Annotated in this window: 102 protein-coding genes and 1 riboswitch (2 of these 103 cut by a window edge); of the genes, 46 read left to right on the top strand and 56 right to left on the bottom strand. The window is 64.7% G+C overall.

Annotated elements, in window-relative coordinates:
• The 4 genes from urtB to FJW04_RS16155 form a co-directional block, all read right to left on the bottom strand.
• Window positions 1-806, bottom strand: the 5' portion of a protein-coding gene (gene urtB / locus FJW04_RS16170) for an urea ABC transporter permease subunit UrtB (protein ID WP_140715503.1). It extends 52 nt beyond the left edge of the window; the window shows 806 of its 858 coding nt (coding positions 1-806); the start codon lies at window positions 804-806; its stop codon lies off the left edge, out of view.
• Between the two features lie 4 nt (window positions 807-810).
• Window positions 811-1932, bottom strand: coding sequence for a class II histone deacetylase (locus FJW04_RS16165; protein ID WP_140661556.1), 1122 nt, complete (start codon window positions 1930-1932; stop codon window positions 811-813).
• An 80-nt stretch (window positions 1933-2012) separates the two neighbouring features.
• The gene (locus FJW04_RS16160) at window positions 2013-4655 is read right to left on the bottom strand and encodes a LuxR C-terminal-related transcriptional regulator (RefSeq protein WP_224523776.1); all 2643 of its coding nucleotides are present in this window, start codon (window positions 4653-4655) and stop codon (window positions 2013-2015) included.
• Window positions 4656-4723: 68 nt separating this feature from the next.
• A complete protein-coding gene (locus FJW04_RS16155) occupies window positions 4724-5371 on the bottom strand; it encodes a GNAT family N-acetyltransferase (protein ID WP_041163520.1) in 648 nt (215 codons plus the stop codon).
• Window positions 5372-5549: 178 nt separating this feature from the next.
• Between FJW04_RS16155 and FJW04_RS16150 the strand changes: the two genes are divergently transcribed.
• From FJW04_RS16150 to FJW04_RS16135, 4 genes are read left to right on the top strand one after another with little or no spacing between them, the layout of a single operon-like run.
• Window positions 5550-6851 carry an ArgE/DapE family deacylase gene (locus FJW04_RS16150; RefSeq protein ID WP_181172957.1) on the top strand — a complete coding sequence of 434 codons (1302 nt, stop codon included), beginning with the start codon at window positions 5550-5552 and terminating at the stop codon, window positions 6849-6851.
• Window positions 6848-7906, top strand: coding sequence for a phosphotransferase (locus FJW04_RS16145; RefSeq protein ID WP_140715254.1), 1059 nt, complete (start codon window positions 6848-6850; stop codon window positions 7904-7906). The genes FJW04_RS16150 and FJW04_RS16145 overlap by 4 nt, the downstream gene beginning before the upstream one ends.
• Before the next feature lie 5 nt (window positions 7907-7911).
• Window positions 7912-9213, top strand: coding sequence for an aspartate aminotransferase family protein (locus FJW04_RS16140; protein ID WP_140715252.1), 1302 nt, complete (start codon window positions 7912-7914; stop codon window positions 9211-9213).
• 15 nt (window positions 9214-9228) lie between these two features.
• Entirely contained in the window at window positions 9229-9885 is a 657-nt protein-coding gene (locus FJW04_RS16135) for a GntR family transcriptional regulator (protein ID WP_140715250.1), read from the top strand.
• A gap of 21 nt (window positions 9886-9906) precedes the next feature.
• On the opposite strand, the gene FJW04_RS16130 is transcribed toward FJW04_RS16135, so the two are convergent.
• From FJW04_RS16130 to FJW04_RS16110, 5 genes are read right to left on the bottom strand one after another with little or no spacing between them, the layout of a single operon-like run.
• Entirely contained in the window at window positions 9907-11211 is a 1305-nt protein-coding gene (locus tag FJW04_RS16130; protein WP_140715248.1) for an FAD-dependent oxidoreductase, read from the bottom strand.
• Window positions 11208-12191: a branched-chain amino acid ABC transporter permease gene (locus tag FJW04_RS16125; RefSeq protein WP_181171260.1), complete on the bottom strand. Its 984-nt coding sequence runs from the start codon at window positions 12189-12191 to the stop codon at window positions 11208-11210. Before FJW04_RS16125 ends, FJW04_RS16130 begins: the two co-directional genes overlap by 4 nt.
• Window positions 12188-13096, bottom strand: coding sequence for a branched-chain amino acid ABC transporter permease (locus tag FJW04_RS16120; RefSeq protein WP_140617455.1), 909 nt, complete (start codon window positions 13094-13096; stop codon window positions 12188-12190). Before FJW04_RS16120 ends, FJW04_RS16125 begins: the two co-directional genes overlap by 4 nt.
• A complete protein-coding gene (locus FJW04_RS16115; RefSeq protein ID WP_015319025.1) occupies window positions 13093-13842 on the bottom strand; it encodes an ABC transporter ATP-binding protein in 750 nt (249 codons plus the stop codon). Before FJW04_RS16115 ends, FJW04_RS16120 begins: the two co-directional genes overlap by 4 nt.
• On the bottom strand, window positions 13839-14639 hold the full coding sequence (locus FJW04_RS16110) for an ABC transporter ATP-binding protein (RefSeq protein ID WP_140715246.1): 801 nt from the start codon (window positions 14637-14639) through the stop codon (window positions 13839-13841). The genes FJW04_RS16115 and FJW04_RS16110 overlap by 4 nt, the downstream gene beginning before the upstream one ends.
• Window positions 14640-14765: 126 nt before the next feature.
• Between FJW04_RS16110 and FJW04_RS16105 the strand changes: the two genes are divergently transcribed.
• The 7 genes from FJW04_RS16105 to FJW04_RS16075 all read left to right on the top strand — a co-directional run bounded on the left by FJW04_RS16105 (window position 14766) and on the right by FJW04_RS16075 (window position 20730).
• A complete protein-coding gene (locus FJW04_RS16105) occupies window positions 14766-15500 on the top strand; it encodes a GntR family transcriptional regulator (RefSeq protein WP_140715244.1) in 735 nt (244 codons plus the stop codon).
• Window positions 15497-15979, top strand: coding sequence for a DUF3830 family protein (locus tag FJW04_RS16100; RefSeq protein WP_140715242.1), 483 nt, complete (start codon window positions 15497-15499; stop codon window positions 15977-15979). Before FJW04_RS16105 ends, FJW04_RS16100 begins: the two co-directional genes overlap by 4 nt.
• 1 nt (window position 15980) lies before the next feature.
• A complete protein-coding gene (locus FJW04_RS16095; RefSeq protein ID WP_023782304.1) occupies window positions 15981-16334 on the top strand; it encodes a TIGR04076 family protein in 354 nt (117 codons plus the stop codon).
• Window positions 16331-17386: an aldo/keto reductase gene (locus tag FJW04_RS16090; RefSeq protein WP_140715240.1), complete on the top strand. Its 1056-nt coding sequence runs from the start codon at window positions 16331-16333 to the stop codon at window positions 17384-17386. The genes FJW04_RS16095 and FJW04_RS16090 overlap by 4 nt, the downstream gene beginning before the upstream one ends.
• The gene (locus FJW04_RS16085; protein WP_041163518.1) at window positions 17383-17814 is read left to right on the top strand and encodes a DUF4440 domain-containing protein; all 432 of its coding nucleotides are present in this window, start codon (window positions 17383-17385) and stop codon (window positions 17812-17814) included. Before FJW04_RS16090 ends, FJW04_RS16085 begins: the two co-directional genes overlap by 4 nt.
• Window positions 17815-17861: 47 nt before the next feature.
• Complete coding sequence (locus tag FJW04_RS16080; RefSeq protein WP_140661546.1) at window positions 17862-19121, top strand: ABC transporter substrate-binding protein; 1260 nt, start codon at window positions 17862-17864, stop codon at window positions 19119-19121.
• A gap of 214 nt (window positions 19122-19335) precedes the next feature.
• The gene (locus FJW04_RS16075; protein ID WP_140715238.1) at window positions 19336-20730 is read left to right on the top strand and encodes an FAD-binding oxidoreductase; all 1395 of its coding nucleotides are present in this window, start codon (window positions 19336-19338) and stop codon (window positions 20728-20730) included.
• 3 nt (window positions 20731-20733) lie between these two features.
• Here FJW04_RS16075 and FJW04_RS16070 read toward each other — a convergent pair whose 3' ends face one another.
• The 8 genes from FJW04_RS16070 to FJW04_RS16035 all read right to left on the bottom strand — a co-directional run bounded on the left by FJW04_RS16070 (window position 20734) and on the right by FJW04_RS16035 (window position 28999).
• The gene (locus FJW04_RS16070) at window positions 20734-21534 is read right to left on the bottom strand and encodes an ABC transporter permease (RefSeq protein WP_015319016.1); all 801 of its coding nucleotides are present in this window, start codon (window positions 21532-21534) and stop codon (window positions 20734-20736) included.
• Window positions 21531-22403, bottom strand: coding sequence for an ABC transporter permease (locus FJW04_RS16065; RefSeq protein WP_140715236.1), 873 nt, complete (start codon window positions 22401-22403; stop codon window positions 21531-21533). Before FJW04_RS16065 ends, FJW04_RS16070 begins: the two co-directional genes overlap by 4 nt.
• Window positions 22400-23503 carry an ABC transporter ATP-binding protein gene (locus tag FJW04_RS16060; protein ID WP_140715234.1) on the bottom strand — a complete coding sequence of 368 codons (1104 nt, stop codon included), beginning with the start codon at window positions 23501-23503 and terminating at the stop codon, window positions 22400-22402. Before FJW04_RS16060 ends, FJW04_RS16065 begins: the two co-directional genes overlap by 4 nt.
• 66 nt (window positions 23504-23569) lie before the next feature.
• Window positions 23570-24595, bottom strand: coding sequence for an ABC transporter substrate-binding protein (locus FJW04_RS16055; protein WP_015319013.1), 1026 nt, complete (start codon window positions 24593-24595; stop codon window positions 23570-23572).
• Window positions 24596-24648: 53 nt separating this feature from the next.
• Complete coding sequence (gene araD1 / locus FJW04_RS16050) at window positions 24649-25650, bottom strand: AraD1 family protein (RefSeq protein ID WP_140715232.1); 1002 nt, start codon at window positions 25648-25650, stop codon at window positions 24649-24651.
• A gap of 33 nt (window positions 25651-25683) precedes the next feature.
• Entirely contained in the window at window positions 25684-26463 is a 780-nt protein-coding gene (locus FJW04_RS16045) for an SDR family oxidoreductase (RefSeq protein ID WP_140715230.1), read from the bottom strand.
• A gap of 11 nt (window positions 26464-26474) precedes the next feature.
• Window positions 26475-28202, bottom strand: a complete 1728-nt coding sequence (locus FJW04_RS16040; protein ID WP_140715228.1) for an IlvD/Edd family dehydratase — start codon at window positions 28200-28202, stop codon at window positions 26475-26477.
• Entirely contained in the window at window positions 28199-28999 is an 801-nt protein-coding gene (locus FJW04_RS16035) for a FadR/GntR family transcriptional regulator (protein ID WP_224595545.1), read from the bottom strand. The genes FJW04_RS16040 and FJW04_RS16035 overlap by 4 nt, the downstream gene beginning before the upstream one ends.
• A 53-nt stretch (window positions 29000-29052) precedes the next feature.
• Between FJW04_RS16035 and FJW04_RS16030 the strand changes: the two genes are divergently transcribed.
• Entirely contained in the window at window positions 29053-29982 is a 930-nt protein-coding gene (locus tag FJW04_RS16030; protein ID WP_140715226.1) for an aldose 1-epimerase, read from the top strand.
• Between the two features lie 219 nt (window positions 29983-30201).
• Here the strand turns inward: FJW04_RS16030 and FJW04_RS16025 are convergent, their stop codons facing one another.
• Window positions 30202-31485, bottom strand: a complete 1284-nt coding sequence (locus tag FJW04_RS16025) for a D-tagatose-bisphosphate aldolase, class II, non-catalytic subunit (protein ID WP_140715224.1) — start codon at window positions 31483-31485, stop codon at window positions 30202-30204.
• Window positions 31482-32435: a sugar kinase gene (locus FJW04_RS16020; RefSeq protein ID WP_140715222.1), complete on the bottom strand. Its 954-nt coding sequence runs from the start codon at window positions 32433-32435 to the stop codon at window positions 31482-31484. The genes FJW04_RS16025 and FJW04_RS16020 overlap by 4 nt, the downstream gene beginning before the upstream one ends.
• Window positions 32436-32691: 256 nt before the next feature.
• Here FJW04_RS16020 and FJW04_RS16015 point away from each other — a divergent pair, with 256 nt between their 5' ends.
• On the top strand, window positions 32692-33726 hold the full coding sequence (locus FJW04_RS16015) for a LacI family DNA-binding transcriptional regulator (RefSeq protein WP_140715220.1): 1035 nt from the start codon (window positions 32692-32694) through the stop codon (window positions 33724-33726).
• On the opposite strand, the gene FJW04_RS16010 is transcribed toward FJW04_RS16015, so the two are convergent.
• Together FJW04_RS16010 and FJW04_RS16005 are read right to left on the bottom strand one after the other, a co-directional pair.
• Window positions 33714-34667, bottom strand: coding sequence for an alpha/beta hydrolase (locus FJW04_RS16010; RefSeq protein ID WP_015319004.1), 954 nt, complete (start codon window positions 34665-34667; stop codon window positions 33714-33716). The two genes, FJW04_RS16015 and FJW04_RS16010, sit on opposite strands and share 13 nt — an antisense overlap.
• A 75-nt stretch (window positions 34668-34742) precedes the next feature.
• Complete coding sequence (locus FJW04_RS16005) at window positions 34743-35891, bottom strand: Gfo/Idh/MocA family oxidoreductase (protein WP_140715218.1); 1149 nt, start codon at window positions 35889-35891, stop codon at window positions 34743-34745.
• Window positions 35892-36517: 626 nt separating this feature from the next.
• Between FJW04_RS16005 and FJW04_RS15995 the strand changes: the two genes are divergently transcribed.
• The 6 genes from FJW04_RS15995 to FJW04_RS15970 are packed head-to-tail and all read left to right on the top strand — an operon-like array spanning window position 36518 to window position 41809.
• Window positions 36518-37339, top strand: a complete 822-nt coding sequence (locus FJW04_RS15995; RefSeq protein ID WP_140715216.1) for a sugar phosphate isomerase/epimerase — start codon at window positions 36518-36520, stop codon at window positions 37337-37339.
• A 4-nt stretch (window positions 37340-37343) separates the two neighbouring features.
• On the top strand, window positions 37344-38420 hold the full coding sequence (locus FJW04_RS15990; RefSeq protein WP_015318994.1) for a Gfo/Idh/MocA family oxidoreductase: 1077 nt from the start codon (window positions 37344-37346) through the stop codon (window positions 38418-38420).
• On the top strand, window positions 38420-39238 hold the full coding sequence (locus FJW04_RS15985) for a sugar phosphate isomerase/epimerase (protein ID WP_140715214.1): 819 nt from the start codon (window positions 38420-38422) through the stop codon (window positions 39236-39238). Before FJW04_RS15990 ends, FJW04_RS15985 begins: the two co-directional genes overlap by 1 nt.
• On the top strand, window positions 39238-40068 hold the full coding sequence (locus FJW04_RS15980; protein ID WP_140715213.1) for an alpha/beta fold hydrolase: 831 nt from the start codon (window positions 39238-39240) through the stop codon (window positions 40066-40068). Before FJW04_RS15985 ends, FJW04_RS15980 begins: the two co-directional genes overlap by 1 nt.
• On the top strand, window positions 40065-40787 hold the full coding sequence (locus FJW04_RS15975) for a ribulose-phosphate 3-epimerase (protein ID WP_015318991.1): 723 nt from the start codon (window positions 40065-40067) through the stop codon (window positions 40785-40787). Before FJW04_RS15980 ends, FJW04_RS15975 begins: the two co-directional genes overlap by 4 nt.
• The gene (locus tag FJW04_RS15970) at window positions 40787-41809 is read left to right on the top strand and encodes an ROK family protein (protein WP_140715211.1); all 1023 of its coding nucleotides are present in this window, start codon (window positions 40787-40789) and stop codon (window positions 41807-41809) included. The genes FJW04_RS15975 and FJW04_RS15970 overlap by 1 nt, the downstream gene beginning before the upstream one ends.
• A gap of 173 nt (window positions 41810-41982) precedes the next feature.
• Here FJW04_RS15970 and FJW04_RS15965 read toward each other — a convergent pair whose 3' ends face one another.
• Entirely contained in the window at window positions 41983-43311 is a 1329-nt protein-coding gene (locus tag FJW04_RS15965) for a dicarboxylate/amino acid:cation symporter (protein WP_140715209.1), read from the bottom strand.
• A gap of 166 nt (window positions 43312-43477) precedes the next feature.
• On the opposite strand from FJW04_RS15965, the gene FJW04_RS15960 reads away from it, so the two are divergent.
• The 3 genes from FJW04_RS15960 to FJW04_RS15950 are packed head-to-tail and all read left to right on the top strand — an operon-like array spanning window position 43478 to window position 47238.
• Complete coding sequence (locus tag FJW04_RS15960; RefSeq protein WP_140715207.1) at window positions 43478-45433, top strand: sensor histidine kinase; 1956 nt, start codon at window positions 43478-43480, stop codon at window positions 45431-45433.
• Complete coding sequence (locus FJW04_RS15955; RefSeq protein WP_140715205.1) at window positions 45430-46785, top strand: sigma-54 dependent transcriptional regulator; 1356 nt, start codon at window positions 45430-45432, stop codon at window positions 46783-46785. The genes FJW04_RS15960 and FJW04_RS15955 overlap by 4 nt, the downstream gene beginning before the upstream one ends.
• Before the next feature lie 27 nt (window positions 46786-46812).
• Window positions 46813-47238, top strand: coding sequence for a GNAT family N-acetyltransferase (locus tag FJW04_RS15950; protein ID WP_140661527.1), 426 nt, complete (start codon window positions 46813-46815; stop codon window positions 47236-47238).
• Here the strand turns inward: FJW04_RS15950 and FJW04_RS15945 are convergent, their stop codons facing one another.
• The 9 genes from FJW04_RS15945 to murA form a co-directional block, all read right to left on the bottom strand.
• On the bottom strand, window positions 47239-48354 hold the full coding sequence (locus FJW04_RS15945) for an anhydro-N-acetylmuramic acid kinase (RefSeq protein WP_140715203.1): 1116 nt from the start codon (window positions 48352-48354) through the stop codon (window positions 47239-47241). It lies immediately after the preceding gene.
• Entirely contained in the window at window positions 48354-49361 is a 1008-nt protein-coding gene (locus tag FJW04_RS15940) for a serine hydrolase (RefSeq protein WP_140715201.1), read from the bottom strand. The genes FJW04_RS15945 and FJW04_RS15940 overlap by 1 nt, the downstream gene beginning before the upstream one ends.
• Before the next feature lie 250 nt (window positions 49362-49611).
• Complete coding sequence (locus FJW04_RS15930) at window positions 49612-51360, bottom strand: ABC transporter ATP-binding protein (protein ID WP_140715199.1); 1749 nt, start codon at window positions 51358-51360, stop codon at window positions 49612-49614.
• On the bottom strand, window positions 51357-52196 hold the full coding sequence (locus FJW04_RS15925) for an ABC transporter permease (RefSeq protein ID WP_015318982.1): 840 nt from the start codon (window positions 52194-52196) through the stop codon (window positions 51357-51359). The genes FJW04_RS15930 and FJW04_RS15925 overlap by 4 nt, the downstream gene beginning before the upstream one ends.
• Entirely contained in the window at window positions 52196-53155 is a 960-nt protein-coding gene (locus FJW04_RS15920) for an ABC transporter permease (RefSeq protein WP_140715197.1), read from the bottom strand. The genes FJW04_RS15925 and FJW04_RS15920 overlap by 1 nt, the downstream gene beginning before the upstream one ends.
• A gap of 31 nt (window positions 53156-53186) precedes the next feature.
• Window positions 53187-54698 carry an ABC transporter substrate-binding protein gene (locus FJW04_RS15915; RefSeq protein WP_140715195.1) on the bottom strand — a complete coding sequence of 504 codons (1512 nt, stop codon included), beginning with the start codon at window positions 54696-54698 and terminating at the stop codon, window positions 53187-53189.
• A gap of 120 nt (window positions 54699-54818) precedes the next feature.
• Window positions 54819-55742, bottom strand: coding sequence for an N-acetylmuramic acid 6-phosphate etherase (gene murQ, locus FJW04_RS15910; RefSeq protein ID WP_140715193.1), 924 nt, complete (start codon window positions 55740-55742; stop codon window positions 54819-54821).
• Between the two features lie 160 nt (window positions 55743-55902).
• Window positions 55903-56784 carry an N-acetylglucosamine kinase gene (locus FJW04_RS15905; RefSeq protein ID WP_140715191.1) on the bottom strand — a complete coding sequence of 294 codons (882 nt, stop codon included), beginning with the start codon at window positions 56782-56784 and terminating at the stop codon, window positions 55903-55905.
• On the bottom strand, window positions 56781-58037 hold the full coding sequence (gene murA, locus FJW04_RS15900) for a UDP-N-acetylglucosamine 1-carboxyvinyltransferase (protein WP_140715190.1): 1257 nt from the start codon (window positions 58035-58037) through the stop codon (window positions 56781-56783). Before murA ends, FJW04_RS15905 begins: the two co-directional genes overlap by 4 nt.
• A 150-nt stretch (window positions 58038-58187) precedes the next feature.
• Between murA and FJW04_RS15895 the strand changes: the two genes are divergently transcribed.
• The gene (locus FJW04_RS15895) at window positions 58188-59048 is read left to right on the top strand and encodes a MurR/RpiR family transcriptional regulator (protein WP_140715189.1); all 861 of its coding nucleotides are present in this window, start codon (window positions 58188-58190) and stop codon (window positions 59046-59048) included.
• A 5-nt stretch (window positions 59049-59053) separates the two neighbouring features.
• On the opposite strand, the gene FJW04_RS15890 is transcribed toward FJW04_RS15895, so the two are convergent.
• From FJW04_RS15890 to FJW04_RS15880, 3 genes are all read right to left on the bottom strand, one after another.
• Window positions 59054-60409, bottom strand: coding sequence for a glutamine synthetase family protein (locus tag FJW04_RS15890; protein ID WP_140617417.1), 1356 nt, complete (start codon window positions 60407-60409; stop codon window positions 59054-59056).
• Window positions 60410-60651: 242 nt separating this feature from the next.
• Window positions 60652-61350 carry a GntR family transcriptional regulator gene (locus FJW04_RS15885; protein WP_140715188.1) on the bottom strand — a complete coding sequence of 233 codons (699 nt, stop codon included), beginning with the start codon at window positions 61348-61350 and terminating at the stop codon, window positions 60652-60654.
• A 185-nt stretch (window positions 61351-61535) separates the two neighbouring features.
• Window positions 61536-63596, bottom strand: a complete 2061-nt coding sequence (locus FJW04_RS15880) for a N,N-dimethylformamidase beta subunit family domain-containing protein (protein WP_140715187.1) — start codon at window positions 63594-63596, stop codon at window positions 61536-61538.
• A gap of 455 nt (window positions 63597-64051) precedes the next feature.
• Between FJW04_RS15880 and ftsZ the strand changes: the two genes are divergently transcribed.
• Window positions 64052-65089: a cell division protein FtsZ gene (gene ftsZ, locus FJW04_RS15875; protein ID WP_140715186.1), complete on the top strand. Its 1038-nt coding sequence runs from the start codon at window positions 64052-64054 to the stop codon at window positions 65087-65089.
• A gap of 75 nt (window positions 65090-65164) precedes the next feature.
• Here ftsZ and FJW04_RS15870 read toward each other — a convergent pair whose 3' ends face one another.
• Complete coding sequence (locus FJW04_RS15870) at window positions 65165-65890, bottom strand: MgtC/SapB family protein (RefSeq protein ID WP_140715185.1); 726 nt, start codon at window positions 65888-65890, stop codon at window positions 65165-65167.
• A 264-nt stretch (window positions 65891-66154) separates the two neighbouring features.
• Between FJW04_RS15870 and FJW04_RS15865 the strand changes: the two genes are divergently transcribed.
• The 10 genes from FJW04_RS15865 (at window position 66155) to FJW04_RS15820 (ending at window position 77969) form a co-directional block, all read left to right on the top strand.
• Window positions 66155-67129 (top strand): sugar-binding transcriptional regulator, encoded by a 975-nt coding sequence (locus tag FJW04_RS15865; RefSeq protein ID WP_181172956.1) that lies wholly within the window; start codon window positions 66155-66157, stop codon window positions 67127-67129.
• Window positions 67130-67174: 45 nt separating this feature from the next.
• On the top strand, window positions 67175-68620 hold the full coding sequence (locus FJW04_RS15860) for an extracellular solute-binding protein (RefSeq protein WP_140715183.1): 1446 nt from the start codon (window positions 67175-67177) through the stop codon (window positions 68618-68620).
• A 158-nt stretch (window positions 68621-68778) separates the two neighbouring features.
• Window positions 68779-69702, top strand: a complete 924-nt coding sequence (locus FJW04_RS15855; protein WP_015318968.1) for a sugar ABC transporter permease — start codon at window positions 68779-68781, stop codon at window positions 69700-69702.
• A gap of 9 nt (window positions 69703-69711) precedes the next feature.
• A complete protein-coding gene (locus FJW04_RS15850; RefSeq protein ID WP_140715182.1) occupies window positions 69712-70569 on the top strand; it encodes a carbohydrate ABC transporter permease in 858 nt (285 codons plus the stop codon).
• A 2-nt stretch (window positions 70570-70571) separates the two neighbouring features.
• Entirely contained in the window at window positions 70572-71690 is a 1119-nt protein-coding gene (locus FJW04_RS15845; protein ID WP_140715181.1) for an ABC transporter ATP-binding protein, read from the top strand.
• Window positions 71687-72811 (top strand): ABC transporter ATP-binding protein, encoded by a 1125-nt coding sequence (locus tag FJW04_RS15840; protein WP_140661510.1) that lies wholly within the window; start codon window positions 71687-71689, stop codon window positions 72809-72811. Before FJW04_RS15845 ends, FJW04_RS15840 begins: the two co-directional genes overlap by 4 nt.
• Window positions 72811-74364 carry an FGGY-family carbohydrate kinase gene (locus FJW04_RS15835; RefSeq protein ID WP_140715180.1) on the top strand — a complete coding sequence of 518 codons (1554 nt, stop codon included), beginning with the start codon at window positions 72811-72813 and terminating at the stop codon, window positions 74362-74364. The genes FJW04_RS15840 and FJW04_RS15835 overlap by 1 nt, the downstream gene beginning before the upstream one ends.
• Window positions 74365-74374: 10 nt before the next feature.
• Entirely contained in the window at window positions 74375-75415 is a 1041-nt protein-coding gene (locus tag FJW04_RS15830) for a 2-hydroxyacid dehydrogenase (protein WP_181172955.1), read from the top strand.
• 46 nt (window positions 75416-75461) lie between these two features.
• Window positions 75462-76979: a glycerol-3-phosphate dehydrogenase gene (locus tag FJW04_RS15825; protein ID WP_140715179.1), complete on the top strand. Its 1518-nt coding sequence runs from the start codon at window positions 75462-75464 to the stop codon at window positions 76977-76979.
• A gap of 48 nt (window positions 76980-77027) precedes the next feature.
• Complete coding sequence (locus tag FJW04_RS15820; protein ID WP_140617408.1) at window positions 77028-77969, top strand: TIM barrel protein; 942 nt, start codon at window positions 77028-77030, stop codon at window positions 77967-77969.
• A 54-nt stretch (window positions 77970-78023) separates the two neighbouring features.
• Here the strand turns inward: FJW04_RS15820 and fba are convergent, their stop codons facing one another.
• Window positions 78024-79088 (bottom strand): class II fructose-bisphosphate aldolase, encoded by a 1065-nt coding sequence (gene fba / locus FJW04_RS15815; RefSeq protein WP_140715178.1) that lies wholly within the window; start codon window positions 79086-79088, stop codon window positions 78024-78026.
• A gap of 272 nt (window positions 79089-79360) precedes the next feature.
• Here fba and FJW04_RS15810 point away from each other — a divergent pair, with 272 nt between their 5' ends.
• From FJW04_RS15810 to FJW04_RS15800, 3 genes are read left to right on the top strand one after another with little or no spacing between them, the layout of a single operon-like run.
• Window positions 79361-80131 (top strand): DeoR/GlpR family DNA-binding transcription regulator, encoded by a 771-nt coding sequence (locus tag FJW04_RS15810; protein ID WP_140617406.1) that lies wholly within the window; start codon window positions 79361-79363, stop codon window positions 80129-80131.
• Between the two features lie 18 nt (window positions 80132-80149).
• Window positions 80150-80908, top strand: a complete 759-nt coding sequence (locus tag FJW04_RS15805; protein ID WP_140715176.1) for a triose-phosphate isomerase — start codon at window positions 80150-80152, stop codon at window positions 80906-80908.
• A 25-nt stretch (window positions 80909-80933) separates the two neighbouring features.
• Window positions 80934-81374, top strand: a complete 441-nt coding sequence (locus tag FJW04_RS15800) for an RpiB/LacA/LacB family sugar-phosphate isomerase (protein ID WP_140715174.1) — start codon at window positions 80934-80936, stop codon at window positions 81372-81374.
• On the opposite strand, the gene dhaL is transcribed toward FJW04_RS15800, so the two are convergent.
• The 4 genes from dhaL to FJW04_RS15780 form a co-directional block, all read right to left on the bottom strand.
• The gene (gene dhaL, locus FJW04_RS15795; protein ID WP_140617403.1) at window positions 81371-82006 is read right to left on the bottom strand and encodes a dihydroxyacetone kinase subunit DhaL; all 636 of its coding nucleotides are present in this window, start codon (window positions 82004-82006) and stop codon (window positions 81371-81373) included. The genes FJW04_RS15800 and dhaL overlap by 4 nt on opposite strands.
• A gap of 10 nt (window positions 82007-82016) precedes the next feature.
• Window positions 82017-83024 (bottom strand): dihydroxyacetone kinase subunit DhaK, encoded by a 1008-nt coding sequence (locus FJW04_RS15790; protein ID WP_140715172.1) that lies wholly within the window; start codon window positions 83022-83024, stop codon window positions 82017-82019.
• Window positions 83025-83099: 75 nt separating this feature from the next.
• A complete protein-coding gene (locus FJW04_RS15785) occupies window positions 83100-83573 on the bottom strand; it encodes a 6,7-dimethyl-8-ribityllumazine synthase (RefSeq protein WP_140715170.1) in 474 nt (157 codons plus the stop codon).
• A gap of 77 nt (window positions 83574-83650) precedes the next feature.
• Window positions 83651-83795, bottom strand: a riboswitch (FMN riboswitch).
• 102 nt (window positions 83796-83897) lie between these two features.
• Window positions 83898-85073 carry an MFS transporter gene (locus FJW04_RS15780; protein ID WP_140715168.1) on the bottom strand — a complete coding sequence of 392 codons (1176 nt, stop codon included), beginning with the start codon at window positions 85071-85073 and terminating at the stop codon, window positions 83898-83900.
• 48 nt (window positions 85074-85121) lie between these two features.
• On the opposite strand from FJW04_RS15780, the gene FJW04_RS15775 reads away from it, so the two are divergent.
• Window positions 85122-85661 carry an Lrp/AsnC family transcriptional regulator gene (locus FJW04_RS15775; RefSeq protein ID WP_015318952.1) on the top strand — a complete coding sequence of 180 codons (540 nt, stop codon included), beginning with the start codon at window positions 85122-85124 and terminating at the stop codon, window positions 85659-85661.
• A 17-nt stretch (window positions 85662-85678) separates the two neighbouring features.
• On the opposite strand, the gene FJW04_RS15770 is transcribed toward FJW04_RS15775, so the two are convergent.
• On the bottom strand, window positions 85679-87007 hold the full coding sequence (locus FJW04_RS15770; protein ID WP_140715166.1) for a four-carbon acid sugar kinase family protein: 1329 nt from the start codon (window positions 87005-87007) through the stop codon (window positions 85679-85681).
• Window positions 87008-87009: 2 nt separating this feature from the next.
• Window positions 87010-88260, bottom strand: a complete 1251-nt coding sequence (gene oiaX, locus FJW04_RS15765; RefSeq protein ID WP_140617399.1) for a 3-oxo-isoapionate-4-phosphate decarboxylase OiaX — start codon at window positions 88258-88260, stop codon at window positions 87010-87012.
• A gap of 212 nt (window positions 88261-88472) precedes the next feature.
• On the opposite strand from oiaX, the gene FJW04_RS15760 reads away from it, so the two are divergent.
• Window positions 88473-89186, top strand: coding sequence for a transcriptional regulator NanR (locus FJW04_RS15760; RefSeq protein WP_140715164.1), 714 nt, complete (start codon window positions 88473-88475; stop codon window positions 89184-89186).
• Here FJW04_RS15760 and FJW04_RS15755 read toward each other — a convergent pair.
• The 10 genes from FJW04_RS15755 to FJW04_RS15710 form a co-directional block, all read right to left on the bottom strand.
• Window positions 89162-91021 carry a hypothetical protein gene (locus FJW04_RS15755; RefSeq protein WP_140715162.1) on the bottom strand — a complete coding sequence of 620 codons (1860 nt, stop codon included), beginning with the start codon at window positions 91019-91021 and terminating at the stop codon, window positions 89162-89164. The two genes, FJW04_RS15760 and FJW04_RS15755, sit on opposite strands and share 25 nt — an antisense overlap.
• Window positions 91018-92052: a Gfo/Idh/MocA family oxidoreductase gene (locus FJW04_RS15750; RefSeq protein WP_140715160.1), complete on the bottom strand. Its 1035-nt coding sequence runs from the start codon at window positions 92050-92052 to the stop codon at window positions 91018-91020. The genes FJW04_RS15755 and FJW04_RS15750 overlap by 4 nt, the downstream gene beginning before the upstream one ends.
• Before the next feature lie 2 nt (window positions 92053-92054).
• The gene (locus FJW04_RS15745; RefSeq protein ID WP_140715158.1) at window positions 92055-93119 is read right to left on the bottom strand and encodes an ABC transporter permease; all 1065 of its coding nucleotides are present in this window, start codon (window positions 93117-93119) and stop codon (window positions 92055-92057) included.
• Window positions 93119-94660, bottom strand: a complete 1542-nt coding sequence (locus FJW04_RS15740; protein WP_140715156.1) for a sugar ABC transporter ATP-binding protein — start codon at window positions 94658-94660, stop codon at window positions 93119-93121. The genes FJW04_RS15745 and FJW04_RS15740 overlap by 1 nt, the downstream gene beginning before the upstream one ends.
• The gene (locus FJW04_RS15735) at window positions 94657-95331 is read right to left on the bottom strand and encodes a DUF2291 family protein (protein ID WP_246673837.1); all 675 of its coding nucleotides are present in this window, start codon (window positions 95329-95331) and stop codon (window positions 94657-94659) included. Before FJW04_RS15735 ends, FJW04_RS15740 begins: the two co-directional genes overlap by 4 nt.
• A 138-nt stretch (window positions 95332-95469) precedes the next feature.
• Complete coding sequence (locus tag FJW04_RS15730; RefSeq protein ID WP_140715154.1) at window positions 95470-96411, bottom strand: D-ribose ABC transporter substrate-binding protein; 942 nt, start codon at window positions 96409-96411, stop codon at window positions 95470-95472.
• Between the two features lie 269 nt (window positions 96412-96680).
• Window positions 96681-97508, bottom strand: a complete 828-nt coding sequence (locus tag FJW04_RS15725) for a phosphogluconate dehydrogenase C-terminal domain-containing protein (protein WP_015318942.1) — start codon at window positions 97506-97508, stop codon at window positions 96681-96683.
• A gap of 95 nt (window positions 97509-97603) precedes the next feature.
• Complete coding sequence (locus FJW04_RS15720; protein WP_140715152.1) at window positions 97604-98611, bottom strand: ABC transporter permease; 1008 nt, start codon at window positions 98609-98611, stop codon at window positions 97604-97606.
• Window positions 98608-101082 (bottom strand): ATP-binding cassette domain-containing protein, encoded by a 2475-nt coding sequence (locus tag FJW04_RS15715; RefSeq protein ID WP_140715150.1) that lies wholly within the window; start codon window positions 101080-101082, stop codon window positions 98608-98610. Before FJW04_RS15715 ends, FJW04_RS15720 begins: the two co-directional genes overlap by 4 nt.
• A gap of 72 nt (window positions 101083-101154) precedes the next feature.
• Complete coding sequence (locus FJW04_RS15710) at window positions 101155-102177, bottom strand: ABC transporter substrate-binding protein (protein WP_140617391.1); 1023 nt, start codon at window positions 102175-102177, stop codon at window positions 101155-101157.
• 352 nt (window positions 102178-102529) lie between these two features.
• Here FJW04_RS15710 and nanR point away from each other — a divergent pair, with 352 nt between their 5' ends.
• From nanR to FJW04_RS15690, 4 genes are all read left to right on the top strand, one after another.
• Window positions 102530-103246, top strand: a complete 717-nt coding sequence (gene nanR / locus FJW04_RS15705; RefSeq protein ID WP_140715148.1) for a transcriptional regulator NanR — start codon at window positions 102530-102532, stop codon at window positions 103244-103246.
• 100 nt (window positions 103247-103346) lie between these two features.
• Window positions 103347-104612 carry a ribulose-bisphosphate carboxylase large subunit family protein gene (locus tag FJW04_RS15700; protein WP_318011814.1) on the top strand — a complete coding sequence of 422 codons (1266 nt, stop codon included), beginning with the start codon at window positions 103347-103349 and terminating at the stop codon, window positions 104610-104612.
• A 49-nt stretch (window positions 104613-104661) separates the two neighbouring features.
• Window positions 104662-105504 carry a phosphogluconate dehydrogenase C-terminal domain-containing protein gene (locus FJW04_RS15695; RefSeq protein WP_281405546.1) on the top strand — a complete coding sequence of 281 codons (843 nt, stop codon included), beginning with the start codon at window positions 104662-104664 and terminating at the stop codon, window positions 105502-105504.
• Window positions 105505-105522: 18 nt separating this feature from the next.
• On the top strand, window positions 105523-106350 hold the full coding sequence (locus tag FJW04_RS15690; RefSeq protein WP_015318935.1) for a sugar phosphate isomerase/epimerase: 828 nt from the start codon (window positions 105523-105525) through the stop codon (window positions 106348-106350).
• Between the two features lie 11 nt (window positions 106351-106361).
• Here the strand turns inward: FJW04_RS15690 and mtnA are convergent, their stop codons facing one another.
• Both mtnA and mtnK read right to left on the bottom strand, forming a co-directional pair.
• The gene (gene mtnA, locus FJW04_RS15685) at window positions 106362-107456 is read right to left on the bottom strand and encodes an S-methyl-5-thioribose-1-phosphate isomerase (RefSeq protein WP_140715144.1); all 1095 of its coding nucleotides are present in this window, start codon (window positions 107454-107456) and stop codon (window positions 106362-106364) included.
• On the bottom strand, window positions 107453-108727 hold the full coding sequence (mtnK, locus tag FJW04_RS15680; RefSeq protein ID WP_140617386.1) for an S-methyl-5-thioribose kinase: 1275 nt from the start codon (window positions 108725-108727) through the stop codon (window positions 107453-107455). Before mtnK ends, mtnA begins: the two co-directional genes overlap by 4 nt.
• A gap of 136 nt (window positions 108728-108863) precedes the next feature.
• On the opposite strand from mtnK, the gene FJW04_RS15675 reads away from it, so the two are divergent.
• The 3 genes from FJW04_RS15675 to FJW04_RS15665 all read left to right on the top strand — a co-directional run bounded on the left by FJW04_RS15675 (window position 108864) and on the right by FJW04_RS15665 (window position 112551).
• On the top strand, window positions 108864-110375 hold the full coding sequence (locus tag FJW04_RS15675; protein WP_140715493.1) for a sugar ABC transporter ATP-binding protein: 1512 nt from the start codon (window positions 108864-108866) through the stop codon (window positions 110373-110375).
• Window positions 110376-110457: 82 nt separating this feature from the next.
• A complete protein-coding gene (locus FJW04_RS15670) occupies window positions 110458-111453 on the top strand; it encodes an ABC transporter permease (protein ID WP_140715142.1) in 996 nt (331 codons plus the stop codon).
• Between the two features lie 48 nt (window positions 111454-111501).
• Window positions 111502-112551 carry a substrate-binding domain-containing protein gene (locus FJW04_RS15665; protein ID WP_140661484.1) on the top strand — a complete coding sequence of 350 codons (1050 nt, stop codon included), beginning with the start codon at window positions 111502-111504 and terminating at the stop codon, window positions 112549-112551.
• A gap of 67 nt (window positions 112552-112618) precedes the next feature.
• Here FJW04_RS15665 and FJW04_RS15660 read toward each other — a convergent pair whose 3' ends face one another.
• Together FJW04_RS15660 and FJW04_RS15655 are read right to left on the bottom strand one after the other, a co-directional pair.
• Entirely contained in the window at window positions 112619-114673 is a 2055-nt protein-coding gene (locus FJW04_RS15660) for a bifunctional aldolase/short-chain dehydrogenase (RefSeq protein ID WP_140715140.1), read from the bottom strand.
• An 86-nt stretch (window positions 114674-114759) separates the two neighbouring features.
• Window positions 114760-115343, bottom strand: partial view of a sugar-binding transcriptional regulator gene (locus FJW04_RS15655; protein WP_140715138.1) — the 3' portion only. It continues 382 nt past the right edge of the window; 584 of the gene's 966 nt are visible here — the last part of the coding sequence; the start codon falls outside the window, past its right edge; its stop codon occupies window positions 114760-114762.

The following is a 115343-nucleotide window of genomic DNA, read 5'->3' as shown; positions in this document are numbered from 1 at the left end:
ATGGCCGCCAGCAGCACAATGGCCTGCGCCAGCGATGGCGAGATCTGGTAGTTGAGGATGCTGGTCAGCCCGCCGACGAAGACGCTGCCGGCGACGAGGCCGCCAATCGAGCCGACCCCGCCGACGATGACGACGAAGAAGGCGTTGGCGAGATAGTTCACCCCCATCTGCGGCAGCACGATCGCCAGGGGCGCGACCAGTCCCCCAGCCAGCCCCGCGATTGCCGCGCCGAAGGTGAAGGCGATGGCGTAGGTGCGGCGCGTGTTGATGCCGACGCCCTCCGCCATTTCGCGGTTCTGGATGACGGTGCGGATGTCGAGGCCGAAGGATGTGCGGCTGATCAGCAGGATGACGCCGAGCAAGGTCACCATGGCGATGCCGATCAGGATCAGCCGATAGGCCGGATAGACGGTGAAGAAGAGGTCGAGCGTGCCCTCGACCGGCGGCGTCACCGGCTTGGCGCCGAGGCCAAAGGTCAATTCCAGCCCTTGCTGCAGGATGAGGCTGACGCCCCAGGTGGCAAGCACCGTCGACACCGGCCGCGAATAGAGGTGGCGAATGACGGCGAATTCCAGGATGCAGCCGACCACGGCGCCGGCGATCGGCGCCGCAGCCAGGCCCAGCCAGAACGAGCCGCCCATACTCTGGATGAAGTATACCGCGAAGGCGCCGACGGTCACAAACTCGCCATGCGCCAGATTGGTCACGTTCATCAGGCCGAAGCTGATGGCGAGCCCGAGCCCGACCAGCATCAGGATGCTGATCAGCGTCAGCGCATTGAGCAATGTCGTGATGGCGAAATCCATCGCTTCAGGCCGCGCTGGCGAGGCGTTGGCGCAAGCCCGCGAGCAGGCCTTCAGCGGCATCGATCACCGCCGCCTGATGCGGCTGCAGGTCCTGCCCCGCCCACTCGTCGATATGGTCCGACAGCGGGTCGACCACCTCGGTGCGGTGATTGGCCAGCGTCTCGATGACGGCGTGGCCGCAGAATGGCACATAGCCCTCGGAATAGCCGCCTTCATGGCTCATCATCAGCCGTCCGTTCGAGACTTCGGCCGCAAACGCCACCATGCGCGCGGCAAGGCGGCGAAAACATTCGCTGTTGAGCATCATGCGGCCGAGCGGATCGAAGCCGGACGCGTCGAAACCGGAAGCGACGATGACGAGGTCGGGCTTGAACGCGCGCAAGGCAGGACCGATGACGCGGTCGAACGTGGCTTCATAGGCGCCTGTGCCGCTGCCGGCCGGCAGCGGGACGTTGATGTTATAGCCTTCGCCGGGTCCCTTGCCGTTGTCGACGAGCGCGCCGCGTCCGGTCGGGTATAGATTGTCCTGATGGAGCGAAATCGTCAGCACCGACGGATCGGAATAAAACACCGTTTCGGTGCCATTGCCGTGATGCACGTCCCAGTCCACCACGGCGGCACGGCCGAGCAGGCCCTCGTGCTGCAGCCGCCGCACGGCGACGCCGATGTTGGAGAACAGGCAATTGCCCATGGCCTGGTCGGGTTCGGCGTGGTGCCCGGGCGGCCGCGCCAGCGCATAGGCGTTGTCGACGCGGCCGGTCAGCACCGCACGCATCGCGGCATAGGTGGTGCCGGCGGACAACAGCGCGATGTCGAAACTGTTGAGGCCGATCGGTGCCTGAGGCCCGGCGAAACCGGATCCGCCTTCGCTCAGCATCCTGATATCATCGACGTGGCGTTGCGTGTGGACGCGCAGCAGGTCTTCCACCGTTACCGGTTCGGCAATGATCGGAACCAAATGGCGTGCCAGGCCACTGACCTGGATGAGATTGTTGAGCCGTCGTTTGGATCCAGGCGATTCCAGGTGGCGTCCGGGTTCCACGAAACGGCCGGGAGGCATCATGTCGGCGCTGGAGCCGGTATCATGCCACATCAGCTGTTCGTGAAAAACGTAGCCTGTCGCCATCCGCGGCATCCTCTAAAAACCAGACGCTAGCAGGCTAACAATCGCCCGGCCCGACCCTAAAGAGGGGCCATGTCAGTCATCTATGCCCCTCCTTTCGGAGGGGTGCGGAGGTTTGCGGCGACCTGCGCGGCGCGCACTGCCTGGACGCGGTTCGATACCGAGAGCTTGCCGAAGATGTTTTTCAAATGCCACTTCACCGTCGTTTCGCTTACCGACAGTGCAACGGCGATATCGCGATTTGACATGCCTTCCGACAGAAAGTGCAGCAGCTCGGACTCGCGCTGGGTGAGCTGTTCTTTCTCGACCGTCGGGGCGGCTGTTTTGCGCGTCGTCACGGGCATCGTCTGCGCGGCATCGATGATGCGCGTCGCATAGGCCGACAGTGACGGGTCGGCCTTTGCCTGGGCCGCCCGGAGCCGCATCAAACCCTCGACGACAGACTTGCCTTCGTCGACGAAGGAGCGGATGAAGCCCGAGGGTTGCGCAAGGCGCAATGCTTCGTGCAGATGGCGGTCTGCTTCCCGCTGGTCATGGCCGGCGCTCTTGGCGCGCAGGATCAGCGCCAGTATGTGCCGGCGCATGCGCCCGCTGCTTTTCGTTCGCTCCAGCAGCGCGTCGAAAATCGCCGCCGCCGCCGCGTAGGATTTTTCCGCCGTAAGCAGCCGGCCTTCGGCGAAGAACTCGAATTCATTGGCGACGGTAGAGGCGGTTTCAGCGCTTTCGCGGCGATGCTCGTCGAGCAGCGCGCGGGCTTCCGGGGTGCGGTTCTGGTCAAGAAGCAGCCGGATGCGATCGTGCACCAGCACCGAAGCGAGGCGGCGGTAGACGGAGCCGCGCACGCGCTGGTAGACGCGCTCCAGCATGTCGAGGGCGGCTTGGCCGCGACCGGTCAGCTGCAGCACCCGGGCATAGGTCGGCACGCTGGCCAGGGGATAGACAATGACCGCTGCGCCCTCGATCAGCGGCCCGAGATTCTCGACCAGCGCCAGTGCTTCGCCGGATGCGTTGGTCTCATAGGCGAGTTCGGCAAGCAGCGTTCCGGCGAGGGCCTCGGCATAGGAGTTGGCGCCGATCCGCGTCCTGGCCTCGATGATCGCGTTGCGCAGCAGCCGTTCGGCCGCGGGCAGGCGGCCGGCCGACCGCTCGATGACGGCCATGTAGCAGTTGGCGATGGTGACGCCGAGCAGGCTGCCGCTTCGCTCATGGGCCTTGCGCGCCGCATCCACAGCAGCGCGTGCCCCCTCAAGGTCGCCCAGCGCGTATAGATTGTAGCCGATGACGTTTGCCGTCGCGCCTTCCATGAACCACGCATCGGGGGCTATGATGCGCAGGGCCGCCAGTGCGGTGTCGCGCGCGTCCTCGAACTGTTCCAGCGTGCTGTGCACGGCCGCTGCAAGGACCTCGAGTTCCGCCTCGATGGTCGTGCCGGTCAGCGTGCCCGGGTCCTTGCTATCGGTCGGCCCGGTTTCGACGAGCTGGCGCGCATTGGCGAGGGTCTGCTGGGCAATCTCGGGCTGGCTGCTGTGCACCGCAAGCCACAGCACGACGAGTTGCAGCCGGATGCGCTGGTCTATCAGTTTCCTTGGCAGCAGCGCCAGCAGCTGGCGCACATAGAGAAGCTGGCATTGGGCGATGAGTTCGAGCGCGTTGTTCTCGATGAACACCGCGGCGCGGGCTTCGTCGCCGGCGGCGAGCGCATGGCCGATGGCCTCGGTCAGCATCTTGCGTTCGCCGAACCATTCCGAAGCCGCCAGGTGCAGCGGTGCGATCATCTCCGGCTCGCGCCGTTCCATTTCACGGCTGAGGAAGTCGTGGAAAAGGTGATGATAGCGGAACCAGCGCCGTTCCTCGTCGAGCGGCACCAGGAACAGGTTGCGGGTCTCGATCTCGGTGATGGCAACCTCGGCGTCCGCCGCCCGCATCACCGCCCGGCAGGCCTCGGCGCTGAAGCGCTCGAAAATCGAGGAATAGAGCAGGAACTTCGCCAGCGCCGGCGGCAGTTCCAGGAACACTTCTCCCATCAGGAAGTCGGCGACGTTGCGGTTGGCGCCGGTGAAATTGCCGATGACTGTTTCGGGCGCATGGGCCGCACCAAGCGACAGCGAGGCGAGCTGCAGGCCGGCGGCCCAGCCTTCGGTGCGCGAGCACAGTGTTTCCACCGTGCCGCTGCTGACAGAGAGGCCAAGCTTGTCGTTGAAGAAGGCTTCGGCTTCCGACGAGGCGAAACGCAGATCGTCCGGGCCGATTTCAAAGATATCGCCGAGCACCCTGAGCTTGCCGAGCTGCAGCTCGGGCAGGTTGCGCGAACCGATGACGAAGACGACGTTGGTTGGTGCCTGCCGGGTCAGCCGTTCCATGAACCGCTTCACCGCCGGTGCATCGATGGCGTGATAGTCGTCGAAGAACAGGGTGATGTCGGCGTGGCGTGCCGCCAAACCCGACACGAGTGCCGCAAGCACCACGTCGAGTTGCGGGATGGGGCTCGACTGGAAGGCGAGGTCGAGCTCGGCCGGGTTCTGGACGAGATGGCGCAACGCCCCCACCAGATGCGACAGGAAGGCGCCTTCGTCATTGTCCGTCGCCTCGCACGACAGCCAGGCCGTCAGCCGGCCGTGGCGCGCGACCTCGGCCGCCCATTGCGCCATTGTCGTCGATTTGCCGAAGCCAGCGGGCGCGGCGAACAGCACGATGCGCGTGTCGACATGCCGCTCCAGCCTCGACAAGATGCTCTCGCGCCGTACCCACCGGCGATGGTGAGGCGATGCCAGGCTGGCGGGTTGCGACGACGGTCTCATCTGGCGCCGGGCACCCATTCCGTTTCGATCAGCGGAATTTGCGGCGCGCAATCGCGCGGCAGGGTGCCCTTGATCCTGGGATCATCGGTGATTTCGAAACCGGTTGCATAGGGTTCAAATCCGCAAGCCCTGTAAAAACCGATGACGCTGTGATGATCGAAGCTGCTGGTGTGCAGCCAGATGCGGATGGGGCCTAGGCGCCATGCCTGGTCGAGCGCGCCTGCCATCAGCCGTTTGCCGAAGCCTTGGCCAGTCAAGGAGGGAAACAGGCCGAAATAGGTAATCTCGATCTCGTTGCTGCCGGCGATCGAGAATTCGACCATGCCGACATGCCGCCCACTCTCATCATGGCCGTAGTACAGATGTTGACGTCGGTCGGCGAAATGCGCCGCGATGTCGGCGTCCGACATTTCGGCGGCGCGGTCCCAGAGCCAGGGAGCGCCGATCTCGAGGAAGACTGCGCGGTAGACGGCGGGATCGGGCTTGGTGACGCGGATCATCGCCAGCGGATGCGCGAGACCGGGCACCGGGGCACGCGCCTCCATCCACGTCACCGCATTGATGATCTTGCCTGCCGGCACGCGCCGGTAGCCCGGGACGAGATCGGTGGTTTCATCCGGCAATGAGCCTTCAGTGACTTGCATCTGTCCTCGGTCTTCCGCCGCGCAGCCTAGCCGGCATGTCAAGAAGCTGATGCCAACTCTGCGGCCGCCTGCCAAGTGGCTCCAGAGGTGGGCCATGATTTTGATCCGCCTGTCGCCTTGCCTTTTCGAAGAATGGCATATGAGATATGATACACCATCCATAGAGAAGCGGAATATCATGCCTGAACGAATTGCGGACGAGGCCATCTTGCGGGCGGTCGACGAGGGCTTTGACCGCCAGCTCGCCTTCCTGGCGGACCTCGTACGCTTTCCCTCGCAGCGCGGTGAGGAACACGCCGCGCAATCCTTCATGGCGGCTGCTTATGAAGCCAATGGCTATGCGGTCGATATGTGGCGTGTCGATGTCGATGCGATCCGCGACCTGCCTGGATTCTCGCCCGTAGCGGTTTCCTACGATGACGCGTTCAACGTCGTCGCCACCCACACGCCGAAAAACGTCACCGGTCGCTCGCTGATCCTCAACGGCCATATCGATGTGGTACCGACCGGACCGCTCGACCGCTGGGTGCGAGATCCCTACGATCCGGCGATCGAGGATGGCTGGATGCATGGCCGTGGCGCCGGCGACATGAAGGCGGGCCTGTCGGCCTGTCTCTATGCGTTGGCCGCCTTGCGCGGCCTCGGCTATCAGCCTGCGGCGAAAGTGTTCCTGCAGTCGGTGGTCGAGGAGGAGTGCACCGGCAATGGTGCGCTCGCTTGCCTGCAGCGCGGTTATCGCGCCGACGCCGCCTTCATTCCCGAACCGCTGGAACCAAGATTAATGCGGGCGCAGGTTGGGCCGATCTGGTTCAAGGTCGAGGTCGACGGCGATCCGCAGCACGCGTCGGGCGCCTTTTCCGCCGGCGCCAATGCCATCGAGAAGGCGTTTCTCATCATCCAGGCGCTGAAGCAACTCGAAATCGTCTGGAATGCCAGAAAGGTTGACGACAGGCATTTCTGTAATCACCCGCACCCGATCCGATTCAACCTCGGCAAGATCCAAGGCGGCGAATGGACATCGAGCGTTCCCGCCCGCTGCGTCTTCGAGATGCGGGTCGCGACCTATCCCGGCCAGAAGCTCGAGGACGCCAGGGCCGAACTCGAGGCCTGCATCGCCGATGCCGCCCGCGCCGATCCGTTCCTCGCCAATCGCCCGCCCAGGATGACCTATAACGGCTTCATGGCCGAGGGCTATGTGCTGGAAGGCGCCGACGAGATGGAAGCCGTGCTGCGCCGCAGCCACACCGCCGTGTGGGGTGAGCCGTTGACGGAACATGTCACCTCGGCCACCACCGATGCGCGCTTCTTCGGCCTTTATGCCGACACGCCGGCAATCGTCTACGGCCCGATCTGCCGCATGCCGCATGGCTATGACGAGGCTGTCGATCTCGATTCCGTGCGCAAGGTCACCCAGACCATTGCGCTCTTCATCGCCGACTGGTGCGGCCTCGAACCCATCGATGCCGAGATCAGGCCATGAACGCGGCCGTATCGGATGCTTTCGGCGAGACGCTCGCGGACGATGCGCCCGATGTCTCGATCGCCGAGGCGCTTGCCCTGTTGCGTCGGCACTATGGGCTCACTGGCAGCGCGCGCACGCTGCCAGGCGAACGCGACCACAATTTTCACATCCAGACGGAAGGCGAGGGCGAATTTGTCCTGAAGGTCTCGCATCCGGCGGAAGAGGCTGATTTCACCGATTTCCAGAACAAGGCGCTCGACCACATACTGATCGTCGACCCGGCTTTGCCGGTTCCCTCGGTGCGCAAGAGCCTTGAAGGCGAAGCGCAGTTCATGGTCGACCTCGGCGGATCGGTGCCGCGCATCGTGCGGCTCGTCACCTATCTGCCGGGCCAGCTGCTTTCGCGCTCGCCCACCTCATCGGCACAGGATCGCAATCTCGGCATCTTCCTCGCCCGGCTTGGCCGGGCGCTGCGCGGCTTCTTCCATCCGGCCGCCGGCAGCGACCTTTTGTGGGACATCCGCAAGGTCGCCAAGACGCGGCCCATGCTGGCGCATATCGTCGATGCCGGCCACCGCGCCATGGTCGAGCGCGCCATCGACGCCTACGAGGAGCACGCGGCGCCGGTTATTCCCGGACTGCGCGCCCAGATCGTCCACAACGACATGAACTCCTACAATGTGGTGATGGACGCTTCGCGACCGGAAATGGTCAACGGCATCCTCGATTTCGGCGACATGATCCATTCGCCGCTGATCTGCGATCTCGCCATCGGGGCCGTCTATCGCTGGCCGGCCGAAGGTCATCCGCTGGCGCCCGCCGCGCGCTTCGTCGCCGGCTATCAGTCCGTGCAGCCGCTCGAGATCGAAGAACTTGGCATCCTCTTTCACCTCATTCGTGCCCGCCTCGCACTCATCGCCAACATCGCCAGCTGGCAGGCCGAGCGTTTTCCAGCCAAGCGCGACTATGTCCTGCGCCTCATCACCGAGGTCTGGGCCTCGCTTGAGCGGCTGGACGGACTGTCGTCCGCGGACGCCCGCCGCTATTTTCTCGACCATTCCAAGCCGGAGTAGATGCCGTGTCCCTGTCCTCGCCACATCCTGCAAATGTCGATTCGGCGGCATCCGAGCAAGCGCTGCTCGAACGTCGCGCCAGATTGCTCGGGCCGACCTATCGCGCCTTCTACCGCAGCCCGATCCATCTGGTGCGTGGCAGCGGTGTCTGGCTCTACGATGCCCAAGGCCGAAAATACCTCGACGCCTATAACAACGTCGCCTCCGTCGGACACTGCCACCCGCGCGTCGTAGAGGCGCTGTCTGGGCAGGCCGCCACGCTCAACACGCACACGCGCTATCTCAGCGAGATCATCCTCGACTACGCGGAAAGGCTGCTCGGCACGCTTCCCTCCCATCTCGGCCATGCCATGTTCACCTGCACCGGCAGCGAGGCCAACGATCTCGCCATCCGCATCGCCCAGCACTCGACCGGCAACACCGGCGTGATCATCACCGACTTCGCCTACCACGGCGCGACCATCGCGACAGCACAGCTGTCGCCGGCTGCGGTCGGGGCAGCGGGCGTGCCCGCCCGGCATCGGGCCGTGGCAGCGCCGGACACGTTCCGCGACGGCGGCCGCGCCGCGCATGATTTCGCCAGAAATGTCGCCGCTGCCATCGAGGATATGCGCGCGCAAAACATCCGCCCGGCGGCGCTGCTGCTTGATTCCGCCTTTTCCAGCGACGGCATTTTCTTCCCCGAGGCTTCCGTCATGCGCGAGGCGGCCGATCATGTCAGGAAGGCCGGCGGCATCGTCATCGCCGACGAGGTCCAGTCCGGTTTCGGCCGGCTCGGCCAGGGCATGTGGGGCTTCGGCAACTATGGCCTCGCGCCTGACATCGTCACCATGGGCAAGCCGATCGGCGACGGGCATCCCATGGGCGCGGTGATCGCGCGGCCGCAGCTGGTGAGCTCGTTCGGTTCGAACACCGGCTACTTCAACACTTTCGGCGGCAATCCGGTCGCCGCCGCGGTCGGCATCGCCGTGCTCGATGTGATCGAGGGCGAGGGGCTGATCGAGAACGCGCGGACGGTTGGCGCCTATACAGGAGAATTGCTGCGCGCCTTGCAGAGCCGGCACGGCATGGTCGCCGATGTCAGGCACAACGGCCTCTATTTCGGCGTCGAGCTGATGGCGGAGGATGAGGCCACTGCTGCTGCCAAGACTTCATCCGTCGTTGAAGCCATGCGCGAGGACGGCGTGCTGATCTCGTCGTGCGGTCCACGCGGCAATGTGCTGAAGATCAGGCCGCCACTGCCCTTTGCCAGGGACAATGCCGAGCAGCTGGCCGAGGCGCTCGATCGCGCACTGTCGAACTGGTGAGCTGAGCGGGCACGCATGCTGAAGCTCGAGCATCAAACCCTCAATGACCGGGCCTACGGCGCGCTCAAGCAGGAGTTGATCTCGGGCGGCTTCAGCCCGGGCCAGATACTGGTCATCCGCAAGCTTGCCGAGAGCTTTGGCATTTCGACGACGCCGATCCGCGAGGCGCTGCAAAGACTGGTCGCCGAGCGACTTCTGGAAATGCAGAACAACCGCTCGATCATCGTGCCCTTGCTCTCCGCGCCCGCCTTCTCGGAACTGACGCGCATCCGCATCGCCGTCGAGGGACTGGCAGGCGAGATGGCCACGTCACGGATGACTGAAAGCGGGCTGGCCGACATCCAAGCCGCGCTCGCCGACATGCAGCGGGCCATCGAGGCGCAGGACGCCACGGCCTATCTGGCCCTGAACGAAGCCTTCCATTTTGCTATTTATGAGCACGCCGGCGCGCCGATCCTCTTGAACATGATCCGCGATCTCTGGGGGCGAGTCGGACCCTATCTCAAGCTCCTGATGCGGGCCGATCGCTACATTCCGCAATCCAATGACGCACACCGCGGGATCGTCGCCGCGCTGGAACAGCGCAACGGCCCGGCCGTTCGGGCTTCCCTTGAAGAGGATATCTCCGTGGCGGCCGCGGTCCTCTGCGACAATCTCCACATGGCGCACTGATCGCGGGCAGGCTCGGTCAGCCTATGCCGTCTCGTCCATCCGGTCGCGCAGGATGCTCCAGCCGAGCAGCATGTTGGGCGCGTGCCGCAGCAGGGCATGGAACGGAATTGGCGCCGGCGGTGCGAAGGGCAGCGGCAAATCACGCGCTTCGGTTCCAGCGGCCCAGTCGGCCAGCACCTTGCCCATCGCCGTGGTCATGGCAATGCCGCGTCCATTGCAGGCGCGACCGGCGATCAGCCCCGGTCCGAGGTCCAGGAGATGCGGCAGGAAATCCGGTTCGACCGCCGCCATCCCCGACCAGCTGTAGGCAAGGGGGGGCAAATCAGGCAGGTCGAGGCGCCGGCCGAGCCGTCGCCAGATTGTTTGCGGCACGCGCGTATCGGCGCCGGCGCCAAGAATATGCATGCCGCCGCTGATCAGCCGGTTGTCGGCGTCGAAGCGAAAGGTGAAGAGGTTGCGCCTGGTGTCGCCGACGCCTTGTCCGCCAGGCAGCAGACGCGTTCGGATTTCATGCGGCAGGGGCGCGGCCGCAATCTGGAAGACCTTCAGCGGAATATAGGTTCGCCGCAGCAACGGATCGAGCGACCCGCCATAAGCGTTGGTAGCGATCAGCACCTTGGCCGCGCGTACCAGGCCCAACCGTGTTTGAAGTGCCCAACCATCGGCGACGCGATCGATCGAGGTGACCGGCGTGTGCTCGAAAATCTTCGCGCCGGCCTTCTCCGCCGCATCGGCGAGCCCCCGCGCATAGGCGACCGGATTGAGCACGCCGCTGGAACGATCCATCCAGCCACCGACATAGCCGCGCGCGCCGGTCAGCGCTTCGACCTCTTGCCGATCCAGGGTGACGACAGGCCGGCCGCGCCGCGCCCATTGGTCCGCGCGGGATTTGACCTTCTCCAGGGCCGCCGGCGAGTGCGCCGGCTGGATCCATCCGTTCTGCACCGCGTCGCAGTCGATGCCGTGCCGCCGGATCAAGCCGAAGACGAGGTCGGCACTGCCGGCGGCAAAATCGATGAGCCGTTCGCCGCGCTCGGGGCCAAGATGCGCGAGGATGCCATCGGGATCCATCCTGGCGAAGTTCGGCACGACGAAACCGGCATTCCTGCCGGTCGCGCCCCAGGCGATGATCTCGGCTTCGAGAACGGTGATGGAAAGTCCTTTTCCGGCGGCGTGCAATGCGGTTGAAAGGCCAGAAAATCCGCCGCCGACAATGGCAAGGTCGACATCGAGGTTGCCACTCAGCGCAGGCCGCTTGCGGCGATCGCGGCTGATGGCATGCCAAAGCGAAGTGCCGTTCGCACTCTGCCGGACCAGGGCATTCATGAACCGGAACCGCTTTTGTCCGTGGCGATCCGCTTGCGCTTGCCGAAGCGCGTCCGCAGCGGCCTGTCGCCGAACAATCCGTTCGGCCGCATCAGCAGGATCACGCAGAGCATCACGCCGATGGCGACGATCTGCAGCGAGGCGGCGCGCGCCTGCTGCTCGGGCGGGAAGAACACGCTGGTCAGCGTGCCCGATCCGGCCCAAATCCCCCAGACCAGGACACTGCCGATGACCGCGCCGAGATTGCTGCCCGAGCCCCCGACGATCAGCATCACCCAGACCTGAAAGGTGAGGATCGGCAGGTAATTGTCCGGCGCGATGAAGCCGGTGAAATGCGCCTGCAGCGCGCCGGCCAGCGCCATGATGGCGCCGCCGACGGCAAACGCCTGGACGCGGTAGAAGCGCGCGCTCTTGCCGAGAGAAATCGCCGCCCGCTCGTCTTCGCGGAGCGCCTTCAGCACACGGCCCCACGGACTGCGCGACAGGTGCTCCAAGGCGAGATAGGCAATCAGCGTCACAGCACAGACGACGGCGAGGTTCGACAGGTTGAACAGCAGCGGCGTCTCCGCCAGGCCGCCGAAGGGGCGCGGGATGAAGCCGATGCCGAAAGGTCCGCCGGTCAGTTTCTGCGCGTTGAGCGCGACCAATTGCACGACGACGGCCACGCCGAAGGTGGTGATCGCCAGATAGTCGGATCTAAGACGCAACGTCGCCATGCCGGTAAGCGCGGCCGCAATGCCGCCAACGATCATGGCACCCACCCAGCCGGCGAGGATGGGCAGGCCAAAGCCGCCGAGCCGCGCGGGATCGTCCGGTGTCGTCAGCAGCGCCGAGGTGTAGGCGCCGATGGCGACGAAGCCCGCCAGGCCGACATTGAACAGGCCGGTCAAGCCCCATTGCAGGTTGAGCCCCAGCGTGACCAGTGAGAAGATCAGCGCCGTGGTCAGGAAGAAGGCGCCGTATCCGACCAGATCGATCATCTTTCCCGAACTCCGAAAAGGCCGATCGGCCGCACGAACAGCACAGCCATCAGGATGATGAAGGAAACGGCGGCGCGCCATTCGGCGCCGATCAGCTGCACCGCGCCGGCTTCGGCGAGACCGATGATCAGGCCGCCGAGCACCGCGCCCGGGATGCTGCCGATGCCGCCGAGGATGGCGGCGGCGAACATCGGCAGCAGCATGTCGAAGCCCATGAACGGGCGGATCTGCACCAGGATGCCGATCATCACGCCAGCCACGCAGGCGAGCGCGCCGCCGATGATCCACGTCACCCGCACCACGCTGGCAACGTCGATCCCGACGACGCGGGCCAGTGCCGCGTTCTGGCTCAAGGCCTGCATGGCGCGGCCAGTCTGCGTGCGCGTCATCAACAGATGCACGCCGAGCACGAGTATGGCGGTCAACACGAGCAATGCGATCTGGTCGGGCGTGATGCGGATGCCGAAGCCGACCGGCATGGCGATCTGGATCGCCCGGCTGAAATAGGTCGGCCGTGAGGTGAAGGTGAATTCGAGCAGGCTGCGTAGCGCCATCGAGGCGCCGAAGCTCGCCATCACCACGATGATCGCCTGGCCCTGCGAGCGCAGCCGCGAAAACAGGATCTTGTCGAGCAGCAGTGCGAGCAAGGCGGTGAATGCCATGCCGACGATCAGGGCAACAAGAAGCGGCCAGCCGAAGGATAGCGGCCCGATCGGTGCCACCTTGCCGAACATCGCACCGATGGCACTGACCACGGCCAGCGTCGCATAGGTGCCCCAGGCCATGAAGTCGCCATGGGCGAAGTTGGAGAAACGCAGGATCGAATAGGTGAGCGTCACGCCGATGGCGCCGAGGCCGATCATCGAGCCGGTCAGCAATCCGTCGACGATGAATTGCAGGCTCATGCCGCGCCTCCCTTACCTACGTGAGAAGGGCGCTGGCCAAGATAGAGTTCGGCGACGACAGGGTCGTTCCACAATTCGGAGGCTATGCCTTCGTGCCGGTCCTTGCCTTCGGCCAGCACATAGGCGCGGTCGCCGATGGCAAGCGCTGCCTTGGCATTCTGCTCGACCAAAAGGATGGTGACTCCGGACTTGCGGATGCCGGCCAGCATCTCGAATACCATCGCGACGAACTTCGGCGACAGGCCGGCGGACGGCTCGTCCAGCACCAGCACCTTGGGATGGACGATCAGCGCCCGCGCCACGGCAAGCATCTGCCGCTGGCCTCCCGACAGATTGCCGGCGGCGGTGCGGCGCTGGCGGACAAGGTCGGGGAAGGCTGCGTACATTTCCTCGATGCGGGCCGGGATGTCGCGCCGCTCAAGGATGCCGCAGGACACCTTGAGATTGTCCTCCACCGACATCAGCGGAAAGATGTTCTCGGTCTGCGGCACGAAGGCGAGGCCAAGCCGCACCATGGTGTGGGCGGGCGCGGCGGTGATGTCCCTGCCGTCCAGCAGCACCGTGCCGCCGGTGATCGGCACGAGGCCGGCGATCGCCTTGATGAAGCTCGACTTGCCAGCGCCGTTGGGGCCGAGCACGACGACGATCTCGCCTCTGTCGACGGTGATCGAGGCGCCGCGCACGATCGGCACGCCGGGCTCATAGCCGGCTTCGAGGTCGCGCACATCGAGGACGGTCTCGCTCATGCGGTGCCTCCGAGATAGGCCTCGATGACGCGCGGGTCGCGAGCGACCTCTTCCGCCGTGCCTTCGCTCAGCAGTTGGCCGCTCGCCATGACAAGGACACGGTGACAGAGCCGCGTCACCATGTCGATGTTGTGCTCGATCAGCAGGAAGGTGATGCCGCGCGCGTTGATGTCGCGGATGCGGTCGATGATGACTTCGAGCAGCGTCGCGTTGACGCCGGCGGCGGGTTCGTCAAGCAGGATGATCGCCGGGTCGGCCATCATGACCCGGGCAAGTTCGAGCAGCTTGCGCTGGCCGCCGGACAGCACGCGCGCCGGCTCATGGGCGAGATGGCTGAGGGTGACGAGTTCGAGCAGCTCGAGGGCTTTCGTCCGGGCGGCTTTTTCCTGTGCCGCCACCCGCCACGGCGTGAGGAAGTTAGCCAGCAGCTTTTCGCCGGCCTGACCCTGTGCCGCGAGCATGATGTTTTCGATCAGCGTCAGATTGGGCAGCGGGCGCGGGATCTGGAAGGTGCGGCCGAGCCCTCGGCCGATGCGCAAATGAGCGGCTTCGCCGGAGACGCGCGTGCCGTTGAGAAGGATGTCGCCGCTGGTCGGCAGGATGCTGCCTGCGAGCAGGTCGAACATGGTCGTCTTGCCGGCCCCGTTGGGTCCGATCAGGCCAAGGATTTCGCCCGCTTTGACATGAAACGAGACATTGTTGACGGCGACAAGGCCGCCGAACCGCCTGACGACGTTGCTTGCCGTCAGGACCGGGACACGGGTCTCCTTCCCCTGCCTTTCCGCTGCCTCGCTCATCAAACCCTCTGGCCGAAGACGGTCGTCGCCGTCTTCTGATTATGATTTGTGATCACACTTGCTTTGATCACGCTATTCGGCTTTAATCTCATCCGCAAGCCGAAAACCCGCCGAGAACGGAATTCCATGCAAAAGGCTGCCATCGAAAAAAACAACGAGGCGATCGCGGCCCAGCTCGCGCCGGTCGGCCGCGAGACGGTGCAGGATCGCGTCTATTCCGAGCTGCGTCGGGCCTTGATCGGTGGCCTGTTCGAACCAAGCCAGGTGCTGACCATCCGCGGTCTGGCCGATGCGCTGGTCACTTCGACCATGCCGGTGCGCGAGGCGCTTGGCCGGCTGATCACGGAAAAGGCGCTGGAGGCGCTGCCCAACCGTTCGGTGCGGGTACCGCCAATCACGCTGGAGCGCCTCGACGATCTCTTGCGAGCCCGTATCCTGATCGAGGGCGAGGCGATCGCGCTGGCCGCCGCCCGCATGGGGCCGCGCCAGATCTCCACCATCGAAACCATTCTCGGCGAGTGGGACGAGATGCGGGCGCTGAAACACAAGAAGGATGTCGACCGCGAAGTGACGCTCAACCAGAGCTTTCACTTCGAGATCTATCGCTCCTGCGGCTCGGCCGTGTTGATCCCGATGATCGAGAGCCTGTGGCTGCAATCAGGTCCATGCATCCGCGTCGCCATCTACGCTTTCTCGGAAGCCGGCGAGGTCGACACCGCCCAGTATCACCGCCGCATCGTCGAGGCGCTGGCCACGCAGGATGCTCGGGCGGCGCGCGAAGCACTGGTCGCCGACATCAGCCGGCCCTTCACCTTCCTGCGCAGCAAACTGCAATCCGCCGCCGCGAAAGGCCAGATATGACCTCCATCAGGATCAGCGAGCCCCGCTCCAAGCTTTCCGTCACTGCGCTGCTGCTGCCGGAAAAGGCGCCGGAGAATGCGGCCTTTCTCACAGCCTATCTCGCCACGCCACGTGTCGTCCCCGCCATTCACGCCATGTGGACGGGACCTGAGATCTCCTCTCCGGTTCCATCAGCCGATCTCGAGGGGCAGGCCTATGCCCAGCCGCTGCCGGCGGAGAACGCGACCCTGACGCCGCAGCCAGGTGACATCGTGTTGTCCTACGTGCCGCCGCGCATGTGGGGCGGCAACCCCAACGCGATCTTCGACATCGGCCTGTTCTACGGGCAGGGCGCGCGTCTGCTGTTCCCGATCGGCTGGCTGGCCGGCAGCGTCGTCGCGCAGGTGAGACCCGGGGAGCGCGATCAATTCGCGGCTGCCTGCGGCATCATCCGCCGCAACGGCGTCTGCGACATCACCTTCAGCCTGGTGGAGGCCTGAAATGGCTGACGACAGTTTCGAACTCTTCGATCTCCGCGTCGAGGCGGTCATTCCGCAGGGCAAGCCGATTTATTGCGGCGCCAGGGCCGGCGACTATTTCGAGCTCAAGGGCGAGATGCTGTCGATGCCAGCCGGGCAGGGCTTTTCGATCTATTCGATCTCGGCGGTGCTGCCGCTCCTGGCGGCGAAGCAGCGCCCGACCCACCCGAACGACTGGATGACCTCGGACGCGGAGATCGCCTGTCCCGATCCCAACTGTGCCAGCAGGCTGCGGATCGTCAGGCTGGCCAAGCGGCGATTCAGCCATGCCGAAACCACGGCCGTGCCGCTGCCGAAAGGGAATGACCTGACATGACCGCCAAGACATTCGAGCTCAGCCCGGGCTACGCGATTTCGCGCGTCATACGCGGTGGCTGGCAACTGGCCGGCGGCCATGGCGCCATCGATCGCAGTCAGGCCGTAAGCGACCTGATCGCCACCTTCGATGCCGGCATCTGGACCTATGATTGCGCCGATATCTACACCGGCGTCGAGGAATTGATCGGCGCCGCGCGCTTGCGGCTGGCCAATGAGCGTGGTCTCGATGCAGCCGCCAAAATGAAGGTGCACACCAAGCTCGTGCCCGACCTTGAACGGCTCGCTACGATCAGCCGCGACTATATCAGGGGCATCGTCGACCAGTCGCTGCGCAGGCTTAAGACCGAGCGGCTCGACCTCGTGCAGTTTCACTGGTGGGATTATGCGCAGCCGCGCTATGTCGAGGCGATGGGTTGGCTCGACGAGCTTCGGCGCGAGGGCAAGCTGCGCAATCTCGGCACCACCAATTTCGATACGCCCCGGCTTGCCGAAATTCTGTCAGCCGGCATACCGCTGGTCAGCCAGCAGCTGCAATATTCGGTGCTCGACCAGCGTCCGGCGAACAGCCTCGCGGCGCTTGCGGAGGAAAACGGCGTCAGCTTCCTCTGCTACGGTTCTGTGGCCGGCGGCTTTCTCAGCGACAAATGGCTTGGTGTCGCCGAACCCGGCACGCCGCTCGAAAACCGCTCGCTGGTCAAGTACAAGCTGATCATCGACGATTTCGGCGGCTGGGACCTGTTCCAGCAACTGCTTCGCGCGCTGAAGGCGGTGGGCGACCGCCACGCCGTCGACGTCGCCACCATCGCCAGCGCCTGGGTGCTGGAGCAGCCGCGAGTGGCCGCGGTCATCGTCGGTGCCCGCAACCAGGCGCATGCGCTGGCCAACGCCAAGATCATGGATGTCGTACTCGACGCCGATGACCGTGCGCGGATTGCAGCCGTGATAGCGAGGGGCAACGGCCTTGAGGGAGATGTCTACACGCTGGAGCGCGACCGCCACGGCCGCCACGGCTCGATCATGCACTACAATCTCAACGCGGGCCGGATATGAAGACCATGGACGACAGGTTGTTTTCGCAGGCCAGCGCCGAAGTCGTCGATCTGCATCGCTTTTTCGTCGACTGGTTCGTCGCCTCGCGCGCCGACAAGGTGGATTTCGGCCGCTTCGAAGCCGTCATGGGCGAAGGCCTGACCATGATCGCACCAGGCGGCCAGATCCTCGACCGCGATGCCGTGATCGACCATGTGCGCTCCAGCCGCGCCACTTGCGACGACGGCTTTGCCATCTCCATCGAGGACATCCGGCCCGGCTGGCAGGATGGCGACACGATCGTCGTCCTCTATGTCGAGGCGCAGCTGCGCGCGGGCAAGCACAGCCGCCGCCAGTCGAGCGCGGTCTTCACCACCCGTTCATCGGCGCCCAACGGCGTCCAATGGCGGCATCTGCATGAAACCTGGCTGCAGGTGCCGGAACACTGAGACTTTCCAGACGTCAAATCAGTTCGTGTAACTCAAGGGGAACAACAATGAGAAAGACGTTACTCCAGCTCACCACGGCACTTGCTCTCGTGACGATGGCGGGTGCCGCACAGGCCGCCGACTGCAAGATCACCATCGGTCTCGTCATGGAACTGACCGGTCCGGCCGGTGAATACGGCCAGGCCGGCGCCAAGTCGGTCGAAATGGCCTTCCGCGACATCAACCAAGCCGGCGGCGTGCGCGGTTGCGATCTCGTCACCGACACGCGCGACAGCCAGAGCCAGGGCAACATCGCGGTCGATGCCGCCACCCAGCTGGTTCAGGTCAAGAAAGTGCCTGTGATCATCGGCGGCATCATCTCCTCGGTGTCGATCCCGATCCTGACCTCGGTGACCGCGCCGGCCAAGATCGTCCAGGTCTCGCCGGCGTCGTCCTCGCCGACGCTGACGACACTCGGCCGCGACGGCAAGACCAACGGTATCTTTTTCCGCACCATCACCTCGGATGCGCTGCAGGGCGTGGCCGCCGCCAAATATGCCGTCGACAAGGGTTTCAAGAAGCTGGCGATCATCCACGTCAACAACGACTTCGGCGTCAACATGGTGGCCGAATTCTCGCGTGCCTACAAAGCGCTCGGCGGCACCATCGTCTCCGACACGCCCTACAACGAGAAGCAGTCGAGCTACGCCTCGGAAGTCACCGCGGCGATGGGTGGCGAACCGGATGGACTGTACCTGGTCAGCACGCCCGTCGACGGCGCCACCATCGCCCGCACCTGGATTTCGCAGGGCGGCGTGCAGAAATTCCTGCTCAATGACGGCATGAACAGCCCCGATTTTATCGAGTCCGTCGGCGCCGATTATCTGAAGGACGCCTATGGCACGTCTTCCGGCACCAGCCCGACCGCCTCGACGGAGTATTTCACCAAGAACTACAAGGCGTTTTCCGGCATCGAACCGTCAAATCCCGCGGCAGACCGCTCCTATGATGCCGGCGCCATTGTCGGGCTCGCCATCGCGATTGCCGGCTCCGAGGACCCGGCCAAGATCAAGGACGCGATGTACAAGGCAGTCGATCCCGCCGGCACGCCGATTTATGCCGGCAAGGAAGAATTCGCCAAGGCGCTCGGCCTGATCAAGGACGGCAAGCCGATCCGCTATGAAGGCGTCATCGGTCCCGTCGCCTTCGACAAGTTTGGCGACATCACTGGCCCGTTCCGGCTGTGGAAGATCGCCGACGGCAAGGTGACGACTGATGGTGAAATGACCACCGACGACGTCAACGCGCTGCAGGCCAAGCTTCAGTAAGCCGACGCTGTACTTCCGGCATCGATCTCGCCCATCGCGATCGATGCCGGCATAGTCTGAGACAGCTCGATATCGCTTGCACGACAAGCGGGCGCGATTAGGATCGGCCGCCTGCAGTTCAAGGGACGGCGAGCGTGCTGGACAAGGATACTCATCGGGCGATCTGGTTGTTGGATGCTGACGCTGCGCCCTGTCACGCAGGCGCCTGAGCCGGATGTCGCCTGAAACACAACGGCTTCTCTCCGCGCTTGGCAACAGGCTGGGCGCGGGCGGCATGCTCGCCGGCTCCGGCGTGGACCAGCGCTATCGTGACGATCCCGACGGCAAGCTCGGCGTGCTTCCCGAAGCCGTGCTGCGCCCGCGCGATGCCGAGGGTGTCGCGGCGGCACTCGCCGCGTGCAACGCTCTTGGCCAGCCGGTCGTCGTCCAGGGCGGGCGCACCGGGCTGGCCGGTGGCGCGCGCGTCCAGCCGGGCGAGGTCGTGCTGTCGCTGGAGCGCATGACCGGCCTTGCCGCCCCGGATCGTCAAGCCGCCACCATCGTCGCCGAAGCTGGCGCGACGCTGCAATCGGTGCAGGAAGTGGCCGACGGCGCCGGGCTGATGTTCGGCGTCGATATCGGCGCGCGCGGCTCCGCCACGGTCGGCGGCAACATCGCCACCAATGCCGGCGGCATCCGCGTGCTGCGTTATGGCATGTACCGGGCACAGGTGCTGGGGCTGGAGGCGGTAATCGCCGATGGCACCGTGCTGACGTCGCTCAAAGGCCTGCCCAAGGACAATTCCGGCTACGACCTCGGCCAACTCTTCATCGGCGCGGAAGGGACGCTTGGCGTCGTCACCCGCGCCGCGCTCCGGCTGCATCCCAAGCCCGCATCCGAGGTGAACGCCTTCTGCGCGCTGCCTTCGCTCGATGCGGCGATTGGCCTGCTTGGGCTGCTGCGGCAAAAGCTCGGCCCGCTATTGTCCGCCTATGAGGTCAATATCGCGCCGCTCTATGACGTCATGGTCGCCAGCATGGCCATGCCGGCGCCGCTTCCGGCCGGATCACCCGTCTATGTGCTGGCCGAAATCCAGGGCAGTGAGCCAGAACGTGACGGCGAGCGCTTCGCCGAGGTCTTGATGCAGGCGGTCGAGGACGGCGTCGTCGACGATGTTGTCGTCTCCCAATCGCCGCGCGAATTCCGCGCGCTGTGGGATGTGCGGGAGGACGCCAACCGCGTCCTGTTTTCGATGAAAGGCCTGATCGGCGTCGACATCAGCATCCCGTTGGCGCGAATGGGGGCGTTCCTGCAAGAAGCGGATGCCGCCATCCGCGCGGTCGATCCCGGTGCCGACATTTACGTCTTCGGCCATCTCGGGGACGGCAAGCTGCACTATCAGGTGCTGACGGCGGACCCGGCGGCGGCCTACGGTATCATCTATCGCGGCGTGGCGGCGGCCGGAGGTGGCGTGTCGGCCGAGCATGGCATCGGCCTCGACAAGAAGCAGTGGCTGAATCTGGTGCGCAGTGACGCCGAGATCGCCACGATGCGGCGGCTGAAGACGGCGCTCGATCCGAAGAACATCCTCAATCCCGGACGAGTCTTCGACCTTGACCCAACCGTTTGAAACTCAGGTACGTTCCGTTGCCATTTGCCTGGGAATGAGAAAACGGGCGGCGAGCACGCACAGCAGCACGGTGAACATCAGGATCAGCGCCACCAGCGCGTTGATGTCGGGCGAGAAGCCTAGCCGCATCATCGCCCACAGCCGGACCGGCAGCGTGCTTTGCGTGCCGGTGACCAGGATGGTGATCATCGTCTCGTCGAACGACAGCGCGAAGGCCAGGATGGCGCCGCCGACCATGGCGCTCGACAGGTTCGGCAGGATGATGCGCCAGAAGGTCTGCCAACCGCTGGCGCCGAGATCGTAGGATGCTTCGACCAGCGTGCGGCTCATCGACTGCAGCCGCATCAGCACAGTGCGGTAGACGATCGCCAGCACGAACACGGTGTGGCCGATGACAACCGTCAGCAGCGAGCGTTCGAGGCCGATCTCGCGGAAGAAGATCAGCAGCGCCAGGCCGCTGATGATAGGCGGCATCAGGAATGGCAGGAAGATGATGAACTGCAGAACCGAACGTCCCGAGCGGCGGCCGTGATAGTAGAGCGCCAGCAGCGTCCCGCTGACCACCGACAGGATCACGGTACAGACGCCGACGATCAGCGTGGTGCGCAACGCGGTCAGGATGTCATGGTTTTCAGCCAGCGCCACATAGGTCGAAAAGGTCGGCGACGACCAGTCGACATTGCCATGCGAAATGGTGAAGAACGACGACACGATCGGCACGAACAGTGGGCTGTAGAGCAGCACCGCGACCAGCGTCGTAATCGCGGCCAGGAAGATGGTGGACGGCCGGGGCAGCGCGCTCATACCGACGTCCCCCGGCTGCGCCCGAACCGTTCGCCAATGAGAATGGCGGCGATCACCACGATCGCAAGCGCCACCGACAGCGCGGCGCCGAACGGCCAGTTATAGGCCGTGCCGAACTGGCTGTAGAGGATGCGGCCGAAGGTGAAGCCGCTGATCCCGCCGACCATCTGCGGTGTCAGGAAATCGCCGATCGCCAGTACGAAGACGAAGCTCGCCGCCGAGGCGACGCCGGGCAGGCTCAGCGGCAAGGTGATGCGCAGGAATGTCTGCAGGCTGCTGGCGCCCAGGTCATCCGAGGCGCGCAGCAGGGTCTGCGGGATCCGCTCCAGCGACAGGAAGATCGGCAGGATGGCGAACGGGATCAAAAGCAGGCTGAGCGTCAAGAGGATCGCGTTCATGTTGAAGACGAAAAGCGTCGATGGCTGATCCAGGATGCCGAGCGCCACCAGCGCCTTGTTGAGGAAGCCGTTGAGGCCGAGGATGCTGCGGATCGCGTAGATCTTGATGACGTAGCTCATCAGCAGTGGCACCAGCAGCAACATCAGGAGGGCATAGCGCCACCGCCCTTTCAGCGTCGTCAGGAAGTAGGCGGCGGGATAGGCGAGCAGGATACAGATCACGGCCACCGATACGCACAGCACGATGGTGTTCCAGAACACCGGCAGAAAGATCGGGTCGGTGAAGAACCTGACATAGTTGCCGAGCGTCGGTGCATGGACGATCGTACCCTGGTCGACGCTGAAGAAACTGTAGACCAGGAAGATTGCCAGCGGCACGAGAACGAAGATAACCGGCAAGGCGAATGCCAGCACCGTCACCAGCCGTGACAGCCGCCGTTGCGCGGCGTGTGTCGAGCCGGTTCCGCTCATGCCAGCACCAGATGGCCTTCATGCGGCGCAAACGAAAGCCAGACCGTCTCGCCGGATTTCAAGATGCTGCCGTCGATCCGGCTCGGCATGCGCAGCCGCAGGCGCTGCGCGGCATCGTCCGCCCCCGCCATGATCGTGGCGACCGTCGACGAGCCGGCAAAGGCGAGATCGACAATGGCACCGGAAAAGCGATTGGCGCCATCACGGGCGTCCGCGAGATGCAAGGCTTCGGGGCGGAACGCCGCGAAAGCCGCGGCGCCATCCGGGGCAATCTTCAGATGCGGCTGGTCGCTGATCGAGCAGACCAGCCGTCCGAGTGCCGTCTCGATCGGTCGCTGCTCGCCTTGCACTGGACCGAGTTTTCCAGCCACCAGATTGTTCTCGCCGAAGAAGCGCGCCACGAATTCGCAATTCGGCTTGTAGTAGAGCTCATGCGGCGTGCCGAGCTGGCGGATATGGCCGGCCTGCATGACGCAGATCCGATCGGCCATGCCGATCGCTTCTTCCTGGTCGTGGGTGACGAACAGGAAGGTGGTCTTGATCTCGCGCTGGATGGATTTCAGGAACTCCTGCATCTGCCGGCGCAATTCGAGATCGAGTGCCGCCAGCGGCTCGTCGAGCAGGATCAGGCGCGGCTGGCAGATCAGCGCCCGGGCGAGCGCGACACGCTGGCGCTGACCGCCGGAAAGCTGTGCCGGAAAGCGCTCGGCGAAACGTCCGAGCTGCACCAGATCGAGGGCTTGCGCCACGCGGCTGGCGATCTCCTTGCGCTTGATATGGCGCACCGAAAGCCCATAGCCGACATTGCCGGAGACGGTCATATGGGGGAACAGCGCATAGTCCTGGAACACCGTGTTGAACGGCCGCTTGTTGATCGGCATGCGGCTGATGTCCTGGCCGTCCAGCCGGATCTCGCCTGACGTCAGCGGCTCAAGCCCGCCGATCAGCCGCAGGACCGTGGTCTTGCCCGAACCCGACGGCCCAAGGACGGTGAGGAACTCACCGTCCCGGAGCGACAGGTCGATGTCGTGCAGCACGGGAACCGTGCCGTAGGATTTCGAGACGGACCGCAGCGTCAAGAGGTCGGTGTTCTGGCTCATGGGATATTCTCGCATACGCTTCGGCGGTCCGGAACGTCCGGACCGCCGGGTCCTTCGCGGAAGGGATCAGGGCGTCGCCTTGACCTCGTTCCACAAGTCCGAACGCTTGAGCGGATCCTCGACATTGTTGAGCCAGACCAGCTTGTCGTTGCCGCCCGCACTGCTCGACTCGACCACCGTGTTGCCGAATCCGGTGCGCTCGGAAAGCGCGCCGCTGACCTTCTTCGTCAGCATGAAGTCGATCCACTTCTCGGCCGCGGCATTGTCGCGGACACCCTTGGAGATGACCCAGTTGTCGAGCCAGGCAAGCGCGCCTTCGCTCGGATTGACGTAGGCGACATGGGCGCCGATCTTCTGCAGTGCCTTCACCTGCTGCTGGCCATAATTGGCCCAGATCAGCGCAACATCATTGTTTTGATAAATCTGCTGCGCCTCGTCGGCGGTGGTGTAGAAGCTCAGCACATTGCGCTTGAGCTCGACCAGCTTGGCCTTGACCGCCGCCATCTGTTTTTCGTCGAGATTGAACGGATCCTTGTAGCCGAGCGTCAGCGCGGTGAACGAGAAATTGTGCTCGCCATTGTCGTAGGCGAGGATCTTGCCCTTGTAAGCCGGATCCCACAGGACGGACATCGAGGTCGGCGCCGGCTTGACCTTGTCGGTGTCGTAGATCAGCCCGATGGAATCGAAGCAGAACGGAATACCGTAGACCTTGCCGTCCTTGGTGTCGCCGCTGACCTGAGACAGATCACGGAAGCGCGGCAGCACGTCCTTCTGGTTCGGCAGCTTGGTGATGTCGATCGGCGACACCAGATCGGCCTTGATGTAGCGCTGCAACTGGGCGGTGTTGACGGCGAAGACGTCGAAGTCCTGCCCTTCGCTGCCCTTGATCTTGGCCCAGATTTCGTCATCGCTGCCGATGAAGACGACATCGACGCCGATGCCGGTGGCGGCGGTAAAGTCCTTCACCCAGTCCGGGTCGGCATAACCGTCCCAGGCCAGCACGCGAAGGTTCGCGGCCAGCGCCGCCGACGTCATCAGGCCGATGCTGAGCCCGATGGTCGCTAGTCTCAGAAACGCTTTCTTCAGTCCCATTTTTAATCTCCCATTGTCGTTCTGGTGGACCGTAATTTCCGGGGCTATCGCCGTCACAGCTGGGTGACGGCGACCAGTCCCTCGTCCGGCACCGACACCATCCGGTTGCGCAACGGCTTGCCGAATGTCTGTGCCTGGATTTCATACTCGTCGCCGGAAGCCGTCTTGACGCCGGAGGCGTAGCTCATCACCGCCGCTCCGAAGAAATAGGCGTGCAGGTCGCCCGCCCTGCGGTGCATCGGGTAGCGGAAATGGAAGTGTTCGAGATTGGCGATCGAATGCGACATGTGCGCTTCGCCCGACAGGAATTCCTGTTCCCAGATAACAGTGCCGTCGCGCAGAATGCGGGAATGGCCACGCACTTCTTCGGGCAGGTCGCCGATCAAAAGCTCCGGTCCGATCGAGCAGGAGCGGAGTTTCGAGTGGGCGAGATAAAGGTAGTTCTCGGCCTCCGTCACATGGTCGGAATATTCGTTGCCCAGCGCATAGCCGATGCGATAAGGGCGGCCATCCGGCCCATTGAGGTAAAGGCCGACGATCTCGGCTTCTTCGGCGCCGGCTTTCGCGAAGGCAGGCATCGGCAGATCGGCGCCAGGCGGCACGACACAGGTGCCGACGCCCTTGAAGAACCATTCGGGCTGGATGCCGATCTTGCCGGCGCCGGGCTTGCCCCCGTCCAAGCCCATGCGGAAGATCTTCAGCGAATCCGACTCCTCGGCGTCCTCGCCATGGGTCAGCACATGCATCTTGTCGCGCGCGGCGGCACTTCCCGTGTGGGTGAGGCCGGTGCCGGTGACCAGGAAGCGCGCCGGTTCCGGATGGTCGACGGGAGCGAGCACGCGGCCATCGCGCAGCAGTTCGCCATAGTCGATCGTGGCCGCAGCCGTCCGCTTCTCGACCAGCGCCGCGATCGACGCACCCTGGGCGATCGCCGCTTCGGCGAGCTCCAGCACGGTGCTTGTCTTGTCGAGTAGATACAGGCGATTGCCGTCGTCATCGGAAACGCGGCCGACCCGCCTGCCGCCGTCGATCGTTATGTACTGAACAAGACGCATGAAATACCCTTCTTCCCTAGAGGCCGTACCGGGTCACACCCAGCCCGCGTCGACGATGAACTGTTGGCTCGTGCACATCAGGCTGTCGTCGGCGGCGAGGAACAGCGCCATGCGCGCAATGTCGGATGGCTGCAGCCGGTCGGGCAGGCACTGCCGCTCCGCGATCTGGCGTTCGCCGGCGGGGTTCAGCCATAGCCGCATCTGGCGCTCTGTCATCACCCAGCCAGGCACCATGCAGTTGACGCGGATGCGCTCGGGGCCGAGTTCGCGGGCCAGCGCCCGCGTCATGCCGTACACCGCCGCCTTCGCGGTGACATAGGCAGGGCAGTCGGGATCGCCGACCATCCAGGTGATGGAACCGAAATTGATGATCGAGCCGCCGCCCAGCGAGCCCATTTGCGGACGCACCGCCTGGGCGGCGAAGAACTGGTGGCGCAGATTGACCGCCATGCGGTCGTCCCAATAGGCCACCGTGACGTCCTTGGTCTGGTGGCGGTCGTCATTGCCGGCATTGTTGCACAGCACCTGGATCGGGCCGTTGTGCCGCATCGCCTCGACGGTCGCCGCCTGCAGCTGCTCGACATTGCGCAGGTCGCAGGGAATGAACAGCGGCGCGGCATGCCCTTCGGCCGCGATCGCATCGACCAGGCGCCGTGAAGGCTCCTCGGCCAGATCGACGAAGGCGACGCGGCTGCCCTGCGCGCAGAAATGGCGCACCAGGCTTTCACCGATGCCGCTGCCGCCGCCGGTTATGAACACGCTGCGGCCCTTCAGGCTGGGGTAGGTCGCGTAGCTGCCGATCTGATTCGTCATCGCGCGCCTCTCTAATGGGAATGCCGGGGGATGCCGGCATCGCGCCGACCGACGAGAAAGTCGAAGTCGCAGCCCTTGTCGGCCTGCAGCACGCGCTCGACATAGAGGCTCTGGTAGCCACCTTGCGGCGGCTCCGGCGGCTTCCAGTCACGGCGGCGGATCGCCAGTTCCTCGTCCGAAACCAAAAGCTCGAGACGGCGGCCGGCGACGTCCAGCTCGATGAGATCGCCGTCGCGCACCAGGGCCAGCACACCACCGGCCGCGGCCTCCGGCGCCACATGCAGCACCACCGTGCCGTAGGCGGTACCGCTCATGCGCGCGTCCGAAATGCGCACCATGTCGGAAACGCCTTCTCTGAGCAGCTTGGCTGGCAGCGGCATGTTGCCGACCTCGGCCATCCCGGGATAACCGCGTGGTCCGCAATTCTTCAACACCATCACCGAGGAGGCGTCGATATCCAGCTCCGGATCGTCGATGCGGGCATGGTAATGCTCGATGTTCTCGAAGACGACCGCCTTGCCGCGATGCTGCATCAGTTCGGGCGTTGCCGCGGACGGCTTGATGACGGCTCCGTTGGGCGCCAGATTGCCACGCAGGATCGAAATGCCGCCCTCCTTGGTCAGCGGCTCGCGCAGCGGCCGTATGACCTCACGGTTATAGTTGGGCGCGCCGTCGATCAGTTCACCGATGGTCTTGGCGCTGACGGTCATGGCGTCGCGATGAAGAAGCCCCACTTCATCAAGCGACGCCATGACCGCAGCTAGCCCCCCGGCATAGTAGAAATCTTCCATCAGGAACCGGCCCGACGGCATCAGGTCGACAATGGTTGGCACGCCGCGGCCAAGGCGGTCCCAGTCATCGAGGCCGAGATCGACACCGACCCGGTTGGCGATGGCGATCAGGTGCAGCACCGCATTGGTCGAGCCGCCGATCGCGCCATTGACGCGAATGGCATTCTCGAAGGCTTGCCTGGTAAGGATCTTTGCAATCGTCACGTCGCGGTGGACAAGATCGACGATCTGCCGTCCGGCCAACTGGGCAAGCACGCCTCGGCGCGAATCCACCGCCGGGATCGCGGCGTTGTCGGGCATGCCGATGCCGAGCGCTTCCACCATGCTGGCCATGGTCGAGGCCGTGCCCATCGTCATGCAGCTGCCGGCCGACCGGCTCTGGCCCTGCTCGGCGGCAAGGAAGTCGGCGACCGGCATGCGGCCGGCCTTGACCTCCTCGGCGAATTTCCAGACATGCGTGCCCGAGCCGATATCCTGTCCGCGGAACTTGCCGTTCAGCATCGGCCCACCGGAGACGGCGATGGTTGGCAGGTTGCACGAGGCAGCCCCCATCAAGAGCGCCGGCGTGGTCTTGTCGCAACCGACAAGCAGGATGACGCCGTCGATCGGATTGCCGCGGATGGATTCTTCGACATCCATGCTGGCAAGGTTGCGAAACAGCATGGCGGTGGGGCGCATGTTGCTCTCGCCCAGCGACATCACGGGAAATTCGAACGGCAGGCCGCCAGCCTCATAGACGCCGCGCTTGACGTGATCGGCGAGCGCCCGCAGATGCGCATTGCAGGGGGTCAGTTCCGACCACGTGTTGCAGATGCCGATGACCGGGCGGCCGTCGAAAGCGTCAGCGGGAATGCCCTGGTTCTTCATCCAGCTGCGGTGCATGAAAGCGTTCTTGCCTTCACCGCCGAACCAGGCTTCCGACCGCAATTTGCGTTTGGTCTCGGTCACGATTGCAGGCCCCGCTCGTTGCGGCGTTTGTTGCGGTTCTCGACGCTGCGGCGCACGTCATCCTCGGCATTGTCGATAAGCACCAGCAATGCCTTTTGCGCGCCGGCGGCGTCGCCGTCGGCAATCTTCTCGGCGACTTCCCGGTGCAGCGGCAAGGAATGGCGCTGCCCTTCCGGATTGTCGTTGGAGAGGCGAAAGCTCATTACCAACGCGGTCTCGACCAGTGCGGCCAGCGAGCCGATCAGCTCGTTGCCGGTCATGCGCAATATGGTCTGGTGGAACACCAGATCGGGCTTGGCGAAGCGGTCTCCGTCATCGCTCAGTGCTTCCATTTCAGCCAGCGCTGCATGGATCTCGGCGATCTGAGCCGGCGTCGCACGCTGCGCGGCAAGGGCCGCCGACATCGGCTCGATGGCGCGGCGCAGTTCAAACAGCGCCCGCACATCCTCCGCACTGACACCGCCGGTATAGCGCCAGGACAGGACGTCGGGGTCGAGGAAATTCCAGTCGGCGCGAGGACGCACCCGCGTGCCGGTCTTCGGCCTGGATTCGACCAGCCCCTTGCCCGCCAGGACCTTGATCGCCTCGCGCAGCACTGTGCGGCTGACCCCCAGCATCTCGCTGGAATCGTCGGCATTGGGCAGCGCCTCGCCGGGCAGGAAGTCGCCTTGCACGATGCGCAGCCCGATCTGCTCGACGACGGTGGCGTGCAGCGCGGTGGAGCCGCTGGAAACCGCGACCGCGACTCGTGACGTGCGGGCTGTGCTGAATGATTTTCTATTCTTCATACTATTCATATGATATGTCTTATAGGCGTGGGGATTGGAGTCAAGGGATTGGGGGAGTGCCGATGACAAAGAATTTCGCTGTGGCCGTCGCGCAGTACACGGAACTGGTCTCGATCAGCGACGGCATCGCGACGGTCGAAATTGCTCCCGCCGCTGGTGGAGCGCTGGCGTCGTATCGATGGTGGCGGGATGGTTCGGCCGTGGATTGGCTGCGTGCGGCTCACCCAGCGGCGATCGGCCGTGGCGATGCCGGCGCCATGGCCTGCTTTCCGCTCGTGCCCTATTCCAACCGCATAAGGAATGGCCGCTTTGAATTCGCGGGGCGCCCCATTCAATTGCCGACGGCCCCGGACGATCCACATCATGAGCACGGCCATGGCTGGCGTCACCCGTGGGCCGTCGTGAGCCATGAAGCGAGCATGATCGTCCTGCGCTATCGCCACGCCGCCGATTCCTGGCCATGGAGCTACGAAGCCGAGCAAGTGATCTCGCTGGCCGAAGGCAGGCTTTGCATGACCATTACCATGCGCAACCTGTCGGACGCGCCGATGCCGGTTGGCCTCGGTCTCCATCCTTACTTCCCGTCGACACCGTGGACGCATGTCCAGGCACGGGTATCAGGCATGTGGGAAACCGATGCGGAGGTGCTGCCCATCCGGCATGTCCCGCCGCCCGTGGGGGCCGATCCATCCATCGGCTTTGACGTATCGGAAGTGGAGTTCGACACGGTCTTCACCGGATGGGCGCGCCGCGCCCGGATTACCTGGCCCGAACACGGGCGGCAGCTGGACATTGAGGCAGAGGCGCCGCTCGACTTCCTCGCCCTCTACACGCCGCCGGGCGAACCGTTCTTTTGCGCCGAGCCGGTCAGCAACATTACCGATGCTTTCAACCGGAGGGGCGACAAGGAGATCGACACCGGTTGCATTGTGCTGGCCCCTGGCCAGAAACAATCCGCAAGCGTCCGCTTTATACCGTCGCTGGCTGTTTGATCTTCGCCGCGACTTGCCCGAAGCGAGGCCATTGCAGAACGGATAGTGCTGGCCCGGGTCCTCGATCGTCACGCGGCGCAAATCGGTGAATTCGGCGATCGAGGCCTTGCCGCCGAAGCAACCATAGCCGGAGCCCTTGACGCCGCCGCTGACGCGCATCGCGATCTGGCGTTGCGCCGCACCACGCGCGCCCTGGTGCCACAGCCATGAAAGTCGGGATCAGCCGGTTGCGCTGGCATAGATGTCGAGAACGTCCGTCACGCCTGCGATGAGGAGTTCCCTGGCCTTTGGCGCGACGGATCCGCTCGCTACCGCGCTGTCGAGGCGGCCGAGATACTGGCTGATCAGGGGCGAGGGGATGTCGCGCTCGCCCAGCGCCTGCATCAGCGCGTTCACGGACTGCCGCGCCGCCGGCGCAGGCCAGTAGTAGCGGATACGGTCGCTGTAGGAAAAATGCCGCTCGATCCGCTGCTCGGCCTCGGAGCCGTGATAGTAATTCTTCCAATTGCCGGGCGCCGCCAGCATGACGCGCTCCATGGCCGCCGGCAGGCTTTCCCGCGATGGATCGGGAACCAGAATGTCGGCGATGTGGCTCAGGCCGTAGAGGGCTTCCCGCAGCGCGAAGGTCAGCCATGGCCCGACCTTGAGTATGGCAAAACCGTCGTCGACCAGCGCGCTCAACGCCGCAGCGGGCTGGTAGTCGGTCGAGTGGGCCTCGAAGACGAATTGCGGCAGGTCTCGCAGCGTGCCGGCAAGCGCCCGGGCGCGTTCCGGCCGGTAGGTGATGACCTCGGCATTGCCGAATTCGACGCCCGGCTGCACGACGACGCCGATCGCCCGCGAGAAAGCCTGGTCGAGGCCGCGCCGGCTGAAGGCATCGTGGTGGATGCGAACCGTCTCGCCCGCGGCCTCCGGTGTCGTCACCGCCAGATGGTCCATGGCCTCCTGTGCGCCGCCCGGCACCGGCACTTCCGTGCCGATGACATAGACAGGCCTGGTGCCGCCTGTTCGTTCAACCGCGGCCTCCGCCACCTCGGCCAGTTCGGCGGCGCGCGCGGCGATGGTGGCGTCGGGCGGTGCCGCGCCTTCGCCGGCGCAGCCCATGCTGGCGTCCAGGTGGATCTTTGTGAAGCCGGCCTCGGCATAGGCATCCACCATGCGTGCGGCTTTTTCCATCGCCTCGGGCGCCGGCAGGTGCTTCCAAGGATTGGGGCCCAGATGGTCGCCGCCGAGCACCAGCCTGTCCAGGGGAAAGCCGGCCTTTCCGGCGATCGTCTCGACGAAGCGGCGGAAATCGCGCGGTGTCATGCCGGTATAGCCGCCCTCGTGGTTGACCTGGTTGCAGGTGGCCTCGATCAGCACATCGGCGCCGCCCGCCTTGCCGTGGCGCAGCGCCGCTTCGACGACCAGCGGATGGGCCGAGCAGATCGAGGTGATGCCACAGCGTTCGCCGGCCGCACGGCGCGTGGCGATGCCAGCCAGTCGATCGGTCGCCTGGCTCATGCCGGTGCTCCGGTCCGGGCGGTCTCGATGAACGCCTCAACGGTGGCGAGCGAGGCGATACCCTCCATCGGTCCCTTCTTCGTCACCGCCAGCGCGCCGCAGCCATTGGCTATTCGCAGTGCCCTTTCCGGTGCCTCTCCACGCAGCCAGAAGGAGACGAAGGCCGCGGTAAAGCAGTCTCCGGCGCCGGTCGGATCGATTTCCTCGACGACGAAGCCGGGTGAGGCTGTGCGCCCCGACTGGTCGTAGTGGACGGCGCCCTGCGCGCCCTTCTTGACGACGATAGTGGAGATGCCGCGGTCCAGCATTTCGCGTACCGCACTTTCCTCGTCGTTTGCCTCGGCGAAGGTGAAGAGTTCCGGCCCGCTCGGCAGGAACACGTCGGTCTTTGACAACACGAAGAGCAAGGCGTCGCGCATGCCCGGTAGATCGAGCATCTCCTTGCGGATGTTGGGGTCGAAAGAGACCGTGCCGCCGCGCATCTTGACGGCTTCGATCCCGTTGCGGGCAATTTCGATCACCTCGGGCGAGAACAGCGATGTCCCCATGACGTGAAAATGGTCGGCGCCGGCCAGCAGCGCGCGCGCTTCCGCGCCCATCTCGATCAGGCCGGCGGCACTCTGCTTGATGTTGTAGACGAAATGCCGGCTGCCATCGCTCTCATAGGTGACGAAGGCGGTTCCGGTTGCGGCACCCTGATGGACGGTGATGGCCGAGATGTCGGCGCCGTCGGCACGCAGGCGCTCGATGTTCAAATGGCCGAAATCGTCGTCGCCCACTGCCGCGATCAGCCCCGCCGGCTGGCCGAGCCGCGCCGCCTGATCGACGAAGATGGCGGGAGCGCCTGAGGGAAACGGACCGATCAGCGGGCCGGGGGCGCGAAAACTCTGGCCGATCCGCTCGGCCATGATCTCGACCAGGATCTCGCCGGCACAAACCAGTTTCTTCATGTCCTCACCATCTGCCGGACGGACGGCCTCCGCTTGGCCAGAACTTCCCATATCCGCGCATGTTCAACACCTAAGTTGTCGTTTTGGGAGCGTCAATAAATAATTTGACGTGCGCAATACTTTTGCGTTGTACTGGAAACATGGAAATTTGACTGCATAAGTTCGTCAAGCAATGCTGCCTCACCGCGACGACCGCAAGACTGATTCTGGCCAGAGCGTTAAGGCTGGCATTGAGGATAAGGGGCCTGAAATACAGATGGCGCAAAAGACCCACCGGACGATGGATGATTTCGCCAGGGCGTCCGGCGTCTCGCGGCCGACCCTGTCGAAGTATTTCGACGATCCGGCCAGCGTGAAGCCGGCGACACGGGCGCGCATCGAGGCGGCGCTTAGTTCGTCCGACTATCAGCCGAATGTTTTTGCCCGCAACCTCAATCGCAAGCGCACCCGCAATGTCGGCATCGTCGTACCGGCGATCACCGATCCGTTCTACGCCGAGATGGTCAGCCGCATCGAACGGCGCTGTCGCGACGAAGGGTTTTGGCCGATCGTCATCTCCTCGCACGGTTCGCCGAAACTGGAGGCGGAATCGGTCAGAACGCTGATGTCGCTGAAGGTCGCGGGTGCTATCGTCGCGCCCTTGGGCTTGGTCTCCGAACCCGGCGTCTTCGAACGGATGAGCGAGGACATCCCGATCGTCTATTTCGACACCTATATCGAAGGCGACACGCCATTCGTCGGGAATGACAACCACCAGAGCACCTCGACCATCGTCGATTATCTCTGCCGGTCCGGCGAACCGCCTGTCTATGTCGACATCCCGCACGTCAACCACAATTCGGGCGAACGCCTGCAGAGCTATATCGACACGATGCAGGCCGCGGGCCTGGAGCCCACCGTTCTCAAGGCGGCGGGCGACTATAGCTGGGACTTCGAGCGCATCGGCCATGAATGGATGGACAGGACGCTCGAGAAAGGCGGCCTGCCGGCCCGCACGCTGCTCTGCGCCAATGACCGTCTCGCCTTCGGTGTGATGGCGGCCGCCTTTTCGCGCGGGCTGAAGATCGGCCGCCGCGCCGATTGCGATTTTCGCGTCGCCGCCCACGATGATCATCCGTTGAGCCGCTACACCTGTCCCGCGCTGACCACCATGGCACAGGACTTCGCCGCCATGGCCGGCCGCAGCGTCGAGATCCTGCTGGCGTTGCTGGACGAGGCCGATCCGTCCGGCCATGATCTGGCGCGCAACGTCAAGCTTGGCGCCACCCTGGTGATGCGTCAGTCGGCCTGAGTGATCGGCTCCGGCGTCTGTAGGCGGAGCCAGGCCGCCGCCTCGCTTACCGTTTGCCGCGCGGCCAGGATGTGGCGGCCCATCGAGACGAAGCCGTGGATCTGACCCGGCCAGTGTCGCAACGCCAGCGGCACTCCGTCGGCGCGCAGGCGCTCGGCATAGGCCGTGCCTTCGTCGGCAAGGATGTCGTGGCCGGCGATCACGACGAAGGCCGACGGTGCGCCGGCGAGGCTGGAGGCCAGCAGCGGCGATACGCGCCAGTCCGCGATATCATCGGGCGTTCGCACATAGTGGTCGCGGAACCAGGCCATGGTGGCGGCGGTGAGTCCGAAGCCTTCGCCGAAACGCCGGTAGCTGTCCGCCGTCTGGCGGGCATCGGTGTTGGGATAGATCAGGATCTGGGCGGCGAGCGGCGGCGCCAGCCTGTCGCGGGCGAGCAATGCCAGCACGGCGGCAAGGTTGCCGCCGGCACTGTCGCCAGCGACGGCAATACGGGTAGGGTCGATGCCGAGTTCTCCAGCGGCCATGAAGCGCAGCGCTGCCGCGCAATCCTCGAGCCCGGCGGGAAACTTGTGCTCCGGCGCCAGCCGGTAATCGGGACAGACGACGACGGCGTTGCCGAGATTGGCCAGCCAGCGGCAGATATCGTCATGCGAGGAGAGATTGCCGATCACCCAGCCGCCACCATGCAGATAGAGCACGGCGCGCGCCCCCGTCCGCGGCGCGCCGATACCGCGATGGATGCGGATCGTCACCGGGCCGTTCGGCCCGTCGATCTGCTGCTGCTCGGTTGCCGCGACCGGCTCGTGCTCGCCCTGCAGCGTCGGGAACGAAGCGTTGTACGTGGCCCGCGCCGCCGCGACGCTGTCATTCTCGAAGGGTTCGCCGCCGGCGGCACGGCCGATTTCCAGGGCACGCAGCGCATCTGGGTCGAGCGTCATCGTCATCTCCGTCAAAGCAATTCCAGGAAAAGTGTGCAGCGGTTTTCCGTCCGGATTGCGTGAAACAAGGAACGCTTAGGCGAGCAGGCCGCGCGCCTCGTCTTCGCCAAGCAGGGCCGGCTGGACGACGTCACCTGCTATGGCGACCGGACTTTTCGTCTCGCCCGAATGCAGGATCGCTTCCATGATCTCCAGCACATGCAGCGCCAGATTGCCGGAAGCGCGGGGCGTCGCGCCTGTCTGCAGCGAACGCACCAGGTCGGCGACGCCGAGCATGCGGTAGTTGGCGCGGTCGGGCGCCGCGTGAGGCCAGTTGCAGGCGCCGTAGAGTTCGCCTTCGCTGGCGAAATCCTTCCAGTCGGCGCCGCGTTCCGACAGCGACACCGTGCCGCCGAACGTATCCGGGTCGGGCAGCCGCAGCGAGCCTTCCGTGCCGTGCAGTTCGATCGGATGATTGGAATGCCTGAAGACATCCCATGAAGCGCCGAAAGTGACGGTCGCGCCGGAGCGGAATTCGAGCAGCGACAGCACATTGGTCGGCGTGCCGACCTTGAATTTGGTGTTCTTGAATGGCCCTTCGGCCGATATCAGCCGTTCCTCCTGGCCGCGTGTCGCCATCGCCATGACGCGTGCGACCGGGCCGAGCAGATTGACCAGCATGGTCAGATAATAGGGACCCATGTCGAACACCGGGCCGCCGCCCGGCTGATAATAGAATTGCGGGTTGGGGTGCCAGCGCTCCATGCCGCGCCCCATCATGAAGGCGGTGCCGGTGACAGGGCGGCCGATGGCGCCCTCGTCCATCAGGCGGCGCGCTTTGCGTCCGGCTGCGCCAAGGAAAGTGTCCGGAGCCGAGCCGAGCAGCAGGCCGCGTTTGGCCGCCTCCGCCACCAGGCGGCGGCCGTCGCCGGCCGAGGTTGCGAGCGGTTTTTCAGTGAAGACATGCTTTCCCGCCGAAAGGGCGGAGAATGAAATATCGAAATGCGCCGCCGGAATGGTCAGGTTGAGGACGAGGTCGATCTCGGGATCGGCCAGCAGCGCATCGACGCCAAGGGGCCGGATACCGTATTCCTTGGCTCGCAGCGCCGCCATCTCGGCTGAAATATCGGCGCAGGCGCGCAATTCGATGCCGCCGAAAAGCGCGGCATTGCGCAGGTACGTCATCGAGATGTTGCCGCATCCGATGACACCGATGCCGAGTTTGGCTTGTGAGTTTGCCTGCATTTTCTGTCGTACCTCCCAATGCGATCACGTCTGCCCGATCGTCGCGACGGTGCCGGATCGGGCTCGAAATGGCTATACAACGTTTTAAATATTGACGCGCGTAAAATTTTTATAGAACATGCGGAAATGCCTGCGCGGTGTCGGGAGTCTGCTGGCCCTGGGAGGAGAAAATGACGGACATGAAAACCGGCCGATCGCGGGCGCCAAAGCCCGTGGGTCATTCGCGCCTCGGATATTTCGAGGGCGGCCAGGGATCGCGACGGGTTAAGGCATAGATCACCATGGCCCCGATCCTATCAAGCTGGCTGCGTATTGGACCGGGCAGGCCATCGTCCGTGATCACCACATCGACGCCAGACAGCGAAAATGCCTTGGAGGTCCCGCTGACGCCCTTGCTCGAATCCGCATGACCCAGGCTCGGTCAAGTAGGATGTCCCTCCCAAGGAGACTGACGGAGCAGGGTCCGTGTGTTGCAATGGATGATTGGACCCTGTCTGCTGGCGGGCGATATCGCCGCGCCTCCGCCGTCGTCACCGTTCCGCTGATTGCACTCGTGCCGTTCTTCCATCATCGAAGGGCTGACGCAGGGCAGCATCAAGGAATGGGCGGGATCAAGGAATGAAAGGATGAACGTGAAAGACCTCAAAGTCGGCTGCCAGACCTTCACCTGGGAAATGCTGGGAGACCGGTTCACCGGCGGCCCCGACGATCTGTTGAAGGCGATCGCCGATGGTGGCTATGCCGGCATCGAGATCACCGACACCATGATCGGCCACTATGCCGGCAAACCCACCGAGTTCGCCGCCGCGCTGAAGTCGTCCGGTCTGGCGCTCATTTCCTTCGCCTTCGGCTCCAGGAGCGGCTTCACGCTCAAGGACGGGATCGGCACCGATCTCGAAACCGCCAGGCGCTGGATCGATTTCGTGGCAAACTTTCCCGATGCGCTGGTGTCGATGGGCTCGGCCACCGTCGTCTCCGACGGGCCACGCCACGACAAATTCGCTGTCGCGGCCGAGGTTTACAACAAGGCCGGCGAACTCGGCCGCAAGGCGGGTGTCCAGGTGGCGGTGCATCCGAGTTCGCACCACAACACGCTGCTGTTCGACCGCGCCGATTACGACGCGATTTTTGCCTTGCTCGACCCCGATCTGGTCGGCTGGGTGCCGGATACCGGTCACATCCTGCGCGGCCACAGGGACATGGCCGACACGCTCACCACCTACCGCGACCGCATCCGCTACATCCACCTCAAGGACGTCGATGCCGACGGCACCTGGGCGATGCTGGGCCAAGGCGTATGCGACACGCCTCAGGTCATCGAGATCGCCGGTACCGCGCCGAACTTCAACGGCTGGCTGGTGCTGGAAGAAGAATCCGACACCGCCGCCGCCGATCCGGCCGGCGCGGTCAAGACCAACCGCCGGACGATGCGCGGCTACGGGGCCTGAGACGATGATCAAGAAACAGGACAGACGCCTCAGGGTCGGTGTGCTCGGCTGCGGCCCGATCGCCCAGTTCGCGCATCTGGAATCCTGCGTCAAGGCCGGCAATGCCGACCTCTACGCCATCTGCGATGCGGCACCCGATTTGCTCGCCCGCATGGGCGCCACCTATGAACCAAAGAAGATGTATGCCGACTATGACGCCATGCTCGCAGATCCCGAGCTCGAAGCAGTCATCGTCGCCACGTCGGATGCCTATCACGTGCCAATGTCGATCAAGGCGCTCGATGCCGGCAAGCATGTTCTCTGCGAAAAGCCGATCGGTACCTCGGTCGAGGAAGGCGAGGCCTTGGCAGAGGCGGTCAAGCGCTCCGGCAAGGTGCTGCAGGTCGGCCACATGAAGCGCTTCGATCCGGCGCTGGAGGCCGCCCGCGACTTCGTTCGCGACGAGATGGGCGAGGTGCTGGCACTGAAGGCCTGGTATTGCGACTCCACCCACCGCTACACCAACACCGACGCCGTGCAGCCGCTGCCAGTCACCAGCAAGCTCGCAAAAAAGCCCGGCGGAAATCCCAAGGCTGATCTCAGGCGATATTTCATGCTGGCGCACGGATCGCATTTGGTTGACACCGCCCGCTTCCTCTGTGGCGACATCGTTGCCGTGCGCGCCCGCCTCAACGAGCGCTTCGGCGCCTATTGCTGGTTCGTCGAAACCGAATTCGCCAGCGGCGCGCTCGGCCATCTCGACCTCACCGTCGCCGTGCGCATGGACTGGCACGAAGGGTTTCAGCTCTATGGCGAGAACGGTTCCGTCATCGCCAAAACCTTCAATCCTTGGTATTTCCGCGCCAGCGAGGTCGACATCTTCCATGAGAAGGACGCGACCTCGCGAAAACCGCTTGGTGCCGACGGCCACTTCTTCCGTCGCCAGCTCGAGGGCCTTGCCGACACCGTGCTCACCGGCGCGCCGATGCGCGGCGCCAATGTCGGGGACGGCATTGCGTCGATCCGCGCCATGGTGGCAATTGCGCGCTCTGTGGAGACTGGCGAGCGGATCGAGCTTGCCTCGGTTTCGGGTGCGGCCTGATGCGCCTCGGCATCTTCGCCAAGACATTTACGGGCACCGACCCGGCCACCGTGCTGGCTGCCGTGAAGCAGGCCGGCTACGAGACGACGCAGTTCAATCTCGCCTGCGCCGGCCTGCCGTCGATGCCGGATGCCGTGCCGGCGAATGCCGTCGCCGCCATTGGTGCCGCCGCGCGATCGTCAGGCGTTTCGCTGGCCGCGCTGTCGGGCACCTACAACATGGCGCATCCCGACAAGGCTGCGCGCGACGATGGGCTGAGGCGCCTGGCGGTGGTCATCGACACTGCAGTCAAGCTCGACATCCCACTGGTGACGCTCTGCACCGGCTCGCGCAACGCAGCCGACCAATGGGCATACCATCCCGACAATGCCGATCCGTCGGCCTGGTCCGACATGGCCGTCGAAATGGCGAAGGCACTGGCGCTGGCCGAGGAGGCCGGCGTCGATCTCGGTATTGAGCCCGAGCAGGCCAACATCGTCACCTCGGCCATGGATGCGACCCGGCTGATCGCCGAGATGGGTTCGAAGCATCTGAAGATCGTGCTCGACCCCGCCAACCTGTTCGAGCATGCAAAGCCCGATGAAGCGAGAACCATCGTCGCCGCCGCGATCGATGAGGCCGCTGGCCACATCGCCATGGCGCACGCCAAGGATCGTTTTGCCGACGGCCGCTTCGCCACATCAGGCCAGGGTGTCGTCGACTTCCCGGATTTCGTCGCGCGATTGAAGGGGGTGGGTTTCGATGGCGCGCTCGTCACCCACGGCTTGTCCGCCGACGAGGCTCCTGGCGTCGCAACCATCCTGCGGGGGCTGCTCTGATGGGTGCCGCGCCGACGATCATGCTGCGCGACGACGCTGCGCTCCACGTCTTCGACACGGGGCAGGGGCTTCCCATCGTCTTCCAGCATGGCCTCGGCGGCGATGCCGCGCAGGTGGCGCTGAACTTTCCCGACAGTCCGTCGCGCCGCCGGCTGACTGTGGAGTGCCGCGCGCAGGGCGGCTCAGGTGCCGGCGGCAAGCGTCCGTTTTCGATCGGGATGTTCGCCAACGATGTGCTCGCCGCTGCCGATGCAGCTGGCATTGAGCGCTTCGTTGCCGGTGGCATCTCGATGGGCGTCGCCATTGCACTGCACCTGGCGGCCCGCCACCCGGCTCGCGTCACCGCTCTTGTGCTGGTGCGCCCGGCCTGGACCTTCGACGCGGCCCCGCAAAACATGCGCCCTTACGTCGAAGTGGCGGAACTCATCCGCGACCACCCGCTGGAAGAGGCGCGCGACATCTTCGCGGCTTCGGCAACGGCGGCCCGCTTTCGCAGCGAGGCGCCGGACAATCTCGCCTCGTTGCTCGGCTTCTTCGCGCGTGACAACGCGAGCGTTTTTGCCGAGGTGATGCAGGCGATCGCCAATGACGGGCCTGGCGTGACGCGGGCGATGGCGACCGGCCTCGCAATCCCGACGCTCGTCGTCGGCAGCGGCATAGACCTCGTCCATCCCCTGGCGACCGCCCGCGAACTGGCTGAGACCATCCCCGGCGCCGCCCTCACCGAGGTGACGCCGAAAGCCGCCGACAAGGATCGCCATTTCACCGAAATCCGCGCCGCCATCGGCGGCTTCCTCGATAGAAATTTCAACAACCAGGACCAATCATGATCTCGAAACCTTTGTCAGGCCCGGCCGCCATCGCCGCATTGCCGCGCGACCGTCTGATCGCCGAATTCTCATCGTGGTCGGCCAATCTCGCCAATTTCGAGAGCGACTTGCAGCGCATCGAACCCTATGCCGATATGCACCACATCGACGTCGCGGACGGCCATTTCGCGCCGTCCTTCCTGTTCTTCCCCGATCTCGTCGCCCGTATCGCCAAACTGACGGCCAGGCCCATCCACGTCCATCTGATGGTCGACCAAGCAATCGTCGAAGAACAGACGCGCCAGTTCATCGAGGCCGGCGCCGACATGATCAGCGTCCATGCCGAGAACGGCGAGGCGGGTCTGCGCGCGGTGCGGCTGGCGCATGAACTCGGCGCCGAGGCCGGCGTTGTGCTGAGGCTGGAGACCCCTGTAGAGGCGATGAAGCCTTTCGTCTCCGAAGTGGCGTTCGTCACGCTTCTTGGAACCGCGATCGGCGTCAAGGGCCAGGGCCTGTCGGAGAAGGCCTGTGACAGGCTGGGCGAAGCCCGCGCCATCCTGAGGAACGCTGGTCGTGAGTCGGCCGTGGTGCTCGCCGCCGATGGCGGCATCCGCCACGAAACCGTGCCGCTGCTGCGCGCCGCCGGCGCCGAGACCGTGGTGCTCGGTTCGCTCGCTTTCGGCGACAAGGATCTCGCCGGCCGCATCGGCTGGTTGCGTGGTCTGAAGGTCGCGGCCTGATGAGCATTGAAGTCGCCCTCGCGATCGATCTTGGCGGCACCGAGCTTCGTGCCGCCCTGGTCGACCGTGACGGCAAGATCCTGGCCTTCGCGGCTGTGCCGACGCAGGCGCAGGCCGGCCCCGACGTGGTGATCGCCCAGATCGAGGCGCTAGCCGTGACCGTCCATGCCGAAGCGCCGGGGCTGTCGATCCTCGGCGTCGGCGTCGGCGCGCCGGGCCCGCTCGATCCGCTGGCCGGCATCGCCGTCGGACCGCCGACGCTGGCCGGCTGGCAGGACGTGCCGCTGGCCGACATCCTCGAGCGGCGGCTCGGCCTGCCGGTGCGGCTGGAGAACGACGCCAATGCGGCAGCGCTCGGCGAATGGCGCTTCGGCGCCGGCCACGGTGCGCGCTCCCTGGTCTTCGTCACCGTCTCGACCGGGATCGGCGGTGGCGTCGTCGCCGACGGACGCATCCTGCACGGCCGTCGCGGTCTTGCCGCGGAGATCGGCCACATGACCATCACCAACGAAGGCGAGCGCTGCGTGTGCGGCGTCGTCGGCTGCTTCGAGGCGATCGCTTCGGGAACCGCGCTCGGCCGCCGCGCCAATGCCGCAACGTCTCCTTTGGACGGTTCGACGCTGCGCCGCCTCTCGGCCAACGCCGAGGTCACGGGTCGCCACGTGGTCGAGGCCGCAGGGCTGCAGGACGACCTCGCTCTGGCTCTGCTCGAGGAGGAGGCGCGCTGGCTGGGCGTCGGCTTCACCAACCTTTTGCACCTCTATTCGCCCGACGTGCTGGTCGTTGGCGGCGGCATCGCCAATGGCCTCGACCTGATGGCGCCCGTCATCGGGGCGACCATCCGCCAGCGCGCCATGCGCGCCTATCGCGACGTGCCGGTCGTCCAGGCCCGGCTCGGCCGCCATGCCGGGCTGGTCGGCGCGGCCAGCCTCGTCCTGTTCGATGATTTGGGCACGTTGGCGGCTCCCATTCCCGTCGGCCCAAGTACATATCCGGACACGCGGAGGGACTTCAACGGCTGAGCTCAAGCTGGCGCGGTCCTGTCTCGCTGCAAGTCGATCCGTCGCGCTGCGACCCCTCGTGGCAGATGGCAAGGCCGTGCCACCGCTGCGCAAAGCCGCCTGATAGCGATGAAACATGACCATGGCCGCAAGCGGCGTGCTTGCGGCCATTGTCCGTCGTATGAAACCGTGGATCACTCGGCGGGAACGATGTCCGCCGGCAGGCTGTCGTCGGCGGTCCCAGCCAGCGCTCTCGCCAGCTTGGCCTCGTCGAGTTCGCCTTCCCAGCGCGCCACGACCAGCGTCGCCACCGCATTGCCGACGAAGTTGGTCAGCGCCCGGCATTCCGACATGAAGCGGTCGACGCCGAGGATCAGCGCCATGCCGGCGACCGGCACCGAGGGAACCACCGAAAGCGTGGCGGCCAGGGTGATGAAGCCTGCCCCGGTGATGCCGGCGGCACCCTTGGACGACAGCATCGCCACCAGCAAAAGCAGGATCTGGTCTGATATCGACAGATGGATGTTCGTCGCTTGGGCAATGAACAGGGCGGCAAGCGTCATGTAGATGTTGGTGCCGTCGAGATTGAAGGAATAGCCGGTCGGGATGACCAGTCCGACCACCGAGCGCTTGGCGCCGGCCTTCTCCATCTTCTCCATCAGCGAGGGCAGGGCCGCTTCCGACGACGAGGTGCCGAGCACCAGCAGCAGCTCTTCCTTGATGTAGCGGATCAGCGACAGGATCGAGAAGCCGTTGTAGCGGCAGACGGCACCGAGCACGACGAACACGAACAGGAACGAGGTCGCGTAGAAGGTTCCGACCAGCATTGCGAGGTTGATGACCGAGCCGATGCCGTATTTGCCGATGGTGAAGGCCATCGCACCGAACGCGCCGATCGGGGCTGCCTTCATCAGCACGCTGACCAGCTTGAACATCGGCGCCATCAGCGCCTGCAGGAAATTGAGCACCGGCGTGCCCTTGTCGCCGACCAGCGCCAGCGCGATGCCGAACAGGACCGAGAAGAACAGCACCTGCAGGATGTCGCCGTCTGCGAAGGCGCCGACGATCGTGCCGGGAATGATGTTCATCAGGAAGCCGGTGACCGACTGGTCATGTGCCTTGGCGGCGTAAGTGTTGACCGTCGAGGCGTCGAGCGTCGCCGGGTCGATGTTGAAGCCGGCGCCCGGCTGCACGACATTGGCCACGACAAGGCCGATGATCAGCGCCAGCGTCGAGAAGGTGAGGAAGTAGAGCATCGCCTTGCCGGCGACGCGGCCAACCTTCTGCAGGTCGCTCATGCCGGCGATGCCGGTTGCCACCGTCAGGAAGATGACCGGGGCGATGATCATCTTGACCAGCTTGATGAAGGCGTCGCCCAATGGCTTCATGCTCTCGCCGATCGACGGATAATAGTGGCCGAGCAGGATGCCCACGGTGATCGCCACCAGCACCTGCACGTAGAGCTGGGCATAGAGGGGCTTGCGCTGCGCGGCGGGCGCGGCGGATTGGTCTGCGATATGCATCGAACTCTCCCTGGCCGGATGGACGGAACCCGCCCTGCGTGACTTCTCCCATCGCGGCGTTCCGGTCGCCCGCCGCTGCACGGATGTTTGCAAGCGCTGTGCCAGATGCCGGATAGGCCGGAATCCCTGGGTTCAGCCGTTCCTGCCTTGCCTTTGACGGGGAGTTGTGCGGATTTCCGCACAGGCCTTGTTTGCCCGGGCGGAATTTCGCATTAGACTGGAGGCAAAGCCGGGGAGCAAAGGGAGAGGGCCGACGCCACAACAGCGCATCGATAGCGGATCCCCGGGGTTTGCCGGCCGCGACCTGCTGCGCGAAGCGGTAGCGCGCCTGCGCGGCCGTTGGCTGTTTGCGGCAATAGCGCTCGCTCTGCTTGCCGGCGCGGTTGCCACCGCCGGGCGCATCGCCGAGGGTCAGGCCGCCGATGACCTGCGCGACGGGGCATTGGCCGCCTTGCCGCTGGCGGCCGGAACCCTGACCGGCGAAATCGAAAAGCAACGTCTCGTGCCGCTGGTGCTGGCGCGCGACGATGCGGTGCGTGATGCGCTGCGCCGCGCCGGGAAAGTCGAGGAAACAGCGCTCGACGCCAAGCTGAAGGCCATAGCCGGCGATGCGTCGGCCTCGGCCATCTATGTCATCGACACGGCGGGCATGGCGATATCGGCCAGCAATGCCGGCCAGCCGGACAGCTTTGTCGGCATCGATTATAATTTTCGCCACTATTTCACCGATGCGATGGCCAAGGGCGCGGCCAGCCAGTATGGCCTCGGCACGATCAGCGGCAAGCCGGGACTCTACCTTGCCGGCCGTGTCGACGACGGTGGCAAACCGCTTGGCGTCGCGGTTCTGAAGGTCGAACTCGGCGGTGTCGAAGCCAATTGGCGGGCGAGCGGCTTTCTCGTTTTCGTCACCGACGAGCGCGGCGTCGTTCTGGCCACCAGCCAGCCCGACTGGCGGTTCCATGCGCTGGCGCCGCTCTCCGCCGCGGATGCCGCCGCGGCGCATGACCAGCTTCAACTGGTCGACGCCGCCTTCGAGCCGCTGCCGATACGGCGTGGCGCCGGTGACGGCCTGGCGACGATCGAAGAAGCCGGAAAATCGCGCCGGTTCGTCGAGGTGGTGCAGGACTTGCCCGGTGCCGTCCCCGGCTGGCGCCTGTGGCTGCTGACGCCCGCCGATGCCGCCTTGACCGCCGCCGCCAACACGGCGCGCCTGACGACACTGCTCGGGCTGCTGCTGATGGGGCTGCTTGCCTATGTGTTCACCCGGCGCCGGCGCACACGCCGCCTGCGGCAGCAGGCGCTGGCGCGCATGAATGCCGAACTCGAAAGCCGGGTCAGTTCCCGGACCGCCGAACTGACGCGATCGAACACGGCCCTTGCCGGCGAAATCGCCGAGCGCGAAAACGCCGAGGCCAAGGTCCGCCGGCTGCGCGACGATCTTGCCCAGGCCAACCGGCTCTCCATCCTCGGCCAGATCGCCGCCGGCGTGGCGCATGAGATCAATCAGCCGGTCGCCGCCATCCGCACCTATGCCGAGAATGCCGGCGGCTTTCTCGAGGCCGGCAAGACCGAACCGGCAAGCGGCAACCTGACCTCGATCGTCTCGATGACCGAGCGCATCGGCGCGATCACCAGCACGCTGCGCACCTTTGCGCGACGGCCTGGCGTCGCTGCCTCGCCCTTGCCGGTACGCGAGGCGATCGAGGGCGCGCTGTCGCTGCTGTCCGGCCGCATCCGCGATTCCGGCGTCACCATCGTCAAGCCGGGCGGCACCGCATCGCCATTGGTGATGGCAAGCCGCATCCGGCTGGAGCAGATCCTCGTGAACCTGTTGCAGAACGCGCTGGACGCCATGAAGGACCGGCCTGATCCCCGCATTGAGATCGACCTCGCCGAACGCGGCGACCGCGTGCTGATTTCGGTGCGCGACAATGGTCCCGGCCTCGGCCCGGAAGCCGCCGGCAATCTGTTCATGCCGTTCCAGACCACCAAGGAGAAGGGGCTTGGCCTTGGCCTGGTGATCTCGCAGGAGATCGCCCAGGAATTGGGCGGCACGCTGCGGCTCGACCCCGACACCGCCAGCGGCGCATCCTTCACCATCGACTTGAGGCGGATCGAATGACGCAGGGATCGGGGCTGGTCGCGCTCGTCGACGACGATGCGGATCTGCTGCATGCCACCACGCAACTGCTCGAACTTGCCGGCTTCACGGTGATCGGGCTCGACGCCGCCGAGGCAGCGCTTGATGTCGTCGGCAGGGACTTCGAGGGTGTGGTCGTCAGCGACATCCGCATGCCTGGCATGAATGGGCTGCAACTCTTCGACCGCGTCAAGGCTGTTGATCCCGACTTGCCGGTGATCCTGATCACCGGGCATGGCGATGTCGATCTTGCGGTCGCCGCGCTCAAGGATGGGGTCTATGATTTCATCCCGAAACCCTATGCGGGGGAGCGTCTGGTGGAGGCGCTGAAACGTGCATCGGAGAAGCGGCGGCTGGTGATGGAAAACCGGCGGCTCCGCGAAGCCGCCGCACTTGCCGCGGACGGCATGCCGTTGATCGGCGAGGCGCCGGCCATAAGGCGGTTGCGCGAGACCTTGCGCCAGATCGCCGACATGGACGTCGACGTGCTGGTGGAAGGCGAGACCGGAACCGGCAAGGAAGTGGTGGCCGACCTCCTGCACCGGTGGGGCCGGCGGCGTGCAAAGCCGTTCGTGGCACTGAACTGCGGCGCTCTGCCCGAGACCGTCATCGAAAGCGAGCTGTTCGGCCACGAGGCCGGCGCGTTTACCGGGGCGCAGCGACGGCGGATCGGCAGCATAGAGCATTCCAGCGGCGGCACGCTGTTCCTCGACGAGATCGAATCCATGCCGCCGGCCCTGCAGGTCAAGCTGTTGCGGGTGCTGGAGACGCGCAGCCTCACCCCGCTCGGCTCGAACGAAACAAGGCGCCTCGATCTCCGGGTCGTCGCGGCGACCAAGGTCGATCTCAGCCGGCAGGACCAGCGCGGCGATTTTCGCGAGGATCTCTATTTCCGCCTCAACGTGGTGACGCTGCGCATTCCGCCGCTGCGCGAGCGGCGCGGCGATATCGAGATGCTGTTCGGCCACTTCCTTGGCAAGGCGGCGAAACGGTTTGGCCGGCCTGTCGCCAAGGTGAACGCCGCCGTGAGCCATCATCTCCAGTCGCACGACTGGCCGGGCAATGTGCGCGAACTCGCCCATTTCGCCGATCGCGTCGCGCTCGGTCTTGGTCCCGATGACGAAACCAGGTTCTCGCCCGCACGATTGCCAGCGCCCGCCGCCGCACTGCCGGAGCGGGTCGGGCATTACGAGGCGCAGCTCATCCGCGACGCGCTGCGCGACCATGGCGGCGACGTGCGCGGCGCCATCGACGCGCTCGGCGTGCCGCGCAAGACGTTCTACGACAAGCTCAAGCGCTATGGCATCGCCGCATCTGATTTCCGTCCCTCTTGATCTTTCCAAGCGAGCATCGCGAAAGCCATGAACACGACACTTGAAACGACCGCCGATCCCCTGCCGGAAGAACTCGCCTTTCTCAGTGAACGGCTGACGGCGTTCAACGACGGCGATGTCGGCGCGTCCGAAAAGAAGGCGCTGGCGGTGTTCGTGCGCGACGAGATCGGGGCGATCGTCGCCGGCATTTCAGGCTACACCGCCTGGGGCTGGCTCTACGTGCAGTGGCTGTGGGTCGACGAAAGGCTGCGCGGCCAGCACATGGCAGGCCGGATGCTCGACGCGGCCGAACGCGAAGCCGTGGCCCGCGGCTGCCAAAACGCCTGGATCGACACATTCAATCCCAACGCCGCCAAGGTCTATCAGAGGCAAGGCTACCAGCCTTTCGGGACGCTGGCCGATTTCCCTGTCGGCCGCAGCCGCGTCTTCCTGCGGAAGAAACTGGTCGACTGATCAGCCAGCCAGCTTTCCGCCGCGCATCGGCCGCGGCGCGCCCGTCGTGCTCGGGAAACTGATCGGCAGGCTGCGCAGCACGCGAACCGCGAGGAAGGCAAAACACTCCGCCTCCACCGCGTCGCCGCTCCAGCCGAGGCTTTCGGCCAGCACGACCTCGACGCCGGCGCGGCTGGCGAGCATCGCCATCATTGTCGGGTTGTGGCGACCGCCACCGCTGACCACCAGCTTCTTCGGCCGGCTGGGCAGAAGGTCGAGCGCCTTGCCGACAGCCGACGCGGTGAAGGCGGTGAGCAGGGCCGCGCCATCCTCGGCGCTCAGGCCATCGGCCATGGCCGCGCCGAAGTCGAAACGGTCGAGTGACTTTGGGTACGGCTTGGTCAGATAGGGATGCTGCAGCAGCTTGGCGAGCCGGGCTTCGTCCACCTTTCCCGCGCCGCCAAGCGTGCCGTCGCGGTCCATTTCGCCGAGCCCTTTCGACTTGATGAAATCGTTGAGCGGCGCGTTGGCGGGGCCGGTGTCGAAGGCGATGACATTGTCGGCGCCGTCCCACCAGGTGATGTTGGCGACGCCGCCGAGATTGAGCACGGCCACCTCGCCGCTGGCGCCGGCGCCGCGCATCAGCGCGGTGTGATAGGCAGCGGCCAAAGGCGCGCCTTGTCCGCCGGCGCGCATGTCGGCCGAGCGGAAATCGTAGGCGACCTTGGTGCCGAGGATGGCATGCATGAGCTCGCCGTCGCCGAGCTGCCGGGTCTGGCCGAGCCGTCCGACCTGCGGCGCGCGATGCAGCACGGTCTGGCCGTGAAAGCCGACGACCCCGATCTCGGCCATCGTCATGCCGTAACCTTCCACGAGTTCCTTCACCGCCGCCGACTGCGCGCGCGTCAGCGCCTCTTCGGCCTTGCGAAAAATCGCAGGTTCCGGCCCGGTGAAATTCCAGGCCCGCGCCGCCGCCAGCGTCTCTTCCAGCAGCGACCGGATCGACGCGGGATAGGGCATCAGCCGGTAAGTGCCGAAATCGTCTATCCGCTCGCCATCGGTCTTGATCAGGGCGACATCGATGTTGCCGTCAAGCACCGTGCCGGTCATCAGGCCGACGGCCCAGATTGGTTCCATCATTGAGCTCCATTGATGAGGTCGCCGACCGCTTGCCGAAGCTGAACGATGCCGCTGTCGAAATGACGTGTCGGATGGATCCGGTTGGTAAGCAAGGTCCACGCCTTGCCCTTGTCGAAGTCGATCCACAATCCTGTGCCGGTGAAGCCGGTGTGGCCGATCGTTCCCGGACCGCACAGCGCACCGCCGGACCAGCCTTGGTAAGGGCGCTCCCAGCCATGGGTGCGGGTGGCCGATAAGGGCTCGTGCATCAGCGCGATCAACCGTTCGGATGCGCCGGTTCCGTCCAGCAATCCCCAGGCGAAATCGAGCACCGAAGCAGCTGTGCCGAACAGGCCGGCATGACCCGCACCCTGCAGCGCCGAGCAATTGTCGTCGTGGACCTCGCCGGACAGCACGCGATGGCGCCAGGTGCAGTCCTCGGTCGCCGCGGCGGCATCGGGTTCCGCGAACCAGGCAAAGCCTGGGCCGGGTTCCATGGCGCGGATGCTCTTGCCCGACAGCCGCTCCATCGCAAAGCCGAGCAGGATGAAGTTGATGTCGGAATAGACAGGGTCGCGCGCCCGCCATTCCCGCTGCAGGATGAAGGCGCGCAGCAGTTCGGGGTCGCGCCCATAGGTGTAGATCGGCTCGACCGGCGGGAAGGGCGTCTGGTGGCCCAGGCACTGGCGAAACGTCACCTTCCGCTCCCATGCGTTCGCGTCATACTGGCGAAGGTCGGGAAGCAGGGAGATCAGCGGCGCGTCGAGATCGATGATGCCGTCCTGCGCCAGCGCCAGGATACGCGGCGTGGTAAAGATCACCTTGGTCAGCGACGCCAGGTCGAACCAGGTCTCAACAGTCATCGGCCTGACTTTAGGCACAAGCTGCGCGGAGCCGATCGCTCTGGTGATGCGCTCGCCATTTCTGCCGACCAGACCGAGCACGCCGCCGGGAATGCGCTTGGCCGCCACTGCCGCTGCGAGCGGTTGGAACGCGCGGTCGAAGAGCTGGGCGAGGGGGCTCAATGCCGGCCACCGCACGTGGGCATGTCGTCAAACGGAAAAGTCGGCGATCCTTCGCACCCCCCTCTGTCCTGCCGGACATCTCCCCCGCAAGGGGGGAGATTGGCCGTAATAGCGGCTCTCGCCAATCGCCGACGTCGCAGGAAGGGGCGGGATGCCGAAGCTGCTAATCTCCCCCCTTGCGGGGGAGATGGCCGGCAGGCCAGAGGGGGGTGCTGTCCCGCCGACCTTGCATATCCCAATGCACCGTCCATCACACCTCCACCCTCGCCATATGATCCCCGCCAAACCGCTCCCATTTCGCCGGCGCCGGCTCGAACCCTGGCGGGCGCACCAGCGAGGGCACCTGGCGCGTGTCGATCTCGAAACGCTCATGCCGCCGGTCGATGGCCGGAACGGCTGATATGAGCTTCTTCGTATAGGAATGTCTCGGCTTCGACAGCACGGACTGTGCGTCGCCGATCTCGACGATCTGGCCGGCATAGATGACTGCGATGCGGTGCGCGATCCGCTCGACCACCGCCATGTCATGCGAGATGAAGAGATAGGCCAGCCCAAACTCGCGCTGCAGGTCGACCAGCAGCTCCAGCACCTTGGCCTGCACCGACACATCGAGCGCCGACACTGCTTCATCGAGGACCACGACGGACGGGTTGAGCATCAGCGCGCGGGCGATGCACAGCCTTTGCCGCTGGCCACCGGAGAACTCATGCGGATAGCGCTCGAGGCTGTTCTTGGGCAGGCCGACGCGTTCCAGCAGGCGCGCCATTCTGGCCCGCGTTTCGGCATCCACCCGGCCGCCGGTGGCGATCACGGGTTCCGCCAGAATGCTCTCGATCGCCAGCCTTGGATTGAGAGAGGCATAAGGGTTCTGGAACACCATCTGCATGGGCCTGGCGCTGCGCCTCGGCGAGGCCGCTCGGGCGCCGACCGAGAAGCTGCCGCGCGCCGGCCGCACAAGCCCCAGCACCGCCTTGGCGGCAGTGGATTTGCCCGAACCGCTCTCGCCGACGATGGCCAGCGTCTCGCCGTGCATCAGGTCGAAATCGACGCCGTCGACGGCATGCACCGCGCCGGTGGCGCGGCTGAAGAAACTGCTCTTGAGGGGAAACCGAACCACGAGGCCATCGACCTTCAAGGCCGGTTCGGCGCTCGCGCCGTTGTCACGTTGCCCATCCGAGCGCGTCGCGCGACCGCTGGCGAAATGTGGCACGGCGTGCAGCAGATGCTGGGTGTAGGGATGCTGGGGGCTGTCGAGGATCCGGTTGAGCTCACCCTGTTCGACGGCCTGTCCGTTCTGCATCACCATCACCTTGTCGGCGATGCCGGCAACCAGGCCGATATCGTGGGTGATGAAGATGACGGACATGCCGCTTTCGCGCTTCAGCTCGGCAAGCAGCGCCATGATCTGTGCCTGCACGGTAACGTCGAGCGCCGTCGTCGGCTCGTCGGCGATCAGCAGGCGCGGGTTGCAGGCCAGTGCAATGGCGATCATCACCCGCTGCAGCATGCCGCCGGACAGCTGGTTGGGCGTGTATTTCAGCCGGCGCGCGGCATCGGGAATGCGCACGCGGTCGAGCGCGTCCATGGCTGCCGCAGTAGCCTGCCGGCCGGTCAGGCCGCGATGCAGGCGGAACGATTCCTCGATCTGGGTGCCGATGGTCAGCACCGGGTTGAGCGAGGTCATCGGTTCCTGAAAAATCATGCCGATCTCGGCGCCGCGAATGCCGGTCAATTGCGGTTCGGTCGCGGTCGTCAACTCGAAGATGGTCCCATTGGCCCGCTTGAGCTTCATCGAGCCGCCAGTGATGCGGCCGCCACCGAAATCGACGAGCCGGTTGATGGACAGCGCCGTCACCGACTTGCCCGAGCCGCTTTCGCCGACAATGGCCAGCGTCTCGCCATCGGCGATATCGAAACTGACGCCGCGCACCACCTCATTGGCCCCGGGGTCGCGGCCGAAGCCGACGCGCAGGTCCGAGACTGACAAGAGCGGGGTCATGCGAACGCGCTCCGCATCCTCGGGTCGAGGATGTCGCGCAAGGCGTCGCCCAGAAGGTTGAAGCCGAGAATGCTGATCATGATCGCCAGGCCCGGGAAGATCATCAGCCAGGGTGCCGTCTCCATCAGGTTGCGGCTGTCGCTCAGCATCAGTCCGAGCGACGCGGCGGGCGGCTGCGTGCCGAGGCCGAGAAAACTCAAGCCGGCTTCGGTCAGCAGCGCCCAGGCCAGTGCCAGCGTCACCTGTACGGTCAGCGGCGCCACCAGGTTGAGCAGCAGGTGGCGCGTGACGATGTAGCTTGAGCTGCTGCCGAAGGTGCGCGCGGCATCGACGAATTCGCGTGTCTTGAGCGACAGCGCGGGGCCGCGCACCACGCGGGTGAAGATCGGCGTGTAGACGATGCCGATGGCAACGACGCTGGTCCAGGTGCCGGGGCCGGCAACGGTGACGATGAGCAGCGCCAGGAGGATCGCCGGGAAGGCCAGCAGCACGTCCATGATCCGCATCACGACGCCGTCCCAGCGGCGCCCGAGCCAGGCGGCGGCCAACCCCAGGATCGTTCCGGCAAGCGCCGCGAAGGCCACCGAGAAGAAGGCGACGGTAAAAGACTGGCCGATGCCCGCCATCAGGCGGCTGGCGACGTCGCGGCCGAACAGGTCGGTGCCCATCCAGTAGGCGGCGCTGGGCGCATGCAGGCGGTCGATACGGTACTGCGTGATCGGATTGTGCGGCGTCAGCCCGAGCAGGCCGAGGATGGCAAGCAGCAGATAGACGCACACGATGACGCCGCCAATGCGGCCGCTGCCATGGCCGAAGATGGCACGCAGGATGTGCATCACTGTTCCCCCAGCCGGATGCGCGGATCGAGCGCGACATAGGCGAGGTCGACCAGGAGATTGACGATCATGAAGTTGAAGGCGATGAACAGCACGCTGCCCTGCACCAGCGCGTAATCGCGCTGCAGGATCGCGTCGAGCACCATGCGTCCGAGGCCGGGCAGGGCGTAGATCTGCTCGACGATGACGGCGCCGCCCAGGAGGTAGCCGAATTCTATGCCGCTCAGCGTCACCACCGGGATCAGTGCATTGGGAAGCGCATGCCGCCAGATGACGCTGCGCGCCGAAGCGCCCTTGCTGCGCGCGGTGCGCACATAATCGTCGCTCAACACGTCGAGCATTGCCGAGCGCGCAATGCGGGTGACCGATGCCGCGAAGGCAAAGCCGAGCGTGATGGCGGGCAGGATCAACTGGCTGAGATTGCGCAAGGGATCCTGCCAGAGCGGCACGAATTCGCCCATCGCCGGCAGCACGCCGAAGCCCGCCGACAGCGTGTAGATGATCAGCAAGCCAAGCACGAAGCTCGGCGTCGACTGGCCGATCATGGCGACGACGCGCACACCGAGATCGGACAGCTTCTCGTTGTGAGTGGCGGCGTAGATGCCGGCCGGCATGCCGACGGCAAGTGCAATGATCATAGAGAGGAGCGCCAGCTCCAAGGTCAGCGGGAAGCGCTCGAGGATGACGTCGAGAACCGGCCTGCCATAGGTGACGGATATGCCGAAATTGCCGTGCAGGATGCCGCCGATCCAGCGCCAGTACTGGACGAACCAGGGCTGGTCGATGCCGAAATAGGCGGCGAGCGAATCCCGTTGTGCCGGCGTCAGCAGGCCGGCCTCGGTGCCCAGCATCGCCGTGATCGAATCGCCGGGCACCATCCGGATCGCGACGAAGACCAGGATGGACACGCCAAGCAGCACGAGAGGAAACGTCGCCAGCCGTCGCAGGAGATAGTTCACGCCAGGAAGACCTCTCGTCCCATTGCCGAAGCTACTGGATCGTCACCTTGCTCAGGCTGAACAGCGTGCCGGTCGGCGTCGGCACGAAACCGGATATGTTCTTCTGCTGCGCCGTGTAGCTGTAAGAGGTGTAGAGCCAGATCCACGGCGACATTTCGGCGAGATGCTTCTCGAATTCGGCGAAGATCGCTTTGCGTTTGGCTGGATCGGTCTCTGCGCGGCCCTGCTGCATCAGGCTGTCGAGCGTATCGTCGATGTAGTTCGCCACCTTTTGCAGATTGCCTGATTTGGTCCAGTAGCGGTTGTACATGGTATAGGGGTCGGCCCGGCCGCCATTGAGCGCGATCGCCATGTCGAAATCGCCCTTCAGCCAGGCGTCGACATAGACGTTGAGTTCCATCATCTTGATATCGAGTTTGACGCCGATTTCGGCGAGCTGCGACTGGATGACCTGGGCTTCGGCCGCTGCCGTCGGCGGCTCGCCCGTGGCGCCGATCACGGTCGCCGAAAAGCCGTCGGCAAAGCCGGCCTCGGCCATCAGCTTCTTGGCCTTTTCGACATCGCGCTTGTAGCAGAACAACTGGCTGGGATCGGTGGCCAGCGCCGGGATGGTCAGCGGTCCGGTGACCTTGCCTTCGCCCAGCGCGGCGGTGTCCAGCACCTCCTGCCGGTCGATGGCGCAGGAGATCGCCTGGCGCACCTTGAGCTCGGTCATCGGCTTCCGCGACGGGTTGAGCTGCAGCACGTTGTAGGCCAGCACCGGCACGCGGTTCAGTTGCAAGTTGGCTTCCTTCGGCACCAGCGTGGCGACGAGCGGATCGTTGAGCAAGGCGAAATCGATCTGCTTGGTGCGCATGGCGGCGAGGATCGCCGCCTCGTCGGGCAGCACACTGATCTCGATGCCGTCGACGCCGGTCGCGCCGCCGGCCCAGTTCTTGCTGGCGCTCAAGACTTCCTTGGCGTTGGGATCCCACTTGTCGAGCTTGAACGGGCCCGAACCGACCGTCTTGGTGCCGATCGAGCCGGCCTTGATCTCGGTCGCCGGAACGATGGCCGCGTTGACGTCGCTCATCGCCGTCAGGATAGGCGCGTCGGCCTGCGACAGGTGGAACACGACGGTCGCCGCATCCGGCGTGTCGATGCTGGCGATCGACAGGAAGTTGGCGCGGGCAGCGGCACCGGTCTTCTCGTCGAGAATGCGCTCGAACGACGCCTTGACGTCGGCGGATGTCACGGCGGTGCCGTCCTGGAATTTCGCCTTGGGATCGAGCTTGAAGGTCAGCCCCTTGCCGTCCTTCGAAAACTCCCAGGAGGAGGCGATGGCGGGAATGATCCGCAGGCTGGCGTCGACGCGCACCAGCGGCTCATAGATCAGCTCCAAAAGCCGCAGCGAGGAAAAGGCCGTCTGCTTGTGCGGATCAAGCCCGGTGGCGTCCTGGGACCAGGCCATGTGCAGCGTCGCCGCCTCCGCCGAAACCGTCGCGATGCCGAGCATCGCGGCAAGGGTGATGCCCGAAAGCAGCCTTCTTGTAAGATGAACCATTCTCGTCTCCCATTATTGAACTCGATGCCTTGCAGTTTCCGAGGACCGCTTCCAAGGCACACATGCTATGGAGTGTCGGCCCAGTCTATGCGGCTTGACGCCGTCTTGTCTAAAGCGGCTTCAGGTCGCTTCGTCGCCGATCGCCTTTCGTAGGAACCCTCCGGCCCTGGACAAAGCGGCCCGCGCCGCGTCCACGTCGAGGCCGGTGATGGTCACCAGGATCGCCAACTTGACGTCCTTGCCGGTCCGGTCGAGCGCCTGCCGCGCCTGCGGCGCGGTACAGCCGGTCGTCTGCATGACCATCCTGATCGCCCGGGCCACCAGCTTCCTGTTCGATGGGTTCAGGTCGACCATCAGATTCTGGTAGCTCTTGCCGATCCGGATCATCGAGGCCGTGGTCAGCATGTTGAGCACCAGCTTCTGCGCGGTTCCCGATTTCAGCCGGGTCGAGCCGGTGAGCACTTCGGGGCCGACGACGGGCGAGATCGCGATGTCGGCGATACCGGCGATGGTGGATGCCGGATTGCAGGAGAGGGCGACCGTCGTTGCGCCGATCTGCCTGGCATGGGTCAGCCCGCCGATGACATAGGGCGTGCGTCCGCTGACCGCGATGCCGACCACCACGTCGTCGGGTGTGAGTCCGATCCCCTGCAAGGCCTTGGCGCCCATCTTCGGGTCATCCTCGGCGCCTTCGAGCGAGCGCACCAGCGCGTCGGACCCGCCGGCAATCAGGCCGACCACCATGCCTTCGGGCACGCCGAATGTCGGCGGGCATTCCGAAGCGTCGAGCACGCCAAGCCGGCCGCTGGTGCCGGCGCCCATGTAGATGAGGCGTGCGCCCCTCTCGAAGGCAAGCACGATCCGGTCCACCGCGGCGGCAATCTCGGGCAGCACCTTTTCGACGGCCGCTGGGACGATCTTGTCCTCGTCATTGATCCTGCGCAGCACGTCGAGGGTCGGCAGCAGATCGATGTCGACAGTCCTTGGGTTCCGACCCTCGGAAACCAAGCGATCCAGCTCAGACATCAACCCTTGCTCGGTCATCCCAGCGCTTTCAAAAATTCTGCCGCACGGCATCACTCGACTGGCAGCCAGTGCGGACGGACCTTGGGTCTGTCATCGCAGTTTTCTTTGTTAACTTTTTAGAATTTGATATTCACATCGTCAACAGAGCGTTGGAATATTTTATTCCTGTCCATGCTGGCTAGCCCTTGCAAACCGAACGCTTGGCAAGAATGATCGCGCCGGACACGGCGTCGCCGTCGGCGGGCTTCAGGCGGCGGCGCACATCAGGCGAAAGCCAGGGCTCCAGCGGGCTGGCGAGGCCACCCAGCAACGTCACGCGCGGCGCGCCCTTCTCGAACAGCACCCGCACCAGCGTGTCGACCTGTTCGGCGGCACTTTGCACGATGCGCCGTCCGGCGGGATCGCCCTGGTCGGCATGGCGCATCACCATGGGTGCAAGCGCGGCATAGTCCGTGGCGCTGGCGCGGTCCATCCAGGCGACAGCCTCCATCGGGTCGCCCGCGAAGCGCTGCATGACCTCCGCCAGCAGCGCCGTGCGCTCGTGGCGGCCGTCATGGGCGCGCAATGCCAGTTGCACGGCTTTCAATCCAAGGTCGGCGCCGCTGCCCTCGTCGGAGATCGGAAACCCGTAGCCGCCGGCGCGCAGGTCGCGGCCCTCGACGAAGCCGAGGCCGATCGAGCCGGTCCCGGCGATGACGATGGCGCCGTCCCGGCCGGAATGCGCGCCAAGGCAGGCACCGATGCCGTCGCTGACGAAGTCGATGCTGGCAAAGGGATGCGCGATTGCCCGCAACGCCTCGAGCGCGCCTTTGCGGCCGATGCCGGCAAGGCCGATGCCGGCATGGATCTTGGCGGTTTCGGCTGGCGCGAAACCTGCCTCCTTGATCGCCGCGCCGAAAGCTTTCGCGACGGAGGTCCAGGCTGCCTCGATGCCGAGCCGCGTCGTCGCCGGCCCCGACAGGCCCTGTCCCAGCACCGTGCCTTGCGCGTCCTCGAGACGGGCGCGGCAACCGGTGCCGCCGCCATCGACGCCGAGAAAATAATCCGCTTCGGTATTCATGCGCCCAGCCGCTCGATGTCGGCGCCGCACAGGCGCAGCTTGCGGTCCAGTTGCTCGTAGCCGCGGTCGAGGTGATAGACGCGGTTGATTGTCGTCTCGCCTTCACAGACCAGCGCCGCCAGCACCAGCGACACCGAAGCGCGCAGATCGGTGGCCATCACCTGCGCGCCGTGCAATTTCTCGCCGCCGCGCACCAGCGCCATGGTGCCTTGCAGTTTGATGTTGGCGCCGAGCCGCATCAGTTCGGGCACATGCATGAAGCGGTTCTCGAAAATGGTTTCGCGCAGCAGCGACGCACCCTGGGCGCAGCACATCAGCGCCATGAACTGCGCCTGCAGGTCGGTCGGAAAGCCCGGATAGGGTTCCGTCGTCAGATCCGCGGCCTTGAGCGGCCGGTCGCGCGAGACGATCAGACCGCGATCGCCTGGCCAGACGCTGACGCCGGTCGCCTCCAGCAATTGCACCACCGAGGCCATGTGCTCGAGCCGGGCGTGCGTCAGTTCGAGCTGGCCGCCGGTGATGGCGGCCGCGATGGCATAAGTGCCGGCCTCGATGCGGTCGGGGATGATGTCGTGCCTGGCGGCGTGCCAGCTGGTGTCGCCCGCGATCAGGATACGGTGCGTGCCGGCGCCTTCGATGCGCGCGCCCATGGCAACGAGGCAGGCGGCGAGATCGGCCACTTCCGGCTCGCGCGCTGCGTTCAGGATCTCGGTTTCGCCCTTGGCCGCGGTCGCCGCCATCATGGCGGTTTCCGTCGCCCCGACCGATGGCGAGGGGAGCACGATGCGCGTGCCGGTCAGCCCGTTCGGGGCCGAGGCGACGATCAGGCCGTTCTCGACGGCGATCCTGGCGCCAAGCGCGGCGAGTGCGGCGACATGCATGTCGACCGGCCGCGCGCCGATCGCGCAGCCGCCCGGCAGCGAAACCCGGGCATGGCCGAACCGCGCCAGCAACGGCGCCAGGACAAGCACCGTCGCCCGCATTTTTCGTACCGTGTCGTAGGAGGTCTCCTTGGAAACGGCGGTACTTGTGTCGATTGTGGCGGCATGGGCGGACCGGGTGATTTCGGCGCCATGAAGTCGCACCACGCCGAGCATGTTTTCGACGTCGGTCACATCGGGCAGGTTGGTCAGTTCCAGCGGGTAGGGGCTGAGAAGAGCGGCCGCGATCTGCCGCAAAGCGGCATTCTTGGCGCCCGATATGGTGACCGCGCCTTCCAGTCTCTGTCCGCCTACGATCCGCAATCTGTCCATGGCTGAAACCTTGACGGCCACGTCCGGTGACCTACCCGGGATCCCGAGCGATGACCTCGGGTCGGTCGAGAATTAATTCTGCGTTCTTGGCTGTCAATCAAAATTGGAATAATTTATTCCTCGTCTTGCAGTGAAGAGCGAGGGGTTTCCGTGTCCGTCTTAAGCAGGATCAGTGCCGAGCTCGACGGCATGGCGCCCGGCGATCGCGAGATCGGCCGTTATATCATCGACAATCCCGACCAGATGCTGCGGCTGTCGACGGCGGCACTTGCGGCCGAGATCGGCCGCAGCCAGTCTAGCGTCGTCAAGTTCAGCCAGAAGCTCGGCTATGCCAGCTACCAGGAGCTCAAGCTCGCCGTCAGCGAGGCCAAGGCGCAGGATTGGCAGGTGCCGGTCGGCGTCATCCATGGCTCGATCGAGGTGGGTGATACTTTTCCGGTCATCTTGAAGAAGCTGATCGGCAGCAAGCTGCTGTCGATGCAGCAGACCGTCGCCGCCAACAGCGAGCGCATCCTCTCCAGGACGCTGGACCTGCTTGATGGCGCGCGGCGCATCCATCTGGTCGGCGTCGGAGCCTCCTCGCTGGTGGCGCGCGATTTTTCCTACAAGCTGATGAAGCTCGGCCGCAATGTGCTGCATGACAGCGACAGCCACATCCAGATGGCCAACGCCTCGACGCTCGGGCCTGACGATGTGCTGTTCGCGCTGTCCTATTCCGGCGCCAGCATCGAAACCTTGCGTATCGCGGAGCTTGCCAGCAAACGTGGCACGACGGTGATCGCCGTCACCGGCCTGCACGACAATCCGCTGAGCCGCGTCGCCGACATCCGCCTCTACACCCTCGCCGACGAGGAACGCGCGCGCTGTTCCTCCATCACCGCGCGCGACGCGCAGCTGACGCTGACCGACCTTCTGTTCATCCTGCTGGTACAGAAGCAGCCCGACGCCAACGACTACGTTCACAACAGCGAGGCGGCGGTCACGGTGCTGAAGGCCGAGCGCTCGTCGTAAAGGCCTCAGACGCTTTCGAGATAGGTCTCGATCTCGAAATCGCTGACGTTGAGGGCAAACGTATTCAATTCCTGTCGTTTGCAGGCGACGAAGGAGTCGCGCAGGATCGCCGGGAAGATCTCCGCCACATGCGTCCCGCCTTCAAAGGTTGCGATCGCCGACGCCCAGTCCGGCGGCAGTTTGGCCGGGGCGACGCCTTGACCGTCATTCCCCGCCGGGTCGCCTGGCGACATCTGCTTCTCGATGCCGATCAGCGCGGCGCCCAGTATGGCGGCAAGCACCAGATAGGGGTTGGCGTCGGCTCCCGAGACGCGATGTTCGATGCGGCGCGCGCCGGTCGGGCCGCCGGGGATGCGGATCGCGACCATGCGGTTCTCGTAACCCCAGGCGACCGCGGTCGGCGCGTAGGATCTCGGGCGCAGCCTGCGGTAGGAATTGAAGTGCGGCGCGAACACCAGCGTGCTTTCGGCCATCGCCGCCAGCAGCCCGCCGACCGCGTGTCGCATGGTGTCGGAACCCTGGTCGGTGCCGTCGTCGAACACGTTGCGCCCATCGGCGTCGACCAGGCTGAAATGGACATGGAAGCCGTTGCCGGCGCGGTCGCCATAGGGCTTGGCCATGAAGCAGGCGGCAAAGCCGTGCTTGCGGGCAATGCCCTTCACCGTGCGCTTGAACAACACCGCATCGTCGGCGGCCCGCAAGGCGTCGGCGACATGGTTCAGGTTGATCTCGAACTGGCCGACGCCGTTTTCGGCGATTGCCGTATCGACGGGAATGCCTTGCGCGCGGCAGGCTTCATAGATGTCGTGGATGAAGGCTTCGAAATCGTCGATCTCGTCGATCGACAGCGCCGCGTCGGAATCGAGGCGCCGCCCGGTGACCGGCGAGACCGGCCCGACCGGCCGCTGCGATTGCGGATCGACCAGGTAGAATTCGAGTTCGGTCGCCGCGACAGGCGTCAGGCCGAGCGCCTTGTAGCGATCGAGGATGCGGGCCAGTGCCCGCCGGGGGTCGCCGAGATAGGGCGCTCCGCTCTCATCGGCGAGCCAGAGCGGGACGAGCGCCGTCGGATGCGCCGTCCATTCCACCGGCAGAATGCCGCGACCCGTCCATTGGCAAAGGCCATCGGCATCGCCGGTCGAGAAGACCAGGCTGTTGCCTTCGATGTCCTCGCCCCAGACGTCGAGCCCGATCAGCGAGTAGGGCATGCGCAGCTTGCCCTCCAGCGCCTTGCGGGCCTGCTCGACGGGGATGCGTTTTCCCCGCATGATGCCGTTGAGGTCGCACACCGCGGCCCTCAGGCTCTGGATGTCGCTTCGGCTTTCAAGCCAGTTCAAAACGTCCGCAATTGCATCGCTCAATTTCAAACCTCTGGTTCCCTGCGGTGTCGCGTCTGAGGCGAGCACCCTATTTTTACGATAAAGCGGCTGATGAGTTCATGAAGGCATCTCCGACATCGGTCGGAAAAGTTTCCTTCATTTTTTCAAGTCATTAGCCGGTATGTCGGGAGGCATTTCAGGAACCAATTGCGCGATCTGCGATCGCAACATAGCGACAAGGCAAGGGAAAGCCAAGCGGCATCTGGGGTCCAGGAGACACCGGCCTAGCTCCTCGCTTCCGGGAATCTGACCTGCCGCAGGATGTGGGCAGCACCTTCGTCGATGTCGCGAACGATGGCCGCCCGCGCTCGCGCACCGTCCTGCGCCTCGATCGCGGCAACGACTTCCTCGTGATAGTCGATATCCAGGATGGAGGAGAGGTCGTCCTCGAATCCCACGGCGAGGTTTCTGAGAAACGGGCCGACCTGCATCCACACCGTCTCGATCAGGAAGATCATCTGCTCGTTGCCGCAATGGCGATAGATCGAGAATTTAAAATCGTGGTTCTTCCTGAGATAGTGGCCGATATCGCCTTTGCGGGCCGTCAGGGTCAGTTCTGTGCAATGGCGTCGGATCGCCCGCAGATTATTGCCGTTGATCAGTTTCGTCGCAAGCTCGGTCGCCGGGCCTTCGAGCAGTGTGCGCACGGCGGTCAATTGCGAGAACCGCTCGGCCGAGATCACCGGCACCTCGACGCTGCCATTCGGCATCGGACTCAGTGCCCGCAATGCCTGCAGCCGCATGAAGGCACTGCGCACCGGCATGTCGCTGGTGCCGAGTTCCCTGGCGAGCCTGCGCGAGGTCAGCTTCTGGCCGGGCAGGAATTGGCCCGACATCAGGGCTCGCACAAGCTCCAGATAGACCTTCTCGTGCAAGGGCACGGTGTCGACGGCGGTCAAACCGAAATGTGTTCTGCCGGCCATTGGCGGGGCGCACCTTCATCCGTTCTGAAAATGACCTGACGACACGCGCCGTGGACAAAGCTTAGGCCCGGCACGGCGGGAACACCCAAGCCGCCGATTGATCGGGCATGATAGACGCTTCGATCGTTGCGCGGCAAGCCAACCGCCGGAGCCGGCCCGGTGCGGCGGGCTGCCTTCCTTTCCGGCTATCGATCCGGAGCCGGCCCGCTCTTTTCCAACGCCAGATGCGTCAGCAAATTCCTGGTGATCCGGCCGACGTCGTTCATGGCATCGCCCGCGGGCAAGGCGCCGCACCAGGCGACCGAACTCGCGCAGAAGATCAGGCCGCCCGAGGGCAGATGGCGCAGCGTCATCTCCGCGCAGCGGCGCTCGTCGCGCTCTCTGTCACCTCCTTCGTACCAGCGCGTCGCGTCATGGACGAAGCTGTCCGGGAACCCGGTCGCGCGGGCAATGACCATGGTGTCTAGGGATGTGCCCAGATGCGGGTCGGTGGCATCGACCTCGTAGCCGGCGGCGCCTCCAAGCACGATGCCCTCGTCGCCGAAGGTCTCGCTGGTGACGCCGTCGAACAACCACGCGGCCGAGGGCTGACGGCTTTCCGGCGTACGCGTGAAAGGCCGCGCGCCGTCGAAACCCATCAGCGAGATGGCGACGCCGGTCAGCGAGAACTCGCCGCGCCCGCTGGCGCGCAGGTAGCCTCCCGGCTGGTTTGTAATCGACAGTGACTGTTCGGCGATGGGACCGTCCCATGTCCGGCCCGCCTCGAGCGGCGAGCGGCGCAATTCCATCAGATCGTCCTGGAACGCCACCTTGCCGGCAAAGCCATTGCCGCCGAGATAGGCGATGCTGCCGCCCGCCGCCGCGAATTGGCGCAGCGCATGCTCCATCTCGACCGACATGTATTCGGGATGGCTGCCGGTGATGACCGCCTGATACTCCTGCAGGCCGGCAAGACCCAGTTCGTGCAGGTCGCGGTCGGTGATGAGATCGAAGGCGATATCATTGTTGTGGCAGAAGCGTAGAAAATGCAGGTCGACCGGCAGATTGTGCGGGCAGCCGCAGAGCGGATACTTGTAGTCGTCGCGCAGCGTCGCCTTGGGCTTCCTGGTGGAACAGATCGACACGCCGCTGAGGTCGCTGTGATAGTCGTAGAGCGACTTCAGATTGTTATCGATCGCGAAGCGATGGCCGCGATCCTCGCACATCCATTCGTAGAGATGCGCCGGCAGGAATTCGTCCGCGTAAGCGAGATAGGTGGCCGTCGGCACCAGGAACAACAGCGGCGCCCGGCGCTCCGACGAAGTGATGAAGAAGACGATACGCTCCGATCCTTCATCGTGACCGACCTCGAAGGCATAGACCCCGGCGGGCGCCTCGGCGGGAACCTGCAATTGGTATGAGGCCGGCCACTGCAACGCCTCCATGTCGTCGTCGTGGCAATGCACGGCGTCGTAATGCGACGGCACCAGCCGGGGGTCGAAACTCGACCCGTCCCAGCGGCGCGAGGTCATGCAGAAGGCGGGCTGGTTGACCGTTTCCAGGAAGAGGACGCGATCGGTGCCTGTCGAGGCGAGCGGGCCTCTCGGCAGCAGGGTCGGAAACGTCCAGGCGATAGGACCAGCCGCGGTTTGCAGCGAGATCGTCGAGAATTTCGCGTTGAGCGACCTGACATCGTTTGCCGTGCTGGTGCCGAAGACCATGTCACCGGTCAGGAGCCGCCACGGCAGGTCGAATCGACGATCCAGGCGAAACGGCGACAGGAGATCGTCCGAATCGATCCGCAGCACGGTCGCGCCGTCGTTCGACGAAATCTCGACCTTGAGCCAGGTGTTTGCCGGCAAGACCACGTCGCTATCGGGCGAGTTGCCGTCGTCGCCTGATATCAGCCGCCCGTCCTGCAAGCCGAGGCGCAGGTTTCCGCTTTCGAACAGCACGCGGGCGCCATCGTTGCGGGTCAAGTATACTTCGAAGGCGACGCCTTCGATCTCGGTGGCCTTGGCAAGTTCCGCCGCCGCGACCCTGAGGAAGGATCCGTGATCGAAATCGCGACGGGACACGGCATTTCCCGTCGGCTCGACGCGCCAGCCCATCGGCTCGGCCGCTTGCGTGTCGAGCCGCACGACGTGCACGTCGCGTACCGGCCGCGACGACGAGACATGGAGGGCGACTGGTGTTCCTGCCGCTGTATGCCAAGGAACGGTATAGCCTGAGACGGCCATGGCGCCGTGGTCGACGGGGCGTTTCATCGCCGCAAAAATCCGCGTCGCGATCCCGGCTGTCGCACTCTCCCCGGCTGTCGCACTCTCATTGATGGCAAACTGGACAATTCTTTCATACCTTTGGGTCAGGAGGGCGCATATATCCCCTCGGCCTTGCTTGCTGATTAAGTCCGTAGGAATCTCGCTCAGCCATCGATGGCCTCGGCAAATGCGAGTTCTAGGCATCCGTCGCAGGCATCCGCTTGGTGCCTGATCCACGACGACATTATCGCGATCGTCCGAAACCGGACAGTCGTTCTCGAAGGTCGGCCTCTTCATCACAAAACTTGACCTTCACGCACTTGCACGTCCGGCCGCTCTCTGGCTTTTTGGGGTACCCATCCGAACGGACTGATTCGCGTCATGCCGCTCGATTGCAATGTCTTGCAGGCAGTCTGCTTGTGGGTCGTGAAGCGCACGCAATTGGCGAAGGAGAAGCAGGCATGGCCGAGTTCAAGAAGCCGGAAATCTCCGAGATGAGACCCAAGATCACCGTGATCGGCGTCGGCGGCGGCGGCGGCAACGCGATCAACAACATGATCGTGGAACAGCTTCAGGGAACCGAGTTCATTGCCGCCAACACCGATGCCCAGGCGCTGACTATGTCGAAGGCGACGCGGCTGATCCAGCTTGGCGCGCACGTCACGGAAGGCCTTGGCGCCGGCTCGTTGCCCGAGATCGGCCGTGCCGCGGCCGAAGAATCGCTGGACGAGATCATGGATCATTTGGCCGGCACCCACATGTGTTTCGTCACTGCCGGCATGGGCGGCGGCACCGGAACCGGTGCGGCCCCGATCATCGCCCAGGCGGCGCGCAAGGCCGGCATCCTGACGGTCGGCGTCGTCACCAAGCCGTTCACCTTCGAGGGCAGGCGCCGCATGCAGATGGCCGAAGAGGGCATCGAGCGGCTGCGCGAGGCCGCCGACACCGTGATCGTGATCCCCAACCAGAACCTGTTCCGGATTGCCGATGCCAAGACCACTTTTGCCGATGCCTTCGTCATCGCCGACAGGGTGCTTTATTCAGGCGTCAGCTGCATTACCGACCTCATCGTCAAGGAAGGCCTGATCAATCTCGACTTCGCCGACGTCAAATCGGTGATGCGCGGCATGGGCCGCGCCATGATGGGAACCGGCGAGGCTTCGGGCGAAGGCCGGGCGATGAAGGCGGCGGAAGCCGCGATCGCCAATCCGCTGCTTGACGAAATGTCGATGAAGGGCGCCAAGGGCGTGCTGGTGTCGATTTCGGGCGGCCGGGACATGACCCTGTTCGAGGTCGACGAGGCGGCCACGCGCATCCGTGAAGAGGTCTATGAGGACGCCGATATCATCGTCGGCGCCATCTTCGACAAGAGCATGGAAGGCCGCTTCAGGGTCTCGGTGGTGGCGACGGGCCTCGATCGTTCGCTCGGCGAGGGTGATGCCGATGCCGGCATGGCACATGGCCATTCCGTGCCGTCCGCCGCACGGACCCTGCAGTAACCTTTCTCTTCGATTGACCTCCCGGGCAGGCGACCCGCGGTATCTGCCGCGTCCCCGGGGCGGAAAAATTGCTCTTCAGGACGCCTTCTCGCCGATGAGCTCGAATCGCTCGATCTCGCATTCGCGCGCGACCAGCGCCAGGATTTCCGTCGAGGGTTCGGCGGCGTCGGACTGTCTCCATTCGAGATTGAACGAGTACACGAAGCGGTCGCGGCTGGGATCATGCTCGATCTTGGCAAGGCGCGCGCCGTAGCCGAGCGGCCGCACCATCTCCGGAAGGTCAGGTGGGAATCCGTTTGCCCAGGAAACCGACAGGATCGCATGGTGGTCGCGCGGCAACTTGAGGTCGACCCATTTCAACACCTGAAGTGTCAGTAGCGTCAGCACGGTTGCAATTGCCGCAAGACCAAACTGGCCGCCGCCAACGGCAAGTCCGATCATCGTCATGATCCACATGGTGGCCGCGGTGGTGATCCCAGTCACGAGATCGCCGCGCCGAAGGATGGCGCCGCCGCCGATGAAGCCGACGCCGGTCAGCACGCCAAGCGGCAGACGCAGCACGTCCATGCTGGCGAAGAAGTCCATTCCCTTACCCGTGGTATCAAGCAGTATGTTGGCCTGGATCATGGCCACAGCGGCTGCCAGGGCGACCAGGATGGTCGTGCGAAGCCCGGCGGTGTGGCCGCGCGCTTCCCTGTTCAGGCCGATGAAGAAACCAGCCAGCAGCGCAAGCAGCAACCGGGCGACAAGATCGGGCCATGTCGGATGAAGTGGCATATCGCAGCAAAGCGGCTCGAACATCGCCCTGTCAGGGCGGCGCTGGTGCTCCGCCTTCCATTTTTCTCAGGATTTCGGCGCCCTCGCTGACGACGTTGCTTGCGGCTGGCCGGTACGTCGCGACCTCGGGCTGTCGATGTAAGAACCTTTTTGCCTTCGTGAGGTTCCCGGCGAACCGTCGCGCGGCAGCCGACCAAACGCCATGCAATTTGAAGGTGGCGCTTGACTTCGTCCGATCCGTGTGAAAAATTTTGCAGCAACTGATAAAAATATCACCGGGATGGAAACGTGGTTGGTTTTGGAAACGGCCTTTTGCGGGACGATGATGCCAGCATGGCGGCGCGGGCCGCGTGGCTTCATTACGCCGGCGGCCTGACCCAGTCCGAGGTCGCCAAGCGGCTGGGGCTGACCAGCCTCAAGGCGCACCGCCTCATCACCAAGGCCAACCAGGAAGGCCTGGTGAAGGTCTATATCGACGGCGAAGTGTCGGAATGCGTCGAGCTCGAGGACGAATTGTCCCGCCGCTACGGCCTCGACTATTGCCAGGTGGTTCCGGATTTCGATTCCGAGGATCTGCCGCTCAAGGCGCTCGGCATCGCCGGCGCGCAGTTCCTCAAGCGCGAGATCGAGCGCGGCGAGCAGGCGCTGATCGGCGTCGGCCATGGCCGCACGCTCGCGGCCTGCGTGGAATATCTGCCGCGGACCACCACCGACCGCATCCGTTTCGTCTCGCTGCTTGGTGGCCTGACGCGGAAATTCTCGGCCAACCCGCATGATGTCATCCACCGTCTCGCCGAACGCACCGGTGCCGAGGCCTATGTGATGCCGGTGCCGATGTTCGCCAACACGGCGGAGGACCGCATCGTGCTGCTGGGCCAGAAGGGCATTAGTGAGGTCTTCGATCTCGCCAGATCCGCCGACCTGTTGTTTGCGGGCATCGGCACCGCCGAACGCGAGGCTTCGCTTGTCGCCACCGGCATGATCGAGAAGGGCGAGATGGAGGAGATCCGTCGCAATGGCGGTGTCGGCGAATTGCTCGGCCATTTCTTTGACGAGGCCGGCAAGGCAGTGGCGACGACCGTTTCCAACCGGGCGCTGGCACTGGCGCGCGAGGATATCGCCAGCCGCCGGATTGTCGCCGTCGCCGGCGGCAGGATTAAGGTTCGCGCAATCAAGTCGGTGCTGGAGGGGCGCTATCTCAAGGGCCTGATAACGGACGAGCGCACGGCGCGATCGCTCGTGGAAGAGACGCCGGTCGGGTAGCCGGCAACAGTCCAGTTGAAACTACCCTGTGGAGGAGAAGACGAAATGCATGAGAAAGAGAAAGACCTGATAGATGCCTTCCTGCGCGGACAAGTCGACCGTCGTGGACTGATCAAGGGCCTGGGTGCCATGGGTCTCGCCGCCGGCACCGCCGGCACGCTGCTCAACCTCGGCCAGACCCGCGCGCTTGCCGCGGACTTCGACTGGCAGGCGCATAAGGGCAAGACCATCAAGCTCTTGCTCAACAAGCATCCCTATGCCGACGCCATGATCGCCAATCTTGAGAACTTCAAGAAGCTGACCGGCATGAACGTCGTCTACGACGTATTCCCCGAAGACGTCTATTTCGACAAGGTGACGGCCGCATTGTCGGCGAGCTCGCCCGAATATGATGCCTTCATGACCGGCGCGTACATGACCTGGACCTATGGCCCAGCCGGCTGGATCACCGACCTCAACGAATGGATCAAGGATCCGGCCAAGACCAACCCGAACTATGCTTGGGACGACTTCCTGCCAGGCGTCAAGAATTCCTGCGCCTGGAACGGCAAGCCGGGCGGAGCTTTGGGATCGGAAGACGCCAAGCAGTGGTGCATTCCGTGGGGGTTCGAGCAGAACAACATCACCTACAACAAGGCGATGTTCGACAAGGCGGGCGTCAAGGTTCCCGGCAATATGGACGAGATGGTGGCCGCTGCCGCCAAGCTCACCAAGGATGTCGGCGGCGGCGTCTACGGCATTGGTGTGCGCGGCTCGCGCTCCTGGGCGACCATACACCCGGGGTTCCTGTCGGCCTACGCCAATTTCGATCAGAAGGACCTGAACGTGTCGGCCGACGGTAAATTGTCGGCCGCCATGAACACCGCCCAGTCCAAGGCTTTCCACAAGCAGTGGGTGCAGATGATCCAGGAGAGCGGCCCGAAGGACTGGTCGACCTACACCTGGTACCAGGTCGGCACCGATCTGGGCGCCGGCGCCTCGGCGATGATCTTCGACGCCGATATCCTTGGCTACTTCATGAATGGTGGCGACAACAAGATGGCCGGCAAGCTTGCCTTCGCCGCCTTCAAGGCGAATCCGGAGGCCAAGGCACCAACGCCGAACATCTGGATCTGGTCGCTGTCGATGTCCAACTTCTCCAAGGACAAGGACGCCACATGGTACTTCATGCAATGGGCCTCCGGACCTGAGCATGCGCTGTTCGGCGCCACCAAGATGGATTTTGTCAACCCAGTCCGCCAGTCGGTCTGGAAAGATGAGGTCTTCCGCGAGAAGCTGAACAAGAGCTATCCGGGCTATGTCGAGATGTTCGACGCCTCGGCACCCGGCGCCTCGATCAAGTTCACGGCGCAGCCGTTGTTCTTCGATCTCACCACCGAATGGGCGGCGACGCTGCAGAAGATGGTGTCCAAGGAAGTGCCGATCGACGAGGGCCTCGACAAGCTCGCCGAGAGCATCAACGGCCAGCTCAAGGAAGCCGGCCTCGGTTAAGTCGCAACGAGGGCCGGCCTGCTTGGCGGTTCGGCCCTCGCCACATCTTTCATGTTTGCGATGCGGTGCCGAAAGGTGACCGCCATTTCGCCCCACCGGCCGCCTTGCTCCCTTGGGCGGCCGGCAGGGCGAAGCGACAGCAACAACGGAGCAGCTCGATGACTGCGGTGGTATCGCAAAGGCTCAAGCCATCCGGCTTCAGGATCAGCAAGCGGGTGCTGCCCTATGTGCTCAGCCTGCCGGCCTTGCTGGTCTGCATAGGCATCCTGATCCCGTTCCTGACGTCGGTCGTTTACTCGTTCCAACGCTATCGTCTGAGCCAGCCTTGGGCGCGCCAGTTCAACTGGGGCGACAACTACATCTCCTTCTTCACCGACCCGAAATTCTGGAATACGTTGAAAGTGTCGCTGCTCTATGCCGGCACCACGGTCGTGCTGGAACTGCTTCTCGGTCTCGCCATCGCGCTGCTGCTGCAGAAGCGCTCGACGCTCAACAACTTCATCTCGATCATGCTGTTGATGCCGCTGATGACGGCGCCCGCGCTGGCAGCACTGATGTGGAAGCTGATGACCAATCCGGGCTTCGGCGTGCTGAGCTATCTCGCCAGCCTCATCGGGCTGCAGGATTTTCGCTGGGCGTCGTCACCGTCGACGGCGCTGTTCACCGTCGTGCTGGTCGACATCTGGGTCTACACGCCCTTCATCATGATCCTGCTGCTTGCCGGCCTGCGCAGCCTGCCGACGCAGCCCTTCGAGGCCGCCGCGCTCGACGGCGTGCCGAGGAGCTTCGTCTTCTTCCGCATCACCTTGCCGATGCTGACGCCCTACATCCTGACGGCGACCTTGTTTCGCCTGCTCGATTCCATCCAGCAGTTCGACATCATCTACGCCATGACACAGGGCGGGCCGGGCGACACACTGACCGTGTTCCAGGTCGAGGCCTATCTCAACTTCTTCCAGTCGACCAATGTCGGCCGCTCGGCGGCGCTGATGATCATCCTGTGGGCGATCACCTATTTCCTCTCCAACATCTTCATCAAGAACTGGCTCAGGCTGCGCGAACGCGCCCGCGGCCAGGCATAGGAGGCGGCGATGGAACATACCTCGCTTTTCGAACGCATCCTGCGCGGCGCGGCACTGACGCTGGTCGTGATCTTCTTCATGTTCCCGATCCTGTGGATCTTCATGATGTCGTTCCAGACCAACGAGACCATTCTGCGCATCCCGCCGCAGCTCATCTTCGAACCGACGCTCGCCAACTACACGGCGTTGATCACCGGCAAGCTGATGACGGCCGCCGGCACGCTCGACATCGCCTTCATGCGCAACCTCTGGAACTCGGTATTCCTGTCGGTGACCTCGGTGGCGGTTTCACTGCTGCTCGGCGTGCCGGCGGCCTACGCCTTCGCGCGCCACAAATTTCGCGGTTCGGAAGACATCGCCTTCACGCTGCTGTCGTTCAAGTTCGCGCCGGCACTTCTGGTGCTGCTGCCGCTGACCCTCTATTTCCAGAAGCTCGGCCTGGCCAACACCTATATCGGGCTGATCTGGGTCTACCAGTTGATCTGCCTGCCGCTGATCCTGTGGATCGTGCGCGGCTATTTCGAGGATATTCCGGCCGACATCGAATATGCCTACCGCATCGGCGGCCATTCCTGGTTCGCCACCTTCCGCAAGATCGCGCTGCCGCTCGCCGGCCCTGGCATCGCGGCGGCCGGCCTGCTTGCCTTCATCTTCGCCTGGAACAATTTCGTTTTCGCGCTGGTGTTGGCTTCGGCCGACAAGCAGCCGGTGACGGTCGGCGCGTTGGCCTTCATCACTTCATCGGGCATCCAGTACGGCCAGATTTCGGCGGCCATAGTCTTGTCGATCACGCCGACGCTGGCGCTCGCCCTTTACGCACAGCGCTATCTGGTCGAGGGCCTGTCGCTCGGCGCGGTGAAAGGATAGAAATGGCCAGCCTCGAACTCAGAAACGTCGTCAAGCGCTACAAGAGCCAGACCGTCCTCGACAATCTGTCGCTGACCGTCGCCGATGGCGAAACGCTGGTGCTGTTTGGTCCCTCGGGCGCCGGCAAGACTGTGCTGTTGCGGCTGGTCGCCGGCGTCATCGATCCGGACGAAGGCAAGATCCTCATCGGCGGCGAGGACATGACCGATGTCGACGCGGAATTCCGCGGCGTCGGCATGGCGTTCCAGAATTTCGCGCTGTTTCCGCATATGAGCGCTTTCGACAATATCGCGACGCCGCTGGCGGCCAAGCGCTCGTCGCAGAGCGCGATCAAGGCCGGTGTCGAGAGCGTCGCCAAATTGTTGAAGATCGGCCATGTGCTTTCCCACAAGCCGCGCGCGCTCTCCAACGGCCAGAAGCAGCGCACGGCCCTTGCCCGCGCTTTGGTCGGTTCGCCGCCGCTCCTTCTGCTCGACGATCCCTTGCGCAATGTTGACGCCAAGCTGCGTTTCGAGATGCGGCTTGAACTGCCGCGGCTGCTCGCCGATCGCGGCGCCACCGTCGTTTACGTTACCCAGGACTACAAGGAAGCCATGGCGCTCGGCGACCGCATCGCGGTGATGTCGCAAGGCGTCATCAGGCAGCTTGGTACGCCCGAGCAGATCTATCGTGAGCCGGCCAACATCGAGATTGCGCGGCTGTTCGGCGATCCGACCATCAACCTGCTCGACGTCAAGCCCGCGCGCGATGCCCGGGGGGGCTATGTCGCCCTGTCCAATGTGCAGGTCCATCTCGCCGATGCTCCCGAGGCCGCCATCGGCCGCGACTGCATCATCGGGCTGAGACCCGAGGCCCTGCATTTCGTTGGCGAAAACGAACCCGGCGCCATTCCGGTGACGGTCGAGGCGGAGACGCCGCTCAACGAAAAGATCGTCACCCTGGTGCGCACCGTGCGCGGCCGTGAAATCCTGGTCTCGCGCCCGGCCGGAACGCCGGGGCGCAGCGAAGGCAAGGCGCATATCGCCGTCGACGGCAAGAGCGCCCTGCTGTTCGATCGGGCGAGCGGCGAGCGCATCGGCGCCAGGAATGTCGTCAAACTGCGCAACGGAGAAGCGGCATGAGCCCGAGCGCGCTCACCATATCAGGCGTCGACAAATTCTATGGCCCGATCGACAGGGGCGTTCACGCCGTCAAGAACCTGACGATGGATATCGGCAAGGGTGAGATCGTGGCGCTGCTCGGCTCGTCGGGCTGCGGCAAGACTTCGACCTTGCGCATGGTTGCCGGCTTCGAGGAGGTGTCGCGTGGCGCGATCGCGGTCGCCGGCCGCAAGGTACACACCTTGCCGCCGGTCAAACGCAATGTGGCAATGGCCTTCGAGGGCTATTCGCTCTATCCGCCGCTCACCGTGCGCGAGAACATGGCCTTTGCGCTCAAGGCCGCAAGGCTGCCCAGGAGCGAGGTCGACGCCAAGGTCGCCAGCATCGCAAAGCTGCTGGAGATCGAGGACATATTGGAGCGCTATCCTAGCTCCATTTCGGGTGGCCAGCAGCAGCGCGCCAGCCTTGGCCGGGCGCTGATCCGGGAAGCCGACCTGCATCTGCTGGACGAGCCGATGGGCCAGCTCGAGCCGCAGCTTCGCGCCGTGTTGCGCGGCCGTATCAAGCACTTCATCAAGGAGCGTGGCCTGACCGCGATCCTGGTCACCCACGACCAGACCGAGGCGAATGCGCTGGCCGACCGCATCGCGGTGATGGAGGGCGGCGTGCTGCAGCAGTTCGACACGCCGGACCGGATCAAGGAGCGCCCGGCCAACCTGTTCACCGGCACCTTCGTCGGCGAGCCGCCGATGAACGTCTTCGAGGCCTTTGTCGGCACGACCGCCGGCCGCATCAGTCTCAGGCTGCCCGACGGTCTGTCGCTCGACTACGACAAGGACGCCTTCAGCGCTCCGGTTCGCGACCAGCTGCTCAGCCGCGAGCGGGTGGTCATCGGCATCAGGCCCTACGCGGTCCGGCGTTCGAAGGAAGGAGTTCCGGCCAGGGTCTCGGCCAACCAATGGCTCGGCGACCAGACCCACATCGCCGCCGACTTCGCCGGCGGCTCGCTGGTCCTGGTGGAGCATGACCGCACCCGGCTCGACCTCGGCGCGCCCATCAACGTCAGCATCGATCCCAAAAACCTGCACGTCTTCGACCAGGCGAGCGGCAAGGCGATCTCGCACGGCATGGAGATCGCGTGATGCGTGACGTACTGATCGGCATCGATGCCGGCACTTCCGTCATCAAGTCCATCGCTTTCGACACGAAGGGCCGCCAGATCGCGGCCGCGGCAACGCCGAACCATTACGAGACGCGGCCGGGCGGCGGCGCCGAACAGGATCTGGCCCGCACATGGGCCGATGCCGCCACCACCTTGCGCCAGCTTGCCGACAAGGTGCCCGATCTCGCCAGCCGGACCGTCGCCATCGCGGTGACCGGGCAGGGCGACGGCACCTGGCTGATCGACGGCAAGGGCGAGCCGGTGGCCAAGGGTTGGCTCTGGCTCGACGCGCGCGCCGCCGGCGTCGTCGAGGAAATCCGTGCGCGGCCCGATGACCGGCTGCGCTTCGAGAAGACCGGCAGCGGGCTCGCCGCCTGCCAGCAAGGCTCGCAGTTCGCCTTCATGAAACGCACCATGCCCGAAATGCTCGGCAAGGCGGCGACCGCGTTCCACTGCAAGGATTGGCTCTATTTCAAGCTGACCGGCGAACGCGCCACCGATCCGTCCGAAGGGACCTTCACTTTCGGCGACTTCCGCACCCGTGACTACAGTGGGGACGTGCTCGACGTCCTCGGCGTCGCCGATCTCAGGCACCTGCTGCCGCCGATCGTCGACGGCACGAGCCACAGCGCCGGACTGTCGCCGGCCGCCGCCGAAGTCACCGGCATGCTTGCCGGCACACCCGTCGTGCTCGGTTATGTCGACGTCGTCTGCACCGCGCTCGGCGCCGGCCTCCTCGACCGCGAGCGCAAGCCCGGCTGCTCGATCATCGGTTCCACCGGCATGCACATGCGGCTGGCCGAGACCCCTGATGATGTGCAGCTCAACGAAGCGGCGACCGGTTATACGATGGCGATGCCGGCGCCGGGCGTCTTCGCGCAGATGCAGTCCAACATGGCGGCGACGCTCAACATCGACTGGGTGCTTGGCCTCGCTTCGGGCATTCTCGCCTCGCAAGGCATAACCCGCAGCAATGGCGAGATGATCGCGCTGGTCGATGCCTGGATCGCGGCCTCGCAGCCGGCTTCGCTCCTCTACCAGCCCTACGTGTCGGAAGCCGGCGAGCGCGGACCGTTCGTCGATGCCAATGCCAGGGCAGGCTTCGTCGGCATTTCGTCGCGCCACGGCTACGCCGATCTGGTGCGCGCCGTCTTCGAAGGCTTGGCCTTCGCGGCGCGCGATTGCTACGCCGCCATGGGCCCGCTGCCACGCGAAATTCGCCTGACCGGCGGCGCCGCCAGAAGCCCGGCGCTGCGCAAGATCCTGGGTGCGGCCATTGGTGCCGACACGCGCACCAGCGCGCGCGAGGAGGCCGGTGCGGCCGGTGCCGCAATGATCGCGGCGGTCTGCGTCGGCCAATACGCCTCCATGGACGAATGCGTCGGCGAATGGGTGACGCCGCTGCTCGGCGAGGCCGAGCCGAGCGACCCGGATCTCGCCGCGATCTACGACAGGATGACCCCGTCCTACATGCTGGCGCACCAGGCCCTGCGGCCGGTCTGGCGTGCCATGGCGACATCGCAGGAAAATTGAGAAGTCGAGTATGCTGAGGAAAATAGCGATCATTGGCGACAACTTCATGCTGCCGGAGGTGTTTCGCGCCAAAATCGAGAAGGTCGCCAGTGGCGACCTCGATATCAGGACATTGCAGACGGCCTGGCCCGACGAGCCGATGGAGTTCGGCAACGCCGCGCTCGGCCTCGACAAGGTCAAGGAATATTTCGGCCATCCCGACGAGGTCGTCGACTTCATCGGCGATGCCGAAATCCTCGTCACCCAGCTTGCGCCCCTGTCGGAGGGCATGATGCGGCGCCTGCCGGGGCTCAAGCTGGTCGCGGTGTCGCGCGGCGGCCCGATCAACATCGACATGGAAGCGGCCAGGGTGCACGGCATCACCGTGGTCAATGTGCCCGGCCGCAACGCCACTGCCGTGGCTGAGTTTACCATCGGCGCCATCCTGGCCGAGACGCGGCTGATCCGGGTCGGCCACGAGGCCTTGCGCAAGGGGGAATGGCGCGGCGATCTCTACCGCGCCGACCGCACCGGCCGCGAGCTCGGCGAAATGACCGTCGGCGTGGTCGGCTACGGCAATATCGGCACGAAGGTGGTGCGCCTGCTGCGCGCCTTCGGCTGCCACGTCCTGGTCAGCGATCCCTATGTGCAACTGAGCGCCGAGGATCGCAACGCTGGCGTCGAACTGGTTGCGCTCGACGACCTCCTGTCGCGCTCCGATGTGGTCACGCTGCATTCGCGGGTGACGCAGGAGACACGCGGTCTGATCGGCAAGGACACCATCGCGCGGATGAAGCCGGGCGTGATCTTCGTCAATACGGCGCGTGGCCCGCTGGTCGACTACGACGCACTCTACGAGGCGCTGGTTTCAGGGCAGATCGCCAGCGCCATGCTGGAAACCTTCGCGGTCGAACCGGTGCCCTCGGACTGGCCCTTGCTGCAGCTGCCCAACGTGACGCTGACGCCGCATATCGCCGGCGCTTCGGTGCGCACCGTGACCTATGCCGCCGAGCAGGCCGCCGAGGAAGTGCGCCGCTACCTGGCCGGCCTGCCTCCGGTCAATCCGTGCTGAGAGCGATGGCCATGATGCGAAAATCAGGCAGTGGGGCGACGGCAAGATGAGCGTCGGCCCTGACATAGTCGACCTCTTCGTCATTGGCGGCGGCATCAATGGCGCCGGCATCGCGCGCGACGCCGCCGGCCGCGGGCTTTCCGTCATCCTGTGCGAAAAGGACGATCTCGCCGAAGGCACCAGCTCACGCTCGGGCAAGCTCGTCCATGGCGGTCTGCGCTACCTCGAATACTACGAGTTCCGCCTCGTGCGCGAGGCGCTGATCGAGCGCGAGGTGCTGCTGGAATCGGCGCCGCACATCATCTGGCCGATGCGCTTCGTGCTGCCGCACAGCCCGGACGACCGGCCGGCATGGCTGGTGCGGCTCGGCCTCTTCCTCTACGACCACCTCGGCGGCCGCAAGCGGCTGCCCGCCACGCGGACGCTCGACCTGCGCACCGCGCCCGAGGGCGCGCCGATCAAGGACAGTTTCAAGCGCGGCTTCGAATATTCCGACTGCTGGGTCGACGATGCCCGCCTCGTCGTCATCAATGCGCTCGACGCCGCCGAACGGGGAGCGAAGGTCCTCACCCGTACCGCCTGCACCGCGGCCCGCCGCGAGGGCGGCCTCTGGGTTGTCGAGATGCGCGACGTCAGGACCGGCATCAAGACCAGCGTACGGGCCCGCGCGCTGATCAATGCCGCCGGCCCTTGGGTCAACGACATCGTCAGCCGCGTTGCCGGCCAGAATTCCAGGCGCAACGTCCGCCTCGTCAAGGGCAGCCATATCGTCGTGCCCAAATTCTGGGAGGGAAGGCAGGCTTATCTCGTCCAGAACAACGACAAGCGCGTCATCTTCATCAATCCCTACCAGAACGATCTAGCCTTGATCGGAACCACCGACATCCCCTACGAGGGCCGGCCCGAGGATGTGAGGGCGGATGAGAGCGAGATCGATTACCTCATCAAGGTGGTCAACCGCTATTTCAAGCGCGGCCTTGCGCGGGGCGACGTGGTCCATTCGTTCTCCGGTGTCCGGCCGCTCTATGACGACAACGCCGACAATCCGAGCGCGGTGACGCGCGACTATATTTTCGAACTCGACGCGCCGGACGCGCAGGCGCCGCTGCTCTCCGTCTTCGGCGGCAAGATCACCACCTTCCGCAAACTGGCCGAGCATGCGCTGGACAGGATCGCACCGTTCTTTCCCAGCATGGGCAAAGCCTGGACCGCGAGGGCGCATCTGCCCGGCGGCGACATCGCCAATGCCGACTTCGAACAATTTCTTGGCAACCTCGCAAGCGAGTATCCATGGATGCCGGCATCGCTGCTCAAGCATTACGGCCGGCTCTACGGCACCAGGACGCGGTCCGTGGTCGGCGGCGCCCGATCGCTCGCCGCACTGGGGCGGTGCTTCGGCAAGGATTTCTTCGAGCGCGAGGCGAACTACCTCTTTGAACAGGAATGGGCGGAAGACGCGGCCGACATTCTCGAACGGCGCACCAAGCATGGCCTGCATTTGTCCGCCGAGGAGAAGTCGGCCTTCGAGCATTGGTGCGCGAGCCGGCAGGCGAGGGCAGGCTGATGGCGCTCATCGCCCCTGTTCTGCGCCGGCGTTGACGGGATCGCGACCTTGGCTTTCACGCTCTCCCTCAACACCAATCCGCTGGTCAACCGCTTCGCCGAGCCGGACGATCTGATCGATACCGTCGCCTATGAGATCGGCATTCGCGACGTTCAGCTCACGCATGAATTCGTCAACCCAGGCTGGCCGGCGGCGACGATCGTCAAGTTCGTCCGCCTGTTCCGCAACGCCTTGGATCGCACCGGCGTGCGCGTCACCTCCGGCATGACCGGCCCCTATGGCCGGCTGAACCATTTCGGCCATCCGGATGCCGATGTGCGCCGCTACTATGTCGACTGGTTCAAGACCTTCGCCGATATCTCGGCCGAGCTTGGCGCCGGCGGCATGGGCACGCAGTTCGCCATCTTCACGCATCGGGACTATGACGATCCCGCCCGTCGCGCCAGACTGTTCGACATCGCGCTGGACTGCTGGCGCGAGGTCGCCGAGCACGCCCGAGCGGCAGGCCTGACCTATCTGTTCTGGGAGCCGATGTCGGTCGGTCGCGAATTCGGTCACACGATCGAGAATTGCCGGATGCTGCAGGACGCGATCGACGCGGCCGGCATGGCCATTCCGCTGGAGATGATGGTCGACATCGACCATGGCGACGTCACTTCCTCCAATCCGGCCGACGTCGATCCCTATGCCTGGGCCGAAGCTTTTCCCCTGAAGTCGCCGATCATCCACATCAAGCAATCGTCGATGAACAAGGGTGGCCATTGGCCATTCACCGCGGCCCACAACAAGGACGGCCGCATCACGCCTGAGAAGCTGCTGGAGACGGTACGACGCGGCGGCGGCACCGACAACGAAATCTGCCTCGAACTATCCTTCCGCGAGCGCGAGCCGGTCGACCATCAGGTGGTCGCCATGATCCGCGAGTCGGTCGATTATTGGGCACCGTTCATCGACGCCGGCAGGGCGGGGATTTCGCCGAAGGCCGGATAGAAATCGGACAGGAGCCGATGCGGCTCCTGTCCATAAAATGCAACCGGATCGAGCTCAGGCGAATTTCGGGTCGAGGCTGCCCGACTTGTAGCGCTTGGCCATTTCCGAAACCGGCAGCGGCTTGATCTTCGGCGCATTGCCGGCGGTGCCGAACTGCTCGAAGCGCTCCTTGCAGAGCTTCCTCATCGCCGCCATCGCCGGCGTCAGAAATTTGCGCGGGTCGAACTCGCTGGGATTTTCGGTCAGCACCTTGCGGATCGCGCCGGTCAGCGCCATGCGGTTGTCGGTGTCGATGTTGATCTTGCGCACGCCATGCTTGATGCCGCGCTGGATCTCTTCCACCGGGACGCCCCAGGTCGGCTTCATCTGGCCACCATATTTGTTGATGATCTCCTGCAAGTCCTCCGGCACCGAGGACGAGCCGTGCATGACCAGATGCATGTTCGGCAAGCGGCGGTGGATCTCCTCGATCACGTTCATCGCCAGCACCGCGCCGTCGGGCTTGCGCGAGAATTTATAGGCGCCGTGGCTGGTGCCCATGGCCACCGCCAGCGCATCGACATGGGTGTCGCGCACGAACTGCTCGGCCTGCACCGGATCGGTCAGGAGCTGGTCGTGGCTGATCGCGCCTTCGACGCCGTGGCCGTCTTCCTGCTCGCCGCCGCCGCTCTCGAGCGAGCCCAGCACGCCGATCTCGCCTTCCACCGACACGCCGCCCCAATGCGCCATATCGACGACGCGCTTGGTGATGCCGGAATTATAGGCATAGTCGGCCGGCGACTTGCCGTCTTCCTTGAGTGAGCCGTCCATCATCACCGAGGTGAAGCCGTGCTGGATCGCGGTGACGCAGGTGGCTTCGTTGTTGCCATGGTCGAGATGCATGCAGACCGGGATGTCGGGATGGATTTCGACCAGCGCGTCGATCAGCTTGGCCAGCACCACGTCATTGGCATAGGCGCGCGCGCCGCGGCTCGCCTGCAGGATGACCGGGGACTTGGTCTCCTCGGCAGCCTCCATGATGGCGAGGCCCTGTTCCATGTTGTTCATGTTGAAGGCCGGCACGCCATAGCCGTATTCGGCGGCGTGATCGAGCAATTGTCTCAGTGTGATGCGAGCCAACGATTAGTCTCCCGTATCTGGTTTCGAACCTGTGGTTGCGGGCCGCCCGCGCATCGTTCAGCCCACCGATGCTTCTGGCCGGAATCCCGCGCAACCGCAACCGTGACAGACCGTCCCGGCAGCAATTCTTGTTACAGCGGCGCGATAAAAGCCGGCGAAATATCCCACAAAAATATCCCATTATCACAAAAATCATGATACCTATGCGATCATATCTGTTATATCTTCGTTCGATCAAGGAGCCAGGCTTCTGCGTTGGCGGGTCGGCGAGAATGAAGAGCGACAACAGACGCCAAGGCATCATGGACTTCCTGGTGGATGCCGGCGCGGCGAGCGTCGACGATCTTGCCTCCCGCTTTGGCGTCTCCAGGATGACCGTGCATCGCGACCTCGACGAGCTCGAGGAGAGCGGTTTGCTGCGCAAGGTGCGCGGCGGCGCCTCGATCCAGCCGAGCAGTCTGTTTGAAAGCGATTTCCGCTACCGGCAGAAGCAGGCGATCGGGGAAAAACAGCGCCTTGCGGCGGCGGCCGTGGCCATGATCGAACCCGGCCAGACGGTCATCATCGACGACGGTTCGACCGCGGGCGGTATCGCGCGGTATCTCGCCGATCTCAGGCCGCTGACGGTGATCACCAACAATCTCGCCGTCATCCAGGATCTGGCCGGTGCCGCAGGCATCAACCTGATCGCGCTTGGCGGCCAGTACTCGAAGAAATTCCACGGCTTCTTCGGCCTGCTCGCCGAGGCTTCGCTGCGGTCGCTGCGCGCCGATGTCGCCTTCCTGTCGTCGTCCGCCATCCATGGCGCCTCCGCCTTCCATCAGGACCAGGAAGTGGTGCAGGCCAAGCGACTGATGATGGCCGCGGCGACACGCAAATATCTGCTGGTGGATCACGGCAAGTTTGGCCGCAGCGCGCTGCATTTCCTGGCCGATCTCAAGGCATTCGACGCCGTCTTCACCGGGCGCGGGCCGGAGCCCGGAATGCGCGACACGCTGGATGCGGCCGGCGTCTCGCTGACGGTGGTCGCCGACAAGGATTGATGATCAAGGGGTGTACGCGTGATTTACTGGGTCGGTACAAGCTGGAAGATGAACAAGACGCTCGCGGAGGCGCTTGACTTTGCAGGCGCACTGGCCGGCTTCGTGGCGGGTTTCGACGATCGCATCCAGCCTTTCGTCGTCCCGCCTTTCACGGCGGTGCGCGAGGTCGGGCAGGCGCTGTCGACGACGCGCGTCAAGGTCGGCGCGCAGAACATGCATTGGGCCGACGCCGGCGCCTGGACCGGCGAGATCTCGCCGGTGATGCTGAACGATTGTGGCCTAGACCTGGTCGAACTCGGCCACAGCGAAAGGCGCGAGCACTTCGGCGAGACCGACCGCACGGTTGGGCTGAAGACGGCGGCGGCGGTCAAGCACGCACTGATACCGCTGATCTGCGTCGGCGAGACGCTGGCCGAGCGCGAAGGCGGCAAGGCCGATGCGGTGCTGACCAGCCAGGTCGAGGGTGCACTGCAATTCCTCGAGGGCGAGGCGAGGGGAGCAAAAATCCTGTTCGCCTACGAGCCGGTCTGGGCGATTGGCGACAAGGGCATTCCGGCCAGTTCCGACTATGCCGACAGGCAGCAGGCGCTGATCAAGACGGTCGCCGGCGGCCTGCTGCCGTCCGTGCCGCCGGTGCTCTATGGCGGCAGCGTCAATCCCGGCAATGCCGCGGAACTGATCGCCCAGCCCAACATCGACGGCTTGTTCATCGGCCGCTCGGCCTGGCAGGCCGAAGGCTACATCGACATCCTGCGCCGCGCGTCGGCCGCCATCTGAATCATCGAACTGGAAAGGACAAAAAATGAAAATAGCCATTGGAGCCGACAGCGCCGGCAAGCCGCTGCTCGACGTCATATCAGCGCATCTGGCGACCAAGCCGGGGCTCACCGTCAGCGACCTCAGCCAGGCCGGCTTCTATGCCGATCTGTCGCGGAAACTTGCCCAGACGATCATCGACGGCGAGAACGATCGCGGCATCCTGTTCTGCGGCACCGGCATCGGCGTCTCGATCTCGGCCAACAAGGTGCCGGGCATCCGCGCCGCACTCACCCACGACACCTATTCGGCCGAACGCGCGGCGAAATCCAATAACGCCCAGATCATCACCATGGGCGCCCGCGTCATCGGCCCGGAACTCGCCAAGGCCATTGTCGATACCTGGCTGGCCTCGGAGTTCGACGAGAAGGGACCGTCGGCCGGCAACGTCCAGGCGATCGACAAGCTCGACGCGGCGAAGGGCTAAGCGAGACTGTCGCGCATCGCACCGATGACGGTGACGGCCGAAGCCGCACCGGGATCGATATGGCCGAGCGAGCGCTCGCCGAGCCGCGACGAGCGGCCCTTGGCGGCGATCATGTCCTTGGTCGATTCCGCGCCGCGCTCGGCGGCGGCAAAAGCGGCCTGGAGGCTTTCGGCAAGGTTTTTTCCTGCTGCATTGCTGGCGCCGGCCGCTTCCGCCGCCGGTTGCCAGGCGTCGACCATTGTCTTTTCGCCGGTTTCGGCCTTGCCGCGATCCTTGATGCCTTGCGCCATGGCCTGCAGCAGCGCGACGACATCGGCATCCGCCAGCGTCGCCTTGCCCTTGACGGCGGCGGCGGCGCGCATGAAGGCGGTGGCATAGAGCGGGCCGCAGGACGCGCCGACGGCATTGAGAAACGATTTCGCCGCGGCGTTGAGGAGCGCGGTCGGCTCGGCCGCCGTAAGGTCGAGCGATGCCAGAGCATCGCGCGCGGCGTTGAACCCGAGCGCCATGGCAATGCCGTGGTCGGCGTCGCCGATGACGCCGTCGAGCTGGCAAAGCCGGTCCCTGTCGGCTTCCATCGCCACGGCGATCGCATCGAACATTCTTTTCAGGTCGAACGCGGCGATGGTCATGGAGCGCTCCTCAGCCGGCACGGAACATGGCGCAGTCGCAGGGGTGGTCGAGCATCGCCTGCAATTCTTCGTCGAGATGGAAAAGCGTCACCGAAGCGCCGGCCATTTCCAGCGACGTGCAGTAGTTGCCGACCCAGGTCGCGTGGACCGAAACGCCGATGGCGTCGAGCCTCTGCTTGACCCGGCGGTTCATGATGTAGAGCTCCATCAGCGGCGTCGAACCCAGCGAATTGACCAGCACCGCGACCTTGTCGCCGCGCTTCGGCGCCATCTCGGCGAAAATCTTGTCCAGCATCTCGTCGGTGATTTCGTCGGCGGTCCCGAGCTTGCCGCGGGCGATGCCGGGTTCGCCATGGATGCCCATCCCGATTTCCATCTCGTCCGTGCCGATCTCGAAATTCGGCCGCCGGGTCTGCGGCAGCGAGCAGGGCGACAGTGCCACGCCCATCGTGAAGGTGCGGTCGTTGGCCTTGCGCGCGACGCGCTCGCATTCGTCGAGGGAGAGCATCAGGTCGCAGGCGGCACCGGCCGCCTTGAAGATGAAGAAATTACCCGCGACACCACGGCGCTTCCGCCGCTGGTCACGCGGCGCCGAGGCGACGTCGTCGGTGGTCAGCACCGTGCGCACCTCGATGTCGTCCATGGCGGCCATCTCGGCCGCCATGTCGAAATTCATCACGTCGCCGGCATAGTTGCCGTACATGAACAGCACGCCGGCGCCGCCGCTGATCGCCTTGGTGCATTCGAGGATCGGATCGGGCGGCGGCGAGGCAAAGACGTTGCCGACAGCCGCCGCGTCCGCCAGCCCCTTGCCGACAAAGCCGAGAAAGGTCGGCTCGTGGCCGGAGCCGCCGCCGATCACCAGCCCGACCTTGCCGGGCCTCGGTCCATCGCGGGCGATGATCGAGCGCGGACTGCCGTCCACGCTCCCGAGATGGCGAGGATGCGCGGCCAGGATCCCTTCGAGCATTTCGTCGACGGCACGGTTGCCGTCATTGATGATCTTCTTGGTCTGCACCGGCATCCTCCCGAACTCAGTATTTTCCGGGATACTACAGCCCGTTACCGGGATTTCCACCCCGGCAGCACCGCTTCAGGCCGCGATCTTTTCCCGCGCGGCGAGTATCTGCACACAGGCGTTTGCCGCTTCCTTCCCCTTGACCGTGAAATGCTCGAAGAAGAAGCGATGATGCTCGGTGCTGTCGTGGAAATTGTGGGGCGTGAGCACCGCCGAAAGCACGGGCACGCCGGTCGACAACTGCACGTTCATCATGCCGTCGATAACGGCGTTGGCGACGAAGTCGTGCCGGTAGATGCCGCCATTGACGACGAATGCCGTGCCGAGGATCGCGGCGTAGCGGCCGGTCCCGGCAAGCGTCTTGGCATGGAGCGGAATTTCGTAGGCGCCGGGCACGTCGAAGATGTCGACGGCAAAGCGTCCGCCGCCAATCTCGGCCAGTTCCGCCCCAAAGGCTTGCACGCACTGGTCGACGATGTCGGCATGCCAGCGCGCCCTGATGACGGCGACGCGGATTGTTTCATAGTCTTTGTGGGAATGCTGATTCATGGGTCCATCCTTCCGTTTCGAACCAGAATCAGGACGCACGATACGAAATGCGGCCCGCCGGGGCGGTCCGTCTTCCGTTTCGTTCTCTTTCATCCGGACTGTAACCGTCGGCTCCGGAATCACACCGGATCTGCTGACCTCTCCGATAGCGGAAAGCGCTCGCGGGCTTGGGCCGAAGCCGTTACCGCCGGTGGGGACTTTCACCCCGCCCTGAGAACATTAACGCGTTTTGTATGGAAGGATGGTGGGGCCGCTGTCAACTACGCGACAGGCCGCTGGCCAATCACGTTGTGCCGACTGGAGCAATGCGACGGGAGGAAAGTTCTAGCGTGTGCGCCATGCCGCCGCGCCAGCGGCAATCAGCATCAGCAAGGCCGCAACTGCCGCGCATGTGGCGAAGCCGAAGCCGGAATAGAGCGGCCCGAAGCCGGTGGTGCCGACGAACACCGCGAGGTAGGTCACCGCGCTGTTCAGCCCCATGATCGTGCCCCGCCGCGACGGATCGAGCGCCGACAGGCGCATCACCAGCACGTTCAGCCCGAAATGATTGGCAAGCCCCCAGGCGGCGACCATGGCGAGCGTCAAGCCATAGCTGCCGCTGGTCGCGGCGATCGCCACGTAGACGATGGCCACGAGAAGATAGGCGAAAGGCATGACACGCCCGGCGCCCAGCCGGTCGATGATGCCGTCGAAGAGCGCCGCCGTGCCAAATCCCGCGCCATAGGCGAGGGCCGCCAGCCCGTTGGCGCTGACCGGCTGCCCCAGCCCGCTGTGGAGGTGGTCGCCAAGATAGCCATAGACACCGTAGAAGGCGGTCATGAAAGCACTGCAGGCAACCAGGAGGGGCACAATGCCGGGGATGTTCAACGCCGCCAGCGGGGCGGGCGCCGGTCCGGCCTTCCGGACATCCGGGAGCGACGATGCGCTGAGGCCGCCAAGCGCCAGCGTCGCCAGCACGGCCACGGCGACAAAGACGGCGCGCCAGTGCACGAGATCGGCAAGCACCGCCGACAGCGAAACGCCGGCCACCATGCTGAGCGTCCACCCGGTCAGCACCACGCCGATCGTGCCGCTTTCCCGCCCGGGCGGGGCGATGGCCGCGGCACTGGCATAGATTGCCGGCATGGCGACGCCGGCCGCGATCCCAGCGATAAGCTGCGCGGCAACCAGCGCGCTCACCGTTGGCGCGACCGCGCTGCCGACCAAGGCCAATGCCAGCAGCAGCAAGGCCGCCTGCAGCATCCGCCGCGCGCCGAGCCGGTCGATATGGCGTGCCAGGAACAGGGCGCTCGCGGATGTGCCGAGGCCGAACGCGGCCGCCGCCATCATCACCATGGGGACGCTGGTCGAGAACGACACGGCCACTGCCGGAGCGATCGGACCTAGCACAAGCGAATTCGAGCCGATCACGGCGATGCACCCGGTCAAGAGATAGGCGAGGGCCGGGATGGGCGGCCTGGTGTCCGCGCCCAAGGCTGTAGCTTGATCGTTGTTCGACATATCATCATAATGGCCGTATTAAATTCCGTGACAATCGGGAATACCGCTATGGATGAAGAAACAGATGGCATTCCGCGGAACAGGCCGGCGGCCCGGGATGTCGACGCGACCGACCGAAAAATATTAGGCGTTCTCGTCGAAGACGCGACTGTCAGCTATGCCGAACTCGGCGATCGCGTCGGCTTGTCGCCGCCGGCAGCGCACGAGCGCGTCAAGCGGCTTCGGCGCAGCGGCGCCATTCGCAACACGGCCGCCATCATCGATCCCAACGCGGTGCGAAAGCCGCTGCTCACCTTCGTTCACATAGACACCAGCGGCTGGGGCAAGACCCCGGAACTGATGGCGATCTCGGAATATCCCGAGGTCGAGGAGATCCACACCGTCGCCGGCGATACATGCGTATTGCTCAAGGTGCGCACCGAGGACACCAAGGCGCTCGAAGGCCTCCTGTTGCGTCTCTACGAGACACCCGGCGTCACCTCGACGCGCAGCTACGTGGTTCTGGCGACCTACCTCGAACGGCCGGTGCAACCCGGCATCACGGCGCAGTGGCCGACGCCGAAGCACATGGGCAAGCCGTTGTATTGAACGGCTTGGCTCGTCGACTAGCTTCCCAGCCGGATCGTCTCGAAATAGGCGTCGGTGCCGACCTGGCCGCCTTTCAGTGCGATCTCAAGACCGTCGATTTCACCGCCGCCATGGGCGACGCAGAGCGGAGATCCCGGCGATTGCGGCAACGGCATGCGCACGGTCAGCGCGTCGATGGCCAATTGTCCGAGCGCGTGGCTGGACGTATCGCCACCAGCGATCACCGCGCGCTTGAGTTTCTGCTCGGCGATCAGACGGCGCAGGATGGTCCCCAGGGCCCGCCCGAGCGTGTTCCGGGCGCCCTCGATCCGGTCGATCTCGGCGCCGCGATCGGCCTGTGGACCAAGCGCGGTGTAGAGGATGACGCTGCGGCCCTTGGCAAGGCTCGCCAGCCCGGCCGCGACCGCCTGCTCGATCGCTTCGCCGGCGCCCTCGCGGACCAGCCGCATCGCATCCATCTCAATACCGTCGAACCCGTGGGCGAGTGCGTGGCGGATTTGCTTTTCCGTGGTGGGCGAGACGCTGCCCGACACCACGGCGAGCCGATCCACCGGACCGGGCGACGCGAATGCCGCATGCCCCGACACGATGCCTTTGGCGGCCCACTCGGCAAGCAAGGCATATTCGGCGCCGGAGGATCCGACGACAAAACCATGGCCCTTTTCATGGATGCGCCAAAGCTGTTCGCCGACCCGCTGCTGAGTCCGGAGGCTATCGACGTCGAACAGGACGATGTCCTTGTCTCGCAGGATCTGATCGACCGTTTGCGAAAGATCGTCCGCCTGCAGCGCCGCCAGGTCGACCAGACCGGAACTTAGGCTGGTCTGGCGCGAAAGGTGGATGAGCAGGTCGGCCTCGTCCATCGGCGTCACCGGATGCCTGCTCATCACCGGATGCCGGTCGATGCGGAAATACGCGCCGCGGAATGCCGCGAAGAGATTGCCGAAGGCGGTGTAGCGCTTGAGCTGCGGCGCCCCGACCACCATCGGCACGCTCGCTCGGCCGAAAATACGCCTGCCGATTTCGGTGGCGCGGCCAATGCTGCCAACCGCCGGGCTGGAATCGAAGGTAGAGCAGATCTTGTAGTGGCAGATCGCCGCCCCGAGGCCTTTCAGCCATTCGAAGGCCGGCGTCAGGTTTTCCTCCATCCATTGCGGCGTTTCGCTTCGGCTGGTGCCCGCCAATCCAACCGCGCGGCAATGCGAAAATCGCGCCAGCAAGGACGGATCGGGCTGGTTCATGAACAGCACCGTCGGAACGCCGCCGAGCTCAAGCGCCTCCATGACGTCCGTCGAACCGGTAAGGTCGTCGCCATAATAACTGAGGAGCAGGTTTTGCGCGGCCATGCTCATGCTGCCTTGCCGTCGCCGAACTTTTCGATCGATCGGGCCAGTTCGATGTGATCGCGGGCATAGTCCGCCAGCGCAATGCCCTCAACCGCCGCCTGCCAGGCTTGCAGCACGGCCCGCACGCCGGCACCGGGTCCGTCCGGATGGCTGACGATGCCGCCGCCGCAGAGGTAGAGGAGGTCGACCGTGCGGCCGGTGCGCTCATAGGTTTCGGGTGCCTGGCCGCCCCATTGGCCCGAGCAGGCCACGGGCAGCGCGCAATCGTCTGATGAAAACAGCGGCGTCGTCACTGCCTCGAAGGAGCGGATGAAGGAATCGTCCGGCTCCCAATATTTCGAGCCGATGCCGTTGATCTGGAACTGGTCGACGCCGAGCAGCCGCCAGAATTGCTGCCAGACCTTGAAGTCCATGCCGAGGCCGGGGTGGCGTGTGAGAATGTCCCAGCCGTTGCGATGGGCATGCAGCACCAAGCCGGAACGCTTCCGCAGAAAAGCCATGCCACCGAAGCCGATCGAGTTGATGTTGACGACCGCGCAATTGCCGCCGGCTTGGAGCACAAGATCGTGGTTGCGCATCATCTCGTCGGGATCGGCATGCGAGATGCCGAAGGCATACATCACCTTCTTGCCGGTCTTCTGCTCATGGTCGAGAATCCCTGGCATGATCGCCTTCACCCGCTCCGCCAGCGGCGAATAGGCAGGGCTCATCAGCTTCTCGTCGTCCTTGATGAAATCGACGCCGGCCTCGATCAGTTCGCCCACCATCGCGGCCGTCTCGTGCGGCCTGAGACCAAGCGCCGGCTTGACGATGGTACCGATGATCGGGCGGCCCTCGACACCGGTCAGCCCGCGGCTGCCCGCAACGCCGAACTGTGGACCCGGATGGGCACCCCGGTATTGTTCCGGCAGCTTCATGTCGATGACGCGGATGCCGGACAGGCCCCTGATCGAATAGGTGCCACCAATGGCAATGGTCATCAGTGCCGACAGGTCGGTGCCGATGGCGTCGAAGGGGAAGGCGATGTCGACATCGGCGCGCCGGAAGGGCCCGCTGCCGGATCCCGGGAGAGAGGGTTGCGTGGCATCCGGCAGGTGCCGGATCGCCAGCACGCGCGCCGCCACGCGCGCCTTCAGCTCCTCGGTCTCGCCCGGCAGCGCGACGAAGGTGCCGGTCGACTGGTCGCTGGCGATCTTGGCGGCCAGCGCCTCGATGCTGCCAGGGGTTTCGATGCGATAGGTAAGCGTGATCATGGTCGGTCGGCCGATCGAAAAGGGTTCGAAAAAAGTTTCGTCGCGCAGGAAATCTGGTATAATGAGTACATAAGTATTGCAAGAAATATCCGCGCCTCGACAAGAGCGGTGGGCTGCGGCAAAGCTGGAGCGAACCCGCTCCAGGCGCGGGCATTCCGGTAATCCTGCCGGGAATGCTAAACAGGAACCGGGCCAGGGAGTGATTCGTCACGATGAACCGTTCGGAGCCGATCGTCCGGCGCAAACTTTCCGACGAAGTCTTTGCAAGACTGAAGCGGCTGATCACCAGCGGCGAACTGCAGCCGGGCGACGACATGCCGTCCGAGCGCGAGTTGATGGAGCGCTTCGAGGTCGGCCGGCCGGCGATCCGCGAGGCCATGCAGGCGCTGAGCAATATGGGGTTGGTCGCCATCTCGCATGGCGAGCGCGCCAAGGTGCTGCAACTGACCGCCAAGTCGATCATCAAGCAGGTCGACGGTGCGGCCAAGATCATCCTGTCCTCGTCCCGGGACACGCTGGAGCACCTGAAGACCGCGCGCATCTTCTTCGAGCGCGGCATGGTCAGGGAAGCCGCGGAAAGGGCCAAATCAGAGGATGTGCAATTGCTGAAGGCGACCGTGGCCGAGCAGCGCGCCGCGCGCGGCGATTCCGAAGCCTTCATCTCCGCCGACATGAAATTCCATACCCAGATCGCGTCCATTTCAGGCAATCCGATCTATGTCGCCATCAGCGAAGCCACGCTGGGCTGGCTGAAGGAATACCACACCGAAATGCTGATCTGGACCGGCAAGGAAAAATACACGCTGACCGAGCACGAAGAGATCATCGACCGCATCGAGCACGGGGATGCCGACGGCGCCGAGAAGGCGATGATCAAGCACCTCGAGCGCTCGCGTGCGCTCTATGTGATGAATTCCGAGAAGTAACCGATCCTGGTAATCGCATAGGGAGACATCACGAGATCGCCCCGGCCAAGCGCGGATGTGTCGACCCGCATGTCGTTCGGGGTCAGGTTCGCCAGCCAGACGATGGTCTCGCCCGACGCGGAGCGGCCGGCCAGCGCCAGGACCCGCGTCTCGTCGCTCGTCATGGCGGAAACATGCGTCAGCCCGGCCAACTCACAAAGCCCTTTGACGGCCTGGAAAATCGGCCGCGGCGATCCCTCTGCGACGGGTTCGCCCGATCCCGCGACCACGCCGAACGGTCCGGCGAAACTGGACAGTGTCAGCATCTCCAGTCCCGCCGGTGCGACGCGCGCGGCATAGCCGATCGTCCATGCGGCGGCGAACTGCGCGGCGTGGCGCGGGTCGCGGTTCGCCATGGCGATGCGCTGTCCCTGAGGATTGTCCTTGGTCGCGCCGCCATACGGGTTCTGGCGCATGGCAATCGTCGATGGTCCGATCCGGTACGGCTTTGTCCCGAAGATCGCCCGCGTGGACCGGGTGATGAAGGGCAGCGCCTCCAGCGACTGCATCACGCTGAGATCGTCGGCGGCATGCACGATCGGGTTGGTGCAGTGGGTGATGAAGTCGAGCTGGCCGGCTGGAACGCGCTTGCGGTTGAGTTCGGTGAAATAGCTGAACATGCCGCCGCCGAGGCGGAGGCCGGGAAAGGCGCGGCGGGCGGCCGCGTAGACGTCCTCGAGCGGTGGGCATGCCGGCCAGGCACTGCCCGGCGGCGTCGATTGCCGGTCGACCGCAGGCGACACCGCGATGGCGTCGAGCCGCAGGCCTGCCCGGCGCACCATGTCGGCGACCTCGGAAAGTTCGGCGTCCAGATCGCCGGCACAAGCGACCACGCACTCCAGCGTCGTCGAAACAGGATAGGCGGCCGCCAGCCGGGCATGGGCGCGCAGCGCCTCGCGGCCGTGACCACGCGTCGGGTCGAAGTGGAAAAGCAGTTGCCGGGGGCCGAGCCCTCGCAGCAACGGCAGATCGGCAAGTGCCGCCTCGATCTCCTCGGGATAGACCACGATGCCGATATCGGGCAGCTTCGCGCCGGCTTGCCCGAGCTCGACGCGGACCGGTTCGGCCGGCGCCGCCGAGGCAGGCACATTGGCATCGCCGGTGATGCGCAGGCTGATCGTCTGGCGCATCGGTTCGCCGGCTGGCAGCACATACGGCCATGGCAGCGCCAGCGGCCGCACATAGGTCTTGTAGGAGGCGTCCGACCAGTTGCGCTGGTCCTCCATCTCGAAAATATCGCCTTCCATCCGGCATTCGGCGCTGAGGCCGGGACGCACTTCATGGGTGATGGCACGCAGATCCTTGAAGGGCTGCCACGGGTCGATCAGATCAGGTAGCTCCGTCTCCACCACGCTGCCATCGGTGTGCTCCACCGTCACCGGGCTGCCGGCGAGGCCGGCGATCGGATGCAGGATGCAGAAGCCGCAGCGGTTGGTCTCGAAATCGCTCCCAGGCAGTGCGGTCACATCGAAAACCAGCCTGCCGTCGGCCGAGCCTTCGATCGTGGCGTCGAAGCCGAGCCGGCTGCCGTCCGGACCGAGGCAGCTTGCCGCGTAGCTGACGGAGAAACGGTCGTCCGTCTGGTCGATGGTCAGGTCCGTGAGGTCAGGCTCATAGGTGCCCCAGTCGCGGTCTCGCACAATGTAAGCTATGGCACGCAGCACTTCGGTGCCGCCGTGGCGGATGGTGCGCAGATTGCCGTTGACCAGTTCCGCGCTCAATGCGCCCGCACGCAGCGTGACCGGCTTGGGCTCGGCCGCGCGCGTGCCGTAGAGCTGGAAAGCGTCTGCCGTCATCTCAGCAAGGCTTCGATCTGCACCGGTTCTCGGCTGGCGGCACCGGCATAGGCGGCCTCGACCAGGGCGAATGTCCTCAGATTGTCCGCGCCTGACGTCGCCGGTTCCTGGCCTGATGCAAGGCAGTCGACCCAGTGCCGCTGGATGGCCAGCACGCTTTCCTGGATGTTGTGCCAGGGCCGCGAGGCCCAGGGCAGCAGCGGCGGCGAGACGTCGCTCACCCTGGTTCCGCTCTTGCCGGTGACGGTCAGCCGGTAGCCTTGCGCCAGCCGGATCGTGCCGTCGCTGCCATCGAGTTCGATGAGCGTCTCCGGGAACGGCTCCGCGGCAAGCTTGGTCGCATAACTGCAATCGACCACCGAGGTGGCGCCGCCAGCGTGGTCCATGAGGATCGTGGCGACATCCTCGCCGGCGATGGCCGGGTTGATGCGTTTGGTTCGCGCGGTCAGGCTCGACACATCGCCGAGCAGGAAGCGGGCGATATCGAGGATATGGATGCCGAGATCCTCGATGATGAAGCGCTTGCCCGTCGCCAGATAGGGCTGGCCGGAGAACACGTCATAGCCGGAGCGAAAGGAGATACGGCCGAAGAAGGGCGTGCCGATCTCGCCGCTGTCGAGCACCGCGCGCACCGCCTGGATCGGCGACTGCCAGCGGAAGTTTTCGTGGACCATCAGCGGGACGCCGGCGTCCGCGCAGGCTTTCACCATCGCCTTGGCGTCGGCCAGCGTTGGCGCGAACGGTTTCTGACAGATCACGGGAACGCCATGCGCGGCCGCCATCTCGACCAGCGGCCGATGGCTGCCGACCGTGGTGGCAATGTCGACGAAGTCGAGCGTCTCGGCGGCGAAAAGTTCCGCCGCATCGGTGTAGCGCCGCGTCACGCCGAACTGGTCGCCGACTATCTTGAGCCGCTCGGGATCGCGGTCGCAGATAGCGACGATCGAAGCGCCCTCTATGTCGTGCCAGGCATGCATCTGGTTGACGGCGAAGAAGCCGCAGCCGATCAGCGCTCCACTTAAGCTCGCCATGCTCAACCCGCCTTGGCCATCTGCATCAGGGTGACGCGCTGCTGCAGCCGGCGCTGCGCCTGGTCGACGACGACGGCGATGATGATGACCAGCCCCTTGATCACCATCTGCCAGAACGAACTTACGCCCATCATCACCAACCCGTCCGACAGGATGCCGATGACGAAGGCGCCGACTATGGTGCCGCCGATCGTGCCGCGCCCGCCCGACATCGAGGTGCCGCCGAGCACCGCCGCGGCGATGGCGTTCAATTCGAAGCTCTCGCCCGTCGCCGGATGCGAGGCCATCAGCTCCGAGGAGATGATCAGGCCGACGATCGCGGCGCAGAAGCCGGAGAACATGTAGACGAACATCTTGACCATGTTGACGCGGACGCCCGAGATGCGCGCCGCCCGCTCATTGCCGCCGACGGCGAAGATGTGCCGGCCGAGCGGGGTGTAGCGCGCGAGATAGGCAGCCCCCAGCGCCACCACGATCAGAATCCAGATCGACACCGGCAGGCCGAGCAGCCGGCCGGCGCCGAGGAAGCCGAAGCCGGTGGTGCCGAGTTCCGGCTTGCCGACCAGGTTGGGGAAGGTGCGGCCGTCGGAGGACAGCAGCGCGAAACCGCGCGCGACATAGAGCACGCCGAGCGTGGCGATGAAGGGTGCGACGTTGAGCCTGGTGATCAGCAGCCCGTTGACGGCGCCGATCGCTATGCCGACCAGAAGCGTGATCAGGGCGATCTCGACGACGTTGAAATAGATGGTGTAGCCGATCTGCAGGTCGATGCCGTTGAGCACGAGATAGCCGGCCACCATGCCGCACAGGCCGACGATCGAGCCGACCGAAAGATCAATGCCGCCGGTGATGATGACGAAGGTCATGCCCATGGCCAGGAAGGCGTTGAGCGCCACGTGCTTGGCCATCAGGATCAGGTTCGCCGCAGACAGGAAGTTCGGCGCGGCGATCGAGAAGAACACCAGGACCGCGATCAGCGCGATAAAGGTCCTGAGCTTCATCAGTGTCAGCAACGCGGAGCCGCCGGAGGCGGAAGGAGCGGTCGCCTTGGCCGGAATGTCAGTCATCAGCGTTGCTCCCCATGTGCGGCCGGTCCGTGGCCCAGCGCCGATGCGGCGACGATCACCGCCTCCGTCGCTTCGGCGCGGTCGAACATGCCGGTCAATCTGCCATTGCTCATCACCGCGATGCGGTCGGACAGCGCCATCACCTCGTCGAGATCGGAGGTGGCGAACAGGATGCCCAGCCCGTCGCGCGAAAGCTTGCGCATGGTGCGGAAGACATCGGCCTTGGCGCCGACATCGATGCCACGGCTGGGCTCGTCCATCAGAAGCACTTTCGGTCCGGTGAGCAGCGCCTTGCCGATCACCACCTTCTGCTGGTTGCCGCCCGACAGCGACGAGACTTCCTGCGCCGGGTCGGCTACCTTGATTGCGAGTTCCCGCACCATCTGCATCACCGCCTGCCGCTCGGCGCCGCCGCGGATGTGGAACAGGCGCACGAAACGCGACAGGCTCGCCAGCGTCAGGTTGCTGGCCACCGAGAGGATCGACACCAGCCCTTCGCGCTGGCGGTCCTCGGGGATCAGTGCAAGCCCGCGCTGGATACGGCGCGTCGTGTCGCGCTCCTTCACTTGCCTTCCGGCGATGAAGATCTTGCCGCTGGCATGGCCGTGACGGCCCATGATGCAGTCGAACAATTCGCTGCGCCCGGCGCCCATCAGCCCGTATATGCCGAGGATTTCGCCGGCGCGCAGCGACAGCGAGACATGGTCGACCGCCAGTCCGCCGGTGACGCGCGGCAGGCAGATCTCCTCGGCGCGGAAGATTTCCTCGCCTGGCTGGTGGCCGTCGGCCTTGGCGAAATCCTTGGCATCCGAGCCGATCATCTGCCGCACGATCCACTGCGTGTCGACGTTCTTCATTTCCTCCTGGCCGGTGATGCGGCCGTCGCGCAGCACGGTGACGGTGTCGCCGATGCGGATCAGTTCTTCCAGCCGGTGCGAGATGTAGACGATAGCGACGCCGCGCGCCTTGAGGTCGGCGATCACCTTGAACAGGATTTCGACTTCCGTAGCACTCAGCGCCGAGGTCGGCTCGTCCATGATCAGGATCTTGGCGTCGAGCGATACCGCTTTGGCGATCTCGACCAGCTGCTGCTGGCCGATGCGCAAGTCCTCGACCAGCATGTCTGGCCGGATGCCGGCCTCGAGCCGGTCGAGGAATTCGCCCGCCCGCTTTTCCTGTGTCTTGCGATCGATCTTGCCCAGCCGGTTGGTGATCTCGCGTGTGGCGAAGATGTTCTCGGCCACGGTCATATTGCCGAACAGGTTCAGCTCCTGGAACACCATGCCGATGCCGCGCGCGACCGCGTCTCCCGACGAGGAGAAGGAAACCTCTTCGCCTTCGAGCAGGATACGGCCGAGGGTCGGCTGCTCGACGCCGGCGATGATCTTCATCAGCGTCGACTTGCCGGCGCCGTTTTCGCCGACCAGCACGTTGACGGCCCCCTTGTGCACCTCGAAGTTCGCCTGCTTGACCGCGACCGTGCCGGCATAAACCTTCGAGACGTCCTCCAGCTTCAGGATAACCTCGTGAGCGGGGCTCATGGCTTCGGTCCGATCTCGGCCTCCGCCGGGGTCACCAGCGGCAGGTCCTGGCCGCCTTCGATCGTATAGGCGCCGATCACCTTGGCGGTGCGGCCCTCAAGCGCCTCGCGAGGCAGTTTGGACAGCACGGTCTTACCGGCATAGGCGTTGAAGGCCTTGCCGAACTGGGCGAAGTCGATCTGATTGGTGAAGTCGTTGAACTGGACGAAATCGAGGCTGTCTCTAAGTGCAGTGCCGCGTATCGCCGGCCCGATCTGGACGCGCGCATCGGCCTTGTCGTCGCCGTCCACGTCGACATCCATCGTTGCCGCGCGCGACTGCGTGTTGGCGGCGACGATCTTGCCCTCGACGCGGACCGCGAAGGTCCATGGCGAATTCGCCTGCTTCCTTGGATTGCCGTATTTGGCGCCGGCCGCCGCCGGATCGGTTTTCGCCAAGGCATGGACCTCGGCGAACGGCCCAGCCTTCTGCCTTAGGTAGGGGATGACCTTCGAGGCCCAGATGTCCTCGACCATCTTGTCCGGGTTAAAGGCAGACGCGCTGTTTTCACTCTGCGCCACCGGCGTCGGCAGGATTTTGCAACCGCCGAGGCCAAGGCCCGCGAGCGCGACAAGCGTCAGCCAACTAATCAGCCAACTAAAAGGGGTTAGCCAGGTCAATGTCTTCGGCATGGCGGTCAAAAGCACCCGGAACGTGAAATTAGAGCAATTCCAGGAAAACTGTGAAACGGTTTCCCGTCCGGAATTGCATCAAAATAAAGCACTGAGGGGCGAACGCGTGTCCGCCCCTCGCAATTATATCGTGCCGGCTCAGTTCTTCAGCGCGAAGGTTTCCAGCTTGGCGGCATTGTCGCCATTGATGAGCACGCAGTCCATCAGCTGCTTTTCCTTCTCGGGCGACTTCTTGTTCTTGATGAAGTCGTTGGCCTGTTCGACCGCCATCTGCGCCTGGGCGTAGGCCGGCTGCAGCACCGTCGCCTTGATGCCGTCCGAGGTGATGGAATCGCGCACGTCGTTCGAACCGTCGAAGCCGACGACGATGACATCCTTGCGGTTCGCCGCCGCGAGCGCCGCATAGGCGCCCATCGCCATCGTGTCGTTGCCGGAGATGACGCCCTTGATGTCGGGGTTGGCCTGCAGGATCGATTCCATCTTGGAATAGGCCTCGGTCTGGCTCCAGTTGGCCGATTGCTGCGCGACCATTTTCAGGTCCGGATAATCGTCGATGACGTCATGGTAGCCCTTGGAGCGGATGCCTGCATTGGTGTCGGATTCCTTGCCGACCAGCTCGACGAAATTACCCTTTTCGCCCATCAGCTTGACGAACTCCTGCGCGCCGAGCTGGGCGCCCTGGTAGTTGTTGGAGACGATCTGCGCCACGGCAACGCCTGTGGCGTTGATCTCGCGATCGATCAGGAAGGAGGGAATGCCGGCGTCCTTGGCCTTCTGCACGGCGGCGACGGTCGCGTCGGCGCCGGCATTGTCGAGGATGATCGCCTTGGCGCCGCGGCCGATCGCGGTATCGATCAGCTCGGACTGCTTGTTGGCGTCGTCGTCATGCACCAGCACCAGCGCCTCGTAGCCGAGTTCCTTGGCCTTGGCCTCGGCGCCGACGGCTTCCGCCTTGAAGAACGGATTGTCGTGCGATGGGGTGATGATGGCGATCAGGTCCGCCGCGTAGGCGGGCATCGCCGTGCCGAGCGCCAGCACGCCGGCGAAGGCGGCAAGCGTCATTCTGCGTGTCAGTTTCATGAAGTCCTCCCGTTTGAAAAGCCTGTGTCTCGATCGTTCGAGCCACTTGTCTGTGTTTGAATTCGTCAGCGTGTGAAGGTTGCGGAACGCCCGGGCTCAAGCCACCAGCTCCGCCAAGGCAAGTTCCTATTCCCCCATCCTCCACCCGTCTCAGCATCGAACTCCCGGCGAAGCGTGATCCGAGCGAACATTAGCTTAGCTAACTGGTATGATGAGTCAACCACAAATTCAGGTGATCTGTACCTAAGGCAGATCTGTACCTAAGACGCTCAAGTGATCCGCTGGATGCTGGCCGCGATCTCTTCGGGCTCGAAGACGCGCTTCCAGTCGTCGCGCATCAGCACCGGCTTGCCAAACTCGATCGCCTTGTTGCAGGCATCCGAGAACACCCCCTTAGTTTCGCCGAAGATGACGGCGCCGAGCACGTTCATGTGGCCAAGCAGGAAGTCGAGTGCCGCCTGCTGGTCGACGCCGCGCGCCACCACCTCGTCGACCGCTTCCTTCATGACGACCAGCAGCGAGGCGCACACCGTTTCCGAAAGTCCCGGCTCGAGCAGCGCCATCTGTTCGACGGAAACGCGGTGCGAGCGCATTACCGGCGCCCAGATGATCTTGGCGATAGCCTCCCCCTTGGCGTAGTCGGCCTCCGGTCCCTGCATCAGTGCGCTGACCATGTGCTGCTTGGCCTTGACGCCGCCGAAATAATCCTTCTTGGCCGCCATGTCGGTCTCGTCGTTGAAGATCGGCGGATGACAGGGATGGGTGACGAAGTAGGTCAGGTCGGGACGATTGGGCAGATGGCCGGCAAACGGTGCGGCGGCATCGAGCACGATGACCATCGTGCCCGGCGCAAGCTTGCTCTCGATGCCGGCCGCGACCTTGCCGATATGGGTGTCCGGCACGGCCAGGATCACCACGTCGGCGCCTTCCAGCGCCTCGTCGGCGCTGACCGTGTCGAAGCCCAGTCCGGTCTTCAGCCGCTCGCGCCCGGCCTCGCTGACCTCGACATGGCGGATCGTATAGGGCGAACCGCGGAAATTGGTCGAAAGGCGGTAGCCCATTTTGCCACCGGCACCGAACAGCGCAATCGTCGTCATCTAGCCCTTGCTCCTTGGTCGCGGGACGCCGGCATTGCCGATCGTCATCTTATCTACTGGTATGATCACTCTACCACAGCTTGGCAAGAGAATCATCACTCGGATTTCAGCGTGCCGTCGTCGCCTGCGCGGTCGACGGCGGCTCGCCTCGACGGCACCTGGCGGCCGGCCAGCGCCAGAACGAAGATGACGACGATGCCTTGCACGATGTCCTGCGCACCTGGCGGCAGGCCGACGATCTGCATGGTGGTGACGATGAGGATCAAAAGGATGCTGGCGAACAGCGTGCCGACGGCGCTGGCCGAGCCGCCGAAGATCAGCGTCCCGCCCAGAACCACCGCGGCGATCGACTGCAGGAGATAGGGCTGGCCCATTTCGAGGAAGGCGCCGCCTATATAAGCGCCGAGCAGCAGCCCGTTGAGCGAAGCCAGCACCGCCGAGATGATGAACGCCGACGCGATGATCCGGTTGTTGCGGATCGCCGCCAGTCGCGCGGCGGTGCGATTCTGGCCGACCGCCGACAGCAACTGTCCGAACACCGTGTAGCGCAGCACGAACGCGGCCGCGGCCACGCCGACAATGGCGATGACGGCCATGATCGGCACGCCGGAGACGCGGCCCGTCGCCAGCGTCTTCAAGAGCGGGCTGACGGCGAAACCCGATATGGCGCGGTTCGACAGCAGCGTTGCCGTCGCCAGCACATAACCCGTCGCCAGCGTGGCGATGATGGCTGGTATGTTCAGCCCGACGACGAGCAGCGAGTTCAAGCCGCCGACCGCGAGGCCGAGTAGGATCGCCGCACCCACGCCGATGGCGAGGTTGGCATCCTGGCCCTTGATGGTGAGCAGCGCCACGAAGGCGCTGAGCGTGATCACCGACGCCACCGAAAGGTCGATATTGCCGCGCCCGGTGGTGACGACGAACATCTGGCCGATGCCGACAACGGTCAGGAACGACGCCGATAGAATGATGCCCGACAGGCTGGAGAGGCTGAACCGGTTGGTGACGATGGACAGCACCAGCCAAAGAACGAGCACGCCGATCGCCGACCAGACCCAGCGGTTCTTCTGCGCCCAGAGGCTGAAGGCGGCGAGGCCGTTCATTGTTCGCTCCTGCGGTCGGCGGTCAGGCTGCGCAGCGTCAGCAGGGCGATGAGGATCAGCCCTTGCGTTGCCGCGTTGAAGTCGCTGCTCACGTTCAGCGTGCCGAGCAAGGCGCCGATCAAGGCCAGCGTGACCGCCCCGGCGACGGCGCCGACCGGCGAGATGACGCCGCCCAGCAGCGAGCAGCCGCCCATCACCACGGCGGCGACGCTGAGCAGCGTGAACGAATTGCCGGAATTGATATCGCTTGCCGTGTTGATCGCGGTCAGCGACAGGCCGGCGGCAGCCGCGAACAGTCCGGCGACGAGGTAGCGCACCAGCGCATAGCGCGTCGGCGACCAGCCGGAGCGGATCATGGCGGTCGGATTGTTGCCGAAGCCGCGCAGCACCACGCCGAGCGGCAGCCGGTCGATCAACAGCACCACCAGCGCGACCGCGGCGATTAGGATGATGGAGGTGGGCAGGAAACCCAGTGACCAGCTGAACATCGCCGACAGCCATTCGGGGCTGGCGCCGCCCGGCGTCGGCTGCAGCGCATAGCCCAGTCCCATCCAGATGAAAGAGGCGCCAAGCGTGACGACGATGGCTGGGATCTTGCGTGCCTGGATCAGGCCGCCAAGCCCGGCATAGGCGGCGACCGCCGCCACCAGCGCCAGCGCGCCGAGCCATGGCTGATCGTAGAGCAGCGTGGCGGAAAGCACGCTGACCAGGCCGGCAAAGGCGCCGACGCCGAGATCGATCTCGCTGCCGCCGACGATGAACATCTGCGCCGCCGTCACCAGCACCAGCGACAGCGCCGGCATCAGGAGCAGGTCGAGCCCGAAGATCGAAGCGACCGCCGGGTTGGCCGAGATCATCACTGCCAGCACGGCGGCGAGGCCGATGAAGGGAGCCGCGTTCACCAGCCGGCGGGCAAGCCCGGCGCCGGCGGTGCTGTGTCGCGGGCCGGCGCGCGTGCCCGCCTGCTGGGCGAAGGATGCGCCGACGACGGCCGATTCCGTGATCGCCGCTCCGCTCAATTCCTTGACGATGCGCCCGCCCGAAAACACCAGCACGCGGTCGCAGGCCAAAAGCTCGGCATCTTCGGTCGTATGCCAGACCAGCGTGCGCCCGCTGCGCGCTATCTCGTTGCAGAGCCTGTAGAAGTCCTGCTTGGTGGCAATATCGACGCCGCGCGTCGGATCGTCGAGCAGCAGGATCGCAACGTCGGCGACGAGCGCGCGCGCAACCAGCGCCTTCTGCTGGTTGCCGCCGCTGAGTTCGAGGATGTTGGAGCCGAAGCGCTTGTCGTCGAGCCGCAGCCGGCCGGCCGCTTCGGCCGCCGCCTCGCGGTTGGCACGCTGCGAAACCAGCCCCAGTGCCGGACGGCGGGCAAGGCTGCCGATGCTGATGTTTCCAAGCACGCTCCACAGCGGGAACACGCCTTCCTTCTGGCGGTCGCCGGCAATGAAACCGGCATCGCCGCTCCGGGTCACCGCGGCCCCTCTGGCGGAATCCGGCTCGAAAATGGCGTGCAGCAACTCCTTCTGTCCGCTGCCCTCGAGCCCTGCCAGTCCGATGATCTCGCCGCGGCCGATCTCGATGTCGCGGCCGAGCCCGGCGGTCAGGAAGCCGGACAGTTTGACCAGCGCCTCGCCGCTGCTGGCGGCAGTGGCGCTGTGCTGGTGGATCGAATTGGCGTCGCCGCCCATGAGCTGCACAAGTTGGCCAATCGAAGTGCCGGCGACATCGCCGCGCCAGGCGGTGCGCCCGTTGCGCAGCACCATCACCTGCGTGGCGATGTCGATGATTTCCTGCAGCTTGTGGCTGATGAAGATGAAGGCAAGGCCGGATTTGGCTCGTTCGCGGATGAAGGCCCGCAACTGCCTCGAGCGGTCGAGGTCGAGCGAGGAGGTCGGCTCGTCGAGCACGATCAGCTTGACGCCCGGCGTGGCGGCGGCGCGCGCGATCTCGACCATCTGCCGCTCGGCGATGGAGAGATGGCCGACTTCGGCGTTCACATCGATGCCGTTGGCGGGAAAGACGGCGTCCAGCGCCGCCCGGGCGCGGGCTCGATAGAGCGCACGCCAGCCAGGCCGGTTGGCCGCTTCGCCTGGCGTCTCCAGGAAGAAGTTCTCGGCGACGGAAAGGTTGGCGCACAGCGACAGTTCCTGATGCACCATGCGGATGCCGCGCCTTTGCGCCTCCGCCGTGTCGTAGTCGGCGAAGCCCACATCCTGGCCGGTGAACGAAATCGAGCCGAGGGTCGGTGACGTCGCCCCGCACAGGATGCGCATCAGCGTCGATTTGCCGGCGCCGTTGCCACCGACCAGGCCGATGATTTCGCCGGCCGAGACGGCGAGGTCGATCTGCGCATTCGCCAGCGTCGGCCCGAAGCTCTTGGTGATCCGCGACAGCGAGACGACGTTTGGCCTGGTGTCGGGCACCGTAGCGGCTGCACCCTCCGGATCGGTTACGGCGAGATGGGACATTCGTCCTCCGTTTCTTACGGGCAGGGACCGGGCGCGGCCGTTTGGCGCGCCCGGTCCCTGGCAATGGCAGCCTTACTTGCTGAGCAGGTTCTGCTTGACCCAGTCGAGCGAATAGGTAGGGCTGATGATCTGGCCGCCCGGCAGCTTCGCATACTCCTTGAGATTGCTGGCATCGACCGTCGCCACCGGCATGATCATCAGCTTCGGTGCCTTGCCGCCCTTGAGCAACGAAAGGCCGAGCCAGAACGCGGCGCCGCCAATGCCCGGCGTGGTGTTCATCGAGACGGTCTGGTAGCCGTTCTTGGCATTCTCTTCGGCCCACCATTTGACGAAGTCGGTGCCGCCGCCGCCTTCGATGATCGGCATCTTGCCGGCATAATCGCCGCCATACTGGACGAAGGCCTGGGCGATGCCGACATCGTCGCTGCCGCCCTGGCCGAGCACGGCGTCGACATGTGGCAGCGAGGGCAGGACGTTGGCGATCGCCGCCTGCGCGACCGAGGCGGTCGCCTGGCCGTAGACGGTGGCGACAACCTTGATGTCGGGATATTTCGCCAGCACCGACTGCTGCGCGTTGAACATGTCGTTGTCGGGCGCAGAGCCCTTCACGCCGCGCACCTGGATGACGTTGCCCTTGCCGCCGATCATCTTGAAGACGGCTTCGGCCTGGGCCGCCTTGTAGCCCTTGAAGTCGAAGTTGAGCTGGTAGTTGCAGGGCGCCGAAGCAACCGAATCGAAGGAAACGACGATGATGCCGGCCTTGCAGGCCTTTTCGATGATGCCGTTGACCGCGGTCTCCGAGGCGGCGTCGACGGCGAGCACATCGACCTTCTTGAGGATCAGCTCGGCGATCTGGCTGTTCTGCTGCGCCACCGAGCCGTCACCGTTCATGATGATGTAATCGGCGATCTGGCCACCTGCCTTGGCTTCCTTGGCCGAGGCCTCGAACGCCTCCACCATCTGGTGGCGCCAGGTGTTGCCGTAATAGGCGTTGGCGAGCGCGATCACCGGTTTGTCCGACGATGCGATCGCCGGCAAAACAGAAGCACTGGCCAGCGCGGCGCCGGCAAGCGCCGCCACAATTGAAAACTTCATGATCTCTCCTCCCAAAAACCGGCCGACCTGATCGGCTCGTCTGTCACTCCGCAATGGCGTCTCTTCCGAAAGACACCATACCAGCTACATGTTATACCAGCATACCAAATAGGCAAGCCGCTCGGAACCTCATTTGACCGCGTCGACGGGAGCAACGCGCGCCCGCCGGGTTCTCTGTCTCATCCTTGGCCAGTCGGGCCGGCCGACCCCTGTTTGCCGACACGGCCGCATTGAGACTGGCCATACTGGACGCTAGGTCATCATATATGTAATGTCAATAATTAGCGGGGACCTTGCCTGTTGGTGCGACTCGGGATCGATTGCCCCCGGGAAACGATCAGGAGAGATGCGGATGGAACCGGTCCAGAAGAAGAAGTTGTATGTCGAGGTTCTCGATCGGCTGATGGCGGCGATCTCGACGTCCGAATTTCCGCCCGGTTCCCAATTGCCGTCGGAAAAGGAACTGATGACGATGATCGGCGTCGGGCGGCCGTCGATCCGCGAAGCGATGCTGACGTTGCAGCAGATGGGGCTCATCCGGATATCGCACGGCGAACGGGCGCGCGTCATCAACCCGACGCCGGAGGTGATCGTCGATCAGGTCTCCGCGGCAATGGTCATGATGCTGGCGACGAACTCTCGCGGCCTCGAAGAACTCAAGGAAGTCAGGCTCTTGCTGGAAACCGGTTTGGTCCGGATCGCCACGCGACGCGCCACGGCCAAGAGCCTGGAACGGCTTGCCGGGACCTTGCGCCATCTGCGCGAGGCGAAGGGCGACCAGGCTCGGTTCGTAACCGCCGACATGGAATTCCACGCCGTCATAGCGGAAATGAGCGGCAATTCGATGATCGCGGCCGTGGCCAAGGGCATGCTCGAATGGCTGTCGCGCTTCAAGCGCGATCTCGTGGCCGTGAAAGGCGCCGAGCGTCTGACGGTCGAGGAACACGAACGCATCTACAAGGCGATCGCCAGCGGCGACGCCGAAGGCGCCAGCGCCGCCATGGCGGACCATATAGGCCGCGCCAACGAACTCTATTCGAAACTGGCGGGCAACAACGGCGGGGACTGACAGTTGCAAATTTTTTGACCGGAAAACTCATGTGATGACATGATGTCCTTTTGATGCTATCGCTCCCGTTATGAAGTTCATTCCAGCCGGGAAGCCTGCATTGACCGGTCGTCTTAACGCCACCTACCTGATCGAAACCCGCTATCCCATGGAGGTCGCCGCGGCCGCGATGGCGGGTGAGCAATCGAGCGGGACATTCCGTCCGATCCCTGGGGAGACGCCAGAACTGCTGCTCAGATTTGGCGCGCGCGTCGAATTCATCGAGGATCTTGGCGAGGTCGATGGCGAGGCGTTGCCGTTTTCGCGCGCGCCCGGAGATGCGGCGGCCGTCAGGCCGCGCCGGGCCAAAGTGGGTCTTTCCTGGAACATCGAGAACATGGGCACCGTGCTGGCTTCGGTCTGGTCGACGGTGCTCGGCAATCTGTTCGAGCTGCATCATTTCTCGGCCATGCGTCTGCTCGACGTCAGCTTTCCCGATGTCTTCGCTGATGCCTATCCGGGGCCGGCTTTCGCTGTCGAAGGCACGCGTCGTCTGACCGGCGTCACGGGACGGCCGCTGATCGGCACCATCGTCAAACCGAGCGTCGGCCTTACGCCGCGGGAGACCGCGACCCTGGCCGATACGCTGATCTCAGCCGGCCTCGACTTCATCAAGGACGACGAACTGATGGGAGATCCCCCGCATTCGCCGTTCGAACAGCGGTTCGAGGCGGTCATGGCTGTCATCGACCGGCACGCCGACAGGACCGGGCGCAAGGTCATGTACGCGGCCAACATTTCCGGCGACATCGACGCCATGCGCCGCCAGCTCGACCTGATCGAGCGCCGTGGCGGCACCTGCGCCATGCTTGTCCTCAATTCCGTCGGCCTGTCGGGTGTCGTCAAGATGCGCCGGCATTCCGCCGTCGCGCTGCACGGCCATCGGGCGGGCTGGGGTCTCTTCAGCCGTTCTCCTGATGTCGGCATGAGCTATCTCGCCTACCAGAAATTCTGGCGCCTGGCCGGCATCGACCACATGCACGTCAACGGGCTGTCCAACAAGTTCTGCGAGCCCGACGATTCGGTGATGGCATCCGCCCACGCCTGCCTCACTCCGATGTTCGGCCGGGCCGACCGGCCCGATACGGTGATGCCGGTGTTTTCGTCCGGACAGACCGCGGTGCAGGCGGGCGAGACCTATGGAAGGCTCGGCACGAACGATTTCATCTATTGCTGCGGCGGCGGGATCATGGCGCATCCCGGCGGTCCGGCCGCCGGCGTTCAAAGCCTGCACGATGCTTTCGAAGCCGCGGCGGCAGGCATTCCCGCGCGCGACTACGCGGCCACGCATCCGGAGCTCGAGGCCGCGCTGCAAGCGTTCGGCTGAATCTGCGCCATCGGCGCGCCATCAAGAGGAAATGGGAGAGAAGCAAATGATGACATCCGTGGCGGTGCTTGGAGCCGGAGGGAAGATGGGCTTCCGCGTGACACGCAAGCTGATCGAAGCGGGCTACGATGTCCGCGCCGTGGAGATCGGCGAGGCCGGCCGCAAGCGGCTGGGAGAAGCCGATATCGCCGCCGTCGCCATGGAGGAAGGCATTCCCGGCGCCAAGGTCGTGGTGATGGCTCTGCCGGACAACATCATCGGCCAGGTGACGCGGCAGGTCTCGCCGATGCTTGCCAAGGGCACCATGATCCTCGTTCTGGATGCGGCCGCACCCTATGCCGGCGACCTGCCGAAGGACAGGCCAGATCTCACCTATTTCGTCGGCCATCCCTGCCACCCGCCGCTGTTCGGCGACGAGACGGAGTGGGCCGCGCGTCGCGACTATCATGGCGGCATCGCCAGGCAGTCGATCGTCTGCGCCCTGATGCAGGGACCTGAAGAGGACTACGCGCTTGGCGAGGAGGTCTGCAAGGCGATGTGGTCGCCGATCATCGACAGCCACCGGGTGACGGTCGAACAGCTGGCGATCCTGGAGCCCGGCCTGTCCGAAATGGTCGCCATGCCCTTCGTCGACACGATGGTCGAGGCCGTCGAGGAGTGCGAGCGCAAATATGGTATTCCCAGGCAGGCCGCGCTCGACTTCCTGATCGGTCATCTGAATGTCGAGATCGCCATGTGGTTCGGCTTCTCGCCGAAAGTGCCGTCCGACGCCGCACTGCGCCTGATGCGCTTCGCCAAGGGCGTCGTGGTCCGTGACGACTGGCGCGAGGCACTCTCGCCGGCCAAGGTGAAGGAAGCCTCGGAATTGATCGTCTACGGCAAGGGAGCCTGAGCCCTGCCTTCGCGGATCATGTCGGTATCGACCGCTCTCTTCGACGGCTATTCCATGGAATTGGCCGTCGAGGAGATTGCCGCTGTGGGTGCCGCCCATGTCGAGCCGGCCTTTATCAGCGGCTATGTCGATTTCGACGAGGGTCTGTTTGCGGCTGCGCACGCCGCGAAGCTGCGCCGGGCAGCGGAACATGCCGGGCTGGGCATCAACGCCGTGTCGGCTCATCTCGACCTGTCGGGGGCCGATGCCGCCGACGCCTTGTCCCGGCGCATCGGCTTTGCCGCCGGTCTCGGCGCGTCGTTCCTGATCACCAATGCCGGCCCGGCGAGAAACAGCGCGGCGATCCGCGCGACGATCGACGCTCTCCTGCCGAGGCTGGAGGAGGCCGGCATGGTTCTGGCGCTCGAAAACCCCGGACATGGCAGTGGCGATCTGCTCGGCAGCGCGCGATCGGGGGCAAGCTTCGTCCGCGACATCGGATCGCCGTACGTCCGCCTGAACCACGATGCCGGCAACATCTTCACTTACAGCGGCGAGACGATGCAGCCGGCGCAAGATATCGCCGATGCCATCGATACGGTTGGACATGCTCATCTGAAGGATGTCGTCAGCACCGGCGAGGGATGGGCCTTCTGCGCCATCGGCGACGGCTCTGTCGACTATGCATCCTACTGGGCCGTGCTGCCCGCCACGCTGCCAGTCAGCATCGAACTGCCGTTGCGGCTGCAGCGCCCGCAGCGCAATGATCCCCAGCGGCGAAGCACGCCGGTGGATATCGGCACCATTCGCGGCGCCTTGCGGCGCTCGCTGGAATTTGTGAACGCGCTGGACAATGCCGAGTTCTGAGCGCGGCCCGCCTATCCCCGCTCGGGGAACATCGCCTTCAGCCCCTCGCGCGACGCTTTGGCGATGCCGCGCTCGGTGATCAGCCCGGTGACCAGCCGCGCCGGCGTCACGTCGAAGGCGGGGTTTGCCGCAGGCGTTGCTTCGGGCGAGACGCGAACCTGGGCGATCTCGCCGCTCGCTGTCTTGCCCCACACCAGCGAAACCTCGTCGCCGGAGCGTTCCTCGATCGGGATTTCGGCAAGTCCGTCGGCCACCGTCCAGTCGATGGTCGGCGAAGGCAGCGCGACGTAGAACGGCACGTCATTGTCCGCGGCGGCGAGTGCCTTCAGGTAGGTGCCGATCTTGTTGCAGACGTCACCGTCGGCGGTAGTGCGGTCGGTGCCGACGATGACCATGTCGATTGCGCCGCGCTGCATCAGATGGCCGCCGGCATTGTCGACGATCAGCGTATGCGGCACGCCGTGGCCAGCCATCTCCCAGGCGGTGAGCTGGGCGCCCTGGTTGCGTGGGCGTGTTTCATCGACATAGACATGGACCGGAATGCCGGCTTCGACAGCGAGGTAGATCGGTGAAGTGGCTGTCCCGTAGTCGACCGTCGCCAGCCAGCCGGCATTGCAGTGGGTGAGGATATTGACCGTCTCGCCCGGCTGCTTGCGCGCCGCGATATCCTTGATGATGGCGAGACCGTTCTCGCCGATGGCGCGGTTGAGCCCGACATCCTCGTCGGCGATCTCATTGGCACGCCGGTAGGCGGCCGCGGCGCGTTCACCAAGCGGCAACGGCCGCAGAAAGCGCCGCATCTCGTCGAGCGCCCAGCGCAGGTTGATCGCCGTCGGCCTGGTATCGTGCAGTATCTCCCACACAGTGTCGAGCGCTTCGTCGGATGCATCATCCGTCATCTGCATGGCGACGCCATAGGCCGCGGTGACCCCGATCAACGGTGCGCCACGCACCCACATGTCGCGGATCGCGGTGGCGATGCCGGCGACCGTGACGAGCTTCTCGATACGGAACTCATGCGGCAGCCAGCGCTGGTCGATGATCTCCACCGAGCGGCCGTCGTCGCTCAGCCAGATGGTCCGAAAGTGGCGGTCGCCGACGTTCAAATGCTGTTCTCCTGTTCGATCAGCGCGGCCAGATTGTTGACCTCGTCGATGCTGTGGATCTGGCGCCGATTGACGGCGATGTGGCGGCCGAATTTCAGTGCCTTCGCCTCACAACTGGCGCGCAGATCTTCATCGGCAATGGTCTCGAAGTCTGCATTGTGCGCGAGGCCAAGGATGCGCCTGTGAACCTCGATGCCGGCAAAGCCGAGCAGATCGTCCCAGATCTGATGCAGGACATTATCGAGTGCCTGCTCGGCGCCCAGCCGGTCGCCCTGATCCTCGAACAGGCTTTTTTGATAGAGCATGCCGGTGCGCTCGGTGCGCCATAACAGCGAGAACTCGGCGCGGAACACGGCCCAGGTCTCGGCCGTGACGCCGAGCAGATAGGCACGCATGGCGTCGCGCCTGCCGTTCTGCTCATGCCCGCGCTGCGAGAAGAAGGACATCCAGAAATTGGCGAGCAGCATGCCGACGTCGAAGGCCATCGGGCCGTAGAAGGCGAACTCCGGATCGATCATCCGTGTTTCCTGATCGGTGACCATGATCGAGCCGGAATGCAGGTCGCCATGCAAAAGCGTCTCGGCATTGGCGGCGAACATATGCTTCAGCCGCTGCGCCTCCACCTTGAGGTCGCGGTCGGCCCGCAGTTCCGCCACCAGCCTATCGAGCTGCGGACTGGTGTGGCGGTTCATCTTGGCGTCGAAATAGGGGTCGGAAAACACCAGGTTCTCGGTGATGTCGCAAAGCTCGACATTGTCGGCGAACAGCGCCAAATCCGCCTTGCGCTCCTTGGTCACCATCGACAGGTCGGAACCGCGAAACAGCGTGCGGGCCATGAACAGGCCGATATCCCTGGCAATGTTCGGCAGTCGGCGCCCATCGATCAGGGCGCGCCTGAGAATGATGTGGGGCGGTGCCAGATATTCCATAATGATCAGCGCCTGGACCTCGTCGAAGTAGTAGATCGCCGGCACCGAGCCCGGCGCGCGCGCCTCTTGCCGGGTCAGTGCGTGGTATTCGAAGAAGGAGCGTTTTAGCGGCAGCGGCCAGCTGTCGCCGACCAGGCGGACATAGGGCAGGGCCTGCTTGACGATGGCGCCGCCACTGGCGCCTTCGACGATGAACACCAGGTTCAGATTGCCGTCGCCAACCTCGCGAACTTTCCAGGCGCTCGCATCCTTGCCGATCTTCGCGCACAGCGCTTCGTTCGTGCCGAGACGGGTTGCGAGCGTCTCCACCGACAATGCTTCGAACGGCAAGTTCCCAGTCATCCTTGTCCCTCCCGCCTATGTGCTCCGATCATAAGGAGCCCAAGCGGCGGGGCCAAGCTAGGAAGCTGTCTGGCAATTGTCAATCGTGTTGACAATTGCCTACATTGACCATAGCGTCATGACCAGGGAGGAACGCATGGTCGGCAATGCCGTGTTCCGCGTAGAGGGACTGAGGAAATCCTTTGGCCGCAACGAGGTGCTTGGCGGCATCGCGCTGGACCTCCATGCCGGCGAAGTGACCGTGCTGATGGGCGCCAACGGCGCCGGCAAATCCACCCTCGTCAAGATCATCAGCGGCGTCTACGAGCGTGGCGGCGGCTCTATGACCCTCGCCGGTGCGGAGTTCGCGCCGAACACGCCGGCGGAAGCGATCCGCGCGGGTGTCGTCACCGTGCACCAGAACATCAATGACGGCGTGGTCGCCGATCTCGATGTCGCCACCAATCTTACGCTCGACCGGCTGAGCGGCCGGGGCGTGCCGACCCTGTTCAATCCCGCTCGCGTGCGCCGTGAGGCCAAAGCGGTCGCCGACCGCATGGGGCTGGCCATCGATTTGAAGGCGCGCGTCAGCGATCTTTCGCTGGCCGACCGCCAGATGGTGGCGATTGCCCGGGCGCTGGCGCACCAGCCGAAAGTGCTGATCCTCGATGAGCCGACCTCGTCGCTCTCCAGTGCCGAGGCCGACAGGCTGTTCGCGCTGGTCCACCGTCTGCGCGAGCAGGGCGTGGCGATCCTCTACATCTCGCACCGCATGTCGGACATCAGGCGGCTCGCGGATCGCATCGTCTCGATGCGCGACGGTGTCGTCTCGGGCGCCTTCGATGCCAAGCCGCTCGATTATGAAGGTGCGGTCAACGCCATGCTCGGCCGCAAGATCCATCTCGACCGGATCGTGGCCAGGAGTTCCGCCAGGGCGGTCCTGACCGTCGAAGGCCTGCGCATCGCGCAGGGCGCCAGGCCGATGTCGCTGACACTCGGCGATGGCGAGGTCGTCGCCATCACTGGCCTCGTCGGCGTCGGCAAGACCGCTCTTGCCGAGACGCTGTTCGGCGTGCGCCGGCCGCTCGACGGCACCATGACGATGAACTGCAAGCCTTACGCGCCGCGCTCGGCGGGCGACGCGATCGCAGCCGGCGTGTTCCTGGTCGCCAAGGATCGTGCGACCAGCGGCATCGTCGGCAGCTTCAACATCGAGCGCAATATCAGCCTGCCGTTTCTGAAGCGCATGTCCAGTCTAAGCGTGCTCAGGCGCCGCCTCGAACGCGCCACCGCGCGCAGGCAGATCGAGCAACTGGGCATCGTCTGCCGCTCCGAGAAGGACGAGATGTCGGCGCTGTCGGGCGGCAACCAGCAGAAGGTGATGGTCGCCCGCTGGATGGCGCAGAATGCCGCGCTGTTCATCCTCGACGAGCCGTTCCAGGGCGTCGATATTTCCGCCCGGCGCGACATCGCCGCCAAGCTGAGGGCAAGCGCCAATGGCCGCGCCACGCTTCTGTTCGTCACCGAACTCGATGAAGCGCTGGAGACGGCCGATCGCATCCTGGTGATGTCGGAGCACACGATCGTCGGCGAACACCGCAATGCCGATGTCGACCTCGACCGCCTGCTGGCCGAGGTTGCCGGTGGACCGCTGCACAGCGCTGCCTGAGCGTGGCGGCCGAAGGAATTGGAAATGGAGAGACCATGGTTTCGAGTTGGGTAAAAACGGCAGCGGCGCCGGGATGCGCCGAATGACGCTGCGCGACTATGCCATCCGCTATGGATTCATCGTGCTGCTGTTCGGATTGGTCGCCTATTTCGCGATCGCCGCCGACGGGTTCGTTTCGCCGCAAAGTGCCGTCTTCATCTTCCAGTCTGTCGCCATCACCGGTGTGCTGGCGCTCGGTGTTACCGCCACGCTTGTCGTCGGCGGCTTCGACCTGTCGATCGGTTCGGTCGCAACCTCTGCCATGATGGCTGCGGCCTATGTGATGGTGGTGCTGGAGCAAAACGCGTTCGTGGCGGTCATCGTCTGCCTGTTGATTGGCGCCATTGTCGGCCTGATCAATGGCTGGCTGATCGTCTACATGCGTGTACCCGATCTGCTGGCGACGCTCGGGATGATGTTCCTGCTGGTCGGCCTGCAACGCATCCCCACGGAAGGCCGCTCGATCGCCACCGGCATGACCATGCCCGATGGCTCGGTCGCCAGCGGCAAGTTCTCCGATGCCTTCCTGGCGCTCGGCCGCCACCGCTTCGACTTCTTCATCCCAAACCTCATCCCGGTCTCGGTCGTCGTGCTTCTGGCGCTGGCCGTGCTGATCTGGTTCTTCCTCGAATACACCCGCTTCGGCCGCATGATGTATGCGGTCGGCAGCAATGAGCGCGCCGCCGAACTCGCTGGCGCGCCTGTCAAGGCATACAAGATCTGGGCCTACGTTATTTCAGGCGTTTTTGCCTCGATCGGCGGCATTTTGCTCGCGGCCCGGCTTGGACGCGGCGACATCGCCTCGGGTAATAATCTGCTGCTCGATGCGGTTGCCGCGGCGCTGATCGGCTACGCGGTGCTCGGCGCCGCCAAGCCGAACGCCTTTGGCACCGCCATCGGCGCGCTGTTCGTCGGCATCTTGCTGCAAGGCCTGACAATGATGAACGCGCCTTACTACACGCAGGATTTCGTCAAGGGCGTGGTTCTGGTCGTCGCCCTTGTCTTCACCTTTGCCCTTTCGGGCAGGGGCAGGAACTAGCATTCGGCCAGATAGGATTTGGGTTCAACAAAAGTGGAGGAAAACAAGGTGAACATCACTAGAAGACTTCTGGGGAAAGTGGCGCTCGGGCTCGCCGGCGCAACCATGCTGATGCAGGGGGCATTTGCCGCCGACAAGCCGGCGCCGTTCGACAAACCCGGCGTCAAGATCGCACTGGTTCGCTATCTCTCGACCGGCGACTTCTTCCAGGCGTATCTGTCGGGCGTCGAGGCGCAGTCGAAGGCGCTCGGTATCGACCTGCGCGTGCTCGACAGCCGCCAGGACGCCGCCCTTCAATCCGACATGGTCGACCAGGCCATCGCGCTCGGCGTGCAGGGCATCATTATCCAGCACGGCCTGACGGAATCGATGAAGGACGCCGCCCAGCGCGCCGTCGACGCCGGCATCAAGGTGGTGGCATTCGACGTCAATGTCGAAAACCCCAAGATCCCGCAGATCGAACAGTCGGACAAAGACCTGGCACGGCTGGCGCTCGAACAGGCAGTCAAGGACAATGGCGAAAGCTGGAACGCCGGCTATGTCTATGTCGCCGGCATCGCGCCGCTCGACCGCCGCAACGAGACCTGGGTCGACGTCAAGAAAAAATATGCCGGCATAAAGGAAGCCGCCATGTTCGGCACGCTCGACAATCCGATCGCCAACTCCGTCGCCAACCAGGCGCGCTCGGTGCTGTCGGCGCACCCCGACATCAACGTGATGTTCGCGCCCTATGACGAGTTCGCCAAGGGCGTGAAGATCGCCGTCGACGAAGCCGGCCTGAACAAGAAGATCAAGATCTATTCGGCCGACATTTCGACATCCGACATCGCTGCGATGCGCGAACCCGACAGTGCCTGGGCGGCTACCGCGGCGACCAACCCGGCCGTCGTCGGCCAGGTCTCGGTGCGCGCCCTGGCGCAACTGCTCGCCGGCGAAGATCCCGGCCACAACGTCATCGTGCCGCCGACGCTGATCACCCAGAAGGAGCTGATCGACAAGGACATCAAGAACATGGAAGACCTGTCGGCCAAGCTGCCGCAGTTCGCCCATGCCGATGTCGCCATGCCGGCCTGGATGCCGAACCCCAACGCGAAGTAAGGCTCGTCAACACACAAAGGAAAAGGGCGGCCCGTGAGCCGCCCTTTTTATTGTCAATTGGAGGTGCTTACCGCAGCGCCGCCGCGATGTTGCCACCGTCGACCGTCGTCACATCGGCGGTCGTCCGGTCGGCCAGCGCATGGTGCAGGAAGGCCTGAGCCACGTCCTGCGCGGTCACTTCCTGGCCGAGCAGATTGCCGGACATGTATTCCTTCTCCGACACGCCGCGTGCGCCCGAGCGGCTGGCGATCATGGCGTCGGTCAAAAGCCCGGAGCGGATGCGGTCGGCGTTGACGGCGTTGGAACGGATGCCATGGGGGCCGTAGTCGAGCGCGTATTGCCTTGACAGGAACAGCGTCGCCGCTTTCGGCACGCCATAGGCGCCGAATTTCGGACCCGGATTGACCGCCTGCTTGGAGGTGTTGAACAACAGCGCCCCACCTGTACCTTGTTCCAGCATGATGCGCACGGCGTTCTGCGCCGCCGACTGGTGAGCGAAGAAATTGAGCTCGAAGCTCTTGCGCAGCAGCGTATCGTCAAGCTCGCCGATGCGGCCTTCCCAGGCAGCACCCGCATTGGACACCAATATGTCGACGCCGCCGAAGACGGCGACCGCCTTGTCGAAGGCGGCACGCATCTGGTCCGGGTCGGTGATGTCGGCGCCGACGCCAATCGAATTGTTGCCCGCTTTCCTGGCGGCATCGGCGGCCTTTTCGGCGTCGAGATCGACGACGACGGCATGAGCGCCATTGTCGGCGAACAGTTTTGCGGTCGCCGCACCAATCGCACCGGCGCCGCCGGTGATCAGCACCACCTGGCCGGTCAGCGGCTTCGGCTTGTTGGAGGCGAGCTTGGCCTGTTCCAGCGACCAGTATTCGAGCGGGAACAGGTCGGCCTTGGATAGCGGGTGGAAACGCCCGACGGCCTCGGCGCCGCGCACGGCCTCGATCCACATCTCGCCAACGTCCGAGGCGATCCTGGCATCCTTCAGCGTGCGGCCATGGCCGAACATGCCGAGCCCCGGCACCAGCGTCAGCCGGGGCATCGGATCGAGCATGGTGCGCTTGACGTCGTCGAGCGCGTCATTGGTCTCGAAATAGGCGCGGTAATCCTTGGCGAAAGCGTCGACATGGCTCTGGATTACGGCCTTGTAGTCGCCGATCTTGTCGGCATCGGGCGCCGGCACGGCCAGCGGCCCGGTCTTGATGCGGATCGACAGATCCGGCGTCGACACGCCGCGTCCTGCATAGTCGGCGATCTCTGCGGAATTGATGAAATCGACAATCGCGTCCGAGGTGCGGAAGTCAGAGATCATGCGGTCGAAGCGGCCTTCGCCGCGTGGGGCCGCTACAGCGCCGCGCAGCATGGGCGCGATCGCCGCTGGTGACGCTAGTCTTGCCGGCAGCGCTGTCTTTGCAGCCTTCGGCTTGGCATGCTCGGCCACATAATCCTCGGCGACGTTCACATAGTGGATCATCCGGTCATAGGCCTGCCTGGCATCCTCGCCGAAAGTGAAGATGCCGTGCTTGTCGAGGATCAGGCCTTCTACCGTCGGGTCGGCGTCGAAGACATCGGCCGCCGCCTTGGCGAGATCGAAGCCCGGCATGATGTAGGGCACATAGCCCATTTTTGCTCCGAACACCTTTGCCACCAGCGGCTTGCTGTCTTCCTGGTCGACGATAGCCAGGATAGCGGTCGAGTGGGTGTGGTCGACGAACTTGTGCGGCAGGAAGGCATGCAGCAGGGTCTCGACCGAAGGGTTGGGCGAGGCGGGATCGATCAGGTTGGCCCGCTGCAATGCGACCATGTCCTCGTCGGAAAGCCTGTCCAGCTTGCGCGCCTTGAGCAGGGCGCCCATCTTGACCGCCGGCAGGCCCTGCGGCTCGATGACCGCCATATCCCAGCCGCTGCCCTTGACGCACAGCACGTCCCATTCGTCACCGACGAGATCGGTCGCCTTGATCTTGCAGGAGGTGTTGCCGCCGCCATGCAGGACCAGTTGCGGCACGCCCCCCAGAAGCCGCGTCGTGTAGACACGCAACGCCAGATCGCGGCCGACGCCCTTCTTCGCATAGTCGGCAACGAGTTGTTCGGCCACGTCGTCGTTCCACAGATTCTTCATGTTCGCTTCGTCCAGTTGCTGTCTTTGATGGTGAACAGGAATGCCGCGACGCCTTGATGACAAATGCGTCGGCAAAGGATTGGTTCTCAGGACGCCTTTTCTGCTGACGTTCCGGCATGATCGAGCAGCCGCTGCGCCATATGCGCGCCGACCACCAGATGCGTGCAGAGGCCGCCGGCGATCGCGGCGAGCAGCGGCTCGAACTTGCTGTCTTCCTGCACGACCATCAGCCGCTTACCGATGACGCGCAGTGAAGCAAGCCCGGCCGAGATGACCCGCCGGTTGTAGCTGCAGTCGAGCAACTCGCCACGGGCATCGATGATCTGCCCGGCAATGACACCTGCGGCACCTTCCCTGCGCAGCGCCGCCATCTCGGCTGCCGTCAGCGCGCCGCACTTCACCAGATGGCTGTCGGCATCGACCGCGCCGATGGAGTAGAGCGCAAGATCGCAGTCGCTGATCCCGGCAAGCTGGTCGCGGATCACAGGTTCGGCGCGCAGGCCTTGCGCCAGTTCCTCGGTCGACAGCACCAGGGGCGCGTAGAAGTTGAGGCCCTTGGCATTGAGCCGGCGCGCGATTTCCATAGTGCATTGATCGGGCCGGTAGGAATAGGGTGCGCCGAGATTGCCGCAGAGCTGCACCACGGTGACGTCCTGCAGGTCGGCATAGG

The sequence above is a fragment of the Mesorhizobium sp. B2-7-3 genome, assembly GCF_006440715.1.
GTDB lineage: Bacteria > Pseudomonadota > Alphaproteobacteria > Rhizobiales > Rhizobiaceae > Mesorhizobium > Mesorhizobium australicum.
Note: the sequence above shows the minus strand (reverse complement) of the source record. Positions and strands in the feature narration are given on the sequence as shown.

Bases quoted from the DNA above. Each gene is read 5' to 3' on its own strand.
- FJW04_RS16165 (WP_140661556.1), bottom strand. From the start codon at position 1,932: ATGGCGACAGGCTACGTTTTTCACGAACAGCTGATGTGGCATGATACC.
- FJW04_RS16155 (WP_041163520.1), bottom strand. From the start codon at position 5,371: ATGCAAGTCACTGAAGGCTCATTGCCGGATGAAACCACCGATCTCGTC.
- FJW04_RS16150 (WP_181172957.1), top strand. From the start codon at position 5,550: ATGCCTGAACGAATTGCGGACGAGGCCATCTTGCGGGCGGTCGACGAG.
- FJW04_RS16145 (WP_140715254.1), top strand. From the start codon at position 6,848: ATGAACGCGGCCGTATCGGATGCTTTCGGCGAGACGCTCGCGGACGAT.
- FJW04_RS16135 (WP_140715250.1), top strand. From the start codon at position 9,229: ATGCTGAAGCTCGAGCATCAAACCCTCAATGACCGGGCCTACGGCGCG.
- FJW04_RS16130 (WP_140715248.1), bottom strand. From the start codon at position 11,211: ATGAATGCCCTGGTCCGGCAGAGTGCGAACGGCACTTCGCTTTGGCAT.
- FJW04_RS16125 (WP_181171260.1), bottom strand. From the start codon at position 12,191: ATGATCGATCTGGTCGGATACGGCGCCTTCTTCCTGACCACGGCGCTG.
- FJW04_RS16120 (WP_140617455.1), bottom strand. From the start codon at position 13,096: ATGAGCCTGCAATTCATCGTCGACGGATTGCTGACCGGCTCGATGATC.
- FJW04_RS16115 (WP_015319025.1), bottom strand. From the start codon at position 13,842: ATGAGCGAGACCGTCCTCGATGTGCGCGACCTCGAAGCCGGCTATGAG.
- FJW04_RS16110 (WP_140715246.1), bottom strand. From the start codon at position 14,639: ATGAGCGAGGCAGCGGAAAGGCAGGGGAAGGAGACCCGTGTCCCGGTC.
- FJW04_RS16105 (WP_140715244.1), top strand. From the start codon at position 14,766: ATGCAAAAGGCTGCCATCGAAAAAAACAACGAGGCGATCGCGGCCCAG.
- FJW04_RS16100 (WP_140715242.1), top strand. From the start codon at position 15,497: ATGACCTCCATCAGGATCAGCGAGCCCCGCTCCAAGCTTTCCGTCACT.
- FJW04_RS16095 (WP_023782304.1), top strand. From the start codon at position 15,981: ATGGCTGACGACAGTTTCGAACTCTTCGATCTCCGCGTCGAGGCGGTC.
- FJW04_RS16090 (WP_140715240.1), top strand. From the start codon at position 16,331: ATGACCGCCAAGACATTCGAGCTCAGCCCGGGCTACGCGATTTCGCGC.
- FJW04_RS16085 (WP_041163518.1), top strand. From the start codon at position 17,383: ATGAAGACCATGGACGACAGGTTGTTTTCGCAGGCCAGCGCCGAAGTC.
- FJW04_RS16080 (WP_140661546.1), top strand. From the start codon at position 17,862: ATGAGAAAGACGTTACTCCAGCTCACCACGGCACTTGCTCTCGTGACG.
- FJW04_RS16075 (WP_140715238.1), top strand. From the start codon at position 19,336: ATGTCGCCTGAAACACAACGGCTTCTCTCCGCGCTTGGCAACAGGCTG.
- FJW04_RS16070 (WP_015319016.1), bottom strand. From the start codon at position 21,534: ATGAGCGCGCTGCCCCGGCCGTCCACCATCTTCCTGGCCGCGATTACG.
- FJW04_RS16065 (WP_140715236.1), bottom strand. From the start codon at position 22,403: ATGAGCGGAACCGGCTCGACACACGCCGCGCAACGGCGGCTGTCACGG.
- FJW04_RS16060 (WP_140715234.1), bottom strand. From the start codon at position 23,503: ATGAGCCAGAACACCGACCTCTTGACGCTGCGGTCCGTCTCGAAATCC.
- FJW04_RS16055 (WP_015319013.1), bottom strand. From the start codon at position 24,595: ATGGGACTGAAGAAAGCGTTTCTGAGACTAGCGACCATCGGGCTCAGC.
- araD1 (WP_140715232.1), bottom strand. From the start codon at position 25,650: ATGCGTCTTGTTCAGTACATAACGATCGACGGCGGCAGGCGGGTCGGC.
- FJW04_RS16045 (WP_140715230.1), bottom strand. From the start codon at position 26,463: ATGACGAATCAGATCGGCAGCTACGCGACCTACCCCAGCCTGAAGGGC.
- FJW04_RS16035 (WP_224595545.1), bottom strand. From the start codon at position 28,999: ATGAATAGTATGAAGAATAGAAAATCATTCAGCACAGCCCGCACGTCA.
- FJW04_RS16030 (WP_140715226.1), top strand. From the start codon at position 29,053: ATGACAAAGAATTTCGCTGTGGCCGTCGCGCAGTACACGGAACTGGTC.
- FJW04_RS16025 (WP_140715224.1), bottom strand. From the start codon at position 31,485: ATGAGCCAGGCGACCGATCGACTGGCTGGCATCGCCACGCGCCGTGCG.
- FJW04_RS16020 (WP_140715222.1), bottom strand. From the start codon at position 32,435: ATGAAGAAACTGGTTTGTGCCGGCGAGATCCTGGTCGAGATCATGGCC.
- FJW04_RS16015 (WP_140715220.1), top strand. From the start codon at position 32,692: ATGGCGCAAAAGACCCACCGGACGATGGATGATTTCGCCAGGGCGTCC.
- FJW04_RS16010 (WP_015319004.1), bottom strand. From the start codon at position 34,667: ATGACGCTCGACCCAGATGCGCTGCGTGCCCTGGAAATCGGCCGTGCC.
- FJW04_RS16005 (WP_140715218.1), bottom strand. From the start codon at position 35,891: ATGCAGGCAAACTCACAAGCCAAACTCGGCATCGGTGTCATCGGATGC.
- FJW04_RS15995 (WP_140715216.1), top strand. From the start codon at position 36,518: ATGAACGTGAAAGACCTCAAAGTCGGCTGCCAGACCTTCACCTGGGAA.
- FJW04_RS15990 (WP_015318994.1), top strand. From the start codon at position 37,344: ATGATCAAGAAACAGGACAGACGCCTCAGGGTCGGTGTGCTCGGCTGC.
- FJW04_RS15985 (WP_140715214.1), top strand. From the start codon at position 38,420: ATGCGCCTCGGCATCTTCGCCAAGACATTTACGGGCACCGACCCGGCC.
- FJW04_RS15980 (WP_140715213.1), top strand. From the start codon at position 39,238: ATGGGTGCCGCGCCGACGATCATGCTGCGCGACGACGCTGCGCTCCAC.
- FJW04_RS15975 (WP_015318991.1), top strand. From the start codon at position 40,065: ATGATCTCGAAACCTTTGTCAGGCCCGGCCGCCATCGCCGCATTGCCG.
- FJW04_RS15970 (WP_140715211.1), top strand. From the start codon at position 40,787: ATGAGCATTGAAGTCGCCCTCGCGATCGATCTTGGCGGCACCGAGCTT.
- FJW04_RS15965 (WP_140715209.1), bottom strand. From the start codon at position 43,311: ATGCATATCGCAGACCAATCCGCCGCGCCCGCCGCGCAGCGCAAGCCC.
- FJW04_RS15955 (WP_140715205.1), top strand. From the start codon at position 45,430: ATGACGCAGGGATCGGGGCTGGTCGCGCTCGTCGACGACGATGCGGAT.
- FJW04_RS15950 (WP_140661527.1), top strand. From the start codon at position 46,813: ATGAACACGACACTTGAAACGACCGCCGATCCCCTGCCGGAAGAACTC.
- FJW04_RS15945 (WP_140715203.1), bottom strand. From the start codon at position 48,354: ATGGAACCAATCTGGGCCGTCGGCCTGATGACCGGCACGGTGCTTGAC.
- FJW04_RS15930 (WP_140715199.1), bottom strand. From the start codon at position 51,360: ATGACCCCGCTCTTGTCAGTCTCGGACCTGCGCGTCGGCTTCGGCCGC.
- FJW04_RS15925 (WP_015318982.1), bottom strand. From the start codon at position 52,196: ATGCACATCCTGCGTGCCATCTTCGGCCATGGCAGCGGCCGCATTGGC.
- FJW04_RS15915 (WP_140715195.1), bottom strand. From the start codon at position 54,698: ATGGTTCATCTTACAAGAAGGCTGCTTTCGGGCATCACCCTTGCCGCG.
- murQ (WP_140715193.1), bottom strand. From the start codon at position 55,742: ATGACCGAGCAAGGGTTGATGTCTGAGCTGGATCGCTTGGTTTCCGAG.
- FJW04_RS15905 (WP_140715191.1), bottom strand. From the start codon at position 56,784: ATGAATACCGAAGCGGATTATTTTCTCGGCGTCGATGGCGGCGGCACC.
- murA (WP_140715190.1), bottom strand. From the start codon at position 58,037: ATGGACAGATTGCGGATCGTAGGCGGACAGAGACTGGAAGGCGCGGTC.
- FJW04_RS15885 (WP_140715188.1), bottom strand. From the start codon at position 61,350: ATGGCCGGCAGAACACATTTCGGTTTGACCGCCGTCGACACCGTGCCC.
- FJW04_RS15880 (WP_140715187.1), bottom strand. From the start codon at position 63,596: ATGAAACGCCCCGTCGACCACGGCGCCATGGCCGTCTCAGGCTATACC.
- ftsZ (WP_140715186.1), top strand. From the start codon at position 64,052: ATGGCCGAGTTCAAGAAGCCGGAAATCTCCGAGATGAGACCCAAGATC.
- FJW04_RS15870 (WP_140715185.1), bottom strand. From the start codon at position 65,890: ATGTTCGAGCCGCTTTGCTGCGATATGCCACTTCATCCGACATGGCCC.
- FJW04_RS15860 (WP_140715183.1), top strand. From the start codon at position 67,175: ATGCATGAGAAAGAGAAAGACCTGATAGATGCCTTCCTGCGCGGACAA.
- FJW04_RS15855 (WP_015318968.1), top strand. From the start codon at position 68,779: ATGACTGCGGTGGTATCGCAAAGGCTCAAGCCATCCGGCTTCAGGATC.
- FJW04_RS15850 (WP_140715182.1), top strand. From the start codon at position 69,712: ATGGAACATACCTCGCTTTTCGAACGCATCCTGCGCGGCGCGGCACTG.
- FJW04_RS15845 (WP_140715181.1), top strand. From the start codon at position 70,572: ATGGCCAGCCTCGAACTCAGAAACGTCGTCAAGCGCTACAAGAGCCAG.
- FJW04_RS15840 (WP_140661510.1), top strand. From the start codon at position 71,687: ATGAGCCCGAGCGCGCTCACCATATCAGGCGTCGACAAATTCTATGGC.
- FJW04_RS15835 (WP_140715180.1), top strand. From the start codon at position 72,811: ATGCGTGACGTACTGATCGGCATCGATGCCGGCACTTCCGTCATCAAG.
- FJW04_RS15830 (WP_181172955.1), top strand. From the start codon at position 74,375: ATGCTGAGGAAAATAGCGATCATTGGCGACAACTTCATGCTGCCGGAG.
- FJW04_RS15825 (WP_140715179.1), top strand. From the start codon at position 75,462: ATGAGCGTCGGCCCTGACATAGTCGACCTCTTCGTCATTGGCGGCGGC.
- FJW04_RS15810 (WP_140617406.1), top strand. From the start codon at position 79,361: ATGAAGAGCGACAACAGACGCCAAGGCATCATGGACTTCCTGGTGGAT.
- FJW04_RS15800 (WP_140715174.1), top strand. From the start codon at position 80,934: ATGAAAATAGCCATTGGAGCCGACAGCGCCGGCAAGCCGCTGCTCGAC.
- dhaL (WP_140617403.1), bottom strand. From the start codon at position 82,006: ATGACCATCGCCGCGTTCGACCTGAAAAGAATGTTCGATGCGATCGCC.
- FJW04_RS15785 (WP_140715170.1), bottom strand. From the start codon at position 83,573: ATGAATCAGCATTCCCACAAAGACTATGAAACAATCCGCGTCGCCGTC.
- FJW04_RS15780 (WP_140715168.1), bottom strand. From the start codon at position 85,073: ATGTCGAACAACGATCAAGCTACAGCCTTGGGCGCGGACACCAGGCCG.
- FJW04_RS15775 (WP_015318952.1), top strand. From the start codon at position 85,122: ATGGATGAAGAAACAGATGGCATTCCGCGGAACAGGCCGGCGGCCCGG.
- FJW04_RS15770 (WP_140715166.1), bottom strand. From the start codon at position 87,007: ATGGCCGCGCAAAACCTGCTCCTCAGTTATTATGGCGACGACCTTACC.
- oiaX (WP_140617399.1), bottom strand. From the start codon at position 88,260: ATGATCACGCTTACCTATCGCATCGAAACCCCTGGCAGCATCGAGGCG.
- FJW04_RS15760 (WP_140715164.1), top strand. From the start codon at position 88,473: ATGAACCGTTCGGAGCCGATCGTCCGGCGCAAACTTTCCGACGAAGTC.
- FJW04_RS15755 (WP_140715162.1), bottom strand. From the start codon at position 91,021: ATGACGGCAGACGCTTTCCAGCTCTACGGCACGCGCGCGGCCGAGCCC.
- FJW04_RS15750 (WP_140715160.1), bottom strand. From the start codon at position 92,052: ATGGCGAGCTTAAGTGGAGCGCTGATCGGCTGCGGCTTCTTCGCCGTC.
- FJW04_RS15745 (WP_140715158.1), bottom strand. From the start codon at position 93,119: ATGACTGACATTCCGGCCAAGGCGACCGCTCCTTCCGCCTCCGGCGGC.
- FJW04_RS15740 (WP_140715156.1), bottom strand. From the start codon at position 94,660: ATGAGCCCCGCTCACGAGGTTATCCTGAAGCTGGAGGACGTCTCGAAG.
- FJW04_RS15735 (WP_246673837.1), bottom strand. From the start codon at position 95,331: ATGCCGAAGACATTGACCTGGCTAACCCCTTTTAGTTGGCTGATTAGT.
- FJW04_RS15730 (WP_140715154.1), bottom strand. From the start codon at position 96,411: ATGAAACTGACACGCAGAATGACGCTTGCCGCCTTCGCCGGCGTGCTG.
- FJW04_RS15725 (WP_015318942.1), bottom strand. From the start codon at position 97,508: ATGACGACGATTGCGCTGTTCGGTGCCGGTGGCAAAATGGGCTACCGC.
- FJW04_RS15720 (WP_140715152.1), bottom strand. From the start codon at position 98,611: ATGAACGGCCTCGCCGCCTTCAGCCTCTGGGCGCAGAAGAACCGCTGG.
- FJW04_RS15715 (WP_140715150.1), bottom strand. From the start codon at position 101,082: ATGTCCCATCTCGCCGTAACCGATCCGGAGGGTGCAGCCGCTACGGTG.
- FJW04_RS15710 (WP_140617391.1), bottom strand. From the start codon at position 102,177: ATGAAGTTTTCAATTGTGGCGGCGCTTGCCGGCGCCGCGCTGGCCAGT.
- nanR (WP_140715148.1), top strand. From the start codon at position 102,530: ATGGAACCGGTCCAGAAGAAGAAGTTGTATGTCGAGGTTCTCGATCGG.
- FJW04_RS15695 (WP_281405546.1), top strand. From the start codon at position 104,662: ATGACATCCGTGGCGGTGCTTGGAGCCGGAGGGAAGATGGGCTTCCGC.
- FJW04_RS15690 (WP_015318935.1), top strand. From the start codon at position 105,523: ATGTCGGTATCGACCGCTCTCTTCGACGGCTATTCCATGGAATTGGCC.
- mtnK (WP_140617386.1), bottom strand. From the start codon at position 108,727: ATGACTGGGAACTTGCCGTTCGAAGCATTGTCGGTGGAGACGCTCGCA.
- FJW04_RS15675 (WP_140715493.1), top strand. From the start codon at position 108,864: ATGGTCGGCAATGCCGTGTTCCGCGTAGAGGGACTGAGGAAATCCTTT.
- FJW04_RS15670 (WP_140715142.1), top strand. From the start codon at position 110,458: ATGACGCTGCGCGACTATGCCATCCGCTATGGATTCATCGTGCTGCTG.
- FJW04_RS15660 (WP_140715140.1), bottom strand. From the start codon at position 114,673: ATGAAGAATCTGTGGAACGACGACGTGGCCGAACAACTCGTTGCCGAC.